This window comes from Pollutibacter soli, assembly GCA_029269725.1.
Lineage (GTDB): Bacteria > Bacteroidota > Bacteroidia > Chitinophagales > Chitinophagaceae > Pollutibacter > Pollutibacter soli.
This window is the reverse complement of record JARJHS010000011.1, coordinates 1-115,343: the sequence shown is the minus strand read 5'-3', so window position 1 is coordinate 115,343 and position 115,343 is coordinate 1. Positions and strand designations below refer to the sequence as shown.

The following is a 115,343-nucleotide window of genomic DNA, read 5'->3' as shown; positions in this document are numbered from 1 at the left end:
ATCGCTGTTATACGGCTGAGTGGCGCCCGCAGTTTTGATATCATCAATGATCTGTTTCCATCGAAAGATCTGAAGAACGCGGCCTCACATACATTGCATGTTGGCATATTGAAGTCTGGTAATGTTGCTATCGATGAAGTGGTGGTGAGCCTGTACCGCGGACCAAAGTCGTATACCGGTGAAGATGTTGTTGAAATTTCCTGTCATGGTTCGCCATACGTGCAGGAGCAGGTATTACAGGCATGCATAGCCGCCGGCGCCCGACACGCGAAGCCAGGCGAGTTTACACAACGTGCTTACCTGAATGGAAAGATGGACCTCACGCAGGCAGAAGCAGTTGCTGATCTGATCGCCAGTAATACGGAAGCTTCCAGGAAAGCTGCGCTGAATAATATCAGGGGAGGTTTTTCCGGAAAGCTGAAAGAATTGCGTGATCGGTTGATTTCCTTTTCGGCATTGATAGAACTTGAACTTGATTTTTCCCAGGAAGATGTGGAATTCGCCGACAGAAAGCAACTCTATCAACTCCTCGATGAAACAAAGCGAACTACAGAGGCATTACTTGAATCATATAAACTTGGTAACGTTATAAAGAACGGTGTACAGGTGGCAATCATTGGCAAACCCAATGCAGGCAAATCAACATTGCTGAATGCGCTTCTGAATGATAATCGTGCCATCGTAAGCGAGATTGCAGGAACAACGAGGGACACCATTGAAGAAGTATTGAATATTGATGGAATTCTCTTCAGACTTATTGATACAGCCGGAATCCGCGAGCACACTTCTGATGTTATCGAAAGTATCGGTGTACAGAGAAGCATCGAAAAAATGAACCAGGCCGACCTGGTAATTTATCTGTTTGATGTAAATGAAATGACTGAGGAGGAATTAAGGGGGATAACCGAAGATTTTAAGTCGCGTGATATTCGCTATGTACTTGCCGGTAACAAAGCTGATATTATTGGAGAGGATAATGCTTTAGAAAAATTCGGGTCAATACCGGGCATCATTTTTCTTTCTGCAAAAAACAACGATCACATCGATAAATTAAAAAAAGGTCTGACCGAATCTGTTCTTTCCGGCGAGGTGAATACAGAAGATGTAATTATTACAAATTCGCGTCATTATTCAGCACTGCTGCAAGTGCGTCAATCCGTGATCGATATCAGTGCTGGTCTTGATGCAAAAATTCCGGGAGATCTGATTGCACTGGATATACGTCGTTGTTTACATTTTCTCGGAGAGATTACCGGTGAAGTAACGAATGATGATGTGCTGGATTATGTGTTTAGTAAGTTCTGTATCGGAAAGTAACCCGGCAAACGTATTTGATATTATGCAAGGTGTTTCAATCAACTTCTTTGTGAAAACAGGTAAGAAAAAACCTAATGAATTAGGTGAAGTATTTCATTTCGATTTATTCGGTGAAAGAGAAATGAAGTATGATTTTCTTTCTCGAAAGGACTTAAAATCTGTTGATTTTCAAGAGATAAGTCCAGAAAAACCATTTATATTTTTTTCGCTGCAGACAACCAAGGACAAGAAAAGTATAAGAGTGGGTTTAGAGTAGACGCTTTGTTTCCAAAAAATGTAACTGGTATTGTTACGATGGGAGACAGTTTTATCATTGAAGAAAATTTGACGGTTTTAAAAGAACGATTAAACTCCTTTTTGGGAAACGAAATGAATGAAGAGTTTCTTAATCGAGTATTTGGGTTAGGTAAGAATTATGCTGATTGGATTATAAGTAATAGATAATCAATTCAAATAGAAGCTTCAAAATTCGCTATAATCGCATACAGATTATTTGATGACAGATATACTTATTTTGTCAATAAATTACTTTTGCGATGGAGAGTTGACGTAATGCAACACTTTTTGAAAGGTGGTAATGTTGGAATTTACTTATGTCGCCAGATCTTTTCAGATGGCTATTCTCATATTTTCCTTATTAATAAAATTGTGGATGACTCTTTCGTTTCCAATAAATCAATAGAAAGGGTTATGTATTTCCACTGTACTTATATGTGGAAAACAACGGGCAAAATATTTGGTCACCAATTGGAAAGAATTCCAAACTTAAACGTAGACTTTGTGAGCCAAATTGAGGACGAATTGGGTTTAACTTTTACCTCGGAAAAGGAGGCAACAAAAGATTCTTTTGCCCGAAATGACATTTTGGATTAAGTCAACGCGATTTTACATTCACCAACCTAGAGAGAGAAATTCAAAAAGTTTTTAAAAATTGATTTTCCACGTGTACCGTATCCAGATAGTAAAGTAAGTTTTTGGAGATTAGTTGCGTTGAGTAGTGAGTTACGAAAAATTCAACTTTTTGAAATTGAATCATTGGAGTCATATATTACGGAATACCCATTAGACGGCGATAATAAAGTTACTCTGATTCATTTCGTAGAAAACTATGAAAAAGTGAACGGGAATGATATTATCTATCTTGATCAAGTTTATCAAATGGGGAGAGTTTACATAAATGACACCCAGTTTTTTCAAGGGGCCCCGCTTATAGCGTGGCATTTCTTGATAGGTGGGTATCAACCGGCACAGAAATGGCTTAAGGATCGTAAAGGCCGGGAATTGACGCTTAAAGATATCTTATATTACCAGAAAATTATTGTAGCGTTATTCGAAACGAATCGGATTATGAATGAAATAGACATGATTAACATTGAATAATTAAAAATGCAACAGAATAAACGGCGAATTATTTACGGCGCTCTAGTCTTAAGTTTAATAGCTGTTATAGAATTGTATCTTTTAATTTATCAATTAGAGTATTCATTAGATGAAATCGATGCGGATAGATTTCAGGGAGTTAGATAAACAAGTTCAACGATCAATTGAGACCGTTGATTTTAATGCAAATAACCCAGATAGAATTCCTTTGTCACATTCCTTCAACTATGTGGAATCTAAAGCAAACTGGGACAATCCATGGGACGTTCATAAAAGGACGTCTACTGAAGGTGTAACATTTAAAAATACATGGGTAACTATTCGAAGTCCATATAGTGGAACGAAATATGATGTTTTTTTTGATCTTGAGAATTTTATGTATCAGGCGATGATTGTGAATTATCAGGATAAGCGTAATATTAAGAAATTTATAACCAGTTAATAATTGATCAGGGTTTTTTACTTAAAAGGACCAATAGGAAATCAGGGTCCGATATAATTATAAAGGATAATGGAGATGAATTTATTATAGGGGATATTTTCGGTTTCATAGACGAATCCTGAAGGCATTTCAATTGCCAGGTATAGTAATAAACGCTTCTATAGTTTATTGCAAAAAATTAAGGTTCAGTAAGCTACTATAAAATTTAGGATTTTAAGTTAAGTACTTTATTTGTACCTAGAGAATATTAAAACCAGTTTTAACAGCTCATATTAATTTCTTGGTACTAACTTAACTTTCATACATAATACCAGCAAGTAATCGGAAATATCATGAAACGGACTTTAACTATTCGGGTAGCTTTCATTCTAATTATCATATTATTTGCATGCAATCAAACTTCTCAGAATACAGAGAACGCCGGGGACGAGAAAAAACTGGCACTGACTCCGGACCAAGTGAGAACTATTATCAAGGAAGCATATATTTACGGATTTCCAATTGTCGATAATTGTCGCGTGCAATACTCATATTTTGTTAATAAGGAAGATCCTGATTATAAAGCTCCGTGGAATGTATTGAAAAATATTCCACGCGTATTTACGCCTGAGGACAAGGCGATTCAAACCCCGAATTCGGATACTCCATACTCCTGGATTGGTTTGGATTTACGCACAGAACCAATAATCTTTATTATCCCTGCGATTGAGAAAAACAGGTATTGGAGTTTGCAGCTTATTGATCTGTACACTCACAATTTCGACTACCTTGGCACTCGTACCACGGGAAATAACGGCGGAACCTACATGATTACAGGCCCCAGATGGAACGGGACTGTACCAAAGGGAATTACAAAAGTTATCCGATGCGAAACGGAAATCGCATCTGCCCAATTCAGGACACAATTATACAACCCTTCGGATCTTGAAAATGTAAGAAGGATTCAAAATAAATACATAGTTAAAACCTTATCGTCTTATCTGGGCCAGCCTGCACCCGCTCCAGCGTCACCGATAAATTTTTTAAAACCACTCACTCCGCAATCAGAAAGAACTTCGTTGCAGTTTTTTACTAACCTCAATTTTTACCTCCAGTTTTGTCCGACCCATCCATCTGAAAAGGAGCTGATGGAAAAGTTTACAAAGGTCGGAATAGGCGCAGGCAAATTCTTCGATACCACAAACCTCACACCAGACATAAAAGCGGCTATGCATGAGGGCATCGCAGATGCATGGACAGAATTTGAAACAATTCAAAAACGCCTCGCAATGGGGGAGCTAATTTATCCTTTTGGGACCCGTGATTCATTAAAAAACAATTATCTCTACCGGATGGCGGGTGCAGTATTAGGTATCTATGGAAATACAAAAGAAGAAGCCATATATCCTCCATACTATACGGATGATAAAGGGCAGAAGTTAAACGGGTCCAACAGATACGTGATTCATTTTGCACCTGGACAATTACCACCCGTAAATTCATTCTGGTCCATAACCATGTATACTCAACCTGCAAGTTTATTGGTGGCGAATCCTATTAATCGCTACCTGCTCAACTCGCCTATGCTGCCACAATTCAAAAAGGATGCGGATGGCGGTATAACGATATACATTCAAAATACAACACCCGGTAAAACCAAAGAATCTAACTGGTTGCCTGCACCCGATGGGCCCTTTTCCGTAATTATGAGATTATACCTACCGAAGGAGGAGGCTATTATTGGCAAATGGCACGCACCTCCGATGACATTGGTTAATTGATCAGAAAAATTATATTTTTATATTATATTTAAAATATGTATCTAAAACACGTGCTATTACCCGCGCTGCTAATTTTATTATCCATTCAATGTACAAATTCAGTTAAAGAAACATCTCAGATAGCAACGGGAAGTGAAGGTCAGGACTCAGCAAAAAATATTGTAACTCCGGAAAATTTTATACGAGCGGAAACAGATCGCATGTTTTATAGTTTTACTCTCATTGCTGGGGGAGTCAACAAATTCCATCATGTCAGAAATGTCACACCATTGAATGAACAAAGTGTAGTCCGAATGAATAAAGATGTTTTGTATTCCGGTGCTGTCGTGGATGTAGAAAAGGGAGCCAGCGTAATTTTCCCGAAAATGCCAGATAAACGATATGCATCCATTCTGGTGATTGATAATGATCATTACGCACCTGCTGTTTTTTACAAGCCAGGAAAGTATGAATTACCAAATGACACTAAGTATATTGTTCTTGCAGTTCGAATCCAGATTTTCAATCCAAAGGATACTTCTGAAATTAATATGGTAAACAGATTGAAGGAGCAATTTATCATCGAATCAAATAGTGCTGATCCATTCGCCAAACCAAAGTGGGATTCCAAATCACTGGATTCTCTCAGAAGAATATACGAACATGAAATTTCCAAATATGATCGTTATCATGATGACTGGATGGGGTTGAGAGGTTCTCTAGATGAACAAACACGCAAATACGCAGTAGCTGGTGCCTGGGGATTATTTCCAAATAAAGATGCTACATACATCAATTACAACGGTGGAAATCTTTCCGGTGACAGCTGTTATGTTGCGACATACAAGGTACCGGATGTTGGCGGATTCTGGTCTATCACCGTATACGGTAAAGATGGTTATATGAAAAGTGAAAATGCAATCATCAATGGGTCTAATGTGAAATTTAACAAGGACGGGACATTTACAATTTACTATGGCGCTGTCGGAACATGTCCGACAAATGCAAAAAACAGGCTCGATATTTCTGATGGTTGGAATATATTGATGCGCTGCTATTTACCAGGCAAGGAAATCAAAGATGGCACATATAAGTTACCCGCAATACAGGTTGTGAAGTAGGTGTCAAAATGTAATCAATTACCGGCCCGGACGATGCTTTCACAAATTCGAAATCTGGATGGACTAGTAATGGCTCGTAGTGATTGATCCATTGCACAACGATTTATGCTGGTTAAATGAAGTCGGAAATACTAAAAGTGCGAAATCGTAACAGAGAGAAATATGCATGATGAGCTTCAACCATTCAGACAGCCATTAGTTACTGCTACCGGAATATTACTCGCCTTTCTTTTAAATCTCGCGGGAGGTTGGGCAGGAAAAGCATTTTCAACTAACCGGCTGGCTGAATACTTTATTGCAATCTGCGTTTGTATTTCAATACCACTGTATATTATTGTTCTCTACCGTATATTACAGTTGGATTATCCCAAGGAATCTTTTAAACTTTATTATAGAAAAACTCTTTTCATTTTCATAAGTGCAATATTGATATCGTTTGTTGCTATGATTATCGTGATAATCGAAAGTGCAATTTCAAAAGTTTGATCTTCTTAAGGAATCAGAAGTATAACAATCCGGAGCATGGATTTGTACATCATTTGTACCTCAACTTAGTGAAACTTAGCCCAGATAAGTATTCTTACTTTCTGTATCGGAAAGTAACCATTAACGTCAGTAAAAAGATTTAAGGAAGGCATCTTCAATGCATTGCCGATGTTTTACCCGTATTATCCAAAGCTTGTCGCAGACCTTTAGCCAGTGTTTGTGCATTTCCGGTGCCCCAATAGTGCAAGAAAAATGTTCTGGGTTCTTCATGAACCATGTGATTATGAACAGCCACTACTTCAATGCCATTTTGTACCAATGCCCTGATTACCGGTTCAACTTCATTTTCAAGCATTGTAAAATCACCACAAACAGCAGCTTTTTCTGGTGAACCCTGCCACGCTGCCCATGTATTGAACCCCATGAATGAACTCACTGGTTTTCCATGTTCCTTCAACTGAACATCTGGTCTGCCAATAGTGTATTTGTATACACCTTTAGATAATTCACCCCTGGAACCAACTATGGAATCAAGCATCTTTATATTTAATGAATTCGCAACACTGTCAGCAGGTGTTGCTTTCGGGTCTCCACCGCGCACTTCTTTCACTTTGTCAAATATTGCCTTTACACCTTTTGACAACGTTTGTACATCTGCAGACTTGTCAATATGCATATACATTACATTAGGTCGGTTGCGGACAAAATGATTGTGAATTGCTGTAACTGCAAATCCCTGCCTGATTACTTCCTGTTGTACAGGTTTTAAATCTGTTTCAGTAACGATAATATCTCCCATAACCATGGCACTGTCACCACAAGGTGTAAATGCTGCCCAACTACCCAGCCCCATCGCTGGAATAATTTTGAATCCATCCACCACAATAGTCAAATCATTCTGCGGAACTGTTATCTTATATTCGCCATTTTTTTCAACACCCTTCATGCCTGTTATCTGTTCAATGGCAGCAATATTCAATTTGCTGTCCGAAGGACAGGCTATTGCAAGATTACTTTTACTCTCTATCGATCGATTTTGTTTATTGGCACTTATCTGGTTGCATGCAACCGCAACTATTATAAAAAGTATAAAGACGAATCCTGCTTTCATAAATGATTGATTTACGAATGAAAAAACGAACCTGTAAGTAATGTAACGGTTATTCTTCTTTCAGGAAAGTTCCATCAACAGTTGTGATAACAGATAACGGAACGTGTGAAGCTAATCCTTTTGTCATGACATACCATCGGCCTGAATACAGTGCTGTTGATATTTGCTTTGTATACTTTATTGTTTGTAAAAATCAATTATAAATTAACTTCCTTTCAAAAAGTTACAGTAAATCTAATTTACCAATCTGAAGAAATTTCGATTTTGAACCATTTCAGTTGAACGTTTTAGTAATAGATGTACCGATAGTAACAATGCTCCAATTTTCGCGTGATTTGATATTATGCCGTAAAAGAAAATCCTGAAAAGAAATGTAAACGGGCGTTTTACTGGCTTCCATAAAGCACCGGATAAAACTTCACAGTAGGTGAGCAGTTAAACTTTTGAAAGTTAGTTGTGATTTTCCATCAGGACCTAAGCTACCATAAGTCCGGGCAAGTGAGGAAAGCGTGAGATTCGGGGATTTGCTGATGCAACATATTCCATCCATTAGAATTTTGATCAACCTTTAGTACCAGGATACTAACCAACCTTTTGAACGGTGTCATAGAAGAAAAGTTTTTCAGGTTTCTCATCCAATCGATTTTACTATTCAAAACTGCAATAATATTACCTTGCAAAACAGGATCGCTGAATTGTAAGGTAATTAACAGGTTTAATCTATTCACCTGAAGCAGCACATCACAGAGTAGCAAAAAAATTTGTTTCCTTTTCAAACCTCCTTCATGAACAAACTTTCTGCATTTCTCACAGCAATGGTGTTTTTTCTTTCTTCAGATGCTCAAACCCATTCATCAGCAAAGGACAGCCTGTACAATGGCTTTGTTTCGCCTGGAAATGCTGCGAAGCCCCGGGTGTGGTGGCATTGGATGAATGGCAATATCACTAAAGAAGGAATACAGAAGGATCTTGACTGGATGAAGCGGATCGGCATCGGGGGTTTCCAGAATTTTGATGCCAATCTTTTTACTCCGGTTGTAGTTTCCAAAAAACTCGTTTTTATGACACCTGAGTGGAAAGAGGCTTTCCGTTTCGCGACAGAACTGGCAGATAAAAACGGACTAGAAATGGCTATTGCGGGATCACCGGGATGGAGTGTGACAGGAGGACCCTGGGTAACACCTCAGGACGGTATGAAGAAATACGTGTGGACGGAAACCCGCGTCAGTGGCGGACAGGTATTCAGGGGGAATCTTTCTCAGCCAAAAACAACAACAGGAAAGTTTCAGAATGCAGGTGCATCTGAAAATAGTTTGATGGGAGGAACCACAGGAAAGTTGCCAACTTATTATGCTGACGCTGCTGTAATTGCTTATCGTCTGCTGCCTGCAGACAAAACCTTATCTGAATTGAAACCGAAGATCAGCTCGAGTGGAGGAAATTTCAATTTAAAAGATCTTACTGATGGCGATCTGAGTGCGACTAATTTCCTGCCACCCCGTGCAGTAGGCGACGACATGTGGATTCAATTTGAATTTGATACTCCGCAGACTTTCAAAGCTTTTTCTGTTTCCGGCGCAAGTCATACTGCGATGGAGGATTTCCAGGGCGGGCCTTTGAACCGTGCATTAAAAGTGAGTGATGATGGCGTGAACTTCCGGGAGGTGGCAAAAATTTCAGGAAGTATAGTTCCACAGAATACCGTGAGTATCCCGCCAACGACCGCAAAATATTTCAGATTTACTTTTAAGACATTACCGGGGGAAAGAAATCTTTTCGCTGCAATGGCCGGAGGTCCGCAGGAAGAACCCAAACCTAAAGGAATTGACATTGCCGAAATTGTTTTACATACCACAGATCGCGTTGATCAGTTCGAAGATAAAGCCGGCTTCTCTCCATGGAAGGAAGACACAAAAACTTTTGTGCCCTCCAATGCTGATGCAATAGCAGATGAGGTGATCGACTTAACGGATAAAATGAAAGCGGATGGAAGTCTGGAATGGAACGTGCCGCAAGGCAACTGGATGATTCTGCGCTTCGGTTACTCGCTCACTGGTCGTCAGAATCATCCGGCATCACCAGAAGCGACTGGTCTGGAAGTGGATAAACTCGATAAGGAAGCCGTGAGGAAATATATCAATACTTATCTCGACATGTATAAGGATGCAACCGGGGGACTGATGGGGGCCAGGGGAATTCAATACATGATTCTAGACAGCTATGAAGCCGGACATATGACATGGACCAAATCATTTCCCGAAGAATTTCTAAAGCGCAGGGGCTATGAAATTAAAAAATGGATTCCTGTGCTGACCGGACGAATTGTAACATCCGCGGAAGCGAGTGAAAAATTTCTCTGGGATTTTAGAAAAACGATTGGCGAGCTCATTGTAGAAAATCATTATGATGTAATCGGAGAAGAGTTGCATAAACGCGGCATGAAGCGATATACAGAATCCCAGGAAGATAAGCGCATTTACCTGGCAGACGGCATGGATGTAAAACGGTATTCTGATATACCCATGTCTGCTATGTGGATTCCGGGCAGTCTGGCCAGTGGACCCGATGAGGAAATCCGCAGCGAAGCGGATATCAGGGAGTCGGCTTCGGTAGCGCATATTTATGGGAAAGAAATTGTTGCAGCAGAGTCCTTGACTTCCATTCAGAATGCTTTCAGTTTTCATCCTGAAAAATTAAAACGCACTGCTGATCTTGAGCTGGCATCCGGCTTAAATCGTTTTGTGATTCATACATCGGTACATCAGCCGCTCGATGATAAAAAGCCAGGCTTTTCACTGGGGCCCTTTGGTCAGTACTTTACCCGTCATGAAACATGGGCCGAACAGGCGAAGCCATGGATAGACTACCTGGCCAGGAGTAGTTATCTTTTACAGAAAGGACGTTTTGTTGCGGACGTATTATATCTGTATGGCGAAAACACTAACCTGACATGGCAATTCAAAGATGGGCTCCCGTCAATTCCGGGATATGAATATGATTTTTGTAATTCATCGGCATTGATAAATGTGATGCAGGCGAAAAACAGAAAGATTATAACGCCCAGTGGTATGTCCTATAGTTTACTGATAATCGATTCAAGTGCACGATTCATGACTTTGCCTGTGTTGAAAAAAATCAGGGACTTGGTGGAGGCCGGTGTAAAGGTGGCGGGTGTCAGGCCTGAAAAATCACCTAGCCTTAGCGACGATAATTCAGAATTCCAATCAATCGTTCAGTCTGTTTGGGGAGGGGGCAATACTGCGGCAACTGTTACTCAGAATTATCATGAAGTGCTTCGCGATGCAAACATCGTGGAAGATGTCATTATCCGCAATGCAAAATCAAAAATCTTTTATGTTCATCGCCAAACAAAGGACCAGGATATTTATTGGTTGAACAACCGGAGCGTGGAAACAAATGAAGCGCAGATCAGTTTTCGTGTTTCCGGGAAAGTACCTGAATTGTGGAATCCCCAGACTGGGAAAAAGGAAAGAGTATCTTATCAGATCAAAGACGGCAGAACCATTGTGCCGCTGCGGTTTGAATCATGGGACGCATACTTTATCATATTTTCAGATAAGGCGTCTGCAAATTCGTATACAAGGCCGAATGCTACGGAAGCAGTAGCAGCTGAAATTACAAATCCCTGGAAAGTAGATTTTAATGGTAAAAAAACCACCTTTGAAAATTTAACCTCTTGGTCAGACAATAGCGATACCGAAATAAAATATTTTTCCGGGACAGCTGTGTATGAAAACAGCTTTAAACTAAACACGAAGAACAAAGGCAGTTATTTAATAGATTTAGGCGACGTAAAAAATATAGCAGAAGTTTTTGTAAACGGCAGGAATATGGGAACGATCTGGAAACAACCATTCCTACTGGACATTACAAACGCGTTGAAGTCGGGTAATAATACGATCCAGGTGAAAGTAACAAATCTATGGGTCAACCGCTTAATTGGCGATAGTCAGCCTGATGTAAAAATAAAAACCACGTTTACTACGATGCCTTTTTACCGGGCTGATGCAAAGCTTTTACCATCAGGCTTGTTAGGTCCTGTGAAGATAAAATCAGTAGTTCAGTAGTAAGAACTCAATTTTTATGATGCATTGGTTTAACATGTAACGTTTAACGTTGAACGTTATACATTGCAGGTGCCAGATTGTATTTTATTTCAATAACGAAAGAAAATCCTGCAAGAAACAGCAGGCTCATTTTCCTGTCGAATCAACCATTTTTACTAGCTGAATCAGCTGAGTGCTCTGGCAACAGAATGGAAAACACCGCTCCTTTCCCTTCCTCACTTTCAGCCCATACAAATCCGTTGTGACTTTCAACCACTTTCTTTACAATCGACAATCCGATACCGGAACCTCGGTATTGCTCATCTGAATGAAGACGGGTAAACACTTTGAAAATTTTGTCCGCATATTTTTGTTCGAAGCCAATTCCATTATCGCTGACTTTTATAAGATGGAAAAGGTTTTCCTGCTTATCCTGCGGAAGATGATTACCGGCATCAACACCTTTCAACATTACGGATGAAACTTTAATTTCTATTGCTTGATTCTGATTTGAATATTTCAATGCATTCCCGATCAGATTCTGAAATAACTGGTGGATTTGTCTTTTGTTGCCAGAAATTTTTGGAAGCTTATCTATTGTAATTGTTGCCGCTCTTTTTTGAATTTCAAGTTCCAGGTCCTCAAGTACACTTGTCAATGCTTCGTTTAGATCAATTTCATTTTTATCAGCTGATCCCTTAGCGGCTTGTGAATATTCTAAAAGATCTTCAATCAATTTTTGCATCCGGCTCTGGGAACTTTCAAGTCTGTTAAACAGAAAATCCTGTTCAACAGTTAGTTTGCCTTTAAGATCTTCTTTCAACTTGTTTGCAAAGAACAAAGACTTTCTGATGGGTTCCTTCAGGTCATGCGATGCTGCATAAGCAAACTCTTCCAGGTTTGCATTTGAATACCGAAGTTCATCCAGTGTTCTTTCAAGTTTTATTTCCGCTTCACGAATAGTAGTTACATCAGTGAAATTATGGATCAGGTGTTTTTCATCCATCCTTGACACAGTCAATTCCAGCCAGCGATTAGAAAAATCAAGGAAATATCGCATAATAAAAGGCTCACCCGTTTGCAATGTTTTAATACAGGCCTGACCATAGGGTGATGAAATAATGCCGGGATCAAAGTATGTTGCTGGTTTTGTCAGGTAATCTTCTTTAGGAAGACCTATGAATTGTACCGCAGCATCATTTGCAAGTATAGTTCTAGCATCAATAACATGTCCGGCATCGTCAAAAATCAATTCAGATACCGAAATTCCATTGGTAGAATTTTGCAGAATACTATCCAGAAGATTTGTTTTTTCCAGGATTTCCTTTGTCCGACCCTGTATATTTTCCTCCAGTTTTCGTTCGATATTTTTCTGTCCGGAAATATCTGTACCTGTGCCATGCCAGCTGATCAACACATCATTCTCTATAACGGGAATTCCCCTGGCCAGTACCCATAGATAAGTTCCATCTTTTTGTCTGTATCGCACTTCGATCTCGACTAAGCTCCGGTTGGCTAAAGCATAACTCCATTCTTCAAGACACCGTTTCAAATCATCCGGATGCATCGCACTAGCCCAGCCATAGCCCAGTGATTGTTCCGGGGTCAGGCCTGTAATTTCATACCATCGTGCGTTCAGAAAATCAATACTTCCTTTTTCATCAGCGGTCCAGACAAAAACAGGTAAAGAATCAGCAAGCTGTTTCCATTTTCTATCACCCCGTTCAACAGTTTTTTTTGCATTTACTTTTTCGGTCACTTCATGCCCGACGGCAATTACCCCGGTGATTTTGTCGCCTTCGTAAAACGGCTGATAGATAAAATCAAAATAGTAAGTGTCTTTGATCTCACCGCGATCAAAAACGATAGGAAGTTCATATGCAGTGAAGGGATTTCCTGTTGCGCAAACGTTGTCCAGTAATTGTCTGAAGCCCTGCGCCTCGAGTTCGGGAAAAACAGCAAAAATGGATTTGCCATAAATGGAATTGTCCACCTTCCAGATTTTCAGCAATTCTTCATTGGCAAACTCAACGACGTAGTTTTCTCCACGAACAAACCCAATGATCACCGGTGCCTGGTTAAAAAATTTATAGGCGTTTTCAAACCCGGGGTCTTTGTACTCTTTTGAACTCTTGTCAAAGAAAGTCATCTGAAGTTACTTGATAATGTTTTTTAATTTTATACAGAGTACTTCAAAAGTCTCAGGTTTTTGCAGATAGTCTGTCACTTCATACTCACTGGTTTCTTTCCGGTCAATGTCGGTGATCGATGTGCTATAGATGATAACAGGAATTCCACTTCCGGATGTAGTGTCACGCAATCGTCTTAATATCTCTTTTCCGGAAAGCATTGGCATGTTCAGATCGAGAAAAATGAAATCAGGCAGTGTGTTACTCCTGGAAATGTATTGCAAAGCTTCCTGTCCGTTATTGAACGAAGTGAATTCATAATCTTTACCAATAGTTTCCAAAGCTTCGCTGAATAGCTCTGCTTCATCCATATCATCGTCTATCAGTAAAAGCTTTTTCACTGTAATAATTTTTGAATTACCGGAAGATAAACAGAAAAAGTTGCGCCTTCATTTACTTCACTTCTTGCCTTAATAAATCCATTGTGCCTCTCTGCAACCTTTTTACAAAGCGCTAAGCCCAGTCCTGTCCCTTCAAACTTATCTTTTGGGTTTAACCGTATGAACGACTCGAAAATCCGTTCCGCATACGCCGGTTCAAAACCAATTCCATTATCGCTGATATCTATGCGATAATACATCGAAAATTCCTCACCATCAGCACCTGTCTTATCCGTGATTTCAATCAGCGGCGATTCTTTTTCCCTGATAAACTTCAATGAATTGTTCAGGATATTATAAAACAACTGGTAGAGCAGTATATGCGAACCTACAACTTTCGGCAGAGGCCCGATATCCACCCGAGCATTATGTTCGGTGATTGGAATTTCAAGGTCTTCGGTTATACCGATCAGCAGGTCATTCAGATTGATTTTCTCAAAGGATTGTTTTACTGCATCAACCGATGAGTATTGCAAAATTCCGTCGATCATGGACGACATCCGGTTCGCTGCGTGATCGATCTTATCAAGATACATCAATCCTTTCTGTGGTAAGGTATCTTTATAGGTAGTACGCACCAGATTTTCGTACAATCTGATCTTTCGTATGGGTTCTTTCAGATCGTGGCTTGTAACATGGGCAAACTGCTGCAAATCTTTATTAGATCTCAGCAGTTCTCGATTTGATTTTGTCAGCTCATCAGCCAGAGTACGCAACTCTAACGTTCTTTCTGCTACCAATCCTTCAAGCTGTTCGTTTGCGCTTTTCTGGCTGTGTATGTCAGTAGCAGATCCGATCCACTTTACGACAGTTCCATTCTCATCCCGCAAAGGCAAAGTATGCCCGGAGAACCATCGGTATTCACCAGTTGCATTTTTTAAACGAAATTCTAAATCCCATGGTCGATCCGATTCTGTCGATTCATGCAATGCACGTGTTACTTTTTCACGATCTGCTTCATGAATAAAATCCAGATAATTTCCGAGACCGTCAGCAGCAGGAGTTCCTGTAAATTTTTCCCATTGATCAGACAGGTAATCCATTTTTCCATTCACGTCAGTAGTCCAAACTATTTGGGGGATGCTTGTGGCGAGCAGTCGGAAGCGCTCTTCACTTTCCCGCACTTTGGCATTGCTTAAAGCTTGCTGTGTTACATCAAACGTGAACTGCAGAACACCCTGGATTTTACCATCAACATTGCGCCATGGCAGATAGGTAATATTGAAATAATATTCATCAACAGTTCCATCCGGGCGGGTGAAAAGTGCCTTTGATTCCGGTAGAAAGTACGATTGACCCTGATGATAAACCTGGTCCAGCATTTCAAAAAAGCCCTGGCCTTCCAGTTCCGGAAGTGCCTCTTTTATTTTCATTCCCGTGATATCCCGGCCACCAACAAAAGGTATACCCAGCGGGTGAAAAAACTCAAGAACATGATCCGGCCCCCTCATTACATGTATGTGAGCAGGTGACTGGAGGAACAAATTGTAAAATTGTTTTTCTGTTTCCCTTCGCACGCGACTGATCAATATATGATTCTGGACGCGCGCAAGAAGTTCTTTTGCAGAAAATGGTTTTACAAGGTAATCATCAGCGCCCGCGCTGATTCCTTCCACTCTTGCCTCCTCACCTGCACGTGCTGATAAAAAAACCACAGGAATATTCCGCGTCGTTATGTTTGATTTCAATTTTTTCAGTAATCCAAAACCATCCAGCTTCGGCATCATCACATCACTCAATATTAATTCGGGTAACCAATCACGGGCCACTGCAAATGCCTCTTCGCCATTGGCAACGTTGCGCACATCAAAATGTTGAGATAGCAGGCGATGAACGTAATCACGCATATCTGCATTATCATCGGCTAGTAAAACTTTTGGCCTTGTCTCACTTGTCTGATGATTAATTATTTCTAAGGAATCATTATTGTTCCATTTTGAAGCTTCTTCAACATAGGCAAGGTTAGCCTTACTTACTTCACCGGTTCCGTTGTTTTCATTGCTAATCGCTGCTTCGGGATGATCATGGTACGGAATCGTTACCGTAAAAACTGATCCTTCATCCGGTACACTGTCAACTTTTATCTCTCCCTGGTGAAGCGCAATCAATTCTTTAACCATCGAAAGACCAATACCGGTTCCCTCCTGGCTGCGTCCATCTGAATTATTCACTCGATAAAAGCGTTCAAATATTTTTTCACGGTCAGCTGGCGAAATTCCTATGCCGGTATCGCTTACTTCAAGAACAATTTTTGAATCCGACCCGCTGATCCTGACGGATATTTTGCCCTTCCTGGTATATTTAAATGCATTTGATATCAGGTTCAGAACAATTTTTTCCCACATATCAACATCTACTGCAACCTTTGAACGGATATTTTCAGCCTGTACATCATAAGTGATTCCTGCATTTTCAATGGCAGAACGAAAAGAACTCGCAAGTTCTTTTGTAAGCTTTCCGATATCAACATGTTCAAATTTCGCATGCATTTTACCGGCTTCAATTCTTGAGAAATCAAGAAGGGTGTTAACGAGTTTCTGCAGGCGTAGTGTATTTCGCAGAGATATCTCCAGGTTACTGCGTTGCTGCTCTTCGAGGTTAGTCGCGGATGTAAGTACAGATTCAAGCGGACTTAACATCAGCGTTAAAGGCGTACGGAACTCGTGGCTGATATTGCTGAAGAAAATGGTCTTGGCCTTATCAATTTGTGCGAGTGCCTCCGCACGTTTGGTTTGCTCTTCAAGAGCCTTGATCGTATTCAATTCACCCGCTACTACGGCTGACAATGACTCGAAAAATGATTTGTAATCTTTATCATATTTCCTCCTGGCACTTAACCCTCCTGCTATATATCCAAAAACAGTTCCATCTGCAGCCTTCAATGGCGATACCGTTGCTTCAGTAGGGGGCTCAGGCCAATATGTTGGTGGAATAGATATTCCCAGCGAAGCCAGATCTTCAATATGAGTTATCGATGCCGGGGTATGATTGAATGGCCATGAATTGCCAGTGAAGTTTTTTGAAGCGGTGGTAAGCCTTAATGAATTGTTTTCATCAAAAAGATAAATACAAAAAAAGGAAAGATCTGTAGTTGCAGAATCCAGAATCTCCGTCGTCTTGAGAAATACTTCTTGTGCAGATGTCACCGCATTTATCACGTCGGTCAGTTTCTGTAAGAGAAACGCCCTTCTCTCATTGATTACCCGGTAAGTTGTTTCGATTACTGCATTAAAAATTCCATCGACTTTACCCGATTCCCCATAAATAGGAGTAAATGTGAAATCAAAGTAACACTCTTCCGTATAACCGTGACGCTGCATAGGTAAAAGTGCATCTTTAGATCCTCCCGGAACTCCTGAAAAGGCTTTCCGGAACTGAGGTTCTATATCGTTCCAGATGTCCGGCCACACGTCCTTTGCTGGTTTTCCAAGTGCCCAGGGGTGTTTGTTGCCCGGAATCGGGCTCCAGGCATCATTGTAAAGAAGCGTCAGGTCCTGCCCCCAGTAAATGGCAATAGGGAAGTTTGAATTCAGACAGATGCCCAGGGCAGATTGAAGACTTTGCGGCCAATTTTCTGAATTGCCAAGGGATGTTTGTGACCAATCATAATTCCTGATCAGCTCACCCGTTAACCCTCCTCCCTGCATAGCCTGAACGGGACTGATCCCCGCAGTAATAGGAAATGCTGATTTTTTGTTATTTGATGCGTCGTTCAATATTGGGTTGAATTTTATTAGGATGGCCTCACAGTTAGCTTCTCCTTAGCATTTGATTTATTTCAGTACAAAGTTTGTACCCGGTGAAATTTGACACCGTTTATACGCATCGGATTTTCACAATAGAAATTTTCATGTTAAATATAACACGGTCAACACATAACCTATGTGAAGTATCTTGTTTATTTGAACCAGAAAACAGATAAACAGGCTGGCATGAATTTTTATTGGCGCCCGGATTCCCTTTTATTATCCCATGAGACTGATTCTCGTGTATGCAACAGAGAATCAGAAGGAAACCGGAATGTCCGCTGGATATAGTGCCTGCCGGCAAAATTTCTGAAACACAATCCGATATTTTCATGACTTTCATGAAGTTTATTATTAAAGCGATTAAATTTCACATCAGCCTGATTTTCGTTCATGCAAAACATACTGCCTTTTTTTCTCGCCATGATCGCAGCCATCGTCTTACTTAAGATGCTGGCAGACAAACTTAAGATAGCCTATCCCTTGCTGATTGTTACTGCAGGATTGGTGTTGAGTTTTATACCGGGTCTTCCTGTTATTCATGTAGATCCTAACCTGATTTTTTTCATTTTTCTGCCACCTTTATTGTTTGAAGCTACCTGGGCAATTTCATTTAAGGAAATGAAGAAGTGGTGGCGCATCATCGGGAGCTTTGCATTTCTCGTAGTATTATTCACAGCATTTTCTGTAGCCGTCGTAACCACTTACCTGATACCGGGTTTTACGCTGGCATTGGGATTTCTTTTGGGCGGGATCGTTTCGCCTCCTGACGCAGTAAGCACTGGAGCAATTACCAAATTTGTAAAGATTCCGAAGTCCACTTCAACTATTCTGGAAGGAGAAAGTTTATTGAACGACGCATCCTCACTGATTATATTCCGCTTTGCATTGGCTGCAGTCGGCACCGGACAATTTATATGGCAGGATGCGACACTTGAGTTTTTATGGATGGTGATCGGTGGGGTCGGAATTGGTATATTGATCGGATGGTTTTTTGTTCAGGCGCATAAATGGTTACCCGCAGATGCGCCTTCTGATATCGCGCTGACACTTATTGAGCCTTATTTTATGTACTGGCTGGCAGAACACGTGGATAGTTCCGGCGTACTCGCTGTTGTGAGTGGCGGCCTTTATATGTCAAACAGAAGATTGCTGTTTTTAAACAGCACCAGCCGTGTCCGGGGTTACAGTGTTTGGGAAAGTTTTGTATTTATTCTGAACGGTATTGTGTTTTTTCTGATCGGACTTGAACTTCCGGAAATTGTAGAGGGATTGCGATCGAAAGGGATTGAGTTAAAGACAGCGATCGGTTATGGCGTTCTGGTGACAGTAGTACTCATTATCGCAAGGATCATCAGTTCTTATGTTGCTTTACTGGCAACTTATATTTTCCGACGATCGGTACTGCCTCACCGCGGTTCCAGCCGACGCAGGTTCCTGATTCCTTTGCTGCTGGGCTGGACGGGTATGCGGGGAGTTGTATCCCTCGCAGCAGCCCTGGCCATCCCGGTATATCTCGATGATGGCAGCGCCTTCCCATTCAGGAACCTGATACTTTTCATCACCTTTATCGCAATACTGCTTACCCTTTTGATCCAGGGCCTTACTTTACCTTATTTCATAAAGAGAACAAAGTTATTTGACGCATTCACAGAAGAGCCCGAAGCAGTTGCCAGGCAAAAACTAAGAGAAGGCTTAATGACACATACACGCCAATTCCTGCAGGGCAAACTCAATGATGGATTACCCAATAGCGGGCTGATCGAAAAGTTATTGCGTCATTGGGAAGAGAAAACAAAAGCCTCCGGCGACGAATGGCTGAATGAAAAAACAAAACCCATTTTTTTTGAAATGCTCGAAAGTCAACGAAAGTACCTGTCTGATCTGAACAGGGATCCGGAGATAAATGAAGAAGTAGTACGTTGGCAATTGTACCTGATAGATCTGGAAGAGGAACGACTGAAGAATCAGTTTTAAACACAGAAAAAGATCGAAATGCCCCTGCAAACACTTGACAGCAAAACAATCGACACACTCAGGAATATTCCCGACCTGATACCTGTGTTTCGTGAATACTTTGAAAATTGGAGCATCCGGGTGTTTGATAGAAAAGAACACGAATGCAGGAATTATATCTCTCCCAACAGGCGTGACTTTTATAAGATTCTTTTGGTGACGGAAGGCACTGGCGTTTTCACGATCGGACTCAATACTTATTACATTGAAAAGCCGGCAATATTATTCATACATCCAAACGATATTATTTCGTGGAAGAATTTTTCCCAATCAAACAAAGGGTTCTATTGCCTGTTCCGGAAATCATTTCTTATAAAACATCCACAGTTAAAAACTGCTATTGACAGGTATGATGTATTTAGTGATAAATCAAAAAGCATAATCGCTTTAACTCAACCGCAGGCTTCTGAACTCGAAATGATATTTATAAGGCTTTATGAAGAAGATCTTTCGGGGAATAAATTCAGTGAGGATTCTATGCAGGCGTACTTGCAATTGCTGTTGATTGAAAGTTTAAAGATTGGCAATTTTCCCAAACCGGATGTTGTTTCTGACGAGTTCAGGTATATCCATCAGTTTTTTCAATTACTGGAAGAAGAAACCACAAACATCAATTATACTTCACCTATCCGAATCAGGACCGCAAAGGAATTTGCTTCACAACTATCAGTACATCCGAATCATTTGAATGCGTTACTGAAAAAACATACTGGTCAAAATATCAGTACGCATATACGGAATCGTTTGCTGGAAGAAGTAAAAATATTACTGCTACAGACCGATTGGAGTTTGCAGGATATTGGTTACAGCATTGGCTTTGCTGATCAGCCCAATTTCAATTCGTTCTTCAAAAAAAATACGGGGACTACGCCATCAGAATTCCGAAAGGCTTATCGTCTTTGAAATTCATAAGTTCTGCTTTGGTTTCAATAGCAATGAGGCGTCTGCCTGCTTTCATCTTTGTATCCTAAATCAAACTAAAATGAAAACAGTAGTCAACACACCCGCCCTCAACAGCAGCAGCAAGTTTGCAGATATGAAAGGAAGTCATGTTGCGGTGAGGGTTCCGGATTTTGAGATCAGCAAAAAATGGTATACTGAAAAACTCGATTTTCGCATCGTGCATGAATGGCCTTTTGGGGATCTGAAGCTCGCGTACCTGGCACCTGCAACAGATGATAATTTCTGGATTGAATTGCTTGCTGGGGGCACACCTGCCAATCAACCCGATTATAGCGATCTGAATGAAAGTTTACACCAGGCAGGGTATCATCATTTCTGTATAAATGTGAACAGCGTTGACGAAACGCTTGCAGAATTGCGCAGAAGAGATGTAACAATTATTGGTGAACCTTTTAACCTGGAAGTGATTGGTCGTCGTCTGGCTTTTTTTTCTGATCCCTGGGGGAACCTGATTGAACTTGCGGAGGTATTGAAATTAAACCAGCAATAGGAGAACGGAGATGTCCGGGGTTTTATTAATCCTTAGAACATTTAACTTTAGTGAATGAAAATTGAGGGTTTGGAATCTTCTGTTGATCTTTTGCTTTCCCATTTTGTGAGTTTGATTTCTCTTGATCAGGCCGAAAAAGATATTGTTGTTGCCAGTTTCCATCCGAGACTATTCCGGAAAAAACAATACCTCCTGCAGGAAGGAGATATCTGTACACACCTGTATTTTGTGGTTAGAGGTTGTTTAAGAATGTACAAAATAGATGACAAAGGATTAGTACATATTCTTCAGTTTGCTGCGGAGAATTCCTGGATTTCAGATCTTGGAAGTTTTTATGCTGAATCTCCTTCGGAACTTACTATAGATACCCTGGAAGACTCCGTGGTATTACAAATCAGTCGTACTGATTTAATAAATCTCTACACAAGCGCCCCGAAATTCCATCGGATTTTCAGGGTGCTTGTAGAGAATAGTTTTGTAAGTCTGCAGAAACGCTTATTACAAACGATCAGTTCGACTGCCGAAGATCGGTATCAATATTTTGTATCCACATATCCCAACCTCACTAACAGGCTTCCGCAGACGCAGATTGCATCTTATCTTGGTATTACTCCTGAATTTTTGAGCCGTTTGCGTAATAGGCAAACCAAAAAATCTTAAACCAGTTTAAGACTATTTCTTAAACTATGTCATTTGCTGCCGGGCGACCGTGATTGAATTTTGTCATGGCAACTATTTAAAACAATTAAATCAGGTAACATGACAAAGAAATTAAACGTAGCCATCATCGGGCTGGGAAATATCGGAACTACCATAGCAGGAAATCTTGTTAAAGGGAATCGTCAGGTCATTATGGCAGATAGGAAATTGGAGAAAGCAGAATCGTTTGCGAAAACGCTCGGTTCACTTGCAAAATCAGCAGACATATCAACTGCAATTGAAGCAGCAGATATCATTGTTTTCGCCGTTTGGTTTAATGTGATAGATGAACTGATGAAAAAATATGAAGCTGAACTGGAAGGAAAAATAATCATCGATCCTTCAAATCCGATTGCTCCGGATAACAATAGCGGCTTTAAAAAAATTATCGGTAGTGATGAATCAGCGGGAAAAATCAATTCTACGAAACTGCCTCTCGGTGCTAAACTCGTTAAGGCTTTCGGTACGCTTGGGGTTGAGTCGCTGAAGAAAAAAGCTTTTCAACAGGAGCCATCAGTTTTATTTTATGCTTCTGACGATGAAAGCATTAACGGGGATATCAATCAGCTCATTCGTGACTCAGGATTCGAACCATTGCGTATTGGTGGTATTGACGAATCTATCAGGATTGAAGTATTTGGCGATCTGCATGAATACGGCGCACTCGGAAAAACGGTTACGCTGTCAGAAGCAAAGGAAAAACTGCACTCATTCGCCGGATAAAACACGAACAAGTCATCCAAAGAAAAATACTATCATGAGAATTATAAAGTCTGCATTCCTGATTTGCTTTGTTTCTGTGGCAGCAAATTGTACACAGGCGCAAATAATCCAATTTGAAGGCAAAAGCTTTGAGGCGAAAAATGTGATTGCATCTGTTTCAAAGCTTGATGGAAAACAAGTCCTTAAACTAGAAAGAGATCTGAACGCAATTCCTTTTGATGTAAATCGACTGGAATCTACAGTTGATGAACCAACCTATGTAAAGCTGAAGGATCTCGATTTTGAAAATGGTACTATCGAAGTCAAAATGCTTAGCCGGATACAGGATCCGTCGCCCTTTCAGTTTGCGCAGGGTTTTATAGGAATTGCATTTCGTATTGCTGAAAATGATACTGCATTTGAATCCATTTACCTGCGACCCAGGGTCGGCAGATCGGCGAATCAGTTGGCCAGGAATCGAACCGTGCAGTATTATTCATATCCCCGTTTCAAGTTCGACACATTGCGCAAAACCGAACCAGGTATGTATGAAACTTCTGCGCCTGTTAATATCGATGAGTGGATTGTTTTCAGGCTGGAAGTAAAGGGTGAAAAAGCAGAACTTTTTATCAATGATGCAAAGTATTCGACGATGATTGTAAGTAAAATGAAAGGATCAACTCAGCATGGATCGATAGGTTTATGGGTGGATATCGGGACGACTGGTTATTTTAAAGACCTCAGAATAGTGAAAAAGTAATGGGTATCGGACTTCTGTATGTTTATCGCGTATTCTTTCGTTTGCCCTCGTCTCGTTAGCTGATACTTGCGGTGGCGTCATTTTTTTCCCGCAGATTTCGCAGATGAAAAGGCACGCAGATTTCCGCTGAAGAGGAAATTTGCTGAAAGATCTGCGACATCTGCGTGTATTCCATCAGCGCCGATCTGCGGGAAAATTTGTACTCACCTGTTTCTGGTTCACGATAAATAAACAGCGGCCCGATTGACTGCACTTACTCATTTCAGCCATATCCTTGTAGGATGAATCAGTGCTGTTTTCCATTGCCTGTTTTCACTTGCCGTGGCGTCATTTTTTTCCCGCAGATTTCCGCAGATTACAAGGCACGCAGATTTTCGCTGATTGAGAGATTTGCTGAAAGATCTGCGATGATCTGCGTGTATTCCATCTGCGCCGATCTGCGGGAAAAAGAAATTTGCCAAAAAGGCGAATCCGACGGAAATATTTGTGGCTATATGATACCGATTTAACGTATACATTTAGCTTTAAAACCTAATCACTATCATGAAATGGATCACGCGGGAAAAACCTAAAATTGACCGCATCGCCTGTCCCTGGCTGATCAAAAGATTTGTTGATGATACCGCCGAATTTATTTTTTGCGCACCTGGCGAGGTAATCACACAATCAATAAAATTAAAGGCGATACCTTTTGATGTGCCGGGTGTTGAATACACGCACTACAACGACAAATGCACTTTTGATTTTATCATTTCAAAACACAAAATAGCAGATCCTGCGTTGAAAATTCTTGCACCCATTGTGAGGGGTGCTGATACTGACAAACACAACCTGGCAAGTCAGTCATCAGGTTTATGGGCCATTTCAGCAGGGCTTGCATATAACATTAAAGATGACTATGAATTATTGAAACAGGGGATGATTGTATATGACGGACTTTACAGCTGGGCAAAATATCTGATTAAAGAAAAACATACACAAAACCCGGTCGATTCTATCTTCCTTGATGTATATAAAACTTATATCAGTAAAAAACAAAAAGGAAAGAAGACACCCGAATGGGTAGGGGAGCTGAAAGCTATCATCCAGGATCAGATCGATACGAATCTTTCGCTTACCGGAATTTCAAAAGAACTGGAATTAAATCCATCCTATCTCTCCCGTGAATTTTCCAGGTATTTTGATGATCTTTCTTTTGGTGAGTACATCCGGAAATTAAGAATTGATAAAGCGAAGGAGCTTATTCAAAAGGATAAATATTCTCTTACTGAAATTGCGTACCTGACCGGCTTTTCGGACCAGAGTCATTTCACACGCGTGTTTAAACAGGTGACTGGCAAAAATCCATCACAGTTTAAAAAACAATGGATGATGGGTTTGTCGGTTTAGGAGCATGTGTCTGTAAGGGAATTGACATCATCTATTGGGTACGTCAGGTGACTTAATTGTCCCTGGCTCCAGCCAGAGAGATAAAAGATAAAAGAAAGTAAAATTCTTACAAATCGTATATTCTGTTCTATTCCTGATGTACTGTTTATTGAATGTTTGTAACTGATCTTTTCGAATTAAAGACAGGGTTACAATACTTGTTATGCAGGAAGCTCCAACATACACACTTTCACAGATTATCAACTATTTTTTCAGACTGGGTTATTCCGGATTTGGCGGGCCGGTTGCACTGGTGAACTATATGCACCGCGACCTGGTAGAAAAAAACAAATGGATCTCTGAAGAAGACTACCGCGACGGGCTTGCGTTGGCACAACTTGCGCCTGGTCCGCTGGCGGCTCAGCTCAGTATTTATATCGGCTTTATTCATTACCGGATATTAGGAGCAACACTTTGCGGATTGGCATTTGTCCTGCCATCTTTTGTGATGGTGGTGATCATAGGAATTGCATACAAAATGTATGGCGGGCTATCATGGATGCAGGCAATTTTCTATGGAGTTGGATCCGCTGTCGTGGGGATAATTATTATGAGCTGTTACAGGCTGATTGAAAAGTCAATCGGAAAAATAAATCCCGCAGCTATTCAGAAAAGCTGGATGCTATGGATATTTTTCATCTTGTCGGCGACAATCACTGTGTACACGCAAAAAGAGAATATCCTGATCTGTGTGGTGTGTGGTATCGCATATGCGCTTTACAAAAGCAGTAAAGAAAAAGTTGGAGTTGTACGTAACGGGCTTTTTATTTTGAATACAGGATTCTGGCAATTCGATCCGAAAGATTTAGAAAAGATTGCATTGTTCTTTGGAAAAGCAGGTGCATTTGTGTTTGGCAGCGGTTTGGCAATTATTCCCTTTCTCCACAGCGAAGTTGTAAATGAAATGCATTGGCTGAGCGAAGCGGAATTTCTTGATGCAGTAGCAGTGGCGATGATCACGCCCGGACCTGTAGTGATTACCGTCAGTTTTATTGGCTATCTCGTGGCAGGATTTCCCGGCGCGACTGTAGCAGCGCTGGCTACTTTTCTTCCCTGTTATTTATTTACCGTTATCCCTGCACCTTATTTCAAAAAATATGGACGCAGACCTGTTATCAAAAATTTTGTTGATGGCATTACGGCTTCTGTGATAGGAATGCTTGCGGGTGCAGTAGCTGTCATTTCGTTGCGCGCAATTACTGATATTCCTGCATTAATCATTGCTGTGATCACCATACTGCTGCTCATCAGGTACAAGAAACTAAAGGAGCCGGTCATTATTCTTTTGGCTGCAATTGTTGGATTGATTCTGAAATCGATCTGATCATCTTCTGCATTAGTTTATAGTAAAGCTGTTAGCAATTACCCGTTTCCGTTATTTCCCCGCTATCATATCCGTTCCCGGACTTCCAGTTCCCTGCTTTCGATGTGAGTTTTGTCTAAGTAGCTGATGATACAATCCTGAATTAGCCGAGAAATCCGGGAAGGTCGGCAATGAAGAAACGGGAATTTTATGTGAGATCACGGATGGATATGGATAATCAACTGTGCAGAATTCCCCGACTTCATTCAATTTTCTTATTTTCAACCCAATGGAGAATCTGCGAAAACATATTGAAGAGATAGTAACATTGACGGAAGATGAATTCAGGCAGTTGAAAACTTTTTTCACGGTAAAAAAAGTCCGCAAAAATCAGTACCTCGTTCATGAAGGTGATGATGTGAAATTTGAGTACCTGGTAGTGAAAGGGATATTCAAAGTATTTTATGTTGACATGGACGGGAAAGAACATATTCTTCAATTTGCCCGGGAGAACTGGTGGATGACGGACTATATTGCTTATTTCAAACAGGTACCCGCAACAATGTTCGTAGAATGTATTGAAGAGGGAGAGGTTCTGTGCCTCACTCTCCACGGACGCGAAAAACTTTCTGCGGATCTGCATAAGATGGAACATTTTTTCCGTGTGAAACTTACCAACGGCTATGTTGCGCTTCAGCAAAGAATTGCGATGCTGCTGTCAAGTACACCTCAGCAACGATATGAGCAATTTTCAAAACTCTCTCCTGATTTATTGCAACGAATCCCCAAAAAACTCATAGCTGAATATCTCGGCGTGAGCCGCGAAACACTGAGTCGTTTATACGCTAACAAATAATCGATCCCGTACGTTGAACGTAGAACGTTGAACGTTGAACGTAGAACGTCCAACCTAATGTGATCCAAATCACCTTTTAAAAGTGATCCATCTCCTTCCTCATCGGCTGCAATGCAGAATAATTTTGACTTATCAACAAAAATTCATCAGAACAAAAAATTGCAGTCATGAAAAAGAAAATCCTCATCATCGTTTCAAACGCAAATTCGATCGGTCCTAATAACAGAAGAACCGGAACATTTTTGCCCGAAGTGGCGCATCCTTATGCAGAATTTGTAAAGGCTGACTACCAGGTGGATTTTGCAAGCCTTTCCGGTGACACACCTTATCTTGATGCATTGAACCTTGCCGGAGATCCTGACAATCTTGAATTTTTAACCGGTAAGGGTTGGGCAACCATGCAGAAAGCGGTAAAGCTGGAAAATGTAGATGTGAAAGCATATGATGCCATTTTTGTACCAGGCGGACTTGCACCAATGGTGGATATGCCGGAGAATGCATTGCTGAAAAAAGTGATCGCAGAAACGTATGAAAGAAATGGAGTCGTTGGCGCTGTGTGTCATGGTCCTGTTGCTTTGCTGAATGTGAAACTCAGTGATGGCACATTTCTTGTCAGCAGAAAAAACATTGCTTCATTTACAACAAAAGAAGAGGACAATTATGCAAGGCCAGATGTGCCATTCGATCTGCAAACAGCCTTAACAAAACAGGGGGCGATTTTCCACGCTGCTGAACCCTGGTCTGCCAATAGCATTACAGATGGACGATTGGTAACAGGTCAGAATCCTGCATCAGCGAAAGGAGTAGGGGAGAAGATGGTTGCTTTGCTGAGTCGTTAAACGTTGAACGTAGAACGTAATACCTAGAACGTAAAACCTGCCTTTGACGGCAGACAGGCGTAGAACGTTGAACGTCGATGTAAACTTTTTAAATTTGAAATATGAATACCAATGCTGTTTATGTTTTTGCCACATGGCAGGTGAAAGATGGTCAGACGGAAAATGTATTGTCCCTGCTCAAAGAAGTCGCAGAAGCAAGCCGTAACGAAAAAGGAAATCTTTTTTATAAAATTCATCAGAGCATTGCTGACAGGAATACAATTGTGTTATCTGAAGGTTATGCTGACCAGACTGCCGTGAATGAACATCGGGATTCACCGCATTTTAAAGAAATCGTCATCGGGAAAATTGTTCCATTACTGGAGAAACGGGAAGTCGTAGCGACGAATGAAATTGCAGAGTAGCGAATTATTAAATTCAAATACAGAAATTGCATCGTTTAATGATTTTTTTAAGTTGAAAATTTTGAATTTAACAGGTTATGTCAAAACTATTCAGTCCATTAACTATAAAAGGCATCACACTAAAAAACCGTATCGTGGTGTCGCCGATGTGCCAGTATTCATCAATAGATGGTTTCGCTAACGACTGGCATTTTGTACATCTCGGCAGCAGGGCAGTGGGTGGTGCTGGTTTGATCATCATTGAAGCAACAGGCGTTTCGCCTGAGGCACGTATTTCGCCTGAAGATATGGGCATCTGGAAAGATGAGCATATCGGGAAATTATCACAGATCACTGCTTTCATGAAACAACAAGGGGCAGTGGCAGGAATCCAGCTCGCGCATGCGGGGAGAAAAGCGAGTACGAATGTGCCATGGCTTGGTCGCGGTGCTGTGAGTGTTGCTGATGGTGGATGGCAGCCGGTGGCTCCAGCGGCAACCGCTTATGCTGACAACTATCCGAAACCGTTAGCACTTGATGATGCAGGCATACAGAAGGTGATTGGTGATTTCAGGGCCGCAGCTGAAAGAGCGATCAAAGCCGGATTTGAAGTTATCGAGATTCACGCTTCACACGGATACCTGTTGCACCAGTTTCTTTCTCCGTTAACGAATCATAGGAAGGATGCTTACGGCGGTAGTTTTGAAAACAGGTCCCGTTTGTTATTGCAGGTGTTTGAGGAGGTGAAAAGAGTTTTACCGCATGATATTCCATTGTTTGTCAGGATACCTGGTTATGACTGGGCAGAAGGTGGATGGAACCCTGAGGATGCTGTGGCTCTGGCGCGTGTGTTGAGAGATCATGGTGCTGATGTATTGGATGTGTCATCGGGAGGTTTGGTGGAGCATCAGAAAATTGTGGCAGGACCTGCGTATCAGTTACCATTTGCATCAAAAGTGAAAAGAGAAGCGGGCATCATGGTGTCTACAGTAGGACTCATCACAAATGCTGCACAGGCAGAATCCATTCTTGTGAACGGCGATGCTGATCTCATTATGATGGCGCGTGAGTTTTTGAGAGATCCGTATTTCCCATTGCGTGCGGCGCATGAGCTGAAGGAGAATATTGCGTGGCCGAAGCAATATGAACGCGGAAAGTTTTAACGTATAAAGTTGAACGTAGAACGTACGTTCTTGCAGGTGTTAGGTTATTTGTTATAGGTGATAAGTAAGTGTATGATTGTGTTTAGGTGATTTTGTAACGCGGTGTTCGCAGGAAATTCAAACCGCAATGGAAACAGCCAGGATAACAGCCCGCAAAGGAAATACAAAGGAGTGATAGGTTGTAAGTTTTAAGTTAAAGCGTGAGTAAGCATCATTAGTATTAGACTATGGCGCTCGTATGAAAGTCATATCACAGAGATACAGCCGAAGAAACAACTCACAGAGAAAATACAGAAGTTTTTTTGTAGAGGCGCCATGCATGGGTCTCTACAAAAAACGCGTATCGGCTGTTCCTCTGTGAAACACTCGGCTGTATCTCCGTGTTATGCTGTTCAGCACTAAAATAATTAACAGACAACGCAGGACTTTTATGACCGCAACCTCTAACGTTCTACATTTAACCTCAAACGTTATACGTTCAACGTTGCAGGCTTTATCAGCAGCTCATTCACAACTTTACCCTTCCCATCAGGCGTCGTATAGAAAGGTCTTTTTTCAATCTCGTAATTTGTTTCGGGATCTATGCCCAGTGTATGGTACATCGTCTGGTGAACCTGGTCGATCTTAATGGGATTTTCTATCGTCTTGCATGGGCGCTCATCAGCAGTTTTGCCATATACAAATCCCTTCTTTATTCCGCCACCAAACATCAGCATGGATCCACCATCAGTAAAATGACGATGCATACCATAAAACTTCATGTCATGGATCACTTCCGGCTGTGTTACCTGCTCCTGTACTTTCGCATCAGGACGACCTTCTACCATCATATCCCTGCTGAATTCACTGGCTATAATTATTAATGTCCTGTCGAGATGACCGGATTTTTCAAGATCCTTTACGAGTTGTGATATCGGGCCATCAATCATTTTTTTCATTCCGATCATACGCGTGTGCCCGTTCTCGTGAGTATCAAATCCGAAGAAGGGTTCATACTCCGTCGTCACGCTGATAAATCTTGCTCCCTGTTCTGTAAGTCTCCTCGCAAGCAGACATCCAATCCAAACCGCCCGGTATTATAGATATCATAAGATTCTTTTGGTTCAAGACTCAGATCAAATGCTTTTGCTTCGGGAGAATTCAACAGCATATATGCCTGCTCCATCGAACGCTTCAGTGATTCTTTCTGGTAATCACTTCCCACTTCTCCCATCACCGTTTTATTGATCAGTTCATTGTACAACTGATTGCGTCTTTCAAATCTTGTGGAATCCATACCCACAGGCGGACGTACTGCTTCGAGTCCCTGTGTCGGATCAGGGATCTGGAAAGGGCCGTACTCGCTACCCAGAAATCCGGCAGAATGAAAAGCTTTCAGTTCTTCAGCTTCGCCTACGGTCATCCGTTGGCCAATATCAATAAATGCGGGAATGACTTTATTCTTTGGTCCGAGTTCTTTCGCGATCCATGCACCCATATGTGGTACAGCAACAGTTTGCGGAGGCTCATAGCAGGTGTGCCAGTTGAATTGATGTCGCGTGTGCAATATGAAACCCATATCCGCAGCGACATAGGAACGTATCAATGTTCCGCGATCCATCACATTCCCAATCGATTCCAGTCCTTCTGAAAAACTTATTCCATCAAGTTTTGTCGGCACGGCTTTGAACGTACTCAGTACACGATTCGCTTCTAGTCCTTTTTCAAACGGTGTATATTTTTTCGGATCAAAAGTTTCTGTATGTGCCATTCCGCCCGCAAGCCATAGAAGAATTACTGTGTCAGCAGAATTTTCAGGAAGGACGATCTTCTTTTCCGGTTGTTCATTTTTACATCCGGAAAGAAAATGTGCAACAGGTGCACCCGCTGCCATCGCGGCCAGCGTTGCAGCACCATACGATTTTAAAAAATCCCTCCTGTTACGAAATGAACTCATTCTCTGCAATTTACCTGTTGATTGTGGCAGCGTTTGATTGGTTTAAAGTTAAACGTAAAAAGTTAAACCTGCGTTTGCCGGCAGGCAGGCGTAAAACAGCCAGTTTACAGGAGTTATCGGTTGTCAGAACAGGTGCAGTTATCAGGATGAATTGCAGACAGTACTCTATTTCCGGTTTTCTGTTTGAAGCGGATGCTTTTTCTTCCTGTATGTTGTATTCTGTGTTTCTCCCAGAGGCAAAGCATGCCATGTCTCTACAAAAGCCCCAACGGTTGGAAATGACTACCGCCTGTTACTGTTTTTACTCACTGTTTCTGTTTCTGTTTCTCCATTCCTTCCTGTATTCCGTATTCTGCACCCTCTTCAAGCGTGCTGTTCCCTACTTACTACTCCCTACTTACAACTTACTAAATATAAATCTGTATATTAGCACCCGCTATCACCAGAACCCTGGTTTACAGGGGAAAAGTGATACAGATCAATCACCAACGATTCAATCCCGATTGCTATAATTGCCTGTTTGACGTACAATTTGCGTCATTTAACTATATTTTGCCGGATCGGAAGGTGTTTTTTCTACATTTGCAACTCATTAGTTTCGCTGAACAGGAATGCATACCAATTTTAAGTTGAAAAGAAGAAGCAGGTTCTGTAACAGAAAAACCCTGAACTTCTGTTTTGTTGCTTTTCTGACTGTTGTTTTTTCATTACAACAGTTCTCAGCCCTTGCCCATACCTTCCACTCAGGAAATCAGGCAAGAGCAAAAGGCGAAAAAATTCAGATCTCTCACGCTGGCGCAGGCACACAGATAGCAGCGGATTTTCCATATGAAGAAGATTCGCGCGAAAAAGAAGCTGAGCTCAATGAAGAAGAAGTTTCTAAATTGAAGATCGGTAAACACCTGCATCATTTCATTGAAAAATATTTTACTGGCGAACCATCAGACAATTCATTTTTACAAAGCCAGTTCTTACAAATCAATTCTTCCATTCAGAACCGCAGTTCGGTTCCTTTCTTTATTCTGCATCGTTCCTGGAAGAGTTTTCTTTCTTAGTCTCCCGGTCAAAGATCATTTTTATTTATGGTGCAAACCATGCTGACCAAATACTATTGATGCATTCATTGGTTCATCAGTGAATGATTATTTCCAACATTCATCAACCTAAATTGATATTTTAATGAAGAGGATATATATTCTCGCCAGCCTGGTTACCATCATCTTATTGTCCGCTTGTCAGGCTAAGAAAATCGAGAAGGAGGAGGAGGCCAAATTCCTGGTTACCAGCCCTGTTGAAAAAGATACGCTGATTTATAAAGAATATGTAAGTCAGATACACGCTGCGAATCATATTGAAATGAGAAGCCAGGAGCGCGGCTATCTGCAGAAAATTTATGTGGATGAAGGTCATTTTGTGAGAAAAGGACAACCGATGTTTCAGATCATGCCCTTGCTCTACCAGGCAGAACTGGAAAAAGCAAAAGCAGAAATGAATTTTGTGGAGATCGAATACAAAAACACCAAGAGTCTGGCCGACAGCAATATCGTATCCCAGAATGAATTAGCACTTGCAAAAGCAAAGCTCGACAAAGCAAAAGCTGAACTCTCCTTTGCACAGGCACATCTTGATTTTACAGAAATACGTGCTCCCTTCGATGGTATTATGGATCGCTTCCAGAAACGTCTTGGAAGTTTGATCGATGAAGGAGAATTGCTCACAACACTTTCAGATAACAGTAAAATGTGGGTGTACTTCAACGTACCTGAAGCTGAATACCTGGATTATGCTTCCAAAACGAAAAAAGACAGTATGCAGAAAGTGCATCTGCAGATGGCAAACAAACAAATGTTTGATCATATTGGAGTGATTGAAACCATCGAAGCTGATTTCAATAACGAAACTGGAAACATCGCTTTCAGGGCAACCTTCCCGAATCCAAAAGGTATACTCAGGCATGGTGAAACAGGAAATATCCTGATCCCGATTTCACTCAAGCACGCTTTGATCATTCCGCAGAAAGCCACCTTTGAAATTCTTGATAAAAAATTCGTTTTTGTCATTGACGACAAAAATGTTGTACATACAAGACAGATAACTGTCGGCCAGGAATTGCCACACCTCTACGTCGTGACAGAAGGACTTACTGCAAAAGACAAAATTTTACTGGATGGTTTACGGAAGGTGAAGAACGAAGATAAAATCCAGTATGATTTTGAAGATCCCAACAAAGTAATGTCTGAATTAAATGAATTACATGCTGAATAAAGTCGGCATTAAATAATCAACAATCATGTTCAGCAAATTTATACAACGACCCGTTCTGGCGATCGTGTTATCGGTTGCTATTATTTTCCTGGGGATGATGGCCATTTATACCAGGCCGATTTCGCAGTTCCCGGAAATTGCTCCGCCAAGGGTTATGGTTTTTATTGCGTACCCTGGTTCCAGTGCTGATGTACTTGTAAAATCAACCTTGATTCCTCTCGAAAGAGCGATCAATGGTGTACAGGGCATGCAGTATATTATTTCTGATGCTACCTCCGCAGGTGAAGCCACCATTCAGATAGTTTTTGATCCAAGTACAGATCCCAATGCAGCTGTGGTAAACGTAAAAACCAGGGTGGACCAGGTTATGAATAACCTTCCGCCACTGGTACAGAGAGAAGGTGTGGTGATCACGCCCATACAGCCGAGTATGTTGATGTATGTGAACCTGTACAGCAAGGATAAAGATGCAGATGAAAAATTCCTGTACAACTATGCGAACGTGCATGTGTTGCCTGAATTGCAGAGGATAAAAGGTATGGGTCGCGCGCAGATCCTCGGTAGTCGCCAGTATGCCATGCGCATCTGGCTCAAGCCCGACAGAATGCGGGCTTATAACATTTCCACCGAGGAAGTGATGGATGCGATGAAAGAGCAGAGTGTGATCGGAAGGCCGGGACGTCTTGGACAGGCATCCGGTAAAACTGCTCAGTCGCTGGAGTATGTACTTATATACAAAGGTCGTTTCAATCTTCCGGAAGAATATGAGGACATCATCATCAAGGCAAATCCTGACGGTGAAATTCTGAAACTGAAAGATGTTGCGGAAGTAGAACTGGGTAGTGAGTTTTTCGATATCTATTCCAATAAAGATGGATTTCCCGCTGCATCTATCGTGTTGAAACAAAACTTCGGTAGTAATGCAAGTAAAGTAATTGATCAGGTGAAAGAGAAACTGGAGGAGTTGAAGAAAGACTTTCCGCCAGGGATGAGTTACGAGATCAACTACGACGTATCAAAGTTTGTGGATGCATCGATTGATAAAGTGCTTCACACTTTGCTTGAAGCATTTATACTCGTGGCATTGGTGGTATTTATATTTCTCGGAGACTGGCGATCGACGCTTATTCCTATTCTAGCAGTTCCTGTGTCGTTGATCGGTGCATTTTTGTTCATGCAGATTTTTGGTCTCACGATCAACATGGTGACCTTGTTTGCATTGGTGCTGGCGATTGGTATTGTGGTGGATAATGCGATAGTGGTGGTAGAAGCGGTGCATGCCAAAATGCATGATGAACATCTGAATCCATACCAGGCGGTGAGAAAAGTGTTGGGTGAGATCAGCGGTGCGATCATAGCTATTACACTGGTGATGACGGCGGTGTTTATTCCGGTGGCGTTCATGTCCGGTCCGGTGGGTATTTTCTATCGCAACTTCTCCATCACGATGGCAACGTCGATTGTACTCTCTGGTGTGGTGGCCCTTACGCTTACTCCTGTATTGTGCGCAATGATCCTGAAGAATCCGCATGGCAGAAAAAGAAGGAAGACGCCGATCAATATGTTTATCGACTGGTTCAATAACAAGTTCGATAAGGTAACGGGAAGGTACACACGCCTATTAAAAGCGATTGCAGGTCGCAGGGTCGTTACCTACGGATCATTGATTCTTTTCTGCGTCGGCATTGTTGCTGTTGATAAAACATTGCCTGCAGGTTTTATCCCGAATGAGGACCAGGGTATGATCTACGCGATCATCCAGACCCCTCCCGGTGCAACGTTGGAAAGAACGAATGATGTAGCGAGAAAGCTGCAGAAAATTGCAGAAGAGGTTGACGGTATTCAATCTGTTTCTTCCCTCGCCGGTTATGAGATTTTGACTGAGGGACGCGGTTCAAATGCGGGCACCTGTCTGATCAACCTTAAAGATTGGTCGCATCGTCATCACTCCGTAAAAGAGATTGTTGAAGAACTCGAGGAAAAAACAAAAGACATCGGAGCTGTAATTGAGTACTTCGAACCACCTGCCGTTCCGGGTTATGGTTCTTCTGATGGTTTCTCTCTTCGTTTGCTGGATAAGAATACAACCGTCGATTACCAGGAATTCGATAAGATCAATAAAGAGTTCATGACCGCTTTGCAGAAACGCAAGGAGCTTACAGGGCTCTTTACATTTTTTGCGGCGAATTATCCTCAGTATGAACTTGTAATAGATAACAAACTAGCGATGCAGAAAGGTGTATCCATCGGAAAAGCGATGGAGAACCTGGACATTTTATTTGGTAGTTCATATGAACAGGGTTTTGTGCGGTTCAATACCTTCTTCAAAGTATATACCCAGGCCGCACCTGAGTTCAGAAAACTGCCAAGCGATATCCTGAATCTTTTCATCAAGAATGATCATGGCGAAATGGTTCCATATTCTTCATTCATGTCGATGAAGAAAACGCAGGGACCGAATGAAATCACACGTTTCAATTTGTATACTTCGTCATCAATAAAAGGTATGCCTGCGAAAGGATATACCAGTGCGGATGCCATTGCTGCGATCAGGGCAGTTGCAAAAGATCTGCCGCAGGGATATGATATCGCGTGGGAGGGACTTTCCTTTGATGAAGCACAAAGAGGAAATGAAGCGTTGTACATTTTCCTTGTTGTGCTCGTATTTGTTTATCTCGTACTCGCTGCGCAATATGAAAGCTTCATCATTCCGTTGGCGGTATTGCTTTCGCTACCGGTGGGTGTGTTCGGGTCATTCCTCCTGTTGAAGTTTATGGGTCTTGCAAATGACGTATATGCGCAGATGGGTCTGATCATGCTCGTGGGTCTGCTTGGTAAGAATGCGATCCTGATTGTTGAGTTTGCGATTCAGAAACACAACCAGGGCGCGACGGTTCTCGAAGCCGCGATCGAGGGCGCCAAAGTGCGTTTCCGCCCGATCCTCATGACGTCATTCGCATTCGTTGCGGGTCTGATACCATTGGTGGTTGCAACAGGTCCTGGTGCAGTAGGTAACAGAACAATCGGTTCGTCCGCATTGGGTGGTATGTTGTTCGGAACCATTTTCGGAGTTATTGTAATACCTGGTCTGTACTACATTTTTGGTAAGATAGCGGAAGGCAGAAAACTGATCCGGGACGAAGATGAGAATCCGTTGAGTGAGGACTTTGTTGAAAGTCATTCCGAACAGGCATTGCTAAAAAAATTAAGAAAGTTAATCTCACGAATCAGAAATAAAAATGGTAAAGAAAATATCGCCTAAACACTTAGTCCTGTTTTTTCTGATGGGTATGTTCTGGGCATGTAAAACACCAGAGCTTACCAGTAGACCGGAAAATAAAAACACACCTGCGGGCTATATCAGCGCCCAGGACAGTACCAATTCTGCAAAAATTCAATGGAGAGAATATTTTACTGATCCTTATCTCTCAGCGTTGATTGATACAGCGCTGAGAAATAACCAGGAGTTGAATATCGTGTTGCAGGAAATCAACATCAGTAAAAATGAGATCAGGGCAAGACAAGGGGAATATCTTCCTTTTGTAAATGTGGGTGCCGGAATCGGTATTGATAAATCAGGTGAGTACACACGCAATGGTGCCGTAGAAGAAAACCTGGAAATCAAACCAGGGAAAGAGTTCCCAAAACCGCTGCCTGATTTTATGGTGGGTGTATATGCATCATGGGAACTGGACGTCTGGAAGAAATTGAGAAATGCAAAGAAGGCCGCTGTGTTGAGATATGCAGCTTCGGCAGAAGGCAGAAATTTCCTGCAGACGAACCTGGTAGCAGAGATTACAAATTCCTATTACGAACTCATGGCGCTCGACAATATGTTGAGTATCGTGCGACAGAATATGGATCTGCAGAGTAACGCGCTCAGTGTAATCAAGCTGGAAAAAGAAGCGGCGAAGGTTACACAACTTGCGGTAAACCGTTTTGAGGCGCAGCTGCTCAATACACAGAATCTCCAGTATGAAATCCTGCAGAAAATTGTTGAAGCCGAAAACAGGATCAATTTTCTTGCGGGCAGATTTCCGCAGCCGATAGAGAGAAATTCTGCTTCGTTCAATAATATGGCATTTGGTGTGGTGAATGCTGGTATTCCATCCCAGCTGCTGGTGAACCGTCCGGACATCCGCCAGGCAGAACTCGAGCTTGCAGCTGCACGACTGGATATCAAAGTAGCGAAGGCAAATTTTTACCCGCAGTTTCGGTTAACCGCCGGCGTGGGACTTCAATCTTTCAACCCGGTGTACCTGCTTGATGTAAAATCGATCCTGTACAACCTGGCTGGTGATATGATCGCTCCGCTGGTCAACAGGAACGCGATCAAGGCCAATTATCTCAATGCAAATGCAAAACAGATACAGGCCATCTATAACTACGAACAGACGATCCTGAATGCACATATTGAAGTGATCAATCAGCTCAACAGGATAGATAATTTCACAAAAAGTTTTGAAACCAAATCAAAAGAGGTAGACATTCTCACGCAGTCGATTAATATTTCAAATAGTCTCTTCCGTTCTGCCCGAGCAGATTATGTTGAAGTGTTGCTGACACAGCGTGAAGCTCTGGAATCGAGGATCGACCTGGTCGAGATTAAGTTGAAGCAGATGCAGTCCAAGGTAAATATTTATAAGGCGCTCGGGGGAGGATGGAACTGACTCACCCCCTCCCCCTCTCTCGCTTCGCGAAAGAGGGGGAGGAACAGCCCGCGGTTTAAGTTAGACACCAACAACGGAGAAGTTTCTATGTGTCTTTGTTGCCTTATGTGATCTATGTGGCTCAAAAAAGGCTGCGAGATGTAATTGAACCACATAGCCAACATAGCTTACATAGGCACAAAGGGAATTTAATCACTCTTATGTGTCTTTGTTGCCTTATGTGATCTATGTGGTTCAAAAAAGGCTGCAAGATGTAATTGAACCACATAGGCAACATAGCTTACATAGGCACAAAGGGAATTTAATCACTCTTATGTGTCTTTGTTGCCTTATGTGAACTATGTGGCTCAAAAAAGGCTGCGAGATGTAATTGAACCACATAGCCAGCATAGACGACATAGGCACATAGGGAATTTAATCACTCTTATGTGCCTTTGTTGCCTTATGTGAACTATGTGGTTCAAAAAAAGGCTGCAAGTTGTAATTGAACCACATAGCCAACATAGCTTACATAGGCACATAGGAAGTTTAATTACTCTTATGTGCCTTTGTTGCCTTATGTGAACTATGTGGTTCAAAACAAATCCTAAAATACCAATTGAAACTCCGGATGCAAAGTCATCGCCCAAAGAAAATCCTGTACAGTTGCCTCATTAGGTGAGTCGCCTAGTAATTTCCCAGCAAGCTCCTGTTCGCTTTCTGTAGGACCTCTGCCGAGTGTATTCCTGTACACTGCAACAATCATTTCATTCTTATCTGGATACCGCTCCTTCCATTTTACCGCTGCAGTCTTTAATGCATTATTGAAACGGTCACCATTGGTTAGTTCAAGCGCCTGCAACAAACTCGCCTGCGACACGCGACTCGTCGACACTGTTTCGCGGTTCGGTCGGCCCAAGGCAGTCAGATAAGGATCATTTTTTACCAGTACCGCACGTGGAAATGCCAACTGTCCTTTAAGATCTTTTGGAAGTAGATTATATACAATTACACTGTCGCCATACAAAGGTTCTAATGATTTACCCACCGCATCCGTAAACTGCTCTGCGGTTAGCCTTCTTCGTAACATGCCCGTAAAAACATATTCAGAGGAAACAATCGATTCATAATCTTTCATACCCACCGATGGCAGCTGATAAGTTTTTGAAGTAACAATTTTGTAGATCAGCTTTTTAATATCATATCCGTTCGCTACAAAATCAGAAGCCAGCCAGTCCAGCAGGTCCTGGCTCCAGGGTTCTTTATCCATTTCATCCACCGGCTCCACAATACCTCTGCCCATCAGTTGGGCCCAGATCCTGTTCACCAGTGTGCGGTACAATCTTCCATCTTTAGGCTGCGTAAGATATTCAGCCAGCTGCTTCATCTTTTCGGCAGTAACCACATTGGTATCGATTTGTCCGAGTTCTTTAAACAGAATTCGCGTACCTGCTTTTTTCCCTGTCGGTTTATCGCAACGGTTAATCTCGAGTGCACTGTCAGAAAAAATATTGGCGAATGCGTATGAGTCTTCCAGTTTCCAGTCGCTGATGAAACTGTCGTGGCATGATGCACATTTTAAATTCAACCCTAAAAAAACCTGCGATACATTCTGTGCCGCCTGCATAGAGGTGGTCTGACTGGAATTGATCGTTCCTCTCCAGGTAATGCCTTTGATAAAACCTTTTGATTCTTTATCCGGACTGATCAGCTCTTTCACAAAAACATTATAGGGTTTGTTATCGCGGAGCGAATTGTATAACCATTTCGTAATATCGAAACGACCACCAGTAATATATCCGGGACCGGTATAATCATTACGCAGTGCATCATTCCAGAAAGTCAGCCAATGTTGAGCGTAGTCGTTGTTGCGGTTGAGTAAATTGTTTACAAGAACTTCTCTTTTTCCGGGATTCGGATTCCTGATAAACACTTCTACTGAATCAGGCGTTGGAATCAATCCAATAATATCAAGATATACTCTTCGTATAAAAATATGATCTTCAACCCTGCGGTGCCAGTTGATGTTATGTTTGCCGAAATACTGATCGACATAAAGATCAATCGGCGATTCAAGTCCTTGAACTGCAGCAGGCATTTCAGGATTGCGGGGAGCCATTTCTGCAACCCGGTAAATACTTTTCAGATCGCCATCCGGCCATGGTGCGCCTTTCTTTATCCAGTATTCGATGATCTCTATTTCTTCTTTGGTCAGGCCCTTTCCTTTTCCCGGCATCGCTTCCTTATGACCTCGCGGGAGTTTTATTCGTCGAAGCATTTCACTGTTCTGGGGATCGCCGGGAACAATGATTTTACCATTCTCTCCACCTGTAAAAACCGCTTCTTTTGAATTGAGTCGCAGATCGCCTTTTGATTTTGCTTCACCATGGCAACTTGTACAATTGTGGGCAATGATGGTACGCACCTGCAGATTAAGCTCAAGTTTATCTGCTTCACTTAAGTCACCGGAATTTTTTGTGAGAATGAAAGCTGATTTTCCTTCAGGTTGTTCCGGAGTTTGACCGGGTAATGCTTCCGTAAGAAAATTTTCACCGTGCGTCATCGACGCACCAAAATGGCCAACGAGTATAACCGCAATTACGGTTATGCCTGACAGCAATTTCTGCATCGGCACAGAAAATTTCGAGTAGGCAAACCAGGAAAGCAACGCAAGTATTGTAGTGGCGATGCCGGACCATTGGTGATAAGTCAGCAGGTCGCCGCTGTAATCACCGGAATTGGCGAGCATAAATCCGAATGCCACAGATATCAGTGATGACAATGCACCAGCTGCAACAAGAATTTTTATTGAAGGGAGATATTTTGTTGTTTTCTTTTTGGAAGCGATCAGTTCAAGTACAAAAGCGATGATCAGTAATCCGATCGGGAAATGTACGATCATCGGGTGAAGACGTCCGAGGAATGTCCAGAGCCAGAAACCATTACCACCTTCAGTTTGCGCGGCTAACGGATTGAAAAGAGACGAAGCAATGATGAATAACAAGCAAACGACGAAACGACCCATTTACCTCAATAGTTTTAATCAGAATCTAAATGTAGAAAAAGTATCGGAGGAACTGTGATGTGCTGGTGGGGTTAAGTAGATAATTAAATGATAAGTCGATGCCATGTAAAGACCTTGAACAACAAACCGCAGAGAGAACAGCCAAGTAGCCGCAGAGGAACAGCCAAGGGAGATAATACTTACAACCTAAAACTCATAACCTATAACTACCTTGTATTTCCTCTGTGGGCTGTATGCTCGGCTGTTCCTCTGTGGTTTGACTTTAAAAAGGCTGTGTGTCGAAGGACGAATTGTAGGTGATTTCTAATTCAAATCATTAGAACAGCAAACCACAGAGAAAACAGCCGGGGACTACAGCCAAGGAACAGCCGAGGAAAATTTACTTAATACATGAAACTTATAACCTATAACTACTTTGTATTTCCTCTGTGGGCTGTATGCTCGGCTGTTCCTTTGCGGTTTGACTTTAAAAGGCCGAAGGCCGAGTAACGAGTGGCGAATTATAAGTGTCTTTAAATTCAAACCAGCCGAACAGCAAACCGCAAAGGAAACAGCCAAGGAGCCGCAGAGAAACAGCCGAGGGAGTTTTTACTTACCACCTAAAACTTATAACCTATCACTTTCTTTGCATTTCCTTTGCGGGCTGTTTTACTTGGCTGTTGGCTTTGCGTTTTGGTTTTTGCCTGTCTATAGAATGAATCTTTTATCAGGAAAATCAGCTGCAGAATATATTTCTTCTATGTGTCTATGTTATTCTATGTTTTCTATGTGGTTCAAATTTTTCGGCCCGAAGGCCATTTTCATAGATGAAATGCAATCAGCGCTTAGTGATTCATTTTTTTTGAACCACATAGATACATAGAGAACATAGATTGTATAAATTACTTCGTCCTTCGCACTCGTAATTCGTACGTAAAAAAAAGACCCTCATCATCAGACGAGGGTCAACTATTAAAGATTGTAAACTCAAAACTTGATAACTACAGGGCTGTTCCTCCTGCCTCCCAACTCCTGCCTCAAAACTTAATCGTATCCGGCAAATATTTCGCCACCAGGTCCTCATAATACGGTTTCAACGCTTTCCAATCCGGAGGAACAGGCGTCTTTGAATACAGATCATAAGGATTAAACAACTTCACCCATTTCAGCATCTCACGATCATGATCATCCAGCAGGTAATCAAACTCACCTTCACGATGCCATGCATAGAAAGAGTGGAAACGAAGCATATACAATCCTTCTTCCGGAAGATGATCTTTCATCATCTGGTACACATATTCATCATGTCCCCACGACATATGTACATTCCTCAATCCGCAACCTTTTTCGTATACACCCAGCTGCGTATTGAAACGCGGATCATTATAATCAGGATTGTCTTTAAAATATTCAGGATACACCACTTTGTCAGAATATCCGCAACCTACCGGGAACGTATCACCGACAACGGCCCATTGCGGTTCACCGAAAAGACAAAGCACCTTTCCCATATCGTGCATCAGTCCGGTCAGTACCATCCAGTCGGGGTGACCATCCTGGCGGATCGTTTCTGATGTCTGCAGCAGGTGCTGAAACTGATCAAGATCGGTATCGGGATCAGAATCATCCACCAGCTGGTTCAGGAAATCAAAAGCCTGCCATACGGGCATTTCTTTTTTATTGAAACGCAGGTAATCGGCCTTTTTCTCCTGTACGAAATCATAGGTCTGGTAGGTGTGATTCAGCCGGTAAAACTCGCGTACGGTATCACGCGCCGGATCGGAGTAGTTGCGGTATTCTTCCTTTGATTTTGCAGTAACATCCGGCTCCGGGTATCTTTCCACCACGGCTTCTTCCCATTCGTCGAGACTGTTCAACGGATTGATTTCCTGCTCGGTGAATTGTTTGTTGGACATAACAATCGTTTGGTTTGTTGATGACTGTCTGTGAAGTTCTGCATTTTTTGGGAGAAAAGGAAATCGGGGCAAGGGGCAGGGGAAGTGGGCCCCGATAGCTATCGGGGGTAAAAGGCAAAAGGTTGAGTAGTTGTGAGAGTATGATGGTGCCATCAGAGATAAATTCAAACCGCAAAGGGCGCAAAGTAAAACAGCCCGCAAAGGAAATGCAAAGAGAGTGATAGGTTGTAAGTTTTAGGTTCTAGGTAAGAGCTTCCTCGGTTGTTGCTCTGTGGAACCTCGGCTGTTTCCTCTGTGGTTTGTTGTTCAATGGTTTGAATTTAAACGCTCTCTCAATTCGCCTTCTGCCACTCGTCCTTCGGCCTATTAAAGTCAAACCACAGAGGAACAGCCGAGCAAACAGCCCACAGAGAAAATACAGAGAAAAACGATTCCAGACCTAACAGGTTTTCGAAAACCTGTTAGGTCTTATCCCGGCTGTTCCTCTGCGGCTTCCTGGCTGTTTCTTTGCGGTTTGTTGTTCAAATGATTTGAAATTAAACGCTATATCAATTCGTCGTTTGAACTTTCTGCCCACTCCCCACTGCCCTCTGCCCCTCTTATAAAAACCCTTATATTGTGAATCGCCATTTCAACTCAACGATCCACATGAACCTGACTACTGCCGACTACTTAATCATCGTATTCTATTTCATTTTTGTTATTGGTGTAGGTATCCTCATCAAAAAGAAAATCAAGTCCAGTTCGGATTTTCTTTCCAGTGCCAAAGGCATTCCGCTCTGGATCACCAGTCTTGCTTTTATTTCCGCCAACCTGGGTGCACAGGAAGTGATCGGCATGGTCGCCAGCGGCGCGAAGTACGGGATCATGACGGTGCACTTCTATTGGGTCGGTGCGATATTCGCGATGCTGTTCCTCGGCGTTTACATGATGCCGTTTTATTATGGCAGCAAGGCGAGATCGGTACCCGAATACCTCAAGCTGCGTTTCGATGAAAAGACGAGAGGATTGAATGCTATCTCTTTTGCAGTGATGACGGTTTTCTCTTCCGGCATTTCTTTATATGCACTCGCGAAAATGCTCGAGATCATTCTGCACTGGGATTTCGATATATCGATCTGGGTGGCCGCGGGTATCGTGATGGTATATACGTTTTTAGGTGGATTGACGAGTGCGGTCTACAACGAAGTACTGCAGTTTTTTTTAATTGTGATGGGTTTATCACCACTGGTGATTGTGGCTTTGCAGGATGCCGGCGGATGGGCAAATATCAAAGCACAGCTCTCGCCTGAGATGACCCATGCCTGGAAGTACATGGGCAATGCAAACGATAACCCGATGGGTCTGCATTTCATGTCACTGATTTTCGGATTGGGATTCGTGATGAGTTTCGGTTATTGGTGCACGGATTTTCTGGTCGTGCAGCGTGCGATGATTGCCCGCAACATGCGCGATGCACAGCTCACGCCGATCGTCGCTTCGATACCAAAAATGCTGATGCCGCTGATCGTGGTGCTGCCGGGTGTCATTGCTATTGCACTGATGAAACAGGGCAGCGCCTATTCGATACCGGTAGAAGCCGACGGACAGCTGAATTATACCATGACCCTGCCTTCGCTGATCGCGCATTATTATCCGAGTGGTTTGCTCGGAGTTGGTATAACCGCGCTGATGGCTTCGTTTATGAGTGGCATGGCAGGGAATGTTACGGCTTTTAATGCCGTGTTCACTTATGATATCTATCAGCCTTATCTCGTCAAAAAACAAAGCGATGAACACTATCTTCGGGTAGGCAAGATAGTAACGGTGGCGGGAATTCTGATCTCGATTGCGACGGCCTATATCGCGAAAGGCTTTAATAATATCAATGATTTCCTGCAGCTGGTTTTTGGTTTCGTGAACGGCCCTCTGTTCGCCACATTTTTACTGGGCATGTTCTGGAAAAGAACCACGGGTCACGGTGCTTTCTGGGGACTGGTGGCTGGTACGCTGGCGGCAGCGCTCACGCACGGCCTCACACTCGCGGAAGGCAAGGGCGCCTGGATCGCGAATATATATGAAATCAAAAGCGGAATGGGACAGGCCTTTATCGTTGCCGGCGTTTCCTGGATCGTGAATTTTTTCACCACGATCATCGTGAGCCTGATGACCAAACCCAAACCCGAAGCCGAACTCCGTGGGCTGGTCTATTCGCTGACCGACAAACCGAAATACGCCGAAGGCAAATGGTATCTGCGCATCGGTCCGCTCGCAATAATTCTTTTGCTTGCCACCATCATTTTAAACATCATCTTTTTTTAAATTGAGGATATGTACAAAAAACTCAATCAGCTCAGTTTTGTGATCGGATTGTTTTTCACGATTGTAGCCGTGATCTTATTGCTTAACAACTGGCTGACCGTTGGAGGTGGTAAGATCAGTTTGTATACGGCGGTGGTGTTTGCGGTATTTGGGGTGGGGATGATGGGGGTGAGGGGGAGGGAGTAAAGATTGAGAGTGAGGGATCGGGTAAAATTTATTTTTAACGCGTAAAAAGACCTTCCATTCGGAATTTTTAAAACTTCTTTATGCAGCTTAATCATATAAAATACACCGACTTAAATAGTAGGCAACGAGAAAGATATAATTTTCAAAAAATTGCAGGTATTTTGGCCGATTACGGATTTTCCTCGATAAAGTTGGACGACGATTGGCAGGGTGCTGATTTTCTAGCTCAACATATTGACGGATCTACCTTTATAAAAGTCCAATTAAAAGGAAGGCTTTCGTTCGACAGAAAATATTTGAATAAAAAACATTTTTATTGCATTCCCTTATAAAGACATCTGGTATTTATTTAACCACGATGAATTGCTAAAAGTTTTTCTTGAGAACTTTTCAAGCCAGATGGCAACGAGCATTTCTTGGGCTGATAGAGGCAGTTATTCTTGGAATAGCTTGAGCAAACAAATTTTACTCCTTATTGAGCCATTTAAACTCTTGCCATTGGGAAATAGCATTTCGCAGGATTAAATATGAGGACAACCCTTATTCCAATCAATCTCTTTTATTTTTGACAGAAAAACTTCTTTGTGAATGTTCTGCGCCCAACATCGGGCTTGTACAATACGGCTTTCGAAAATATCCTAGTCGACATTTGCATGGAAGCGCTGCTTGTCCGAGCAACTGAAAAATGCATCGACTTTTGGAATATAACATCTGCGACATAACTTTACTCAGCTGAAATCCCCGGCAGACGGAACATGAATTCCCGTATTGCGTAAGGCCGTGGGCGTTGTGCTTCACTTTTAATGACATTCACCAAGACTAAAACAAAAAACAATCTAAATACATGAATGAGATAGTATGTCCAAATTGCAATAAGGCTTTTAAAGTTGATGAAGCTGGTTTTGCCGATATTCTAAAACAAGTCAGAGATAGTGAATTTGAACAAGAAATAAAAGGTCGGTTAGACCTCGCAGAGAAAGATAAACTTGAGGCAATAAAACTCGCTGAGGCTACCTTGAAAAATAGCCAGCAAATTGAGCTTGCAATCAAAGAAAAGGAAATTTTACAGCTGAAAGCCACTAATGAAAAATTATTGGCAGAACAATTAGGCGAAAAGGACAAGGCTATAGCTGAATTAGCGGCTAAAATTGATAAAGCAGAAGCTGAAAAAAGGCTTGCAGTTTCAGAAGCAATTCAAACCGCGGAACGAGAAAAAGAATTAAAAGACAGGCAGATAATTCAACTAAAAGCAGAAAGCGAAATCGCCTTGTCAACTCAACTTGCAGAAAAGAATAAAGAATTAATAGAAGTACAATCAAAGCTCGATAAACTAGAAATGGAAAAGAAGTTGGCTATAGCTGAAGCAACAAAACCGTTGGAGAAAGAGCGAGATGAATTAGCAAATGAGGTAAAAACCAAGGAACTGGAAAAGCAGAATTTGGAAAATTTCCTAAAGCAACAGTATACGGCAGAGTTACAAAACAAAGATGTGATTATAAGATACAAGGATGATGAAATTGCAAGAGTAAAGGAAATGAAGCAAAAACTTTCGACAAAAATGTTAGGAGAAACCCTTGAACAACATTGCGAAATTGAGTTTGGTAAACTTCGTCCAACCGCATTTCAAAAATCATACTTTGAAAAGGATAATGACGCAAGTTCAGGCACTAAAGGCGATTATATCTTCAAGGAGATAGATGAGAATGACACGGAAATTATTTCAATAATGTTTGAAATGAAAAACGAAGGAGATGAAACTGCAAGCAAAAAAAAGAATGAGGACTTTTTTGATAAACTTGACAAAGACCGTATAAAAAAGGGTTGTGAATATGCAGTTCTTGTTTCACTTTTGGAAAGCGACAACGAGCTTTATAATTCGGGAATAGTCGATGTGTCACATAAGTATTCAAAAATGTATGTTATTAGACCACAATTTTTCATTCCAGTCATCACATTTCTTCGCAATGCAGCTATGAATTCATTAAAGTATAAAACTGAACTTGCTAAGGTAAGAAATCAGAATTTGGACATAACAGAATTTGAAGAAAAATTGAACAAGTTTCGAGATGGGTTTTCAAAGAACTATCTATCTGCACAAAGTCATTTTCAAGAAGCAATAAAAAAAATAGACGCTTCAATAGCTGCAATGCAAAAAGTAAAGGAGGAATTGACAACAAGTGAAAATCAATTAAGACTGGCAAATGACAAAGCCGATGATTTGACAATAAAAAAATTAACTCATGGCAATGCAACAATGAAAGCCAAGTTTGATGAATTAAAAAATATTAAGCAATAAAAGTGAACGAACAAGATCGGTCTCCCGCAATATCGGCTGAAGTATATATTCTAATTAACATAAATACAGACCAGCTGTGGTTCTGGCGACATGAACGCGAATCGACTTTTGGACTATAACATCGACGACATAACTTTGCTCGGCTGACGTCCCGAGCAGACGGAACCTGAATTTCCGCACTGCGCAATGTCGTCGGCGTAAGCAGTAGGCCTTACACATACCATCACTGACATGACACATATTCTATCGGAAATTTCGATTCGGAACTTTAAATCGCTTATAAGTGAGACGTTAGAACTTTCTGCATTCACACCTCTTGTTGGCTATAACAATGCTGGAAAATCAAACATCCTTGAGGCTATAAAGTGGATACTACGAGGTGGCCCGTTACCAGAAACTGCATTTCATGACAAGGTGATTGCAGTTGAAATGGAAGGTAAAATAAGTGGAATCTCTGCTACTATTTTAGGACAACTACCAGGCAATCAACAGACAGCCATTCAACCATATTTATTTACAGACTCATTGCATATAAAACGTACTCAAGCACAGCCAAATACAGGTACAAAAGGAGTTTTACTGCTTGTTAGAGACCCAGCAAATATTGGTAATGTAAATGAATGGCGAAGTCCTCCCACAGGTTTACCACAAGCATTAGAAGTTCTTTTCCCTGAACCAATTCATATTGGTGCCATGGAAAATGCAGAAGAAGATGTCAGTAAGAGTAAAAACACTACAACAATTGGAAAGCTGCTGGGGGAAATCATTGGTCCGATTCAAACCAGTTATAGTACACAGGTTCAAACTGCTTTAAATGGAATTAAAGACCTCTTGGATGCAGATGGTGTTTCAAGAGTGGCAGAATTAAATGCTTTTGATATAGCCGTTAATGGAAAAGTTGAGTGTTTCTTTCCTGGAGTAAATATAAAAGTACATATTCCCACACCGGAGTTAAAAGAAATATTTTCTAAAGGAACAATCAAAGTGTTTGAAAACCTTAACCCTGCAGGGAAAGATGTTTCCGCACTTGGTCATGGAGCTCAACGCTCAATTCAAATGGCATTAGTTAGACATTTAGCAGACATTAAGAGGAATTCAGGTCAACAAACATCGAATACGATTCTGTTGATAGACGAACCAGAATTGTATTTGCATCCACAAGCAATTGAGGTTTTAAGAGATGCACTTAAAACATTGTCTACACAAGGTTATCAGGTTATATTTTCCACGCACTCGCCTTTTATGATAACATCAAATGACGTTGAAAATACCTTGCTTATCAGAAAAAATGATACTCTTGGAACTCACAAAAGAAATTCATTAAGAACTGCTATAGCCACTGTTGCTGCAGCACATCCAAGTCAACTTGGAATTATTTTTTCATTAAGTAACTCCTCGAATATCCTATTTGCTGAAAGAGTAATATTAGCAGAAGGTAAAACTGAAAATAAACTTCTTCCGAAAATCATTCAAAAGGTGTCAGGGCTAACCTTGGGACTTCATAAAACGGCATTAGTTCCAATCGACGGTTCAGGAAGTACTAGAAAAACAATTGAAGTATTAACTGCAATGGCTATGCCAACAAAAGCTATTGTTGACCTTGATTATGCATTGAAGGAGGGAGAAAACCAAGGCTTCTTAACTGCGAACGACCCAGATGTAAATGCAATAAAAACACATCTTGCTTCAATTGCTCCGACACATTCAATTAGGCTAAATAATGGCTGGCCGACAAAAGCAGGCAGTGCCATAACTGCTTCAGAAGCTTTTGCTCTATTAGCACAAGAAGCTGCAATTCAGACCAATCTAGCATCTTTAAAAATTAAGATGCAGGCGTCAGGAATTTACATTTGGACTAAAGGGGCAATAGAAAATCATCTCGGCGGAATACCTAAAAATGAAATGGGTTGGGCAAATTTCAATGCGAGGCTTGACACAGATGACCTAAATGTGGTTCTTCCAATAGACCATGTAGAGATAACGAATTTGGTAACTTGGCTTCTGGCATAAGGCCTACACCTAACATCGGCGCACACGGCCTGACGAATATATCCTCATCGACATTCACACAGATGAGCTTTGGGTTATTAATTCAAAACCTTATGATTTTAAAGAAGTTAAAATGAATGTGTATTATATAATTCCAATCAAAGTATGACACATGGAATGAGCGACTTACCGATGGGAAAATCTTTCCAGCCTTAAATTAAAAATTCTGCTGCTGACATCGGCTCCTGCGCAATGCGGGACACAAATGTCTCCGTTCCGACCTGAACACAGATCAGATGTTATCCCTAATATCTGGAACACGGATGGATATTGAAAAATGACCTTTGCCATTTTTCGTATTTTAGTGCCAGTGCGTTTTTATTCGGAAAATCCCCATTACGTCTATATTTCATCGGAGTTGAAAATAACCAACTATTAAAATAGTGAAACAAAAACTGACTAAAAATATATCTACTCAAAATGGGGCAACTGAATTCCAGGTTCGCTTGATTAAAAATAATGGAGTAGGACTTCTGACAACTAAAGATGAGCAAAACTACCTGATCCTGGACAGTATAGACCATTGGTATGACCTGATACAAGAAGGGTATCCTAAAAAGAAGAAGTGTGCATGCAAAAATGAATACTTTTTTGTTCATTTTGTTTATACTCAAAGAGAAAGTACTGATGATATCGGGGAAATTCTCGTGGAAACGACCTGCACGAACTGTAGAAAGATATCAGAGGAGATGTCTGTTGGCATTGATTATTCGCCTACAAAAGAACTGGTTGAAAATCCGATCAGGTTTTGTAAGAAACCGAGAATCAGGTACAGATTTAAGGAACTGACAAGTTATTGGTCAGTTAATAATTTGAAAGACTTTCTGCAATTCATTTTTTTCGGGTTGAAATTAAATGTTTACTGCTGGTTTTGGAAGCATCCTGAAAATACAAGAAGATTTGAAAAAGTTTCTTTCGAGAAGACGATTCAAATAATTACTGTTAATCATAAATACCTGAATTTTTATTTTTCTACAGGTGAGTTTGAAGCGGCACATCTTATAGACATTGCTGGCGAAAATGGAGTATATCTGAAGGATGGTATTTGGCGAAAAAATGAGATCATACAACTGTCAGCTCCTACAGTAATGCTGGGATATGGCCTGTTGTACTATATAAATTATTGCACCCAGTATCTCGACAAAGGAAATCCAAAGGACAAGTCTGATCAGTTCGAAAAAATTACAAACCAGTTACATGTCTGGCTTAGGGAAAATTTCATAACAGAACGCGGCGCCAACTGTTTCGATGGAAAAGAAGCTTATGAGAAATTTATGGCGAAGCGAAATTCAGTTAAGTAGAATTAACCGGGACGGCAAAGACATATTTACGAAAACGGAGTTAGAGTAAACTTGATCGATTCTAAATTTGGTCTGGTTTGACCAGTTATAAATGAGTCTTGCTTTGAAATTAAAAACACAATGGAAAAATTTTATTTAGCTTTTTTACTGATTTATGGAACACTCTCTTTGGTGTTAGGAATTCTGAATAAGGGAAACGCTCTTTGGATGTCTCTTTATGATGATTCAAAAAAATTGTGGGGAAAACATCATAGCCGTGTTATAAATATTACTATGGGATTGATTAGTATTTGGGCTGGTATAATGATGTATCTAAAACATTACAACAAATAGAAGTATTATTGCATATTACCATATTTTATTCAGTGAGATTGTATAATTTTTGATGCCTTTCGGCATTTTCAAAATAATGGCAGGTTATCTTCAATATTGATAAATACATATCCTGAACATTACCGGAAATAGAATCAACACGTAAAAAAATTAACCTATTCTTCTCACCATCGTCCCAAAAATCGCACACCTCTGTCCTGAAAACGTACATCTTTACCCGAAATCAATGACGTATTCAATTGATTATTAACAATAAAAGAAGCCGGCAAACTAATAGCTCCTTACAGTACTTAAAACAGCCCCCCATGTTCCGCAACTATCTCAAAACCACTCTCCGAACCCTCGCCCGTAACCGCGTGTACTCTTTCATCAATATTGCCGGACTGACCATCGGCCTGGCATGCGCGATGCTGATCATGCTCTATGTGAAAGATGAAGTGAGTTTTGACAGGTTCCATAACAACGTGAACAATATCTACCGCATCGCGAAAAAGGCAAAAGGAGGTGATCAGGTGGGTGCCACCGGTGTTTTGCAGGGACCCAGGTTTTCGGAGAATGTGCCGGGGATCAAATCTTTTGTGCGGGTGCAGGGTAGTACGGAAGACATCAGAACAGGAAATGAAGTACAGGAACAGAACGGTGTGCTGCATGTGGATCCCAATTTCTTTTCTGTGTTTACATTTCCATTATTATCAGGTAACAGACAAATCTGTCTGAGCGAACCGAATTCCATTGTGCTGAGCGAAGACGCTGCAAAAAAATATTTTGGTTCTACTGATGTTTCAGGCAAAACGTTGATGGTTAAAGAGGATACCAGTTTTGTTCCTTACAAAGTAACGGCGGTGGCCAGGCGAAGTCCGCAGAATTCCTCCATACGGTTTGAAACGCTGATGCCTTTCAAAGTTTCTGAAGCAGATGCGAAAGACACCCACAACTGGTTCAATTCTTTCCTGACCACCTTTGTTGTACTGGATGAAAAGGCCAGCCGGCAGACAGTAGAGAAGCAGATGCAGAACTTTTACATCTCCGATGCAAGGTCGACTTTTTTTGAAATGCTGAGAAACGACGGCGGTGATGCGGATCTGTTTTCCATGGGTACTTATTTTCTGCAACCGGTCAGGGAAATGCACCTGAACACCATGGATACGTTTGGAGACAAAACATTGTCAGCCTCCAGCAACCCGGTGTATTCCTATATTCTTTCCGGCATTGCGCTGTTTATACTGCTGATAGCCTGCATCAATTTTGTGAACCTCACAGTGGCCCGATCCGTTAAGCGGGCGAAAGAAATCGGCATCCGTAAAGTGATGGGCAGCGACAGAAAACAATTGATCTTCCAGTTCCTCGGCGAGTCGTTTTTTCTCTGCACGATTGCTTTTCTGCTGGCTATTGCTTTGGTACAATCTTTATTGCCATTGTTTAATCAGCTGGCCAATAAACAACTCGCGATTTCCTATTTCTTCGACGGAAAATTAATTGCAGGTTATTTTGTTTTGTACACTATTACAAGTTTGCTCGCAGGTTTTTATCCGGCATTGGTTTTATCTGGTTATCATCCCGTACAAACCCTGTACAGCCGTTTCCAGGTCGCAGGGAAAAATTACCTGCAGAAATCATTGGTGGTGTTGCAGTTTACCCTGGCGTCTTTTTTAATCATTGCCACTGCTGTCATCTATGCACAGTTTGATTTACTGACCCGGACAAAACTGGGTTATGATGATTCAGATCTTGTCATGGTCAACAAACAGGATCTGAAAGCTGCTGATGTTGCGGTGTTCGAAAGTGAACTGAAGAAGAATTCAGGTATCGCAAATGTTACTGCAAAGAATTCAGGCAGCTGGGGAACGCTCGGAAAAAATTCGGCGGGTGCCAATATCTTTTTCCAGAATGAAATCATCGATGGAAATTTTTTTGATGTATTGAAGATTCCACTGGTTGCAGGACGAAATTTCTCACCCCAATTTCCTTCCGATACAACGAAGTCAGTACTCGTGAATGAAAGTTTTGTAAAAGCTGCGAAATGGAACAATCCCATCGGCGAGTTCATCACTTCCAATCACAGTACCTACCAGGTGATTGGAGTAGTGAAAGATTATCATTTCGCATCTCTAAACAAAAAAATAACACCGCAGTTGTTCACCATGAACGGAACCTACGGAACCTGTTATATCAGGATAAAACCCAACACCGCAGCGGCGAGTCTGAAATGGATACAGAAAACCTACCAACAGCTCTACCCGATGAATCCATACAGTTATGTTTTCAAGAACGATGAAAACAGGACACAATATGCAGATGTTGAAAAATGGAAACAGATCATCTTATCCGGCGCGATACTGACGATTTTCATTTCCTGCATCGGGTTATTCGGATTATCCGTTATGTCAGCAGAAAAAAGAACAAGGGAAATCGGCATCAGGAAAGTACTCGGCGCATCGGTGCAGCAGATCGTTACCACACTGTCGACTGATTTTGTAAAGCTGATCATTATTGCATTGATCATTGCGTCTCCACTTGCATATATGGCCGCAAACAAATGGCTGCAGCATTATCCTTATCGCATTAAGATCAGCGGATGGATGTTTGCTTCATCGGGTGTGCTGGTGATATTGATCGCATTGATCACGATCAGTTTCCAGAGTATCAAAGCAGCGGTTTCTAATCCGGTGAAGAGTTTAAGAATGGAATGAGGGGAGGCAATAGGCAATAGGCAATAGGCAATAGGGAACAGCCGACTACCTTTGTGGCTTTTATGCCTATTTGCTGCAAAAACAATTCGTTACAAACTCACTTCGTGAGTTGCCAACAAATCTCACCACATAGGTCATAGAGGCACATCAGGCACAAAGGATTATTCTATATGCCTGTGTTTTCTATGTTGACTATGTGGTGCAAGATTTTTTACCCACACGGGTCATAAACTATTCGTTTTAAACTCACTTCGTGAGTTGCCAAAAAATCTCACCACATAGGTCATAGAGGCACATCAGGCACAAAGGATTATTCTATATGCCTGTGTTTTCTTTGTTGACTATGTGGTATAAGATTTTTTACCCGCACGGGTCATAAACTATTCGTTACAAGCTCACTTCGTGAGTTGCCAACAAATCTCACAACATAGGTCATAGAGGCACATCACGCACAAAGGATTATTCTATATGCCTGTGTTTTCTATGTTGACTATGTGGTACAAGATTTTTTACCCACACGGGTCATAAACTATTCGTTATAAACTCACTTCGTGAGTTGCCAACAAATCTCACCACATAGGTCATAGAGGCACATCAGGCACAAACGATTATTCTATATGCCTATGTTTTCTATGTTGACTATGTGGTACAGGATTTTTACCCACACGGGTCATAAACTATTCGTTACAAACTCACTTCGTGAGTTGCCAACAAATCTCACCACATAGGTCATAGAGGCACATCAGGCACAAAGGATTTTTCTGTATGCCTATGTTTTCTATGTTGACTATGTGGTACAAGATTTTTTACCCACACGGGTCATATAGACACAATAGGATCATAGTGTTGTTCTATGTGCCTATGTTTCTATGTCAACTATGTGGTACAAAGGTTTGCTTTGGAATTCCAGATTTGCTGATTTATCCAGACATTCTTTACTTTGGTATCGCTGTCACCTGCTGTCAAAACTGTTTTAAGCCGATATGAAAAATGCAGTCATCCCTATAATGATCATCATTGGATTCCTGGCGGGTTTTGTAATTAAATCTCTGATGCCAGGAAAAAAGGCTGAAGCTATGGCGGAGAATAAACATACCGATAGAAAACCCGATGAAGAGTTAATCAGGAAAACAGAAGCCTCTTATGACGCTGCCTGGCAGCAGGGAAATATCGAAAATTTAATGGCTTGTTTCATGGATGATGCAGTACTGATCAGTCCACGTGGAGATCAGGCGTTTGGCAAAGCTGAGATTCGCAAATTGCTCAGTAACTTTTTAACAAAGGAGGCCAGTGGCTCAAAACATACGAGCCGGATTATACGAATAACTTTTGTCAACGATGATGTCGCAGTGGTGGACGGTGAAGCATTTATAGAATCAGCCGAAAAATTGTCTGCTGAAGTCCGGCATCATCGGTTCATCGATATTCTTGTACGAAAGGAAAATAGCTGGCTGATTTCTCAGATCCGTGCCTTTGCTGTGAATGAATGAAGTAGAACTGATAATTAGAATTCACGCAAGAATAATTATGGCATTATAACTCCATCTATCAGTAATGCGGAATACATCCTTACCGATTCACCATTCCCCCGCCTGGGTTGGGTTTCGCGTCCGGCAGGCCATGTTTTCTTTTCCTGGCATCCGTTTGTGAATGCCTCGCATCATCCTTACACTGGTCACAGTCGGTGTTCAATCGATCAAAGCAGCGATGGTGAACCCGGTGAAGAGGCTGAGAACGGAATGACAATATCCAAAGAACATATATTAGCTGAAGCTATAGGTAGGTAAATTACCAGGTCTTTATTGCGTTGATAAACCTGAAATGTCTCCGTTTCACTCGATGAGGTGATCATACAAAAAATACCACTAAGTGGCTATTTGGGAAAAGTTCAAATAGGTCTACCTTCTGCAGCGATAACCTATTTGAAACACTTATAAACTCACTCAGATGAGCCTTCGCTGGAGTAACTTTAGCTTCCCTGTTCCCGGCAAACATGTTTTTGACCGGGAGAAGCAACAGGTCGCGTCGGTATCCCGCGCACCAGGCAACCTCGATCTTTTTGTTATCGGTTTTGACAATCATGTCTGGACAACATTCTGGAACGCCCAGGCCGGATGGAATGCGGAATGGTTTCATGTTCCCGGGCAGGCAGTCTTCGACCGCGATAAACAACAGATCGCCGCAGTATCGCGCGCCCCTGGCAATCTTGACTTGTTTGTGATCGGTTTCGATAATCGTGCATGGACAACCTACTGGAACGATCGCGATGGATGGAGTGCCGATTGGTTTCCACTTCCTGGTCGTGCCGTGTTTGATCGTGAGAAACAACATATCGCTGCCGTTTCGCGCGCGCCTGGCAACCTGGATCTTTTTGTCATTGGATTCGACAATCGTGCATGGACAACTTACTGGAACGATCGCGATGGATGGAGTGCCGATTGGTTTCCGCTTCCTGGTCGTGCCGTGTTTGATCGTGAGAAACAACATATCGCTGCTGTATCACGCGCAGCAGGTAATCTTGATTTGTTTGTAATTGGCTTCGACAATCATGTATGGACAACTTACTGGAACAATCAGGCAGGCTGGAGTGCCGATTGGTTTCCTGTTCCTGGGCGTGCAGTATTTGATCGGGAAAGACAACAGATTGCTGCGGTGTCACGTGCACCAGGCAACCTGGATTTGTTTGTGATCGGCTTCGACAATCATGTCTGGACAACGTACTGGAATGATCGTGACGGATGGAGCGCCGACTTTTTTCCAGTACCCGGCCAGGCAGTCTTTGATCGTGACAAACAACAGATCGCTGCCGTATCACGCGCACCAGGAAACCTTGATCTTTTTGTCATCGGTTTCGATAATCGTATCTGGACAACTTACTGGAATAACCAGGTTGGCTGGAGTCGTGATTGGTTCCAGGTTCCCTGCCGTGCCGTTTTCGACCACGAAAAACAACATCTTGCTGCAGTGTCCCGTGCGCAGGAAAATCTCGATCTGTTTGTAATAGGTTTCGACAATCATATCTGGACAACATTCTGGCAGCAACATCCGAATGATAAGCCGTGGTCGGTTATCCTTTGCCGTTTTAAGGGCGACCCGCCGGATGCTGGTCGTGAAAGTTTCGCTGAACGTTTTTTCCATGAAGCATTTACTCCAGGCACAGGAGGACTTATCGAGTTTTGGCACGATGTATCGCACGGAGCAGTTGATGTTACCGGAACACGCGTTTTTGGCTGGGTAGAAACCGATATGCTCAGGAGCAACGCCGGAGGAATCAGCAGGAGTGTTCTTATAGATGCAGGTATCCGCGCTGCACAGGCAAAGGGCTTCGATCCGATCAATGGATTTCATAGTCAGATCGTTGTCTACACGCGCAACTGGTCAAAAGATGGTGCGCCTCCGGGCGCCGACTGGCGCAACCCGCAGTGGGCTCCCTTCTGGATTGATGGAAGTGCAGATGGACGTGGCAAAGTATGTTTGACGCCACCCTTTGATGGTAACATCACTGCCCATGAAATGGGGCATGGCTTCGGTATGCACCACGACGTGGGCCCTGATCTCACAACGGCATCTGATTATTCAGACCCTGCATGCATCATGAGCCAGAATGGTGCTTTTATACAGCAACCGTGGAATGTAGCGTTCGGTCCGGCACTTTGTCTGAATCACCTTGTGCAAAAAAACTGGCTCCCGCGTGGAAGGCTCTATGTTGATGACGGTAACTGGATGCGGGCAGGGATTACACTACCGCTGGCACCGGTCTCACGGCCAGGCGCACGCGCAAACCTGGGAATCAAACTTAAAAATATCCGCGCAAATCCCGCCTGGGATTATTACCTGGAATACTGTCTTCCTGATGGATGGAATCGCGGAGTTCCCGGAAGTCCTTACCTGCTGATCCGACGTATGGTAACCGTTGCAAATGGTGATGAACGGCCTGCCTATTTAATGGCCATTCATTTTGATCAGATTGTAGGTCATGGTGCAACAGGTGTGGAACCTTCCGGCAATGTGCGATTCACCGCTGAAGTGACAAACCTTCCCGGGCCGGTGCTTCGTGTAACGGCAGAAGCACTCTGATTGCATGCCGTGCACGGCGTGTACAACGCGGATCCTACAGAACCATTTTCAGTCGGCAGAAAAAAGATCCTGCATAAAAACAGACATCAACATTTTCCGGGAAAAAGAATTTTCGACGAGATTTATTGTAATACTTCGTGCTGCATCACCATGCAAACTGTTGTTATAATCACTTACCGTAAATATTTCACTCAAAAAATATGCTCTCATAAAATGTGATTGTATTTTCTGCTGATATTGATAAAAAATATTGTTCCGCTCATTGTGACGCATTGACCTCCGGGATCACAAAGAATACATCGTTTCCAATTGTTGCATTAACCGGACTATCCTACTTATCAGTAACGACAATGGCTTCCACGTTCCACGTTTAACGTTCAACGTTGAACGGATCAGTTCTCCAACACGAAATCATCGCGCAATGCTACCTTTGTCAACAAAAAACAGTTATGACTCTTGATGTAATGAAAAGCGTCGAAATAATTGAAGTGATGGAAAATTACATTGCCCGAAAACGACCTCCCATAGAAATCAGAGATAAACTGGACATCAATTACAGGCTGGATAATCAGTCGATCATCCTTTTTCAGATAAGACCGATATGGAATGACCAATCAAATTACCAGACGATCGATTATGCCAAAGCGACCTTTGATAAAAAGAATGCTTTGTGGAAATTGTATTGGATGAGAGCAAATCAGAAGTGGAATATATATAAGCCGCAACCTACGGTCAGATTTGTACAGCAATTTCTGGAAATTGTCGACACCGATACCTATGGATGCTTCAACGGTTAACCAATAGCCATATAGAAAATTTAATCTTCAGGAAATTCATGCTTAAGGTTTTATTGGTATTACTCGCCTGTCATGCATTTACATTTTGCAATGCACAATCCATACAAAGCAAGAGAACCATTCTTTTTGCAGGCGCGCATCCGGATGATGAAACAGCGATCAGCGAAGTATTGCATAAATACGCCAGGCTAGGAAACAGGGTTTTTGTAATTATTGCAACAGATGGCAAGGATGGTACAAGGGTTACAAAGATTCCTGCGGGAGATTCACTGGGCGCGTTGAGAAGGGCAGAGTCGGCGTGCGGTTGTAAAACGCTGGGCATCGAACCTCCTATATTTTTCGGAATAGAAAGACTGGATACTAAAATTGGCACCGGAAATTATTTCAGGGAGCATCAGCGGTTCATGGACTCATTAAAAGTAAGGATACCGCTAATCAACCCGGATATCATTATAACCGCCGGACCTGATGGAGATACCCATCATTCGGAACATATCGTTGTGGGCGCGACGGTAACAGAATTGCTGCTCGCTGAAGGCTGGGTAGACAAGTATCCGCTGTATCATTTCGCCTGGAAAAAAGGCGTGGTTTCGGTTGATCCCGGGGGTTATGTTGATGAACAGTATTTCAATGTGCAGATCAATTTTACTGATGAAGATGAAACAAAAGCAATAGAAGCTTTGAATTGTTATGTAACGCAGTATACGCCGCAAGAAATGAAGGGCGAAGCTGTGAATAAAATAAAGGATACATCCAATACCATTTATTTCAGAAAATTTGTAGTGAAGAGAGGCTTGAGCAACGATTTCGAATGAGACAAAATAACCTTATCAAATACTGCGGGTAATATCAGAGATTCATCACGGTGTTACCGTATATCGATTCTATTGTCCATAGATATTTTTCGTAACGCACATTCATTCCACTCGACCCAATGGCTCGTTCAGAAAAGCTTACTTCCTGCCAGGCTACAGGTGTTTTATTTCGTTATAACGCATATATTTAGAAACAATAAATTGCCGTATTACATGATCAGTAAGTTTAAACTCATTGCTACGCTGACGCTCTCAGCTGTATTGCTTGCATTTTCATCTTCATTGACAGCCCAGGATGGCACCATTTACCCCTTACAGGCTCCTGCTGAACCTAATGCCATTCCGTTGAATACCGGTGGTGTGGAGAATCAACCGGCGACGGAATCCTGGTTTAAACAATGGGGCGACCCGATGGCGCGCAATATCACGAAAGCAACACTCACGCCTTTCTTTCCAAAACCGGGAAAGGCAAACGGTGCAGTGGTGATTGTGGCACCGGGTGGCGGTTTCCGTTGGCTTTCCCTGGGTAATGAAGGTTGGGAAGTGGCAACAGCACTTGCTGAAAAAGGCATCACCGCTTTCGTGCTTAAATACCGCCTGTTTCCAACGCCTGCGTCTCTCCAGGAATTCAGCGATTGGATGAATCGTCCACGCCCGGCTGCTCCTCCTGCACCAGATACTTCAAAAGGTGCAGCTCCTCCTCGTCCACCACAAATGGATCTGTCAAATCAACTGGCCGATGCAGAAGCAGCATATGCAATGATCGTCAGTCGCGCAAAAGAATGGGGTGTAGATACGGCCAGGATTGGAATGATCGGTTTCTCTGCAGGCGCAGGTTTGACGATGCATTCAACACTTCACTCAAAAACGATGAAGCTCGCTTTCATAGGTCCTATATACGGCGGCATGGGTCCGGTCGAAGTTCCTAAGAATGCGCCGCCGATGTTCAACGTAATCGCCAGCGACGATTTTCTTTTCCGCGGACAGTTTGGTGTAATCGATTCCTGGTACAAAGCCGGAATACCTGTTGAATTTCATCTTTACCAGAATGGCGGTCATGGTTTTGGTCTTGGAAATCCCAACAGAACAAGCAACAAATGGTTTGACGCTTTTATTCACTGGCTGGACGTGAACCAGTTTCTTCAACCTAAGTCCGCAAAAAAATAAATTTAATTAAAGCTGAACTGAAGCAGTTGCAGTTTACTAAAATGTTTGAAGTTATCGCCTATACATAAACGGTATAGGAATACAAGGACACTGTAAGATGCAATTCGGTGAGAGTATTATTACCAGGAGCTAGACGGAAAGACGTTAAGAACGCCTGCCCCGATACGCGCAGCGAAGGCGGGGAAAGTAGCAGTAATTGGCTTCCCGCGGTAATGTAATTTCCCGTTTCTTCATTCCCGGCCTTACCATCTACTTCATTGTATGTTCAGCGAGCATACTATTTACTAAATATTAGACGGAAGGACGGGGAGGATCGGAAAGCAGCGGTGATAATCCGGTGAAAACTTTGAGGCCAGAGTAAGCGGGAATGCTTACAATAAGTGAACTTTCTATAGTATGAGTCTTTTTTGAACCACATAGGTCATGGAGGCATATAGAGACACATAAGGTTTTTCTATGTGCCTTTATTTTCTATGTTCCCTATGTGGTTCAGAAAAACTGAAAAGCCCATGGCTTTGTCGTACTTGCAAAGACGTCGTGCATGACGTCTCTGCAAGTACGACCACGGCAACAGACAATCATGCCGGTAATAAATTTAGTCCTCAATCTAAAAATCTTCCTTCAATTATTCGAGGTATCAAATATTCTGTAAAAACTCAGGCACGAAAATTAAATTTGCCTTTTGAGTGGCAGGAGCGTTTTTACGAGCATGTAATTGGAAATAAGCGTGAAGCCAGCACTCATCTCGGCTCAATCGTAATTCCTTTACGTTTTGCATAATCTTCCCAGAAATCCCAGCCCATGCCAACAACAGCATTTTTGTCAAGTACAATGGGCGTCTGCTGTTCTTTGGTAATTTCGCCTTCCGACTTTTTTGTATTGGTATAAATCCAGATGATTTCTATTGTATTACCAGCAGTATCCGTTTTAAATTCCCTGTTCAAAGGATTGTTGATGATGATGTCTTCTTTCTTTGTCACAAAACTGCTTTGGGTATAAGTTTGGATTTTCTGAATACCTCCCATTACTTCCAGCAACTTTGTTTTTGTAATTCCAAGATCTATTTTTAACAGATTGGCCTGGTTATAAGACCCAACATCAATGCGTGTTGGTTTTTTAGGTAGTGGCTGAGCAAAAACGTTACTTGTTGCAGTAATGCACACAAACAGTAGTATAGCCGAAGATTTCATAGCAATGTGTTTGATTGGAACTTTTTTCTTATATGTCAAACGTACTGATATTAAACTATACGGCAAAAAGCAGGTATTCGTCTGAGCGTTGTTCCTTGTAGTGTTCTGGGTTTGGACTTCAGATAGCCGTCAACTTTATTCAATAAAACATCAAAACACAGAGTGAAAGCAGGGTGTTCACAGAGGAACAGCAAAGAAGCTCCGGTATCCACAACCGGCTTACCTTTGCCGGTATGTCAACAACAAATACTTCATTCGATAGCATTTTATCAAAACTAAAAATCAAGTCGCTCAATGAAATGCAGCTGGCTGCGATAGAAGCTATTGATGCAAATAGCCAGGTACAGCTCCTGTCGGCTACAGGCTCGGGCAAAACGCTTGCGTTCCTGCTGCCGTTGGTAAAAATGCTGGACCCTGCAAACACAAGCACACAGGCGATCATCATTGTACCATCGCGTGAACTGGCACTGCAGATTGAATCGGTGTTTAAAAGCATGGGCACGGATCTTAAGGTAACCTGTTGTTATGGCGGACACAAAAGAGAAATAGAAGAAAACAACCTGATTCAACCACCGGCCCTGCTGATTGGAACTCCTGGCCGCCTGGCTGATCATATCCGGAGAGGAAATATCACAGTCGATACTATTGAAACATTGGTGCTGGATGAATTCGACAAATCGCTGGAACTCGGCTTCCAGGAGGAAATGTCATTTATCATCGGGTCCTTAAAATCTCTGAAGAAAAAAATATTGATCTCCGCTACAAAAGGACTGGAGATTCCTGGTTTTGTCGGTATCGATGATCTGCACTCGCTGGATTTTCTGAATGAAAAAGATCAGGATACCGGACTTGCAGTTAAAGTATTGCATAGCGATGGTAAAGACAAACTGGAGACGCTGTTCCGATTGATCTGCATGGTGGGCAACCGGCCGGCAATTGTTTTTTGCAATCATCGCGAGTCAGTGGAACGGACAAGTGCGTTACTGAAAGAGAAAGATATTGTCAATGTATATTATCATGGCGCGATGGAACAGCAGGAGAGAGATGCTGCATTGTGTAAATTCAGAAATGGAACTTCCAACATCCTGGTGACTACTGACCTTGCGTCGAGGGGGCTTGATATTGCTCATATCCGAAACATCATTCACTACCAGTTACCACTAACCGAGGAAGTATATACGCATCGTAACGGAAGAACTGCGCGGATGGATGCCAGTGGTACTGCGATTCTTATTTTGTCTCCTGAAGAAAAATTGCCGGATTTTGTTACTGGTGAGGTAGAAAAAATAGAGCTGCCTGCCACTACAACACTACCGGAAAAACCGCAATGGTCAACATTGTTTGTCGACGCCGGGAAAAAAGATAAAGTGAATAAGGTGGATATTGTCGGATTTCTGTCTAACAAAGGGCAGTTGAAAAAAGAAGATATCGGCTTGATAGAAACAAAAGATTTCTTTTCATTTGTTGGAGTAAGGAAGTCAAAGGTTAATCACATGCTTCATTTGATCAAAGATCAGAAACTGAAGAATAAGAAGATAAAGATTGCGGTAGCAAAGTAATGTAAAATATTTCCCATTATGTACACGCTATGTCGGACAGTTTTTCATATTGCAAGTATTTTTGAAAGAATTTGTTGAGACCTTCGAAATAAGGGCTGTTTTCAATGGCCCTTAGAAAAAGGCTAAAAATGAAGCCGGGAAGCTTCATTTTTAGCCTTTTTTCGTCAGCCCCGCCTGCCAGGGCTTGTCGGGCAGGCTTGATTTTTTGCTACTTTTTTATCAAGAAAAAAGCAGAAATGAAGTGTATTAAAAACTAATGCGGAAAAGGAAAGAGCAACCACTTTTTAAGGATCGGTTTTAATTACAACAGTTTATTTTGACGGCAGCTTCCGCGGATTATTTAAATAGTCTTTGACAACCTCATCCATATCTATATTCATCAGGTTGGCTAATGTCAGCAACCACATCAACACATCTCCGAGTTCCTCCTTTGCATTCGGGATATCACCGCTGGCAATGGCTGCAGAGAGTTCGCCTACTTCTTCGTGAAACCAAAGAGCAGTGTGATAGATACCTCTGTCATTATCTGTTTTAAAATACCTGTCTCTGACGATTTGCTGCAGTGCTGAAATTTCCATGGTGTATGAAGAATGGTTTAATAGAAAGAGCAAAACTAAATGGTGGATTTATTTAGTGGTGATTTTTTTTGAACCACATAGGACATGGAGGCACATAAGGTCAGCCTCTATATGACAAGGTAAAGAGCAAAACTAAATGGTGGATTTATTTAGTGGTGAGTTTTTTTTGAACCACATAGGACATGGAGGCACATAAGGTCAGCCTCTATATGACAAGGTGAAGAGCAAAACTAAATGGTGGATTTATTTAATGGTGATTTTTCTGAACCACATAGGATATGGAGGCACATAAGGTCAGCCTCAATATGACAAGGTAAAGAGCAAAGCAAAAGGGCTGGATTAATTTAGTGGTGATTTTTTTTGAACCACATAGGTCATGGAGGCACATAAGGTCAGCCTCTATATGACAAGGTAAAGAGCAAAGCAAAAGGGCTGGATTAGTTTAGTGGTGATTTTTTTTGAACCACATAGGACATGGAGGCACATAAGGTCAGCCTCTATATGACAAGGTAAAGAGCAAAACTAAATGGTGGATTTATTTAATGGTGATTTTTTTTGAACCACATAGGTCATGGAGGCACATAAGGTCAGCCTCTATATGACAAGGTAAAGAGCAAAACTAAATGGTGGATTTATTTAATGGTGATTTTTTTTGAACCACATAGGTCATGGAGGCACATAAGGTCAGCCTCTATATGACAAGGTAAAGAGCAAAGCAAAAGGGCTGGATTAGTTTAGTGGTGATTTTTTTTGAACCACATAGGACATGGAGGCACATAAGGACAGCCTCTATATGACAAGGTAAAGAGCAAAACTAAATGGTGGATTTATTTAATGGTGATTTTTTTTGAACCACATAGGTCATGGAGGCACATAAGGTCAGCCTCTATATGACAAGGTAAAGAGCAAAGCAAAAGGGCTGGATTAGTTTAGTGGTGATTTTTTTCTGAACCACATAGGACATGGAGGCACATCAGATTTTCTATGTGCCTATGTACCCTATGTTAATCTATGTGGTTCAAATATTGTTGCAGCAGGAAAATGCATCGGGTTGCAGGGCTATCGCTCTTTATTCGCCGAACGACTTCCGCTGTACAACTCGTACTCCAGTAAACGACAATCAATCACGCTGGTGTAAAATTCTATCCTGCGTTTGGCTTTCAGTCCGATTTTTTTTGCAAGATCGATATTGCCTGTAAACACATAGCCCCAATATCCACCGCATTTGTTTTTCATAAAATCACCAATGCGTTTATAGGTTTCTTCCAGCTGAACAACCTCGCCAAGGCGTTCTCCATATTCCGGGTTAACGTAAAATATCCCAGGCACATGTTGCGGCACTTCGGTTTCTGCAAAATCACAAACATCAAAATCGATAAGCGGCGCAACACCCGCAGCAATGGCATTCTTCTTCGCATTTTCAATCGCTTTTGCACTGTAGTCTGTGGCAATGATGCGGAGACCAGGCACATCAATGATTTGATTTTCGAGTAACGCATCTTCCTGCAGATAGACGGATTCATCATAACCCTGCAGGTGCATAAAAGCATAGTTCGTTCTGAATAATCCTGGTCGCCTGTTGGTCGCGATCATTGCTGCTTCGATAGCAACAGTACCTGAACCGCACATAGGATTTACGAAAGGTGATTTCCGATCCCATTGCGTAGCGTAAATGGTTGCAGCAGCAAGGGCTTCCAGCATCGGCGCCTGTCCCGGAATTTTTCTGTAACCGTGTCGACCCAAAGAATTTCCGGATGTATCAATAAATATTTCCGCATTTTCATTTTTCCAGAAGAGATGAATCACGGCGCCGGTAAGCGCTGAGCCTGTTTCAGGTCTTACACCTCTTTTTTCGCGCAGCCTGTCCACGATAGCATCCTTAACCCGAAGATTGGCAAACATACTGTTGTTGATCGTAGGATTATTTACATTGCTGGTGATGGAAAAATAACCGGGCTCGGGTAAAATATTTTCCCAGGGGTAGTTTGCCAGATTTTTATAAATATCATCAGGGCTTTCTGCTTCAAATTTCTGCAGGCTGTACAACACCTGGCTGGCACAGCGAAGATTCAGATTTAGCTTAATACATTCATTGATGGAGCCGTGAATACGTACTCCTGTAATAAACGTTTCTTCCGGCTGAAATCCAAGTTCAATGACTTCTTTCTCCAGGTAAGGTGCAAGCCGTTTGGGACAGGTAATAATCACCGCTCCTTTTTCAGTAAATAAATTCATGCGGGATTAAAGATCGTCAATGAAATCAGAAGGGACAAGAATTTTGGTTGGTAACGTTGACCGGAAACTTTAGAAGAGTTTCGCTGCGTAGAACGTAGAACGTAAAATGTTAGAACCCGGTAATGTAAGTTTACTGGTGCGAAAGAAAGTAGAGGGAACAGACATGTATAGATTTTCAGGAAATTTTACATTTACAGATTCATAAATGATAGACATTAACATCCGGCAGGACAATCGCCATGACAATTAAACAACAAATCAAAGAATACATCGCCAGTCAACCTGAGGCAAAGCGGAATGATATGCAGGTGTTGCACAAAAACATCCTGGAAATAATGCCGGACACAAAACTCTGGTTCCTGAATGGCAAAGACAGCAGTGGTAAGATTGTTTCCAATCCTAATATTGGCTATGGTCTTTACACCATAAAATACGCTGATGGAACATCCAAAGATTTTTATCAGATTGGAATGAGCGCCAACACTTCCGGGATATCTGTGTATGTTCTTGGCCTCAAGGATAAAAAATACTTGTCCGAAACTTTTGGAAAAAAAATCGGCAAGGCAAGCGTGACAGGGTATTGTATAAAGTTTAAAGCATTGCAGGATATCAATATGGATGTGCTTGAAGAAGCAATACGGTATGGAGTGAAAAATTCGATACAGAGTTAGTCAATAATGATAGTCGATGAAGCTTGAAAACAACTGGCAAACTAAAACCTTAGAAAACCTGGAAAAAGATTACTGGGGTGAGCCCGGTTACGATAGTAATTTGGTGATAACTTGTCATAAGCTGAGAAAAAAGCCGCTCGACGAATTTTCAATCGGTGATCTGAGAATTATGATCGGTCAGAATATTGGTCTGAAGTTTCTGATTCCAATCGCCATCGATGAGCTTAGGAAGAATATTCTGGCAGAAGGAGATTTTTATCCAGGGGATCTTTTGCAGGCTGTCTTACATTCAGAAGCTGATTTTTGGAAGGATAATAGAGATTATTTTATTGAAATGCGTAAACTGGTTGAGCTCAACATCGATGAAATTATGTCGAACAATATAAAGCTTACCCGTTTTGAGAAAATAGATCCGGTAAAATGAAGCGTGGATTTAATTATTTTGAACTAAGAGGTAGAGTCTTTATAATGCTAAATGCAATAAGGATATCCTGGCTATCCTGGCACAAAACATTTTGAATTAACACGTCAACCTTTCCTATCTGCAAATACATTATTCTCATATTCTGCATGCTCATCCCGCTGAAAAATTTGTCAGGACACCTAAAAATTAAGTTATGATTAAGAATTTTTTGTAGATATTGACTGTGCCATTTCAATATTCTGAATCTATGAGAAACTTCCTGTTTGTTACCTGTATTTTACTTATCCTGTCATCGTGTAAGAATCAGGATCAGATTTTACTTCCACAGGTGCATTTTAACTCTCGAGTCGCAGAACTGGAAACTGACACAACAATTTCCTCTATCGCGTACTTTAACGAGAACATTATCTGTTTACAGGACAATAAACAAATGATTGTCCTCGACACAAGTTTGAACAGAGTTTATTCGCTTGAAGAACGATTTAATAATTACAAGACAAGCTACTTATTTACATTCGAAGACACCGTGTTTTTGGCGACGGACGATGAAACATTTTTTATTGACAAAGATTTTAATCTAAGGAAATATGAAAAGGTTAGAAGAATATACGGAAACTTTTTGTACGATGATTCTTCGTACTACGTTTATGCCTGCTGCGCTGGAGAGTTTGGGGGTTCTGTTTTTTTTCGTGACAAAGCCACAAACAAAACTTACTCTTATTTTGCAACCTGTGCAAGGCAGGTTGTAAGGTTTAAAGGTCAGTATGTGGTTTGTAACAATCTTGCACATCTGGGACGAAGTATGAGTTTCCTGTTTGTACCCAATCCTCAACATTTATACGAGTTAAAGGAAGAGAAAATGAAAAACCATTGCAACTGGTATGTCGATGTTGACAGCTTGAAAAACAGAGGGGAAATAAATCCGACCGGAGGAGTTAAGAGTAACTATTCTTATGATCTGATGTCGCTGGTTTCCTTTGGGGTTGGCGACAGTCTTTACTCCGTAGTTTGTAGCGACACCTCGACATTTATAGCAGTGCACAAAAACGACACGGTTTTTGAGCGACAAAGATTATTCAATAGAACAATAGATTTTCACGATAGCCGGTTTATTCAGGCTGGTCGAAAACTGGTTTGCCTATTTAATTTATCAGAGGGTTCTCCTTTTGCTGCCTATTTAACCAGGGGTAGAAAGTCGGGCATGGTAGTTATTGATGGTAATAACATCGATTTTTTAGACGTGAGACAAAGTCGACGATAATAAATACTGGTCTGTATTTTCATTGAAAATAAAAACAAAACCAGCCTGTAACATTTTCCACTATTCACCCGTCCAGCTTTCTAGCCTAATTTCACCAAAATGAGTTCCATTAAGTCCTGCCGGAGAAAGTCCTTTCTGCCTTGTCTCACTTTGCTTTTAATATTTAGTTCCGCCAGCGCTCAAACGAAGTTCGCCACGGATCCGACCAAGGCCATCATTCACACAGAAGATATTCCCGTATTTTGGAATATTTTTGACGAAACAAAGCCAGCGTTGGACGGCGATCGTTTCCAGAAAAATTACCTGGATCGCGGCTCTGCAGGATTGAAAGGATTTATTCCCATGCGGATAGAGAGCGGGGAAAATCTGGTGCGGGTTATCCTTCAGGATACAGGTTACTATCAAAAAATCCGCGGGAGTTCACTATCGATTTCTTCAAAAAAAGATACACTTTATCAATATTTTGCCGGCTTCAAAAAGATTTATCCTGCGGCGGTATTTCCCGACATCTATTTCGTAATTGGTGCGAGAAATTCCGGTGGTACCACTTTCGACGGTGGCCTGATCATTGGCGCGGAAATGTTTGGCAAAGAAGTGGAAGGTTTTAAACCGAGACTTGACATCAATGTCGTCAACCAGGTGGTAGTTCATGAGCTGATTCATTTTCAGCAGAATTATGCGAATGACAATTCTCTGCTCGCGCAAAGTATTCGCGAAGGGTCAGCGGATTTTTTGTGCGAACTGGTTACCGGTGGTCATTCCAATAAACCATTCTATGTATATGGGGATGCACATGAAAAAGATCTCTGGGACGAGTTTCAGAAAACCATGTTTACTGATGACTGGGGAACCTGGTTGTATACCACAAAAGATAAATCAAGGCCTGCCGACCTTGGTTACTGGATGGGATATAAAGTTGTAAAAGCTTATTATGATAAAGCAGCGAATAAAAGCCAGGCAGTAGTGGATATTCTGAATATAAAAGATTTCAGGAAGTTTTATGCTGCCAGCGGTTATGGTAAACTGTGACCCATCCGCCCCCTCTCCCGCTTCGCGAAAGAGGAGAGGAGTCATTTCCATTGGTGTTTCGCTGGTTTTTTTGCACCACATAGAAAACACAGGCACATTGAAGGCAATCTATTGTGCCTTATTTGTCCTATGTGGTTCAAAAAAATGAATTTGAAGTGCGTTCTATTCATAAAAAAACTGGCACACTGAAGGCAATCTATTGTGCCTTATATGTCCTATGTGGTTCAAAAAATGAATCTGAAGTGCGTTCTATTCATAGAAAACACAGGCACATTGAAAGGCAATCTATTGTGCCTTACGTGTCCTATGTGGTTCAAAAAATGAATTTGAAGTGCCTTCTATTCATAGAAGACACAGGCACATAGAAAGGCAATCTATTGTGCCTTACGTGTCCTATGTGGTTCAAAAAAATGAATTTAAAGTGCATTCTTTTCATAGAAAACACAGTCACACTGAAGACAATCTATTGTGCCTTACGTGTCCTATGTGGTTCAAAAAATGTCAACCTCATTAATATTAGTCTTAAACGAACAGACTCTTCCTTGCGCCGCCTCCTAAAAAACAATGTAAAACTCTCCATACCAACTATTAACTTCAATAGCATAAAGTTGGTCACCCGGCTCATTTCAACGCTATATGAAAAAATTATTCAAAAGAGTTCTATACATGCTACTTTTCCTGGTAGTAGCCCTGATCATTACAGTAGTGGTACTTGCTTATTTACCGACGGAATGGAAAATAAAAAACAAGGGCATCTCGCCGGAACGCGCAACAGCAATGCGCGAGAGTTTTAATGGTCCGCATGAACTGTTCAAAGCAAGTGATGGCGAAACGCTTTTTCTTCGTCGCTGGATGCCCGACACGATCGCACAGGTGAAAAAGGATGTTGCTGTACTCATATTTCATGGCTTCACTGCATACAGCGGCCCTTACAGTATGGGCGGAGATCCGATATCAAAAGGTGGTTATAACGTCTTCGGACTGGATTACAGAGGTCATGGTCTTTCCGGCGGTAATCGCGGCGATAGTCCGGGAAAAGACCGCTGGATCGGCGATCTTACAGATGCTGTAAAATATGTGAAGAGTCTTGGCTTTTCAAAAGTGGTTGTACTCGGGCATAGCCTTGGTGTGGCGGCAGCCATGTGCGCAGCTGATAGTGTGCCGGATGAAATTGCCGGACTCGTTTTACTTTCCGGTGCATACGAAGGAAGGAAAGGGCTAAATAAACCGATCTCATTTTTTCAGAAAAGCAAACTCATATCCAGCGCTATTCTGCGTCCATCGTATCGCGCAGTGGAATATTACAGGGAAGGTATGACCGTCACCGAAGACACGCTTTTTAATTTCAGGTACACGCCGAGATTTGTTACGATGCTGGATGTAAAAAAGTTAAGGCTGCCATCAACTCTGCATATTCCCGTTCTCGTAGGTGCAGGTGAAAAGGATGAACTGTTTGAAGTTGAAAAAGTAAGAGAATTCTATGACCTGGTTCCGGGAGATAAAAAGGAATTCCGGATCATGAAGAATGCAACACATGCTAAAATTCCGGTGGAATGCTGGGAGGAGATTGTGCAATGGCTGAACAGGAATTATTCGTCATGACAGGTAAATCAGACCCTGGAAAATCAATTTAAAATCTCCTGAGTAACAATTAACTTCAGTACCATAAAGTTAAAAGCAAATTTATTTCTGGCGCAGTTGCCAGTTACTCACCTGCTTCCATCAATTTTAAATATTCCCTGGTCGGTAGTTGACGGAGGAAAAATGAATTCTTTGAAATTGAAAAGTTAAAAGAAATGCATGATATGGTTCCTGGTGATCAAAAGGCATTCCCGGTGATGAAGTATGCCACGTATGCTATGATTTCCCCCTGGTGGCTGGAAGAAAATGCAAATATTTCGACCGTACTTTTGTCCTGTCGCAGACTCTTCGCCACTCGCGGGGATATGAACCTGAACTTTTTGCGTATGGTATAAAATTATCCTCTCAACGATCAATGCTGCAGGATATGAATCATGTGGATTCAAAAAAAATTAATGACAATACTGCGCGTGTCTCTATACATGATGGCAGGGCAACCAATCATTTACTCCGTGATCTGGCAAGGCCTTACACTAAATGGCTCATCGTGTTATTCCTTGCGATGATCATCGAGACGGCGATGAGTCTTGCAGCTCCCTGGCCCTTAAAAATTGTACTGGACAGCGTTGTCGGCAAGTATCCGATGCCGGGTTGGCTGTCCTCATTCATGGACGGGTTGAATCTTACAGGAGATAAAATGGCGCTTGCATTGGCATGTGCGATTCTGGTCGTTTTGATTGCAGCTGTTTCAGCTTTCGCCAGCTACCTGGAAAATTATTACACGGAATATGTTTCTCAAAACGTAGCCAATGATCTCAGGCAAAGAATATATCATCACCTGCAGCGGTTATCGTTGCCATACTATGAGTCGCACCAGGTGGGTAAATTAATGAGCACGATCACAACTGATGTCACAACGATACAGGATTTCATTTCTTCCTCACTGCTAGGCATACTGATAAATGCACTTACAATTTTCGGAATGATCGGGATCATGTTCGTTCTTAACTGGGATTTTACTCTGATCGCGGTTTCCGTTACGCCTTTCCTGGTAATGTTTTTAAAAAGATTCAGGAAGGCAGTTAAAAAAGCGACGCATGACATGAGAGACAAGCAGAGTTCGATGGTTTCTGTTTTACAGCAGGGCCTGGATTCTATAAGATCCGTAATAGCCTTCGGCCGGCAGGATCTGGAGGAGTCGCGATTGCAGGAAGCGAGTCACCAGACCGTAGCCGCTGCACTTCACGCGCGAAAGATCAAGTCATTGGTGTCCCCGACGGTCGGAATAATTATAGCGCTCTGTACTGCGGTTGTCCTTTGGCGTGGGGCTCACTTAATTGTCGCTGGCGCAATGACGATTGGATCATTGATGGTTTTTCTGAATTACCTCGGTAAATTTTTCAAACCTGTTCAGGATCTGGCAAAAATGACCAATACCATTGCTCAGACGTCAGTGGGGCTGGAGCGGGTAATGGATATACTGAATGCCGACGCAGTGATTCCGCAGAAGCCAGGGGCCGTAATGCCCGAAAAGATCAGGGGAGAAATAAGTTTCGAACATGTTTCATTTGCCTATGACGGCAGGCACCCCGTACTGAGGGATATTCATTTCTCTGTAAAACCAGGTGAAAAAATCGGTATATGTGGACCAACCGGCAGCGGGAAGTCAACAGTGGTCAGTATGATTCCCCGTTTTTATGATCCGGATTCCGGCCGTGTACTGATAGACGGAACTGATGTTACTGAGTTTGACTTGCAAGGATTGCGTAACCAGATTGCGTTTGTATTGCAGGATACGGTTTTGTTCTATGGTTCAGTAAGGGAAAACATCGCCTATGGAAAACCGAATGCAACAAATGATGAGATCGAGACTGCAGCCAGGCTCGCAAATTGTGAGGAATTTATTCTGAAAATGCCGGAGCGATACGATACACTGGTAAGTGAACGCGGACTATCTCTTTCCGGAGGTCAGCGTCAGCGAATAGGTATTGCGCGTGCAATTATCCGAAATTCTCCTATACTGATTCTGGATGAGCCGACAGCGGCGCTGGATAGTTTGTCCGAGCACCTCGTTCTGGATGCGCTTGAAAAACTGATGAAAGATAAAACGGTGATGATTATAACACACAGACTCAGTGCCATCCGTTATGCTGACAGGATCTTGGTTTTGAATGACGGTTGTATCACGGAAGAGGGGAAACATGATGAACTGCTGGCTTTAAATAAAGAATACGCCAGCCTGTACAGGATACAGGAAGGTACGAAACCGGATACGGTCTGAAGGCTGATACATATGCTTAATAACTAACTTAGTTGATATGGCGAGGAGAACATTGATTGTGTTGCCTGATGATACAGGAAAATCGATCCTGGAGGCTATACATACCGCAAAAAAGTCGATACGGATAAAAATGTTCGTCTTTAACGACCCGGGCCTGATCAATGCCGTAATTACTGCAAAAGGGAGAGGCGTTGAGGTTAAGGTAATGCTGAATCCCGGGCGCCGGTCAGGTGAATTAAATAATGCCGGCACTTTTAAGCTGCTGTCAGCAGCGGGTATTGATGTTAAAGACAGCAATAGTGCATTCGGACTCACACACGAAAAGTCAATGGTGATTGATGAGAAAATTGCTTTTGTAAATTCCCTGAATTTTGAAACAGAAAACCTGACAACAACACGCGATTACGCCATCATAACCGATCACAGATCCGAGGTCATGGAAGTTATGTCCTGTTTTGATGCAGACTGGAACCGCAGCGTTTTCGATTCCGGTGAGAACGCAAAACTTATCTGGTGCACCGGGAACGGGAGGGAGCGGATCGCCACTTTCATCGACCATGCCAGGCATTCGCTTTTTGTGCAGAATGAAAGGTTTCAGGACTCAATAATTATCGAAAGACTGGTACGGGCTTCCATACGTGGCGTAAAAGTTCATGTGATGGCCAGAAGCCCACATACATTATCAAGAGATAAATTGATTGAAGGCGTCGGTGGATTACGGATTATGGACGATGTTGGAATAAAAGTCCATAAACTTAAACATCTCAAACTGCATGGTAAGATGCTGATTGCTGATGGAAGCCGTGCAATTGTCGGGTCCATAAACCTGGCACCAGGAAGTTTTGACAAACGTCGTGAGCTTGCCATTGAGATCAATGATGAAGAAATTGTTGACAGACTGCACAAGATAGCTAAGCACGATTGGAAAAATTCCCACGCGATTGATCTGACTGACGAAGGATTGCTGCGGGATCTGCAGGACAGAATTGAAAACAGTAAAGAAATTCTGGCGTTGAAGGGGAAGGGGAAGAAATAAAATTTTGAATTAAAGTTGCTATGGCTTCAAATTTCCTGACAGCAGAATGGAGAAAACTGGCAATTGCCAACTACAGCGTTGATCCGAAAATATTGTTGCCTTTTCTGCCCTATAAAACAGAGTTTGATACCTGGAATGGAGACTGTTATGTAAGTCTTGTTGGATTCAGGTTTATCAATACCAGGTTGAAAGGATTTTCAATTCCATTTCATAAACATTTCGAAGAAGTCAATCTTCGATTTTATGTGCGATATAAAGATACCACGGGGTGGAGAAGAGGCGTGACTTTCATTAAGGAAATTGTACCGAAACCTGCATTGACATTTGTTGCAAATGCGATCTATAAAGAAAAGTATGTTACACTTCCGATGAAACATCAATGGAATGTTTCAGATACCGAACTTTCTGTTTCCTATTCCTGGAGGCACAGGAAATTCTGGAATAATTTTAAAGTAATAGCTGATCCTCAACCGCAGGAAATTGTACCTGATTCTGAAGAAGAATTTATTACTGAACATTACTGGGGATATGCGCCGGTAAATCAGAACTGTTCTTCGCAGTACCAGGTGGAACATCCGCGATGGAAAGTTTATCCGGTGAAAGAGTATTCGGTTAATGTGCAGTTTGATCAGATGTATGGTAATGAGTTTTCGATGTTGAATACAAGGCAACCAGATTCAGTAATGCTCGCTGAAGGATCTGAGATTGCAGTTCTGTCGATGACGAAGCTTAAAGATTGAATTCTATTTTGTTTTTGATTGGTGACATTTAATCGGATAAAAATTTCCCGTATTCTTCCCGGGTTTACCTGCTTACCGTCTACTGGCTGCTGCAATCGATGTCGTGGATTTTTATTTCAGGTATCCGGAAAGTCGGTAAGTATCGGAAAGGAACGGTAAATGTATATCAGGAAGTTGGCAGATTAAGAAACGGTTGCAAGTGAAAATCTGTACGCCTTTCGATCTGCGATGACCTGAGGGAGATTCACTTTCTTAAAAGCAGCACTACATGTTATGGGGAGATTTCCCCGCAGATGGACGCTGATTGAATATAAGGAGATCGTTTGGCATCTCTAACCAGGATTTTTTAGAGTAAATGAAAACAAGATTTATAAACGGGAAACCAGGATAAAAGCTAGTAATAACAATCTGCTCATTCTATATTTGTAAAACTTTGCAATTCTGAAAATCTAAAAATAAAAATGAAATCCATTATAAGTACCCTTCTCTTAGTAATCTTCTCCTTTACTTTTTTAACCAGTAACGCTCAAAAATCAAAGTCATTCAAACCCAGGGAAATTTACAAATCGAAAGCCCTGGTGATAATCCAGGTTGCTGAGAACTCTTTTGTTCATGTTTCATTTCTGCAAACCAATGATTTTGGGAATGTACCCTGTAACGGTCTTATTGTGAAAGATAAAAATGAAGTGATCGTATTTGACACTCCAACCAACGACAAGAGTTCCGAAGAATTAATCAAATGGATAAAAAATAATCTTCATTGCGAAATCAATGCGGTCATTCCTACTCATTTTCACGACGATTGTTTAGGTGGACTGAAAGCATTTCACGATAATAATATTCCTTCCTATGCATCGTTAAAAACCATAGAACTTGCGAAAGAGAGAAAATTTGCCGTACCTCAGAATAGCTTCACGGATTCCCTTAAGTTGAAAGTGGGAGATAACAATATCAGTGCAAAGTTTTTCGGAGAAGGGCATACAAAAGATAATGTCGTTGGCTATTTCCCTACGGATAACATCATTTTTGGCGGTTGTTTAATAAAAGAAGTAGGTGCCAGCAAAGGATTTCTGGGGGATGCAAATCTTGCAACCTGGTCTGGTACTGTAGAGAATGTTAAGCGGGAATATCCGGAAGTAAAGATTGTCGTTCCCGGGCACGGAAAGTCTGGAAATAAAGAGTTGCTGGACTATACAATCCAACTTTTTAAGGTTCAGTAGTTGCGGTTAAACTGAAAGGCTCAACCCGGGAAAAAATAAATCTCACCATCGACATCAATTAAAACATCTGCTGTACTCGGCCATGCCGGTTTAACGGTTTTTTCTTTCTCCCACAGCTGGAGTTCTTTCATGAGCTCCGTTACCTTCCCCGGATTTGCTACTGATTGATCGTGCTTCTCTTCCTCATCATGAGCCATATCAAAAAGAAACATTTTATCGTTTTTATTGTTGATGTACAATTTCCAATCGCCTTTCCTGACGGCTTTTGAATAGCCGTTTCGCCAGTAAAAGATTTCATGTGGTACACGGCTGCTGTCCTTCAGAAAAGGCATCAGGTCTACACCATCATACGGACGATCAGCAGGCAATGGAGTACGCGAGATCCCAGCAATGGTTGAAAAAACATCCAGCGATGATATCGGATGATTGTACACCTGTCCGCCAGGAACAGTACCAGGATATTTTATAAAAAAGGGAACTCTTAGTCCTCCATCGAAGTGCGTGCACTTACCACCACGCAATGGTGCGTTATCCGTAGCTCTCGTGTAGGTAGCGCCTCCGTTATCACTCAGGAATAAAATAACTGTGTTTTCTTCAATACCTGCTGATTTTATTTTCTGCACTACTGTTCCAATTGCGTCATCCAGCGCTTCTATCATCGCAAAATAAATCCGCTTCACACTATCCTGTTCGTTTGTTATCCGGTCAAAATAATCTTTCGGCACCTGGAAGGGATCATGTGGGGCATTAAAGGAAAGTGTCAGGAAAAACGGATGATTTTTGTTTGCCTCAATAAACTCGGTTCCTTTTCTTGCGAATGAAAAAGTGAGATAGCCTGTATCAATTACCGTTTCCTTACCCTCATGTATTGCAGAAGATCCGGATCTTGGTGCCCATGCCGGCAAATCGGAAAAGGACCAGGGAAGTCGCACATGCACATACCGGTTGTTGTCTACAGGATCAACTACATAACGTGTCAGCGCACCTGAAAAAAAATAACTGTAATCAAAACCTTTATCAGAAGGATGACTGCCGGGCACATCACCGAGGTTCCATTTTCCAACAAGGCCAGTGGCGTAACCATTCTTTTTCAGAACCTCTCCAAGTGTAATTTCATCTTCGCCCACCCCACTCCTGAATTTCTTCCGGTTAAGCGTCAGCGAAGGTTTCATCGACTTCATTCCTTCCGTTTTCCGATGAAATGGAAGAAAATGGCTGCGCATATCTTTTAGGAATTCCGGATCAAAATTATCGTAAGGCATGTATTCACTTCCGAAACGATTCTGGTAGCGGCCTGTCATGATGCCCATGCGTGAAGGCGAACAGATCGGCGAAGTCACATACGCATGTGTAAAGCGAACACCTTCTTTTCCGAGAGCGTCCATATGAGGCGTGTGAATTCGCGTGTTGCCATAGGAAGCGAGATCACTGTAACCAAGATCATCAACAATGATAAGGATGATATTGGGAGGGCGAAACGCTTCCCGTTCCGGTTGGTGAAAAGACATCACGATACAAAGGGATGCAACTGAAAATAGTAAGACCGGACTTAATATGCAAAGTTTCTTCAACAGGTGATTGTTAAGGAGGTTGAGGTATATATCTGCAAGGTAATGAAGGTGATATAGGTGATTTCAATTTTTTTAAAAAGACTGAGAAAGATAAACACATCAGGGAAATACATCATCCGGAGAATCGTTGAAAATTTTGCCGGTGTTTTACATCCGGATGCTTAATTTGTATGTTTCGGTTGAATGGTTTTGCAAAAAAGATTGACCAGAGCAGTTATTCATAAGTAAGGTATATATCATCTGCCAAAATTTAGTAATGAATTTTTTTAAGAAGTTATTTGGTAAATGGGTTAAAGAAGCACCCAAAGAATTTTCAGAACAGGAATACCTGGAGGACTATGAGCAGAAAAAGAATGGCCTCGAAGACATCCTTGGAAAAATGCACGACCTCGTGGGGCATGCTATAGTTCCGTTTTCTGTAGGAGGTGCAGTTGACATGTACTATTTCCCCGATCATATTAAAGGAACCGGTTTTGCAACCATGGAGCTTTTAGAGCCGGATGGATCAGGGCCGCTCCCCAACCGATTGGGAACTTATGAGCTTGTTGCATTTACAAAGTATGAATACAAAAAAGATGACAATCACCCGAATGCCTTTAATGTAATCGAAAGACAAGTCTGTGGGATCTTTACAACAATCGGATTTTTTTCGCGACAGGCCGTAATTAATCCAAATGAAACCTGCGAAATTCCTGGCGGAGAAAATGAAGAAAATGCCTGTTTAGTTTTTGATTTATATGAACCAGATAATAAAAAATTTAAAATAGGCATCAGGAAACATCATTTGCTCCTTTGTATGCAGGTTTTCAGAAGTGAGATGGATTTTGCCAGGGCAAACGGAAGCGAAAAGCTCATTGATAAACTCAAAAATGCAGGTTATTACCCGTATAGTGACCTCGACCGGCAGCCCGTGGTATAAAATGTTTTGTCAGAAAAATGTTCCCGCAGATTCCTGACCCATTACCATGTAAAGAATTCAAAAAAAAAATTTACCGAAACCGAATAGTTGCGCGTATATTTGCAACCAAACGGTTTCTAAAATAAAATTCAAATCTTTTGAGACGAGACATTTTCCAGGCAATAGCCGACCCGACGAGAAGAGCAATTATCACCCTGATTGCAGTGCAGGCAATGACACCCAATGCCATTGCAGAAAATTTTCATACCACGAGGCAATCGGTTTCCAAACATCTGCGCATTCTCACCGAATGTGAGCTGGTAAAACAGGAGCAACAAGGGCGTGAAATCTATTATTCCCTTCAGATTCAGAAAATGAAAGAGATTGATAAATGGCTCGAGCAATTCAGAAAAATCTGGGAAACCCGGTTTAACCAACTTGACAAGGTATTGGCCACAATGAAAAAACAAAGAAAATGATCAACAATTTGTTATTTGATTTTACGGTAGATAAAGAAGCAAAGACTGTTTATGTAACGAGAGAATTTGATGCTGACCTTCCGCTGGTATGGGATGCGTTTACCAAAAAGGAAATCCTTGATCAGTGGTGGGCGCCTGAACCATTCCTGTCGAGGACAAAATATATGAATTTTGAGGTTGGTGGAAAAAGATTTTACGCGATGGTCACTCCGGAAGGGCAGGAACGGTGGGCGATGCATACCTATACGTCGATCAGTCCGAAGACCAATTTCAAAATGTTCAATGCTTTTGCAGATGCAGATGAGAACCCGGTTTTACCAGGTTCGGACTGGGATTTCAACTTTGGTGAAAAAAATGGTATAACCAAAGTAAGCATTTCAATATACAATGATTCCCTGGAGCGCATGGAGAAGATGATTGAAATGGGATTTACAGAAGGGTTCAAAGCGACATTGGCTCAGCTGGATCATCTGCTGGCGAATTTGTCCAAAAGAAAATAGGGAATTATTGCTGATGGAAATTAAATATCGTGGTTAGCATTTCAACATCAGTGATTACAACAAAGACTTTCTGCATGCCGACAACAGTTTACCGGGTATATGTGATTGAACTACCTAAGAGAGTATTTACTGAAGACTATCGGTTTCGAAATGCAAACCCGCAATTCAATGGCGTGCTGGAATGTCTTTATGTAGGCATGACGAGTAAAACACCTGCCGAGAGGCTTAAGCAGCACAGGACTGGTTACAGAAATAAAAAGGGGCATAAACTTTCCGCGCATATCGTCGAGAAATACGGAGGCTATTTGCGGCCAGGTCTTTATAATCATATCAATCTTACACCAATGACCAGGGAGGAGGCGTTATTCCAGGAGAAGAAACTGGCGTTGGATTTAAGGCGAAAGGGTTATGCGGTTTGGTTTAATTAGAATTTTGTTTCCGGTTTCACGTAGCACTTTTTTTATTCTCACTTACTGCGTCGCTGCCTGTTTCATTTTATTTCCAGAGTTCTGGGATTGCCACGTATGTTACATATTTGTTGGCGTTCCAGGCTATAGCGGGCATCCAACTGGAGTCCTGCGGGAACACCAACAAGGAGTGCAATCTGCGGGAAAATTGAAGCCCCCGCAAGATCTACAAATATTTTCCGCAGATCGACCCAGATCAAATACATGCAGAATACGCGGAAAACATCTCCGACCGTCGGTATGCCTGTCTAAGCTTATCTGTGATCAACAGCCACTGCATTTTGATATCGTTGACTAATTCTAAATTATAATAATTGCTTTTTTTCCTCCTCTTTCCGACCTCACCTGCTTACCGTCTACCTCTTTGTACACTCAGCGACGATTATTTCAGCAGGATATTTATTTTCAAATTTGTTCATTAATTTCAACAAGTCAGATTTCCCACGCTGCCATATAAAAAGATTGAGAAACTCCATACCCGCTACGCAGCACCCTACAATCACTCAATGAACAACACAAACCAGAAAATCATTTCTACAGATGGCTACTAAAAACAAAACTGCAGAAACCGAAGTCAGCGTCACAGATTTCATCAATTCATATGTTGACAAAGAAGAAAAGAAAAAAGACAGCTTTCGTCTTATCGAACTGATGCAGGAGTGGACGGGAACTGAGCCTAAAATGTGGGGGCCGACAATAGTTGGTTTTGGGAAATATCATTATAAATATGCGAGTGGTCATGAAGGAGATTGTCCATTGCTTGGATTTTCGCCGCGTAAGGCTGAGTTCTCACTTTATGTGACATGTGCCGACAATGACAATAAAAAGTATCTCGATAAACTGGGAAAATACACTATGGGAAAATCCTGTATTTATTTCAAGAAACTCACTGATCTGAATCTTGATACGTTGGAAAAACTGAGCAAGTCGACGATTAAATATGTGAAGGAAAAGTACCCATAGCCTCAGCAATATTCAGGTAAAAAAATGAAACACTTTCCTTACTTTAAACTTTCATCGATGGACGTGCGCACTTGTTTAGAATATGTACTTCCCTGGAATCATCTGTCTTGTTGAAAATACTCAACGTTGATTCAGGTTTTATGAACGAAACATTCTCCGGCAACAAAAACCAGAACAATATGCAAGCAAACAATCAACCCAGGACAAATACATTTCTTACCAAAAATGACTGCAAAGTCTTTTACCGCCACTGGAGATCTGCCGGTGCTCCAAAAGCTGTTGTTGTTCTGGCACATGGATTCAATTCCCACAGCGGATATTTTCAATGGACGGCTGAGCAATTGAATGCTAACAATTTCGAAGTATATGGGATCGATTTCCCCGGAAGGGGTCAGTCGGATGGTGAACGGTATTATATTGCTGATTACAATGCGTTCGTAGAGGACCTCGACAAGTTGGTGGAGATAGCAAAAGCGGCTCATCCAGGACTGCCGGTATTTCTATTAGGGCATAGTGCAGGCGGCGTATTATCTGCTATCTACAGTTTGAGCTATCAGCAGAAACTGAAAGGGTTCATCTGTGAAAGTTTTGCATTTGAAGTACCTGCACCAGATTTTGCAGTAGCAGTCCTAAGAGGGCTGAGTCATTTGTTTCCGCATGCGCATGTTCTTAGATTAAAAAATGAAGATTTTTCCCGAAATCAGTCGGCGGTTGATTTCATGAACAATGATCCGCTGATTGCAAATGAAGTACAGCCGACGAAAACGGTGCAGCAATTATCGCTTGCTGACATCAGGTTAAAGGAGGAGATGTCATCTATTAAACTTCCGTTATTGATTCTCCACGGTACTTCTGACAAAGCCACCAAACCCAGCGGCAGTCAGCATTTTTATGATAGTGCTTCGTCTGAAGATAAAACGCTGAAATTTTATGAGGGACATTATCATGACCTGCTGAATGATATTGACAGGGAAGTGGTGATGAAGGATATACTGGAATGGCTGAGTAAAAGAGTGGGGTAGAAAACGAATATCCAATAGATCAAACTTTCATCTGCTTGATTAAAATGCATGATCACATTTGGTAGAGCAAAAATCACAGACTCCATTCGCATTTCAGTTTTACTGAAAACGGTATACATCCAAACCTATGCGGCGGAAGGAGTAACTTTTGAATTTGCCAACTTCATCACGAAAAGATTTTCTGTTGAACATATTGAGTCGACTATTGCAGCTGACCCCGATCAATTGATGATTGCTTATTTTAATGACAATCCGATCGGTGTTGCTGAAATCATTTTCGGAAGGACATGTCCGATTAAAAATATCAATGCGCCCGAACTCAGTAAGCTTTATGTACTGGAACGTTTTTATGGAAAGGGAGTTGGACATGGATTGATAAAAGAAGTGGAAGACATGTTGAGGAAAAGTGGACATGAACATCTCTGGCTGGAGGTCTATACAAAAAATGGAAGGGCTGTTGCTTTTTATGAGAAACATGGATTTATTTCTATTGGCGAAGTAGATTTTCCTATGGAGACAAATACCTATCGGAATTATGTGATGATGAGAAGTATAACCTGAAATAATTTTCCTTTTCACCGTCAGTAATGAATATCAGTGTATTTGTGCTGTGTGTCATTGTGTGCAGATTTTTTGCACCACGATGAGACAAAGTTCACAAAAGGGATACATAGAAATTCAAGCTTTAAATGATAGGAAGAGATATGGATTTCAAATTGACTGGAACGGCTCTGTTGTGCAACAGATTGACATAAAAAGTATCGATTGGAAAAAAGTCCCCGATGACCAGGAATGTGGAACGGAAAGAGTTATCGCCCCGCGTCGGCATTCAAAAAAGGAGATTAAAAAACCGTTCTGGAAGTTTTGGTGGGAATGTTGTGATGATTCGCCACTTCAATTATCCCGGGATAAAGATGAAATTAATTGATTTTTACTCCCGATAACTCTTTTCCAGAATTCACCTGGCTGAGCATCAATATGCATTTTGTCCTGTAACCTTATCGTATCTTCTCTCGTCATATCCCGTTCACAGCTGAAAACTTATGAGCCGGATTGCCGCATTCATCATTGTTTCGTGTACGTTTTTTTCTTCCCCAGGTAAAGGCCAGGCCATTACGCCCGCAAAGGATAAGATTAAATCCATTGACGGCAAAGGTTATCGGTCAAAAACTGAAATAGATAAGTTTCTTCACTCGCAAATGGATTCTATTGGAATTGTGGGACTGTCGATTGTTTTGATTGAAGATTCGAAAGTCGTCTATACGCAAACCCTGGGTATGCAGGATAAGGAAAAGAATGTTAAAGCAGATGAGCAAACCCTTTTTGAAGCGGCTTCCATGACAAAACCGGTGTTCGCCTATGCCGTACTGAAACTGGCTGGCAAAGGTGTTCTGAATCTGGATACTCCACTTTATAAGTACTATCCCTACAAAGATATTTCGCATGACAAACGTTATGAGCTTATTACTGCAAGGATGGTACTCAATCATTCCAGTGGTTTGCCTAACTGGAGGCATGAAAAATTCCGTGAACTTACTATCGATGCCGATCCGGGAACGAAGTTCGAATATTCGGGTGAGGCTTATGGTTACCTGGGTCTTGTGGTTGAACAAATCACAGGCAAAAATCTGCAGGAAGTTTTAAAGGAAGAGGTATTCATTCCCCTGGGAATGCAGCACTCATTCATGATCTGGAATGATGAATTGGAAAAGCATAAAGCCATGGGCTATGAAAAAAATGAACCGACGCAGGTTTTTAAACCACTTCGTGCGCATCCGGCCGGCACCTTGCATACAAACGCTCAGGACTATGCGAAATTTTTAATTGCATTGATGAACGAAGATAAAGGTGATAAAAGCATATTCCGGCAAATGTCAGCTCCGCAGATCGAAGGTAAGGCCCCTACACCCGGGGATCCGAATTCGGGTATCTGGGTTGGCTCCGGAATTTTTATTGAGAAAACGCCTTATGGAATAAAATATCACCACGGTGGAAATAACGGAGATTTCATGGGTAATTTTCTTTTCTTCAAAGATCAGCGAACAGCCTATGTATTCTTTATGAACTGTGATAAGATGCCACAATTCATGCCGAAACTGGATCGATTTCTTACAGCTGCAGAAGATGCTCAATCTAAAAGTAAATAACTACAGATGGATATTATTTTTCCGGGATCATCAAATTTCCAATTCAGGCTGTTTCTTACAGACTACAGTACTCAGGGTTGACTTTTCAATTTTATATCTGTTATTTTATAGTCAATTCAAATTTTTGTGAAAGGAAAAATGTTTAGGAAAGCAGTCTCGGTTCTTGTCTTGCTGCTGATTGCATTTTTATCCCTTATCTTTTATTGCGACAAAAGCGTTGCTGATAATGCTGCCGGTAAGACTTTTTCGGATGTAAATGCTGTTCCTTCCAATAAAGTAGGTTTGCTCTTGGGAACAGCGAAGTTTCTTTCGAATGGATATGAGAATTATTACTACCGTTACCGTATTCAGGCAGCCACAGAGTTATTTCGTGCAGGTAAGATAGAGTATCTCATTGTCAGTGGCGACAACAGCAGGGTCGAATATGATGAGCCAACGACAATGAAATCGGACCTTATTGCGATGGGAATTGACTCTACAAAGATATATCTTGACTATGCTGGTTTCCGGACTTTTGATTCGATGATAAGAGCAAAGGAAATTTTTGGCCAGGATTCACTTACCGTTATTTCGCAGGCTTTCCATAACGAGCGGGCTATATTTATTTCAGAAAAACAAAAGATGACAGTTGTGGGATATAATGCAAAAGACGTGAGTAAATCTGTCGGGCTCAAAGTTGCCATGAGAGAAAAGCTTGCAAGAGTAAAAGTGTTCCTCGATAATATATTTGATAAACAACCAAAGTTCCTTGGGCCGAGAGTGGAGATACGTGGTTAGTCAGGTTCTGCAAGCGATGATTTTATTGGAACCTTCAAGGAAAGTAACGAGTGTATAGTTCAAATCAAAATTGTCTGCTATGGGAATGGATTCTGTTGAACTTGTAATGGAAGTTGAGAAAGCATTCAATATAAGTATACCCGATCGCGAATGTGAAAAAGTTTACACTGAAGGTGACTTTCATCATGTTGTATGGAAACATGTCGAAGGGAGAAGGGTCGGCAATTGTAAATCGCAATCTTTGTTTTACAAATTGCGGAATGGATTTCAACGGGAGTTCAATATTTCCAGGAATGAAGTGACAACTGATAGCAATGTGTCCGATATTTTTCCCGAACAAAACCGAAGACAGATATATTATGCATTCGCTGAAAGGCATGTATTGCATCTGCCCGATCTTGAACTCACGAGACCATGGTATTTGTTTCTGAATAGTTTTGGTATCATTACCATTATTGGAGGTCTGGCGTTGTCATTTGTATTGGTTAATTTTTTTGACTATAGCCGCTGGCTTTTTCTTCTTCCCCTCGCTGGAATCATTTACACTGTATTAATTTCAGATGCATTAGATCATAAAAGAATTGTAATTGCAAATACACAAATGCGTGGTTTTATCAAATGCGTGCTGGCAAAGAATTTGTCAGCTTTGGCACATGGAGCAGGAATGAACAGAAAGGAAATGGAGCAGGTAATAAATATTCTTATTTCTGAAAAAAGTGGTGTAAGTCTGGAAGAAATAACTCCTGGAAAAAAGTTTGGCGACGATCTTGGAATGGATTGAAAAAATTAGTTGTTAAACATTTATGGAGTATTTCGAAAAAATACTCTTTGTGCATTGGTGAAGTAATTGAAGTCGATGATTTCTTTCTAAAAACAATTCCGGAATATGCCATTACTAAGAATAATTTGCCCACTGTTTCTGTTCCCTGTTTCTGTTTCAGTCTCTGCTCAATCATTCGCTCCTCCTCCCGAAAGCCCTGGAGGTTATTTCAACAAGTTCCAGAACTTTGTTTACAATGAGCCCAACAGCGATTCGGCTTATTACTATGCCCATAGACTCGCTTCCAATCCAAAATATCTTTCTTATCTCGATGACCTGATCCATAAAAATTTTGCACAATCATTTATAGAATATCCTGTACAGGAAAGTAAAAATCCTGATTCGGTCAGGCGGCGTAGTGAGTTTTATAAAACAATATTGAAACATCTTCGAACGGATACATCAGCGATGATGCAGCAGACGATCAGGCCTATGTCGTTATGGATAGCAGCTCAGGATAACAGAAAAAATACACCTGAACTCAGAAAAATTGTGAAGGATTTCGCAGAGAGCCAGCTTATCGGTGATTTATATGCCAATAGTGCAGGACGCTACGGATTGTTGATCTCTTCTATTCTTTCTGAAAATCCTGAAATGAAACCGGAGAATGAAAAGTTGTTTTCAGAAATCTATTCAAAACTGGAAAAGGGCCAGGTTGTACTTTCTGATACTGCGCAAAGTGCAGATTTGGAAAGAAGGGCATGGTATCGGTTTCTCTTTGCTTACGTAAATAATTTAAAAGCCAACCAGGCAATAATTCCAGCAGAGAAAGAGAAATACCTTAAAGAAGCTTTTAATTACAGTCCGGATCTTGTCGACAGGAGAGTGTACTCCGCCTATTTCTATGACATGATGTTTCTATATAAAGGTGAAGAAATATCCGGCTTTAAAACAGAGTATGTCGATTACCTGTTGAGTTCATCTTCAGATCATCAGAAAACACTTGATTTGTTCCTCGAAGCCAGCCTGATAGAGCCTGCCTATAAGGAAAAATTACGCGATTACTATACTAAGATAAATATGTCATCTACCGGTTTCAATCAATATTGGCAGAATGCAATTGATGCAAAGGCAAATGCACCGGTCAACGTTTCGATCAGGCAATTGGATAAAACTGTTTTCTCGACGATGCAGCAACATGGAAAATGGGTGCTGATTGATTTCTGGGGAACCTGGTGCCTGCCTTGTCGGGCAGAGCATCCACAGTTGCAGAAATTTTACGATTCGCTGGTGCTACTCAACCCCAGTAAAATATCATTACTCACCGTCGCCTGCAAGGATACCGAAGCGAAAGTAAGTTCCTATATGAAAGAAAAAAGGTATTCGTTTACGGTCGCGATGTCTGATGGGAAAATTGAATACACGTATCCTGTCGAAGGTTATCCCACAAAAATTTTAATCACGCCGGCAGGAAAATTTCTTACGATTCCTTACGGCATTGATTGGGTAAGTTTTATTAAACAGTACGCAAACCTTTAGGAGAAAACGGAACACTGAAAACAGAAACAGAAAACCGGAAGAAGGTGAACAGGTTCATTGTGAAATATCTGCTTGCTGTTTAAGAATACAGAATACGGAATACAGGAAGAATGTCCACCAGCATGCTTGATACTACTTCCCGGTAACAGGGGTGTTTTAAAGGAAGTGACAGTCTCGGCAGGGCTTTCGCAAATGAATGGCATGTGGAGAACCATCACTGTAGACGATGTTGATCAAGATGGAGATCCTGATATTATAGCAGGAAATCTTGGATTGAATTGTGTTTATAAAGTGAGTGCTGCTGAGCCAATGCGTGTATATAGTACCGATATCGATGGCAATGGAATTGTTGATCCGGTGATGTTTTATTATCTCAAAGGTGCTGATGGAGTAAGAAAATCTTTTCCAGCCATCAGCAGGTCTTTGTTTGCGGAACAGGTTCCGTCGATCAAGAAAAAATTTCTTTTGTATAAGGATTATGCAGTTGCGGGATACGATGAGATTTTTAAAGGTAAGCCGAAGGACGCAATAAAAGAATTGTATTGCGATGAAACACGCAGCTGCTTTTTTGAAAATACCGGTAACGGAAAATTTGTAAAACATCCATTGCCAACGGAAGCTCAGTTCGCGCCCGTGAATGCAATTATCTGTGACGATATTGACAAGGATGGTTTTAAGGATCTTGTACTTGCCGGAAATGAATACCAGGCAGATGTGATCACCGGAAGGTATGATGCTTGTTATGGTTTGTTTTTAAAGGGTACTAAGGACAAGACATTCATACCTGTTCCTCCTGTTAAATCAGGTTTTATTATCGATGGAGATGTAAGGGATATGTCCCTCATCAATTTAATAAATGGCAAACGTTTATTGCTTGCGGCAGTAAATAATGATTCGTTGAGGGTTTTCAGGATTGATAAGTGACGTTTTCTCCGGAATGCTCATGGTTTCCGCAGATTTCGCTGATCAAGACATTGTAATTGTATGTCAGCGCTCATCTGCGTGTATTCAATCAGCGCGATCTGCGGGAGAATTAGGTCGTTTCAATTCAAAGGGTTTCCCGCAGATAATCGCAGATCGAAAGGCGCGCAGATGTTCGCTGATGAGAAAAACGCTATTTAAAATCTGCGCTCATCTGCGTGTATTCAATCAGCGCGATCTGCGGGAAATTTGGGTCTCAATTCAGGAGTCTTCCGCAGCATTAAAGGTTGTTAACTTTCCTTATAATAGAGTTACCAATATTATCTGTATTGAAATTTACAAGCAACCCCAATTTAAGCTCGGACAGTCTCAGATAAGTGATAATTTGTTTGTGATGAGTATTTGCTAAAGCTTCCACAGATTTTACTTCGATAATAACTTTATTTTCCACTACAAAATCGATACGGTATCCGATATCCAACTTGTCACCATCATAGTACATAGGTAATCCTACTTGTCGCTTGAATTTTAGCCCTCTTTTATTTAATTCACGTATGATTGCAAATTCATAAGCAGATTCCAGCAATCCCGGACCAAGTGTATTGTAGATTTTGAAAATCATTCCCCCTCAACTCATATGAGATCTCGTTTTCAGTCATTTTCAAGTTTGTTTAAAACTGAAAATAGCATCGAAGCTGGCGGGGAAAAAGGGAAATTCAACATTAAGAATGGAGAATATTCTCTGTTAAAACAGATGGTTTCCCGCAGATTTTCGCAGATCATAAATTAAGTGGAAATATCAGGTGAATCTGCGGGAAAAGAGAACTGCCAAAGCACCCTTATTGTTCTGAAAATCTGATTTCCCGGCAAGGAATCTCACGCAGATTATCGCAGATCAAAAGGCGCGCAGATTTTCGCAGATCAGAAATACAGTTGAAATATCAGCGTGAATCTGCGTGTATTCTATCAGCGCGAATCTGCGGGAAAATTCAGGTCGCTGCAATTCTAAGAGTATCCATTTAAGACAAAGCCTGTGGCGGCGGTCCGCCCGCGGGTTTGGTTTTGTCTTCCGGCAATGGCACAAATTCATGATTGTCGTTTGGCGGCAGAATAATTCTTCCTTCTTTCCAGTCAGACTTGGCCTGCTCAATTCTTTCTTTTCTTGACGAAACAAAATTCCACCAGATATATCTGTCCCCCAAAGGTTCTCCACCGAGCAACATCAATGTGCTATTTTCCTTTGCCAGAAACACATCATCATTGTCTTTAGTAAACACAAGCATTTGGCCCGCTGTATATGTTTGTCCCGCAACTTCAATGCTTCCTTTGGCAATATAGATCGCCCTTTCTGTATGTTCCTTCGGCAATGCAAATCGTTTGCCTTTTTCAAGAATCACATGCAGGTAGAACAAAGGTGAATGCGTTTTTACATCGTTTCTCAATCCGTACGCATCGCCTGCGATCAGTCGCATCCAGATTCCTGTTTCTGTAAATATGGGTAATCGTTCAGGTTTGTAATTGTCAAAAGTTGGAGATGATTCTTCATCTTTCTCCGGTAGTGCGACCCAGGTCTGGATCATTTCCAGTTCACCACCGGCAAGCGCTGCAGGATCTTCAAATCTTTCGGAATGAGAAATGCCTTTTCCTGCTGTCATCCAGTTCACTTCACCCGGACGAATGATTTGTTCTACACCCAGACTGTCTCTGTGCGTCACTTGTCCTCCAAAAAGATAACTTACTGTCGATAGCCCGATATGCGGATGAGGCAACACATCCATCTTTGCGACAGCCTGTGGTTGTATATCTACCGGACCTGCGTGATCCATAAATATAAACGGCCCCACCATTCGTCGAAGTCTGAAAGGAAGAATACGCCGTACGTTCATCCCCTCTGCGATAGAAGCCATCCGCGCTTCAATAACCATCTCAAGCATATGCGATATTTTGTTCAGTAATATTTAAATAGAAAACCATGCTTATGACAGATCCGCAATCAGGTATCTATCATCGACAGGTCAGTATTCTTTTTGCATTTGTAAATCTAGAATATTCTGATGGCAGCTGGCAATTTTACATTGATTTTACAAGTTGAGACATTCATTTTACAATTTCTTTTCTATATTAAAAACCGAAGAGGTTAAGTTTGAGGTGATATCATTTTCTTCAGCATGAAAAATAACATCCGGCTCTTGTTAATCTCCTTCCTATTCTCAGTTGAATCAAGAGCACAGATACCAGCCCAGGTAAACGATCCTTCAAAAGTCGCGCTTCGGAATATCGTTGAATTTAAAAATGGCGATCACTACATCGATCCTTCATTTTCCTATGCGGGCACAGGTTTCATCATCGATATGGGCAGCTATAAACTCGCCGCTACAGCAAAACATATTTTGTGGATAGCTAAAAACAAAAGAAGTCCGTTTGTACAGATCAATGATCAACTGAAGTCATGGAAGATGATCGCCAAAAGCAATGACAGCGTTTTCGCGACAATCGATCAGATGATCAATGAAGATTCAACAGAAATACTCGAAGGACCTGGATCAACAATCATGGAAAGAGATGCGATCTTTTTCACCGTGAAAAATATTTCCCCTTCGATCAGATCATTGAAACCGAGATTCAGTCCCGTGAAAGCAGGTGAAAAAGTTTTCTTCATCAGTGCCGACTATACGGATTCAGCAGCTAAAGTATATGAAGGTCGGATACTGAGAAAACCGGGAACTGATATACTTATTGAAAGAGATATGACGACCTACCGGCCTGGTGCCAGTGGATCACCTGTTGTCGATCCCAATGGCATGCTTATCGGCATTTCGTCTTCCGGTTCATCGGATGGCAGAACGGGAAAGGGCGTTGTTGTTGCAGTATCGATGGAATACCTCCAGGATGTGCTGGCAAAAAAACAACCTTTGAACAAGCCTAAAGAAGATTATGGTGCAATAGTTTTTAAGATAGGAAAAGATCAGGGATCAAAAAAAGCAATTCAGTTTTATGAAAAGCTGACCTCGGACCCTCAAAACTATTATCGTTACAATTTAAGAGATGCAGGACGCAATGGCCTTCGGGAAGCAGGGGAAATGCTGATGGAGATAAAAAAATATTCGGATGCTATTGAGCTGCTACAGTTCAACATCAAAGAGTATGGCTCATACTATGTGAATTATAATCTATTGGCGAAGGCATACCTGCTGAAAGGAGATACAACATCTGCAATAAAAACTTATGGGGCATCAACAGAAAAATTCAGTGATGCCAACGAAAATGAAGCATTTGCTGAGCTGAAGCGACTTGAAACAGCAGGCAAAAAATAAACGATCGATCTTTTATCAGGTGTGCTGGTTAGTTGTAAGCCTGCCTTCTATGGATGCAGTATTTCCCGCAGATCGACGCAGATTAAATACACGCAGATATCGCAGAGAAGTATCTGCGAAAATCTGCGTCTTCCATCCGCGCAATCTGCGGGAAAAAAATGATGGTCACCGCAAGTGTCAGCTGTTCAAAAAAGGGGACTTGTCAGGAAATCTTATTCTTTGGTGAATTCCAGCATATGATGGAATTGATCATGCACACGTTCACCCACAAAATGAAATCCGGTTTGCGTGAGCCAGGTGATCGCATCTTCTAAATTGGCAGGAAAATCATAGTTGCTTACATGTTCCTGTACCAGGTGCATTTCCTCCGCATCTAAAGCGAGCCAGTGATCTTTTGCGTAACTGAAATATTCTTTCAGATATTGTTCCCTGGACCAACCAAAACGCCTGAATACATCTATATAAATAAAAGTACCGCCTTTGTACAAACGATGATAACAATCCAGGTACAGCTGTTTTTTCATCTCATCTGAAAGGTGATGAATTGCAAAACTGCTACAGATAAAATCAAACCGGTTTGATTCCGATTTAATCAATTCTTCCATCGCTCCGTTTTTTAAAACGGCATGGATCCCGTCGCTGTGAAGATTGCTGGAAGCGATTGCCAGTGCAGTTTCCGACAGATCATAACCCGTATATTTTGCAGACGAAAACTTTTTCAGCAGCGGAGCGAGTACAAATGCATCTCCGCATCCCAGATCAAGAATATCGATTTTTCTATCGTAGAATGGAATAAATATTTCATCAATCGCTGCAATGAATTCCTTACTGAGCATATAGTTATGCTCAAGCATTTTCCGGTAAATGCGCCAGTGTTGATTAAAAATGGAAACAGCTTCTGAATTCACTACTGAAAGGTAAGCATCATCTGATTAAGATGTTTTCGGTTTCCATTTCACCACCTGGTTTTTTACAGGCTTCAGCGTTTTCAGATATGCATAGATCGCTTTCAGTTCTGCACTGTCCTTATATGCATACATGGTCCAGGGCATTACAGTTTGCATTTGACCTGGTTTCAACGGAGTGGGATGATAATTGCTGTCTGCGTACTGTTTAAATTTAGTAAGAAAAGTTTCTTCGTTCCAGCTACCGATTCCGGTTTCTGTATCAGGTGTAATATTCGGCGAAATCACTGCAGAGCCATCCGGAAATCCAAATTCAAAACCACCGGCAAATGGTTCTCCCACCATCTGACCTTTTTCATGTCTGGTATGACAAACATTGCAGCCCGATGCCATCGTATAATATTTTCCGTAAGCAATAACATCAGATGGATCAGGTCGTTTTCCACCTTCGCCTTTTTTGGGAATGGTGTTCAGTATAAAGTTCATCGGGAATGCAGGCTCTGATTTCGGCGGATCGTTTGGTTGTGATGGTATTGAGCGTATGTATGCGATGATGTCCTTAATATCTTCAGGATCCATCCCGCCATAATTTTGCCAGGGCATTATACTGAAAATCGGCTTGTTGTCTTTGTTCACGCCGCTGGTAATGGCGCGAAATATCTCCCCGTCGGTCCAGTCTTTTAAATGACTGGGAGAAATATTGCGTGCGTAAAAATTTCCGGGAAATCCCTGGGCGGGTGTGAATGCTTCCCCGCCTTCACCTAAAGTGCCTGGTACGAGAGGGCCGCTAAATAAACTAAAATCTCTTCTGCTATGGCAATCCATGCAGAGCGTGACATGATGAGCCAGGTATTCACCTCTTTTTATTCTTTCCGGAGTTAACTCAACTTTGAGATCAGGCGGTGGACCAACATTTGGCAATGCTGTCTTTACATAAGTGGCCAAACCGGCAACTGCAAGGATAATGACGCCCAGCAATATCGCCAGGAACTTTAAGAACTTTTTCATGTTCTGGTTTAGTTTTGGTTAGACAGGGCAGGGTAAGATAGGGAATTTTCCTCGAGCAGGCAATAGTAAGCAGGCAGGGCAGGAGATTTAGTTGATAGGTGCTGGCATCAAGCTTGCTGTTGCATATTCCTGCTATGTTCAATTTGCTCCAACAGGCAGCGGGCTAAGTAGGTACCGGAACAGCCGGCCTATGCGGAAGCGGGTATTGCTAAGTGTTAGTCAGAACTTTATATTGACATCCTTTTATAAAAGACAAACCACGGAGTAACAGCCGAGATAACAGCCCACAGAGGAAATGCAGAGATTGGGCCCGGCTGTTCCTCTGTGGAAACTCCGTTGTTCCCTCTGTGTTTTGTCTTTACATGCAAGGTTATTATAAACTCAGGGCCCGGCTGTTCCCTATTGCCTCCTGCCTTCCATCATTCCGTTCGCAAACTCTTCACCGGATTCGTATTTGCCGCGTGAAAGGCCCTGACACTAACAGACACAAAAGCGATCAAAAGTGCCAGTCCCCCTGCAGCAATGAAAATATTTGCGGTCAGGCTTATCCGGTAGGCGAAACCCTGCAGCCATTTATTCATTAACCATCCGGCAATAGGAGTTGCAATCAATATTGCAATGGAAACCAGGATTAAAAATTCTGTTGAGAGCAACCTGCTGATCTGGAGTACACTTGCTCCCAATACTTTCCTGATACCAATTTCTTTTGTACGTCTTTCTGCCGTGAATGTTGCAAGTCCGAATAAACCAAGCGCCGAAATAATGATTGCGAGTACTGAGAAAATGAAAATCAGTTTTGATGTTTTGAGATCCGATTGATATAAAGTATTGAAGCTGTCGTCCAGGAAATGATAATTGAAAGGTTGATCTGTAATAAATTTTGACCAAACAGTATTGGCTGCGGCAATAGCGGCCGGAATATTTCCAGCACTGGTTCGGAGGAAGATGTAAGAATCGCTTCCTTTATTATTGCTCAGCAATATCGGTCCGATCTTTTCATGAAGGTTTTTGTAATGAAAATCTTTTACCACGGCAATGACTTTCCCGGTGTCACCACCCCAGGTAAATCTTGCGCCGATAACAGGCTCTTGAAAATTAAATTCACGTGCCGCTGTTTCATTCAGAATAAAATTATGTTCATCGGTTTTTTCGCCCGTGAACCATTTTCCCTGCACAAGTTCCAGTTTAAAAAGCTTTTGAAATCCGGTATCAACACTCAGGTGTGCTATTGTTGGGTTGAATGCAGAGTCGCGACCATCCCAATCTGCGTTACCTGAACTGGCAGATGTCACATTGACGATCTCGCTGCCACCAATACTTACTTCCGAAATACTACTCTGCACTTCAAGCTCACGTTTCATCGAAGTGATCAGATGCTTTCTCTCCTCACTCCTGAATGAAAATTTTCCTTTCCATGGAATCTGCATCCCCAATACCTGTGAAACATTATATCCGGGATTGGTTTTCTGAATGTAATTGAGTTGTTTTGAAATCACTATTGTACCGGTGATCAACAAGATCGATAACGAAAACTGGAACACGACCAGACCGCGGCGCACAAATCCATCTTTTACTTTCAGGACAGAAATGCCTCTGAATACATTTAATGGATGGAAAGAAGATAAAAGCAAAGCCGGGTACACTCCATTCATGAGAGTTGTAAAAAGTAAAGCGATGCCCATCACTTTCCATACCGAAACAGATGTGATGGGAGAGCTAAAGTTTTGGCCAGTGAGATCATTGAACCATGGAAGTGTTACGTGCATGAGCATAAGTGCCACCAGCAATGAAAAAAAACAGATGGTCAGTGACTCCATTATAAATTGGAAAAAAAGTTGGGCTTTTCCTGCACCGGTGATTTTTCTTACTCCAATCTCTTTCGCCCTCATGCTTGCTTTTGCTGTAGTAAGATTGATATAATTAATACAGGCAGTCGAAAGCAGTAGTATTCCAAGGATCGCAAAAATATAGGTGGTTGTCTTGTTGCCACGAGGCATAGAGGACGACTGCAGTTCGGACTGAAAATAGATATCCTTTAAAGGAGTGATCGACGCAGTTGAAGAATTGTTTTCGCGTTTCGATTTGTAAATATCATTTAATTTCTTTGTTACCGCTACCTGTGATGCATGGGGCTTCAGCTGGATAAATGTAATGTATCCGAAATTATTCCAGTTTTTATCATTTTTATAAACGTTGGGATCGGAGAGACGACTTTCCACCGGCATCATAATATCAAACCGGAAACTTGAATTTGACGGATTGTCTTCTACTATCGCGCGAACGGTATAATTTACTGTGTCCAGTTGTATGATTTTGCCAACCGCATTTTCACTCCCGAAATATTTTTTTGCTTTCGATCGTGTAAGTACGATTCCAAAACGATCTTGGGAAAATGCACCTGCGCTGCCCTGTACAAAATCATAGTGAAAAATATCAAACCAGTTTTTGTCGACATAGGCTGACGTTTTTTCAGAGAATAATCTGTTGTCGATATTCATTACCGGTCCGCCCCATTCGTTAATCACAATGCGACTTGCTTTTTCAATCTCCGGAATTTCTTTGGTAGCCGTTTCCGCCATCAGCAATGGCGAGTTCTCCCAGATCCATGATTCATCCGGTCCGATGGCGATAGCATTCGTAATACGGAAGATGTCTTCTTTCCGGTTATGATAATTGTTTTGAGAAAGCTCATTCTGAACCCAAATGAAAATAAATATCGCCGCCGCCATCCCGACTGACAAACCGGCCAGGTTAATCAGGCTGGTAGTTTTGTTTTTGAAGCCCTGGCGAAGTGCTGTTTTGACATATGTTTTTATCATAAGAGCTGAAAGTAGATTGTGTAACGTGGAACGTAAAACGCTGGCCTACGCTGGTGAATCAATCCGGCAACTGAAAATTCATGCAGATTTAAATTCATGTCCAAAAATCTGCCAGGAAAATACATGAAATTTCAATAGCGCTCAGCTGTTACTCAAGCGCACACCGTTGTTTTCCCGATGTTCCCGCTCTTCAATATCTCAAACATAACCCTATCAGCTTCGGCTGTTCTCAATTGCCTTCTTACTTTAGCCTGTCCTCATTCCGTTCTCAAACTCTTCACCGGGTTCATCAACGCTGCCTTCACTGCTTTAAAACTAATCGTAAACAATGCGATTCCAAAAGTAATCATAGCCGCTATCGCAAAGATCCACCAGCTTAACGGTGTCTTATAGGCGAAATTTTCCAGCCAGCGACTCATCGCCAGGTAACCAAGGGGTATCGCAATCAATGTTGCTATCATTACCGGTTTCAGCAGATCCTTCGATAACAGCATCACGATATTTTCTGTTGATGATCCCAATACTTTACGTACGCCGATTTCTTTGAAACGTTTTGCTGCTGTAAAAGAAGCCAGTCCGAAAAGACCAAGACATGCGATGAAAATAGCCAGTCCTGAAAAAATGCTCAGCAGTTTCTGCTGACGAAGATCGGCCCTGTACATCTCATCAAATTTCTGATCAAGGAAACTATATTCAAAGGGATAATCAGGGGCAATTTTTTTATAGGCGTCTTTGATCGTATTCATGGATGCCTGGATATTATTCGATTTTATTTTTACCAGCGCTACACGACGATCTTCATTAGGTGCAATGATCAATGCATCCATATTTTCCTTCAGAGAAAGAAAATTGAAATCTTCCACAACTCCGATCACTTTTCTCCTGGCAGTATCGCGAACAGTATTCTTAATCCATTTACCAACCGCCTGGTCTGGTGTGAACCCAAGTTGGGTGGCTGCGGTTTTGTTGATCAGTACCGCATCAGTCGTATCAGTTGGGAATGATCCGGAAAAATCACGACCTGCGATGATTTTTAATCCCAGTGTTTTTACAAATTCAAAATCAGCAAACTCGGTTCTGGATTTGAATACATCACGCTGACCTTCGACTTCAAATGTGTGCTGATCAAAGAATCCTCCAGGTTCACCTGACATTGCTGACACAAAAGAAATGTCATTGCGACTCTGCAATTCATTCTTGAATGTGTTCCTGTGTTCATAGAACGGATTGTTATCGATTTTGATAACAACAGTCTGTTCTTTGTCATAACCTAATTCTTTATTACGTACGAACCGCATTTGATTCATGATAATGATGGTGCCAATGATGAGAATCACAGTGATACTGAACTGTACTACCACCAGCGACTGACGGAAAAAGAATCCACCTTTACCCAGTTTCAGTTTTCCTTTTAACGATTCAATAGGCTTGAATGCAGAGAGAAAAAATGCGGGATAACTTCCTGCGAGGATCCCAACAACCAGGATTGTCCCCAGAAGAAAAAAGTAGATCACCGGCGTGTTCCAGGAAACAACAAGCGATTGATCGAGCATGTTATTGTACAACGGGAGGATAATCTGCAATATTCCCAATGCAAGCAAACTTGAAATTGTGGTGAGTAAAATGGATTCACCGATAAACTGACCGATCAGCTGTTTGCGGACAGCACCTAACACTTTTCTCAAACCCACTTCCCGTGAACGCTCCACGGCGCGAATCGTAGAGAGATTCATGAAATTGATACAGGCAATCAATAAAATCAGAACAGCAATAGAAAGGAATATATAAACTACATTTTTATCTCCATGTTTTACCGGGTCAAATGTAGATCCCACACCGAGATACACGTCTTTCATCGGAGTTAATGCAAGCGTAAATTTCGCGCCAAGTTTTTCCATATCCTTCCCCATATATTTCTCCATGAACTGTGGGAAGTTTTTCTCAAGTCTCGCTTTATCCGAATGCTCGCCAAGCATCACGTAAGTAAAGTTGTTATTGTTGATCCAAACCGGGAACCAGGCTTGGTTATAATAAAATGAAAGAGGAGTTACGAGATCAAATGTAAGATGGGAATTAGCAGGTACATCTTTCGTCACACCGTTTACCTTCAGCAGCCTGCTTTTATTAAACTCTACTGTTTTGCCCATCGCATTTTCGACGCTGCCGAAGTATTTCTTTGCAGTAGTCTCGGTAAGAACGATACTGTTGGGATTATTCAATGCGGTGTTCGGATCTCCCTGGATAAAGGGAAAAGAAAACATCCGGAAGAATGTCGAGTCAGCGATATATACTTTTTTCTCGTTGAATGAAACATCACCTATGGTGATCAGGTCGTTCGACGGCAACACACGTACGGCCATTTTAATGTCTTCAGGAAAGTCGTTTAATAGCGCAGTCGCATATGGGCCGGAAAGCCAGGGTGCCGCTTCTTTGTTCTTATCAAATCCTCGCATCACCCGGTAAATCCTGTCTCCCTTTGCATGAAATTTGTCAAAACTGAATTCATTCATCACAAAAAGAAATATCATCATGCACACGGTGATCCCAATGGTCAGACCAAGAATATTGATCAGGGAAAACACGCGACTTTTTTTGAGATTTCTCCAGGCCGATTTCAGGTAGTTCTTAAACATAGTGGTTAAAAATTGTAATGAAGTTTGTGAGCTGCGAGGCATTCTTAAAAAGCATTACCGGTGATGCCGGTAATGCTTTCTTATCGACGCTTCATTTTTTCAATTGCTGCGTTGGATGTTCCCCGATCGTTTGAAAATCTTAATGCCAGTCTGTTATTCTATAATCCTTTTATACGTGCTGAAAAACGGCCAAAAAAATGCCATAAGCCTAAGGGGTTGTAAACCAATGGGATAAACTGAAAAATAATTGAACTGTGTCCGGTTATGTTACAATAGGTGTACGGGGACGTAGAAGTAAGTAGGCAAAAAGGCAAAAGGGTACAGCGGGAACCTGAGAACGCAGTGGTCTCAATTATAAAAGTAAAAAACACAGAGAAAAACGACTGAGTCAACAGCCCACAGAACAAATACAGAGATACTCCCGGGTGTTTTTCTGTGAACACGCTGGTATTCCCTCTGTGTTTTGACCTTCGTTTTTGAAAACTCCGGATCATAGAGTTCCTGCTGTTCCTGCTGCCTCCTGCCTATACTTAATTTTGTCCATTTTCGTTTTATATTTACCCGGAACACCACTGATAACCAAGACTATCCTTATGCGAGCTCTGATTTGTTTCCTAGTCCTCTTTTCTATTTTCTTCGAGTGCAGTGCCCAGGCAGTAAAAATTACAAGTGCCCCTTCCTGGCTCGTGAAATCTTCCTTTATTGACGACAAAAAAACTGCTGCCGATGAGGTAAGCAATGGATACACACTTGCTTTGTACGAAAGACAGGTAAACCTGGCAGATCAGTCGGTATTCATGCATATCAAAAGAAGGATATATAATGAAACCGGCGTTCAGAATGCTTCTGAAGTTTCAGTAAGTTTTGCGCCGCAATATGAACATGTTAATATTCACTATATAAAAATCATTCGCAACGGCGGGGTTGTTTATAATCTTCATCAGAAGGATATCAAGGTTGTTGAGGAAGAGGCAGAGAGCGATGAATTTTTGTATAATGAACGTAAACGTGCATTTGTGATTTTAAAGGGAGTTGAGAAGAATGATGAAATTGATTTCGCATATACAATTGCAGGTTTCAACCCCGTTTTTGGAAAACACTACAGCGATAAAATTTACTTCGCTTCCGGTTTACAGATCGAAAATTATTTTCAAACGCTCATTGTGCCGGCATCAACCAATATCAGTTTCAAAACATACAATGATGCGCCTCATCCTAAAGAAACGAGGACTGGTGATAACAAGATCTATGAGTGGTTAAATCCGCCCATCGGGGAATGGAAATGGAAATCGGGTAGCCCTTCCTGGTATGAAGCGGAAACAATGATCAGCTTCACTACTTTTCAAAACTGGAAGGAGGTAATCGATTGGGGAGCACGTTTGTTTAAAGATTACAAATATCCTTTGCCAGCAAAACTGCATGCGCTAATTGAGGAATGGCGGAAAAAATCCGGTGGCAACAAAGATAAGTTTGCCACCATGGCCACCGAATTTGTACAGGAGAAGGTTCGTTATCTCGGTCTTGAAATCGGAACAAATTCACACGAACCTCATCCGCCTGCGGAAATATTTGACCAGCGATTTGGTGATTGCAAAGACAAGTCACTTTTGTTGAGCATGATTCTGCGACAGGAAAATATTGAATCTTATGTCGCACTTGTAGATACGGAAGAAAAGAAAATGATCGGAGAAGCGTTGCCTTCTGCGATTACTTTTGATCACGCCATCGTTGCTGTAAGAAATGAAGATGGCAACGGTTATCGTTTTGTCGACCCCACAATTACAGGTCAGCGAGGGCCATTCTCAAATCTCTATGTGCCTGAATACGGTTTTGCTTTGGTGTTGAATCCATCTGAAACAGGCTTGCAGGTAGCGAGAGGATCATCAGTAAACAGAATTGAAGTTGCCGAGACTTTTCGGTTAAGCTATAATGATAGTAGTAAGCTCAAAGTCACTACAAAATATTATGGCAAGTCTGCAGATCGTACCAGGGACGAGCTTCGCGGTACAAGCATCAAAGAACTTGGTAAAAGTTACCAGGATTTTTATGCAAAGTTGTATGAAAGCATCAATCTCAGTCGACCTGTTGCTGTAACTGATGATAGTGCTATAAATGAACTGAAGATTGATGAGAGCTATGCAGTCGCTTCTGCCTGGGTGAAGGACAAAGGAAGGAAGAAGGCTTTCAATTTTATCGCACAGGTGTTGTTTGATAAATTACCAAATCCTTCAGATCATCCGGATGATGCACCGATGTGGTTAGAATATCCTTTGAATTATGTTTATACGGTTCAGATGTATATGCCGGAAGAGTGGCCTCAATACTTTGTTCCGGAGCATATAAAAAATGATTACTATCAGTTTGATTTCACACCAAGAGTGGATGGAAAGATTATTTACCTCGAGTATTATTTCGCCACCTTCAAAGATCATATTCCCGCCTCGATGGTGAAAACCTATAAAGCGGATTATGAAAAAATAAACAATGAAATGAGTTTTGCATTGACATCAACTCCTGAGTCTCCTAAAACGAGAGATACGCCGCGGGATCCTGTCAGCATCACTACACTCGCCTTGTTTGTCTTGTTCCTTGGTATACTTGTGCTGCTGGTTGTTTATCTGAATGAAAGATCAGTTCCTGTTCAATACGATGAAAACGCTGCATGGTCGATCCAGGGTTGGCTGATCGTTTTAGGAATTTCACTGGGTGTAAAGATTATCTATCAAAGTTACCTGTTATTCAGCTCAGGCTATTTCATGCAAGCCACTTGGGATGCGCTCAGGGAATTGGGTGGCGTTGGGTTGCAGGGAGTAGCGGTATTTGAAATGATGGCGCAGGAATTTTCACTGGTATTTGGGGTAGTATTGCTGATCTGGTTCCTTAGAAGAAGAGATATATTCCCGGTCATGTTTACCTGGTTTGTCGGGATTTTGCTGGTTTCCCAGTTTTTACTGATGGGTATGTACATGTATTATAAGCACGCATTTCCTGGCCAGGATCTTGTTCAAACCCAGATGACAAATGTGATTCAGATTTTGATATATGGTGCAATCTGGGTGACTTATATCCAACGTTCAGACCGCTCGAAGTACACTTTTCTTATTTCGTTTTCACGCGAGCGTTCCGTTACCGGGAGGCATATATAGTTGTTCGCGCTGATGTGCGCAGATAAGAAATTTCGAAAAAGTAATAAAAATCTGCGTGAATCTCCGGAAATCTGCGGTTGGCAATCAATATCCGCCTTTCCTGAATTTATACAGATAGGGAGCCTTATGTGCCTTGCCGCTGTATTTTTTTTCCAGTCTTTCCAGTCTACCGGTGGCTAACAATTTTCGCTGGAAATTGGTGCGCACAAATTTTTTCTGAAATACAGCTTCATATAATTTCTGCAATTCAGCCATGGTAAATGGCTCCGGCAACAACGTTGATTCCTGCAATTTGTGATCAAGATCAGCCTGCAGTCTTTTCAACGCTTTTTTGATGATTTCATGATGATCAAAAAGCAACGGCGGCAGTTTTTTTACATCAAACCATTTGATTTCAGAAAATATGGTTTCAGTTTTTATTTGCGCTGCTTCGAAATCTACCAGTGCATAATAGCAAACGGATATAAATCGCTGCGAAAACCAATTGTTTGCAGGAAGTGTAAGATTCAGATTTTTAAACACCTCAGAAAAGATTTGTTTCGGGATCCTGTCTGATTTTCCCGAGACATAAAACTGTTCCAGGAAAATTTTTGACAATCCGGTTCTTTCATGAAGTATCCGTATTGCAGCGTCATCAATATCTTCTTTCTTTTCAATATAACCCGCGGGCAGACTATAAGTATCTGCGTCGCCAAATCGCAGCAGCAGGATCTTTAATTTTCCTCTATGAGAGCCGAAGATTATGGTGTCAATTGAAATGCCGGGAAGATAAATATCCGCAGCAGTGGATGCAAAATTCTGTAAAGCCTGCCTGAGTTCCATGTCTCCATTCGATACCATAAAAGCTGAATTATTAAAAAGCAAAAGTATCCCCGGATCTCTGTTATTTTTTGCCCGGATATAAAAATAAGTTATTATTGTATCAACCTGATACAATAACTGCATTTTATTAATTTACCCCAAAACAGAAGTATGAAACAAAAACTGATCGTTCTCCTCTCATTCTTTATGATCTGCTTTTCACTAGGCAGCAATGCGCAATCACGGGACACTACCAGCTATTTCGCCGGTAAATGGAATGTAATGATCAAAGGACTTCCAAACGGTGATACAAAGATGATCGTGAACCTGGAGAAAAAAGACAATTCCTATTCAGGCGCCATACTGGATTCAACGAATACTGAAATTTCTAAATTCAGTAAAGTAGAAAGAACAGGATACAGCATCACCGTTTATTTTACTGCACAGGGTTATGATGTAAGTCTCACACTGGATAAAAAAGATGAGGACCATGTGGTGGGCAACATGATGAGTATGTTCGAGGCTGAAGGAGAACGCGCGAAGGAAAAGTAACCGGTTATTTCTTTATTATTTATCCAGGGCTTAATTTCAGCAGCAGATCGAATCATCAAACAAAGACGCCAATGAGATTGCCGGGCTGCCTGTTTCTGTTAGTAGCATTTGTGTTTCCTGCAGCTGCGCAGGAAACCAGAATCAACATCTACAATGGCCCGGCTCCAGGTTCTGAAACCTGGAACTGGCCTGAGAAAACATATAATTTTGCTGCACTTAAATTGACGATGGTATATAATGTCACCAATCCATCTTTAGCAGTATTCAGACCTGACCCTTCAAATGCTAACGGAACCGCCATCATCGTTTGCCCTGGTGGCGGTTTTTATTTTTTATCTATCGACAACGAAGGGAATGAAGTGGCCCGCTGGTTACAAAAACAGGGTTATACTGTTTTTGTTCTGCGATATCGAACCGAATTTGTGCGTGGCGAAAATCCATTCAATGAAATGATGGCTTCAATGACGGACACAGCAAAACAGGCGAAACTCAGGTTAGTGATTCCGATGTCTGTTGCTGATGGAAAAGCTTCTATCGCATGGGTTAGGTCACATGCATCAGAATATAAAGTCAACCCGGACAGGATTGGTATTATTGGTTTTTCTGCAGGCGGCACTGTTGCAGGTTCTGCAGCATTTGATTATACTCCGGAAAACAAACCTGATTTTGTGGCTCCTATTTATGCATTTCTTCCCGACTCATTGCAGGGAAAAATGATGACAGATGCGCCGCCGATGTTTTTGGTCTGCGCCAGCGATGACCAGCTCAATCTGGCCACCCACAGTATTAGTTTGTACAACAAATGGCTTGCAGCAAAGAAGCCCGTAGAAATACATTTGTACACGAGAGGAGGTCATGGTTTCGGAATGAAAATACAGCATCTTCCCACTGATAGTTGGATCGAACGTTTTGCTGAATGGCTGGTTTTATTGAAATTGAATAAACCGGCAAAATAAATTATCGTTATGCGATTGTCTGCCATAGTCTTGGTTTTTTCTGTTTACCTGCTTTATGGATTCAACAGTCCTCCGGTTTCGGAAAAGCGGCGTGTTTTAGTATTGTCAGATATTGAAGCTGATCCGGATGATGCACAATCACTGATCCGGTTTCTTCTGTATTCCAATCAATGGGATGTCGAGGGATTGATCGCAACGACATCCATCCATCAGAAAACCTTTGTAGCACCTGAAAGTATTATTGGCATTCTTGATGCATATAAAAAAGTGCATCCCAATTTGCTGAAGCATGAAAAAGGATATCCCAGTTATGAAGTGCTGCGTCCTAAAGTAAAGAAAGGTCTTGCTATCTATGGAATGGAAGGCGTGGGTGAAGGCAAAGATTCAGAAGGTTCTGAATGGATCATCAAAGTTTTAGAAAAACCAGATCCACGTCCTTTGTGGGTGCCGGTATGGGGTGGACCTAACACCCTCGCACAGGCGCTTTGGAAAATCAAGAAAACAAAATCCGAAGCCGAAGCAGAGAAGATGATCAGGAAGCTTCGCGTGTATACAATCTCGGACCAGGATGATTCAGGTCCATGGATCAGAAAAAATTTTCCTGATTTATTTTATGTAGTTACACCTGGATACAATTATACAAAAGCAACATGGCTGGGCATCGCATTCGGATTGCCGGGTTCGAATACCGAGGTTGTTTCCAACGACTGGCTCGCGAAAAATATTCAGCAGGGTCATGGTCCGTTGGGCGCTGCTTATCCTGATGTTGCCTACGGAATGGAAGGAGATACGCCGTCATTTTTAAGTTTGATAGATAATGGACTAAGCGATCCTGAGCATCCGGATTATGGCGGATGGGGTGGAAGATATGAATATTATCTTCCGGATTTTGAAGATTCGAATACAGGAATGTTCAAAAGGGAAAACTGGCCAAAAGACGAGCCGGAGACAAGAAAGATATGGACAAATGCAAAAGACTCTGTTCAGTCTCCGCTTGATAAAAAGTATTATGTCGGTAACAGAGAAACGATCTGGCGGTGGCGCGTCGATTTTCAGAATGATTTTGCTGCGCGTATGGCATGGACGACAAAAGAATTCAACCAGGCCAATCATCCACCACAACCAAAACTGAAACACAGTGAACGGCTGACGATGAAATCAGGTGAATCTATCCGGTTAAGCGCTGCCGGTACTACGGATCCGGATGGAGACTCGATGAGTTATTTGTGGTTCCAGTATCCGGAAGCTGGTACTTATCCAGGCATTATCAGCTTCAGACCATATTCGCCGAATTTGTACGAGATACCTTTTACTGCACCCGTTGTTCAATCACAACAATCGATTCATATCATTTTAAAAGTAACTGATAAAGGTTCGCCCGCGCTAAGCAGGTATAAGAGAATTATTGTTACGGTAGTGCCTTAAATAATTCTGTTTTTGGAACACATAGATCATATGGGCAACAAAGGCACATATAAAATCGATGTTTTTCTACGGGTTTCAAATTTCCGACCTGAAGCGATGGTTATTAACAATGCTCCTGACATTCATTTTTTGAGCCACACAGGTCACATAGGCATTTAAGGTATTTTTTATGTGCCTATATTTTCTATGTTTTCTATGTGGTTCAAATTTCCCGGGCCGTAGGCCCATCTCGATAAAAGAAAATATCAACACGACTTCATTGTACCACAGAAGTTTTGTAGTTTGGATACTTTGTAGCAAACAATTACAATCGATTGCATGAATACCCTCCATGGTAAAGACTATCTTGTATTCCTTATTTATTTTATTGTTGTCGCAGGTTATGGCTACTGGATCTATCGCAGAAAAAAGAAAGCGACGGTAACCGCATCTCATGATTATTTCCTGGCAGAGGGTTCTCTGACGTGGTGGGCCATCGGTGCTTCACTGATTGCATCAAATATTTCGGCTGAACAGTTTATCGGAATGAGTGGCAATGGCTTCACGATGGGTCTCGCCATTTCAACCTACGAATGGATGGCAGCCGCAACATTGCTTGTCGTTGCTATCTTTTTTATTCCGGTATACCTGAAGAACAAGATATACACCATGCCGCAATTTTTGCAGCAGCGATACAATGGTACAGTCGCGATGATTATGGCGGTGTTCTGGTTGCTCTTATACGTAATCGTCAATCTTACATCAATTCTTTTTCTGGGAGCGCTCGCGATCAGCAGTATCTCCGGAATCAGCCTGACGGTCTGTATGATATTTCTTGCGGTGTTTGCCGTATTCATTACACTCGGTGGAATGAAAGTGATAGGGTATACCGATGTGATCCAGGTATTCTTTCTGATACTCGGTGGATTAGTAACTACCTACCTCGCGCTTGATCTCGTTGCGCAGCATTACGGAACTAAAGGAGCAGTCGAAGGATTTAAAGCATTGACCACAAATGCAGACGAGCATTTTCATATGATCTTTAAAAAGGACAATCCGAATTATATAAGTCTGCCGGGTTTGACTGTACTCATCGGCGGAATGTGGATCGTGAATCTTAATTACTGGGGTTGTAATCAATACATCACGCAACGTGCATTGGGAGCGGATCTCGCAACTGCAAGAAAAGGAATTTTGTTCGCCGCATTTCTGAAATTATTGATGCCGGTGATCGTTGTGTTGCCTGGTATCGCAGCATTTGTGTTGCATAAAGAAGGAGTGGTGATTGGTGATGTGAATATCAGGAATGCTGTAGGTGTAGGCAATGAACTCGTACAGGATAAAGCTTATCCGGTTCTTTTAAATCTTTTGCCGACTGGTTTAAAGGGCCTTGCCTTTGCAGCACTCACCGCAGCAGTTGTTGCTTCTCTCGCTGGCAAAGCAAACAGTATCGCAACCATCTTCACACTGGATATTTATAAAAAGAAAATTGCCCCTGAAGCCGATGAAAAGAGAATGGTTTGGATGGGTAGGGTTTCTGTGATTGTTGCTATGCTTGTCGCAGTACTTATCGCGCCGTTTCTGGGAATCGACAAGAAGGGTGGTTTCGAATTCATCCAGGAATATACAGGCTTTGTATCTCCAGGTATTTTCGCCATGTTCATCCTTGGATTTTTCTGGAAGAAAACTACTTCCAATGCTGCGCTCTTTGGTTCCATCGGCGGATTTATCCTATCAGTTATTTTTAAAATTCTTCCAAAATGGACAAATCTCGAATGGTTGAGTCCATATGGATTTTCAAAACTGGTCGATCAGAAAGATGGAACTCAGTTGTATGAAATTCCATTCCTGGATAGGATGGGATTTGTATTTGTCATTTGCGTGTTGTCAATGATCGTGATTAGTTTGTATGAAAATAAACGTGGCATAAAACCAAATGGACTGATAATCGATAAGAAGATGTTTCGCATGGAGCCAGCATTTGCTGCCGGGACACTTATCGTTTGCGGGATATTGACTGCGCTGTACTATTTCTATTGGTAGAAGTTTGTTACGTGCAAAAATTATGCAAATCTGAAAAGGAATGAAAAAGGCCAGGTGGCCCTGAACAAAAAATAGGCTTTTTTCGCCAGGTATCCGATACTTGCAAGTATCGGATACCTGGGAGCTTTTGCGAAGTTCAAATGGATTTTTGAAAATTCCATGTGATTTTTCTGTTTATACAGCAGAAAATTCTCCGGCTGAATAAGAATAATACCGGACAACAACTGAATAATTTCCCATAAACTATTGACCCGGTTGCACAAATGAGGAAGTGATAAAATTCAATACCACTATCGACACAATAGTTTTAGAGAATGTGTATCTTCTGCTTTGGAAATTTTTGACGCAAAACATTTTTCATTGGAAAAACTTCTTAATCATCTCAGAACTTACAACACCTTGAGTTCAGAAGCTGAAATTGCACTTGGCGAGTGTTTTCAGGAGTTGGTATTTGCTAAAAATGATTTCCTGATCACAGAAGGAAAAACCTGTCGCCATTTATATTTCCTGGAGAAGGGAGCGCTTCGCGGTTATTATCTCGATGATGGAAAAGAGATCACGCATTGGTTTGCTTTTGAAGATAATTTCCTTACCTCCTTTCACAGTTTTATTACCCAGCAACCAACAGTTGAAACTTTGCAACTGATTGAAGGAAGCGTGTTGTGGGCCATTACAAAATCTGATCTGAATCGACTATTAAATCAATACCAGGAACTCGAGAAGTTATTGCGGATCGCTTATGAGAAGTATTATATCCGGCTCGAAGAAAAATTTATCAACTCGCATTTCACTTCCGCTGCAGAAAGATATGAGCGGCTTCTTGATCAGCAACCACATATTCTTGAACGCGTCGCGCTGGGGCAGATAGCGTCCTATCTTGGTATCAGCCAGGAAACATTAAGTCGTATAAGGAGTAAGGTGTGAGTAGTTCATCGTTGTTCGTTTTTCGTTCATCGAACACACAATTAATAGGTCGTTGATCGTTCATCGTCTTTGTTACGTTCGGCTGTTCAAACGAACAACGAACAACGAACAACGAATAACGAACAACGAATAACGAACAACGAACAACGAAGATTACTAAAAGACTTCACGCATTGTTCTCGCAATCTCTATGCTTTCTGAAAAACTCATTGGCTTGGAGAGATAATCAATCGCTCCCAGTTCAAAACATTTTGTTTTTTCAATGGCATTTACCGAGGTAGAGTAGATGATTACCGGAATATTTTTAAAACGGTCATCGCCTTTAATTCTTTGTAATGTCTGCGTACCCGTTAGCCTGGGCATATTCATATCAAGGATGATCAGCGAGGGAAGGTTGTGATCTGAGTGATGCTTGTTCAACATAGTAACAAGTTCCTCACCGTTCTGCGCAAAAACCAGCTCTACATCAGGATCAACTTCATTCATAGCTTCACCGATAACCAGCCAATCGTCCTGGTCATCATCTGCCATGAATATTTTGTTTGATGCCTTCATGCAATCTGTTCATTTCTTTTTGGAAGTTCAATAAAAAACCTGGTACCACTTCCCTCTACCGAACTTGCCCAGATATTACCATTGTGTGCCTCGACGATCTTTTTGCAGATGGCCAAACCGATCCCGGTTCCTGCATAAGATTGTTTATCATGAAGTCTTTGAAAAAGAGTAAAAATTTTACTCAGGTATTGTTCGTCAAATCCGACTCCGTTGTCTTCTACAACAATTTTCCAGACGTTATCGCTTTCTTCCGCGAATACTGAAACAACGGGAGGCCTTTCTGGTTTTGAAAATTTCAACGCGTTGCTCAGCAGGTTGTCAAACAGCTGGCGGAACATGCGCTCGTCACCATAAATATCGGGTAGTGCGCCGATGGTTACGGATGCAGTTTTTTCACTGATCAGAATATCAAACTCACGAATGGAACTCTTCACTATCTCATTTAAATCCACCTCTGAAAATCTGATATTATTTTTTTCAACCTGGGAATAGGAAAGCAGATCCCTGATGAGTCCTCGCATTCTTAATGAGGAACTGTGCACGATATTTAAATAGTTGAGATCTTTTTCTGACAGTCGATTCCTGCCGTGTTGAATGAGATAATCGCTGTAATAAATGATCTTTCTTACCGGTTCCTGCAGATCATGCGAAGCTACAAATGCAAATTGCTGAAGCTCTTCATTGCTTCGGTTCAGCTCTTCGATATTTTGTTCCAGTTCCCGTTGGTAGTGTTCAAGTTTATCCTGTGTGACCTTTAGCTCCACATTATCTTTCAGCGTTTGTTCATATTCTTTCTGCGAATGGATATCTGCTATATATCCCGTCCAGCTCAGGACATTTCCGCGATCGTCTTTTGAAGGTGATATCACCAGTTGGTGCCAGTAGTATTCATTATCATCTACATTTCGTATCCTGGCCTGAATTGTAAGTGTACTGATGGCGCGCGTTATATCTTTCTGGAGGATCACAGAAAAACCTGAATAATCGTCCGGATGAATTACATTCTTCCATTGACTCCTGTTTAAAGAGGTAAGGTTTTCTCCGGTGAAACTCGTGAGCCAGCGATTGGCATATACAATTTCTCCTTCGGCACTGATCGTAAAAATGAAAAGCGGCAATGTATTGGTTAACGATCTGTATTGTGCTTCACTTTTTTGAATTTTATCAGAAAGATCCTGGAGCTGATCATTTTTTCTTTTCAGCTCTTCATAGGGAGAAACCGGCGGTTCGTTCCTGAAAAGCGAACGCCATTCATCGAGCTTCAGGGTGTCAATCTTGAAATTTGGTTGTATATAATAAAAAAGCTCAACAACGGTATCTTTTTCTCTTTTGGAGATGTTATATTTCGCCACCAGCTTTTTTGCGTACTCCAGCCCCATGCTGCCTTCATTTGCTGAAGTCTGGTGAAGGTTAAGAGATGCCACTATGAATTTATCCCTTTTTTGCAATTCAATATTCAATGTGAGAAAACTACTCTTTTTACTTTCGATTGAAGTACGGGCTACCTCTGAAACTGCTGTCGCAAACGTCGTTTGCGCAGAAAGGGAAAGTCCGCTGATTTCAGCAAGTTTCATAGAACGCTTATGGGCCAGGATGAGGTCCATTTCATTATCCAGATTTACCCTGGTCAGTTCATGCATGCTCATAAGATAATTTTGCTCACGGCCACAGAAGCATCGTCATTGTTTCTCGTAAAGTCTCTGTAAATCGCGCTGGCAATGATCGCCGGATCGTTTCTGAGAATACCTGGCAGGCGAAGCAAATCCCAACGTGACTTGATACCGTCACTGCACATAATCAAATGCTGATCCGGTGAATAGTCTACTTCCAGTGAATTTAACGTGTTAGGAACATTCATCCCGATAATTCCATTATAAGAAATGTGTGTCTTGGGATTATCCGGCGATAAAAGTTTTGTCGATATATTTCCCACACCACAAATTTTCCATTTTCTTTCAACAATATCAAGAACTGCAACGGTACCCACGAGTCCCCGGGTTTTTTTTGCATGCTGGTTGATCTTGCGAATCAACTCCACCGGGTCGTTCTCCGGAGCAGCCATAAATACTTCCCCGGCTTTTTCTACTGCAACAGATGCATCAATACCATGACCCAAACCATCACCCAGGAAAAAATTTATAAAATTTCCCGTTTGTCTCCGGTAAAACCTGTCGCCTGAATAAAATTCTCCCGGTTTGGGAACAACAACATCCCTCGATTGTATTCTCGCTGTTTTTAAAAAGAGCGGTGGTGAGGTTTCATAAATACGTGATAACATAATGGTACCCCATCCTTTGATGGAATATGCCTGGAAGAAATCTGAAAGCCGTTTTATTGCTCCGAGCCCGTGTCCCAAAGTATTTTTAGTAGAGAAACCATCAACCACGTTTCTATTGATATCATGAATGCCCGGCCCCTTATCTATGCTGATGATTTCAACTCCGCGCAAGTCATTATCCCGGATAGCCTTTGCCAGAACAATACCTTCCTGGGCATGTTTGATAAGGTTGCTCGTCAGCTCCGCAACAATTATATCAACTTCTCCGGTGCGAGATTCAGAAAATCCGTTTTTCAGTGAAAGAGAATGGATTTCTTTTTTGAGAATGGATAGATAGCTTCTGTCATAGGCAGGATACAGCTGGTGAAAATTATTATCCATTCTTCCATTTTATAATCGATACTGTCGTTCCTTCTTCAGCAGAACTTTTGATATCAAATTCATTGACCAGTCGTTTCGTACCCGGAAGCCCCAGGCCAAGACTTTTCCCGGTGGTATACCCGTCTTTCATCGCCAGCTGGATGTCTTTTATTCCCGGACCCTGATCTCGAAAAATCAATCGTATGCCATTTTCTCTCCCCTGGGAAATGACTTCGATATGAACTATTCCGCCGTTGGCGTATTTCAGCATATTTCTAACCAGTTCACTCGCCGCAGTGATCAGTTTTGTCTGATTCAGCAAACCCATGTTGATCTTTGTGGCATACTCTTTCACCCTGTTTCTAAAGGGCACTACATCCTGTTCACGCTCAATTTTCATTGAGTCTTTATTCAGAACTATCTTCATCCTGGGGTGACTCATCCGAAGGAGAGCCTATTTTTTCTTTTAATAATTCCATTCCTTTTTCCACATTCAATGCGGTGTGAACACCTTTCAACTCCAATCCAAGTTCAATCAGGGTAATGGCGACGGCGGGTTGGATACCTACCACTACCGTTTCAGCATCCATGATTTTCGACATGCTGCCGATGTTGCCAAGGATACGTCCCATAAATGAATCGACAATGCTGAGCCCGGAGATATCAATCAGAACTCCCCTTGCGCCGGTTTTATTTACCATCTGTACCAGGTCACTTTCCAGGTTGGTAGCTAATTTATCATACAGGTCAATCTGAATGGTCACCAGGAGGAAATCCCCCATTCGTAATATTGGAATGCGATCCATACCGATCAATAAGTTTTGGGCTTTTGAGCACTTGATTTAACCTCCAGCTTCAGCATTGAAAAAGCAGTTTTCAATGCACTGGCAAGGCTTGCTTTTGTAATTATGTTGCTGAGATCGATGCCGAGATGCACGACAGTCTGTGCAATCTCCGGACGGATCCCGCTGATTATACATTCGGCCCCCATCAGTCTTGTTGCGGAAACCGTTTTTATCAGGTGCTGGGCTACAAGGGAATCAACCGCGGGAACACCTGATATATCAAGGATAGCAATAGAGCTTCCGGTTTCTACAATTTGTATCAACAGGTTTTCCATCACCACCTGGGTTCTTGAACTATCCAGTGTTCCGATGATTGGTAATGCAAGAATTCCGTCCCATACACGGATTACCGGCGTAGAGATTTCCGCTATTTCATCCGTCTGGCGCAAAATCACTTCTTCTCTTCCTTTGATAAAAGTTTCAAATGTGGTGATGCCAAAACTATCCATCAGTTTATTCACCTGGAAAGTAGCATTGACAAGTGTTTCGGGCTCTTTTGCCAATTCATTTTTCAGCGCTATTAAAAGGGCCTCCTTCAGACTGAAAATATATATGCCTGTTTCGCGAGGGCTGAATCCCTGGCGGGCGCGGGAGATTGAAATTCCGGCAAGGATTTCACTTACGGGTTCAAAATCCTGCGACTCAGGTTCGCCAAGATTTGTGTCATTAATATTGTTCAGCAGAACATCCAGGAGCTCCGTCGATTGTTCACGCAACTCGTCGTTGGACATCAGATCTTCGCGAAGACTGGCGTCTTTCAACTGATTTGTCATCCAGTTCTGAAGAATTTCTGATTTTTTCGATTTTAATAACTTACTTACTGAAGTAGCCATTCGTATTGGTTAATTTAAAGAGCAATGAACCAAATTACAATTTTGCATTTGGTTTGGATAAATTATTATAACTGATAGAAAAAAATTCTTGACGCCCGGCCGGGCAATAACCGTGGAATTTTTCAATTGAAAAAAAGATGATTGTGTTAGCGCCTTAACTTATCGTTTTTAGATTTTGACGAATGTCAAAAGCAAAAATCAAGCCACGGGGTAGGTTTTTTTCAATCTAAAGTTATATGGAACAGAAACAATCTCTTCAACCTACCGCTGCATTTATCGGGGCTTCCTGGCTAGCCTTACTGACAGGTGTAACCGCATTTATTATCGGACTGTCGAATGCCGGAATGCAACTCAACGAAAAAGGATATTATTTTACTGTACTGATGTTTGGTCTTTTTGCCGCAGTGTCCGTTCAGAAATCCGTACGTGATCAGCTGGAAGGAATTCCAGTCACCAATCTCTATTACGGGATTTCATGGTTCTCCACATTATTGACGATTGTGTTACTGGTTGTTGGGCTCTGGAATGCAGAACTTACCCGTAGCGAGAAAGGTTTTTATGCGATGTCTTTTGTACTGAGCATTTTTGCTGCGATCGCTGTGCAGAAGAATACGAGAGACATGAGGCAGGGACGAAAGCCGGATAACGAAGTTGTGAGTAGTAAGTTTTAATGTAAAAAGGCATGGTGCTGCAAGAGTCTTGCATGAAGCAGACTCAATTATTACGATAACCTTTTTAAAGGTTTCGTCAATTTTG

General features: G+C 41.7%; 92 protein-coding genes and 1 pseudogene (1 of these 93 running past the window's edge). 66 read left to right on the top strand and 27 right to left on the bottom strand.

Annotated elements, in window-relative coordinates; genetic code table 11:
* The 5 genes and pseudogenes from mnmE to P2W82_RS21720 form a co-directional block, all read left to right on the top strand.
* Nucleotides 1–1,317: the 3' portion of a tRNA uridine-5-carboxymethylaminomethyl(34) synthesis GTPase MnmE gene (gene mnmE, locus P2W82_RS21740; RefSeq protein ID WP_336518055.1), read on the top strand. 60 nt of this gene lie to the left of the window's left edge; the window shows 1,317 of its 1,377 coding nt (coding positions 61–1,377); the start codon falls outside the window, past its left edge; the stop codon is at nt 1,315–1,317.
* 22 nt (nt 1,318–1,339) lie between these two features.
* On the top strand, nt 1,340–1,573 hold the full coding sequence (locus tag P2W82_RS21735) for a hypothetical protein (RefSeq protein WP_336518054.1): 234 nt from the start codon (nt 1,340–1,342) through the stop codon (nt 1,571–1,573).
* A gap of 191 nt (nt 1,574–1,764) precedes the next feature.
* Nucleotides 1,765–2,697 (top strand): annotated as a pseudogene (locus P2W82_RS21730) (type ISP restriction/modification enzyme).
* Nucleotides 2,698–3,471: 774 nt separating this feature from the next.
* Complete coding sequence (locus tag P2W82_RS21725; RefSeq protein ID WP_336518053.1) at nt 3,472–4,899, top strand: DUF1254 domain-containing protein; 1,428 nt, start codon at nt 3,472–3,474, stop codon at nt 4,897–4,899.
* Nucleotides 4,900–4,934: 35 nt separating this feature from the next.
* The gene (locus tag P2W82_RS21720) at nt 4,935–5,999 is read left to right on the top strand and encodes a DUF1254 domain-containing protein (protein ID WP_336518052.1); all 1,065 of its coding nucleotides are present in this window, start codon (nt 4,935–4,937) and stop codon (nt 5,997–5,999) included.
* A gap of 640 nt (nt 6,000–6,639) precedes the next feature.
* Here P2W82_RS21720 and P2W82_RS21715 read toward each other — a convergent pair.
* Nucleotides 6,640–7,596, bottom strand: a complete 957-nt coding sequence (locus tag P2W82_RS21715) for a DUF1259 domain-containing protein (RefSeq protein WP_336518051.1) — start codon at nt 7,594–7,596, stop codon at nt 6,640–6,642.
* A 785-nt stretch (nt 7,597–8,381) separates the two neighbouring features.
* On the opposite strand from P2W82_RS21715, the gene P2W82_RS21710 reads away from it, so the two are divergent.
* The gene (locus P2W82_RS21710) at nt 8,382–11,684 is read left to right on the top strand and encodes a glycosyl hydrolase (protein WP_336518050.1); all 3,303 of its coding nucleotides are present in this window, start codon (nt 8,382–8,384) and stop codon (nt 11,682–11,684) included.
* Between the two features lie 142 nt (nt 11,685–11,826).
* On the opposite strand, the gene P2W82_RS21705 is transcribed toward P2W82_RS21710, so the two are convergent.
* The 3 genes from P2W82_RS21705 to P2W82_RS21695 are packed head-to-tail and all read right to left on the bottom strand — an operon-like array spanning nt 11,827 to nt 17,948.
* Complete coding sequence (locus tag P2W82_RS21705; protein ID WP_336518049.1) at nt 11,827–13,812, bottom strand: PAS domain-containing sensor histidine kinase; 1,986 nt, start codon at nt 13,810–13,812, stop codon at nt 11,827–11,829.
* A 6-nt stretch (nt 13,813–13,818) separates the two neighbouring features.
* On the bottom strand, nt 13,819–14,193 hold the full coding sequence (locus P2W82_RS21700) for a response regulator (protein WP_336518048.1): 375 nt from the start codon (nt 14,191–14,193) through the stop codon (nt 13,819–13,821).
* Nucleotides 14,190–17,948, bottom strand: a complete 3,759-nt coding sequence (locus P2W82_RS21695; protein WP_336518047.1) for an ATP-binding protein — start codon at nt 17,946–17,948, stop codon at nt 14,190–14,192. Before P2W82_RS21695 ends, P2W82_RS21700 begins: the two co-directional genes overlap by 4 nt.
* A gap of 423 nt (nt 17,949–18,371) precedes the next feature.
* Here P2W82_RS21695 and P2W82_RS21690 point away from each other — a divergent pair, with 423 nt between their 5' ends.
* The 12 genes from P2W82_RS21690 (at nt 18,372) to P2W82_RS21635 (ending at nt 29,580) form a co-directional block, all read left to right on the top strand.
* The gene (locus P2W82_RS21690) at nt 18,372–19,955 is read left to right on the top strand and encodes a Na+/H+ antiporter (protein ID WP_336518046.1); all 1,584 of its coding nucleotides are present in this window, start codon (nt 18,372–18,374) and stop codon (nt 19,953–19,955) included.
* An 18-nt stretch (nt 19,956–19,973) separates the two neighbouring features.
* Nucleotides 19,974–20,897: an AraC family transcriptional regulator gene (locus P2W82_RS21685; RefSeq protein ID WP_336518045.1), complete on the top strand. Its 924-nt coding sequence runs from the start codon at nt 19,974–19,976 to the stop codon at nt 20,895–20,897.
* A 79-nt stretch (nt 20,898–20,976) separates the two neighbouring features.
* Nucleotides 20,977–21,447 (top strand): VOC family protein, encoded by a 471-nt coding sequence (locus tag P2W82_RS21680; protein WP_336518044.1) that lies wholly within the window; start codon nt 20,977–20,979, stop codon nt 21,445–21,447.
* A gap of 54 nt (nt 21,448–21,501) precedes the next feature.
* A complete protein-coding gene (locus tag P2W82_RS21675) occupies nt 21,502–22,107 on the top strand; it encodes a Crp/Fnr family transcriptional regulator (protein WP_336518043.1) in 606 nt (201 codons plus the stop codon).
* A 99-nt stretch (nt 22,108–22,206) separates the two neighbouring features.
* Nucleotides 22,207–22,869 carry an NADPH-dependent F420 reductase gene (locus tag P2W82_RS21670; protein WP_336518042.1) on the top strand — a complete coding sequence of 221 codons (663 nt, stop codon included), beginning with the start codon at nt 22,207–22,209 and terminating at the stop codon, nt 22,867–22,869.
* Nucleotides 22,870–22,903: 34 nt separating this feature from the next.
* On the top strand, nt 22,904–23,608 hold the full coding sequence (locus P2W82_RS21665; RefSeq protein WP_336518041.1) for a hypothetical protein: 705 nt from the start codon (nt 22,904–22,906) through the stop codon (nt 23,606–23,608).
* A gap of 543 nt (nt 23,609–24,151) precedes the next feature.
* Entirely contained in the window at nt 24,152–24,997 is an 846-nt protein-coding gene (locus P2W82_RS21660; RefSeq protein WP_336518040.1) for a chromate resistance protein ChrB domain-containing protein, read from the top strand.
* A 202-nt stretch (nt 24,998–25,199) separates the two neighbouring features.
* Nucleotides 25,200–26,360, top strand: a complete 1,161-nt coding sequence (locus P2W82_RS21655) for a chromate transporter (RefSeq protein WP_336518039.1) — start codon at nt 25,200–25,202, stop codon at nt 26,358–26,360.
* A 268-nt stretch (nt 26,361–26,628) separates the two neighbouring features.
* The gene (locus P2W82_RS21650) at nt 26,629–27,195 is read left to right on the top strand and encodes a Crp/Fnr family transcriptional regulator (protein ID WP_336518038.1); all 567 of its coding nucleotides are present in this window, start codon (nt 26,629–26,631) and stop codon (nt 27,193–27,195) included.
* A 167-nt stretch (nt 27,196–27,362) separates the two neighbouring features.
* The gene (locus P2W82_RS21645) at nt 27,363–28,034 is read left to right on the top strand and encodes a type 1 glutamine amidotransferase domain-containing protein (protein WP_336518037.1); all 672 of its coding nucleotides are present in this window, start codon (nt 27,363–27,365) and stop codon (nt 28,032–28,034) included.
* 101 nt (nt 28,035–28,135) lie between these two features.
* Complete coding sequence (locus tag P2W82_RS21640; RefSeq protein WP_336518036.1) at nt 28,136–28,438, top strand: putative quinol monooxygenase; 303 nt, start codon at nt 28,136–28,138, stop codon at nt 28,436–28,438.
* Nucleotides 28,439–28,515: 77 nt separating this feature from the next.
* Nucleotides 28,516–29,580: an NADH:flavin oxidoreductase/NADH oxidase gene (locus P2W82_RS21635; protein WP_336518035.1), complete on the top strand. Its 1,065-nt coding sequence runs from the start codon at nt 28,516–28,518 to the stop codon at nt 29,578–29,580.
* 470 nt (nt 29,581–30,050) lie between these two features.
* Here the strand turns inward: P2W82_RS21635 and P2W82_RS21630 are convergent, their stop codons facing one another.
* On the bottom strand, nt 30,051–30,587 hold the full coding sequence (locus P2W82_RS21630) for a DUF1501 domain-containing protein (protein ID WP_336518034.1): 537 nt from the start codon (nt 30,585–30,587) through the stop codon (nt 30,051–30,053).
* A complete protein-coding gene (locus P2W82_RS21625; protein ID WP_336518033.1) occupies nt 30,584–31,516 on the bottom strand; it encodes a DUF1501 domain-containing protein in 933 nt (310 codons plus the stop codon). The genes P2W82_RS21630 and P2W82_RS21625 overlap by 4 nt, the downstream gene beginning before the upstream one ends.
* 611 nt (nt 31,517–32,127) lie before the next feature.
* Between P2W82_RS21625 and P2W82_RS21620 the strand changes: the two genes are divergently transcribed.
* The 4 genes from P2W82_RS21620 to P2W82_RS21605 all read left to right on the top strand — a co-directional run bounded on the left by P2W82_RS21620 (nt 32,128) and on the right by P2W82_RS21605 (nt 38,451).
* Nucleotides 32,128–32,571 (top strand): hypothetical protein, encoded by a 444-nt coding sequence (locus tag P2W82_RS21620; protein WP_336518032.1) that lies wholly within the window; start codon nt 32,128–32,130, stop codon nt 32,569–32,571.
* 124 nt (nt 32,572–32,695) lie between these two features.
* Nucleotides 32,696–33,781, top strand: coding sequence for an efflux RND transporter periplasmic adaptor subunit (locus P2W82_RS21615; RefSeq protein WP_336518031.1), 1,086 nt, complete (start codon nt 32,696–32,698; stop codon nt 33,779–33,781).
* Nucleotides 33,782–33,806: 25 nt separating this feature from the next.
* Nucleotides 33,807–37,043: an efflux RND transporter permease subunit gene (locus P2W82_RS21610; RefSeq protein WP_336518030.1), complete on the top strand. Its 3,237-nt coding sequence runs from the start codon at nt 33,807–33,809 to the stop codon at nt 37,041–37,043.
* A complete protein-coding gene (locus tag P2W82_RS21605; protein ID WP_336518029.1) occupies nt 37,021–38,451 on the top strand; it encodes a TolC family protein in 1,431 nt (476 codons plus the stop codon). The genes P2W82_RS21610 and P2W82_RS21605 overlap by 23 nt, the downstream gene beginning before the upstream one ends.
* A gap of 586 nt (nt 38,452–39,037) precedes the next feature.
* Here P2W82_RS21605 and P2W82_RS21600 read toward each other — a convergent pair.
* Both P2W82_RS21600 and P2W82_RS21595 read right to left on the bottom strand, forming a co-directional pair.
* Entirely contained in the window at nt 39,038–41,455 is a 2,418-nt protein-coding gene (locus P2W82_RS21600; protein ID WP_336518028.1) for a DUF1549 domain-containing protein, read from the bottom strand.
* Between the two features lie 1,016 nt (nt 41,456–42,471).
* Nucleotides 42,472–43,350: an inositol oxygenase family protein gene (locus tag P2W82_RS21595; protein WP_336518027.1), complete on the bottom strand. Its 879-nt coding sequence runs from the start codon at nt 43,348–43,350 to the stop codon at nt 42,472–42,474.
* A 648-nt stretch (nt 43,351–43,998) separates the two neighbouring features.
* On the opposite strand from P2W82_RS21595, the gene P2W82_RS21590 reads away from it, so the two are divergent.
* From P2W82_RS21590 to P2W82_RS21550, 9 genes are all read left to right on the top strand, one after another.
* Nucleotides 43,999–45,651, top strand: a complete 1,653-nt coding sequence (locus P2W82_RS21590) for a sodium:solute symporter family protein (protein WP_336518026.1) — start codon at nt 43,999–44,001, stop codon at nt 45,649–45,651.
* A gap of 9 nt (nt 45,652–45,660) precedes the next feature.
* Nucleotides 45,661–45,837 (top strand): hypothetical protein, encoded by a 177-nt coding sequence (locus P2W82_RS21585; protein ID WP_336518025.1) that lies wholly within the window; start codon nt 45,661–45,663, stop codon nt 45,835–45,837.
* Nucleotides 45,838–46,681: 844 nt separating this feature from the next.
* Nucleotides 46,682–48,133 carry a DUF2130 domain-containing protein gene (locus tag P2W82_RS21580; RefSeq protein ID WP_336518024.1) on the top strand — a complete coding sequence of 484 codons (1,452 nt, stop codon included), beginning with the start codon at nt 46,682–46,684 and terminating at the stop codon, nt 48,131–48,133.
* A gap of 231 nt (nt 48,134–48,364) precedes the next feature.
* Nucleotides 48,365–50,143: an ATP-dependent nuclease gene (locus tag P2W82_RS21575; protein ID WP_336518023.1), complete on the top strand. Its 1,779-nt coding sequence runs from the start codon at nt 48,365–48,367 to the stop codon at nt 50,141–50,143.
* A 422-nt stretch (nt 50,144–50,565) separates the two neighbouring features.
* Nucleotides 50,566–51,483, top strand: coding sequence for a hypothetical protein (locus tag P2W82_RS21570; protein WP_336518022.1), 918 nt, complete (start codon nt 50,566–50,568; stop codon nt 51,481–51,483).
* Between the two features lie 120 nt (nt 51,484–51,603).
* A complete protein-coding gene (locus P2W82_RS21565; RefSeq protein ID WP_336518021.1) occupies nt 51,604–51,816 on the top strand; it encodes a hypothetical protein in 213 nt (70 codons plus the stop codon).
* A gap of 305 nt (nt 51,817–52,121) precedes the next feature.
* Nucleotides 52,122–54,506, top strand: a complete 2,385-nt coding sequence (locus P2W82_RS21560) for an ABC transporter permease (RefSeq protein WP_336518020.1) — start codon at nt 52,122–52,124, stop codon at nt 54,504–54,506.
* A 983-nt stretch (nt 54,507–55,489) separates the two neighbouring features.
* Entirely contained in the window at nt 55,490–55,996 is a 507-nt protein-coding gene (locus tag P2W82_RS21555; protein ID WP_336518019.1) for a YybH family protein, read from the top strand.
* A 457-nt stretch (nt 55,997–56,453) separates the two neighbouring features.
* Nucleotides 56,454–58,583, top strand: a complete 2,130-nt coding sequence (locus P2W82_RS21550; RefSeq protein WP_336518018.1) for a hypothetical protein — start codon at nt 56,454–56,456, stop codon at nt 58,581–58,583.
* Between the two features lie 48 nt (nt 58,584–58,631).
* Here the strand turns inward: P2W82_RS21550 and P2W82_RS21545 are convergent, their stop codons facing one another.
* The gene (locus P2W82_RS21545) at nt 58,632–58,793 is read right to left on the bottom strand and encodes a hypothetical protein (RefSeq protein ID WP_336518017.1); all 162 of its coding nucleotides are present in this window, start codon (nt 58,791–58,793) and stop codon (nt 58,632–58,634) included.
* Nucleotides 58,794–59,032: 239 nt separating this feature from the next.
* On the opposite strand from P2W82_RS21545, the gene P2W82_RS21540 reads away from it, so the two are divergent.
* The 3 genes from P2W82_RS21540 to P2W82_RS21530 all read left to right on the top strand — a co-directional run bounded on the left by P2W82_RS21540 (nt 59,033) and on the right by P2W82_RS21530 (nt 61,362).
* Complete coding sequence (locus P2W82_RS21540) at nt 59,033–59,380, top strand: DUF3024 domain-containing protein (RefSeq protein ID WP_336518016.1); 348 nt, start codon at nt 59,033–59,035, stop codon at nt 59,378–59,380.
* A gap of 38 nt (nt 59,381–59,418) precedes the next feature.
* Nucleotides 59,419–60,195 (top strand): PIG-L deacetylase family protein, encoded by a 777-nt coding sequence (locus P2W82_RS21535; RefSeq protein ID WP_336518015.1) that lies wholly within the window; start codon nt 59,419–59,421, stop codon nt 60,193–60,195.
* A 213-nt stretch (nt 60,196–60,408) separates the two neighbouring features.
* The gene (locus tag P2W82_RS21530; protein ID WP_336518014.1) at nt 60,409–61,362 is read left to right on the top strand and encodes an alpha/beta hydrolase; all 954 of its coding nucleotides are present in this window, start codon (nt 60,409–60,411) and stop codon (nt 61,360–61,362) included.
* A gap of 740 nt (nt 61,363–62,102) precedes the next feature.
* Here P2W82_RS21530 and P2W82_RS21525 read toward each other — a convergent pair.
* A complete protein-coding gene (locus tag P2W82_RS21525) occupies nt 62,103–62,552 on the bottom strand; it encodes a hypothetical protein (RefSeq protein ID WP_336518013.1) in 450 nt (149 codons plus the stop codon).
* A gap of 233 nt (nt 62,553–62,785) precedes the next feature.
* Between P2W82_RS21525 and P2W82_RS21520 the strand changes: the two genes are divergently transcribed.
* On the top strand, nt 62,786–64,111 hold the full coding sequence (locus P2W82_RS21520) for a DEAD/DEAH box helicase (RefSeq protein WP_336518012.1): 1,326 nt from the start codon (nt 62,786–62,788) through the stop codon (nt 64,109–64,111).
* 311 nt (nt 64,112–64,422) lie between these two features.
* On the opposite strand, the gene P2W82_RS21515 is transcribed toward P2W82_RS21520, so the two are convergent.
* Nucleotides 64,423–64,689, bottom strand: a complete 267-nt coding sequence (locus P2W82_RS21515; protein ID WP_336518011.1) for a MazG nucleotide pyrophosphohydrolase domain-containing protein — start codon at nt 64,687–64,689, stop codon at nt 64,423–64,425.
* A gap of 1,059 nt (nt 64,690–65,748) precedes the next feature.
* The gene (locus P2W82_RS21510; protein ID WP_336518010.1) at nt 65,749–66,924 is read right to left on the bottom strand and encodes a THUMP domain-containing class I SAM-dependent RNA methyltransferase; all 1,176 of its coding nucleotides are present in this window, start codon (nt 66,922–66,924) and stop codon (nt 65,749–65,751) included.
* A 239-nt stretch (nt 66,925–67,163) separates the two neighbouring features.
* Between P2W82_RS21510 and P2W82_RS21505 the strand changes: the two genes are divergently transcribed.
* From P2W82_RS21505 to bla, 10 genes are all read left to right on the top strand, one after another.
* Nucleotides 67,164–67,595 carry a DUF1801 domain-containing protein gene (locus P2W82_RS21505; RefSeq protein WP_336518009.1) on the top strand — a complete coding sequence of 144 codons (432 nt, stop codon included), beginning with the start codon at nt 67,164–67,166 and terminating at the stop codon, nt 67,593–67,595.
* A gap of 16 nt (nt 67,596–67,611) precedes the next feature.
* Nucleotides 67,612–68,019, top strand: coding sequence for a contact-dependent growth inhibition system immunity protein (locus P2W82_RS21500; RefSeq protein ID WP_336518008.1), 408 nt, complete (start codon nt 67,612–67,614; stop codon nt 68,017–68,019).
* A 451-nt stretch (nt 68,020–68,470) separates the two neighbouring features.
* The gene (locus P2W82_RS21495) at nt 68,471–69,280 is read left to right on the top strand and encodes a hypothetical protein (RefSeq protein WP_336518007.1); all 810 of its coding nucleotides are present in this window, start codon (nt 68,471–68,473) and stop codon (nt 69,278–69,280) included.
* A gap of 99 nt (nt 69,281–69,379) precedes the next feature.
* Nucleotides 69,380–70,309 carry a gliding motility protein GldB-related protein gene (locus P2W82_RS21490; RefSeq protein ID WP_336518006.1) on the top strand — a complete coding sequence of 310 codons (930 nt, stop codon included), beginning with the start codon at nt 69,380–69,382 and terminating at the stop codon, nt 70,307–70,309.
* Nucleotides 70,310–70,945: 636 nt separating this feature from the next.
* A complete protein-coding gene (locus P2W82_RS21485; protein WP_336518005.1) occupies nt 70,946–71,911 on the top strand; it encodes an alpha/beta hydrolase in 966 nt (321 codons plus the stop codon).
* A gap of 194 nt (nt 71,912–72,105) precedes the next feature.
* Nucleotides 72,106–72,285, top strand: coding sequence for a hypothetical protein (locus P2W82_RS21480; protein ID WP_336518004.1), 180 nt, complete (start codon nt 72,106–72,108; stop codon nt 72,283–72,285).
* Between the two features lie 32 nt (nt 72,286–72,317).
* The gene (locus P2W82_RS21475) at nt 72,318–74,171 is read left to right on the top strand and encodes an ABC transporter ATP-binding protein (RefSeq protein WP_336518003.1); all 1,854 of its coding nucleotides are present in this window, start codon (nt 72,318–72,320) and stop codon (nt 74,169–74,171) included.
* Between the two features lie 37 nt (nt 74,172–74,208).
* On the top strand, nt 74,209–75,207 hold the full coding sequence (locus P2W82_RS21470) for a phospholipase D-like domain-containing protein (RefSeq protein ID WP_336518002.1): 999 nt from the start codon (nt 74,209–74,211) through the stop codon (nt 75,205–75,207).
* A gap of 20 nt (nt 75,208–75,227) precedes the next feature.
* Nucleotides 75,228–75,947 carry a YqjF family protein gene (locus P2W82_RS21465; protein ID WP_336518001.1) on the top strand — a complete coding sequence of 240 codons (720 nt, stop codon included), beginning with the start codon at nt 75,228–75,230 and terminating at the stop codon, nt 75,945–75,947.
* Nucleotides 75,948–76,408: 461 nt separating this feature from the next.
* Entirely contained in the window at nt 76,409–77,167 is a 759-nt protein-coding gene (gene bla / locus P2W82_RS21460) for a subclass B1 metallo-beta-lactamase (protein ID WP_336518000.1), read from the top strand.
* A gap of 20 nt (nt 77,168–77,187) precedes the next feature.
* Here the strand turns inward: bla and P2W82_RS21455 are convergent, their stop codons facing one another.
* The gene (locus P2W82_RS21455; protein ID WP_336517999.1) at nt 77,188–78,675 is read right to left on the bottom strand and encodes a sulfatase-like hydrolase/transferase; all 1,488 of its coding nucleotides are present in this window, start codon (nt 78,673–78,675) and stop codon (nt 77,188–77,190) included.
* Nucleotides 78,676–78,994: 319 nt separating this feature from the next.
* Between P2W82_RS21455 and P2W82_RS21450 the strand changes: the two genes are divergently transcribed.
* From P2W82_RS21450 to P2W82_RS21390, 13 genes are all read left to right on the top strand, one after another.
* On the top strand, nt 78,995–79,657 hold the full coding sequence (locus P2W82_RS21450) for a suppressor of fused domain protein (protein ID WP_336517998.1): 663 nt from the start codon (nt 78,995–78,997) through the stop codon (nt 79,655–79,657).
* A gap of 137 nt (nt 79,658–79,794) precedes the next feature.
* Complete coding sequence (locus P2W82_RS21445; protein ID WP_336517997.1) at nt 79,795–80,115, top strand: ArsR/SmtB family transcription factor; 321 nt, start codon at nt 79,795–79,797, stop codon at nt 80,113–80,115.
* On the top strand, nt 80,112–80,615 hold the full coding sequence (locus tag P2W82_RS21440) for an SRPBCC family protein (protein ID WP_336517996.1): 504 nt from the start codon (nt 80,112–80,114) through the stop codon (nt 80,613–80,615). The genes P2W82_RS21445 and P2W82_RS21440 overlap by 4 nt, the downstream gene beginning before the upstream one ends.
* Nucleotides 80,616–80,689: 74 nt before the next feature.
* Nucleotides 80,690–81,043: a ribose-5-phosphate isomerase gene (locus P2W82_RS21435; protein ID WP_336517995.1), complete on the top strand. Its 354-nt coding sequence runs from the start codon at nt 80,690–80,692 to the stop codon at nt 81,041–81,043.
* Between the two features lie 579 nt (nt 81,044–81,622).
* Nucleotides 81,623–82,045, top strand: a complete 423-nt coding sequence (locus P2W82_RS21430) for a DUF1801 domain-containing protein (RefSeq protein ID WP_336517994.1) — start codon at nt 81,623–81,625, stop codon at nt 82,043–82,045.
* A gap of 179 nt (nt 82,046–82,224) precedes the next feature.
* On the top strand, nt 82,225–83,067 hold the full coding sequence (locus P2W82_RS21425; protein WP_336517993.1) for an alpha/beta hydrolase: 843 nt from the start codon (nt 82,225–82,227) through the stop codon (nt 83,065–83,067).
* 48 nt (nt 83,068–83,115) lie between these two features.
* Entirely contained in the window at nt 83,116–83,628 is a 513-nt protein-coding gene (locus P2W82_RS21420) for a GNAT family N-acetyltransferase (RefSeq protein WP_336517992.1), read from the top strand.
* Between the two features lie 82 nt (nt 83,629–83,710).
* Entirely contained in the window at nt 83,711–83,995 is a 285-nt protein-coding gene (locus P2W82_RS21415) for a hypothetical protein (RefSeq protein ID WP_336517991.1), read from the top strand.
* Between the two features lie 115 nt (nt 83,996–84,110).
* Complete coding sequence (locus P2W82_RS21410; RefSeq protein WP_336517990.1) at nt 84,111–85,214, top strand: serine hydrolase domain-containing protein; 1,104 nt, start codon at nt 84,111–84,113, stop codon at nt 85,212–85,214.
* A 138-nt stretch (nt 85,215–85,352) separates the two neighbouring features.
* Nucleotides 85,353–85,991, top strand: coding sequence for a SanA/YdcF family protein (locus tag P2W82_RS21405; RefSeq protein ID WP_336517989.1), 639 nt, complete (start codon nt 85,353–85,355; stop codon nt 85,989–85,991).
* A gap of 79 nt (nt 85,992–86,070) precedes the next feature.
* Nucleotides 86,071–86,772, top strand: a complete 702-nt coding sequence (locus tag P2W82_RS21400) for a hypothetical protein (RefSeq protein ID WP_336517988.1) — start codon at nt 86,071–86,073, stop codon at nt 86,770–86,772.
* Between the two features lie 105 nt (nt 86,773–86,877).
* Nucleotides 86,878–88,290 (top strand): TlpA family protein disulfide reductase, encoded by a 1,413-nt coding sequence (locus tag P2W82_RS21395; protein ID WP_336517987.1) that lies wholly within the window; start codon nt 86,878–86,880, stop codon nt 88,288–88,290.
* A 126-nt stretch (nt 88,291–88,416) separates the two neighbouring features.
* Nucleotides 88,417–89,214 (top strand): hypothetical protein, encoded by a 798-nt coding sequence (locus P2W82_RS21390; RefSeq protein WP_336517986.1) that lies wholly within the window; start codon nt 88,417–88,419, stop codon nt 89,212–89,214.
* Nucleotides 89,215–89,491: 277 nt separating this feature from the next.
* On the opposite strand, the gene P2W82_RS21385 is transcribed toward P2W82_RS21390, so the two are convergent.
* Both P2W82_RS21385 and P2W82_RS21380 read right to left on the bottom strand, forming a co-directional pair.
* Complete coding sequence (locus tag P2W82_RS21385) at nt 89,492–89,833, bottom strand: GxxExxY protein (protein ID WP_336517985.1); 342 nt, start codon at nt 89,831–89,833, stop codon at nt 89,492–89,494.
* 397 nt (nt 89,834–90,230) lie between these two features.
* The gene (locus P2W82_RS21380) at nt 90,231–91,145 is read right to left on the bottom strand and encodes a pirin family protein (protein ID WP_336517984.1); all 915 of its coding nucleotides are present in this window, start codon (nt 91,143–91,145) and stop codon (nt 90,231–90,233) included.
* Nucleotides 91,146–91,379: 234 nt separating this feature from the next.
* Here P2W82_RS21380 and P2W82_RS21375 point away from each other — a divergent pair, with 234 nt between their 5' ends.
* A complete protein-coding gene (locus P2W82_RS21375; RefSeq protein WP_336517983.1) occupies nt 91,380–92,525 on the top strand; it encodes a trypsin-like peptidase domain-containing protein in 1,146 nt (381 codons plus the stop codon).
* A gap of 212 nt (nt 92,526–92,737) precedes the next feature.
* On the opposite strand, the gene P2W82_RS21370 is transcribed toward P2W82_RS21375, so the two are convergent.
* The 4 genes from P2W82_RS21370 to P2W82_RS21355 form a co-directional block, all read right to left on the bottom strand.
* Nucleotides 92,738–93,433 (bottom strand): class I SAM-dependent methyltransferase, encoded by a 696-nt coding sequence (locus tag P2W82_RS21370; RefSeq protein ID WP_336517982.1) that lies wholly within the window; start codon nt 93,431–93,433, stop codon nt 92,738–92,740.
* A 24-nt stretch (nt 93,434–93,457) separates the two neighbouring features.
* Nucleotides 93,458–94,438 carry a cytochrome c gene (locus P2W82_RS21365; RefSeq protein ID WP_336517981.1) on the bottom strand — a complete coding sequence of 327 codons (981 nt, stop codon included), beginning with the start codon at nt 94,436–94,438 and terminating at the stop codon, nt 93,458–93,460.
* Nucleotides 94,439–94,857: 419 nt separating this feature from the next.
* Nucleotides 94,858–97,257, bottom strand: a complete 2,400-nt coding sequence (locus P2W82_RS21360) for an ABC transporter permease (RefSeq protein ID WP_336517980.1) — start codon at nt 97,255–97,257, stop codon at nt 94,858–94,860.
* Between the two features lie 257 nt (nt 97,258–97,514).
* A complete protein-coding gene (locus P2W82_RS21355; RefSeq protein WP_336517979.1) occupies nt 97,515–99,890 on the bottom strand; it encodes an ABC transporter permease in 2,376 nt (791 codons plus the stop codon).
* Between the two features lie 593 nt (nt 99,891–100,483).
* On the opposite strand from P2W82_RS21355, the gene P2W82_RS21350 reads away from it, so the two are divergent.
* On the top strand, nt 100,484–103,036 hold the full coding sequence (locus P2W82_RS21350) for a DUF3857 domain-containing protein (RefSeq protein WP_336517978.1): 2,553 nt from the start codon (nt 100,484–100,486) through the stop codon (nt 103,034–103,036).
* 84 nt (nt 103,037–103,120) lie between these two features.
* Here P2W82_RS21350 and P2W82_RS21345 read toward each other — a convergent pair whose 3' ends face one another.
* Complete coding sequence (locus P2W82_RS21345; RefSeq protein WP_336517977.1) at nt 103,121–103,981, bottom strand: NUDIX hydrolase; 861 nt, start codon at nt 103,979–103,981, stop codon at nt 103,121–103,123.
* 27 nt (nt 103,982–104,008) lie between these two features.
* On the opposite strand from P2W82_RS21345, the gene P2W82_RS21340 reads away from it, so the two are divergent.
* From P2W82_RS21340 to P2W82_RS21325, 4 genes are all read left to right on the top strand, one after another.
* A complete protein-coding gene (locus P2W82_RS21340; RefSeq protein WP_336517976.1) occupies nt 104,009–104,389 on the top strand; it encodes a hypothetical protein in 381 nt (126 codons plus the stop codon).
* A 71-nt stretch (nt 104,390–104,460) separates the two neighbouring features.
* A complete protein-coding gene (locus P2W82_RS21335) occupies nt 104,461–105,345 on the top strand; it encodes an alpha/beta hydrolase (RefSeq protein ID WP_336517975.1) in 885 nt (294 codons plus the stop codon).
* Nucleotides 105,346–105,354: 9 nt separating this feature from the next.
* Nucleotides 105,355–106,770 carry a nucleoside hydrolase-like domain-containing protein gene (locus tag P2W82_RS21330; RefSeq protein WP_336517974.1) on the top strand — a complete coding sequence of 472 codons (1,416 nt, stop codon included), beginning with the start codon at nt 105,355–105,357 and terminating at the stop codon, nt 106,768–106,770.
* A gap of 318 nt (nt 106,771–107,088) precedes the next feature.
* Entirely contained in the window at nt 107,089–108,792 is a 1,704-nt protein-coding gene (locus P2W82_RS21325; protein WP_336517973.1) for a sodium/sugar symporter, read from the top strand.
* A 20-nt stretch (nt 108,793–108,812) separates the two neighbouring features.
* On the opposite strand, the gene P2W82_RS21320 is transcribed toward P2W82_RS21325, so the two are convergent.
* A complete protein-coding gene (locus tag P2W82_RS21320; RefSeq protein ID WP_336517972.1) occupies nt 108,813–108,953 on the bottom strand; it encodes a hypothetical protein in 141 nt (46 codons plus the stop codon).
* 199 nt (nt 108,954–109,152) lie between these two features.
* Here P2W82_RS21320 and P2W82_RS21315 point away from each other — a divergent pair, with 199 nt between their 5' ends.
* The gene (locus P2W82_RS21315) at nt 109,153–109,716 is read left to right on the top strand and encodes a Crp/Fnr family transcriptional regulator (RefSeq protein ID WP_336517971.1); all 564 of its coding nucleotides are present in this window, start codon (nt 109,153–109,155) and stop codon (nt 109,714–109,716) included.
* Nucleotides 109,717–109,872: 156 nt separating this feature from the next.
* On the opposite strand, the gene P2W82_RS21310 is transcribed toward P2W82_RS21315, so the two are convergent.
* From P2W82_RS21310 to P2W82_RS21285, 6 genes are read right to left on the bottom strand one after another with little or no spacing between them, the layout of a single operon-like run.
* A complete protein-coding gene (locus P2W82_RS21310) occupies nt 109,873–110,271 on the bottom strand; it encodes a response regulator (protein ID WP_336517970.1) in 399 nt (132 codons plus the stop codon).
* Nucleotides 110,268–111,917, bottom strand: a complete 1,650-nt coding sequence (locus tag P2W82_RS21305) for a sensor histidine kinase (protein ID WP_336517969.1) — start codon at nt 111,915–111,917, stop codon at nt 110,268–110,270. Before P2W82_RS21305 ends, P2W82_RS21310 begins: the two co-directional genes overlap by 4 nt.
* Nucleotides 111,914–112,930 carry a SpoIIE family protein phosphatase gene (locus P2W82_RS21300; RefSeq protein WP_336517968.1) on the bottom strand — a complete coding sequence of 339 codons (1,017 nt, stop codon included), beginning with the start codon at nt 112,928–112,930 and terminating at the stop codon, nt 111,914–111,916. Before P2W82_RS21300 ends, P2W82_RS21305 begins: the two co-directional genes overlap by 4 nt.
* Nucleotides 112,923–113,351 (bottom strand): anti-sigma regulatory factor, encoded by a 429-nt coding sequence (locus tag P2W82_RS21295; RefSeq protein WP_336517967.1) that lies wholly within the window; start codon nt 113,349–113,351, stop codon nt 112,923–112,925. The genes P2W82_RS21300 and P2W82_RS21295 overlap by 8 nt, the downstream gene beginning before the upstream one ends.
* The gene (locus P2W82_RS21290; RefSeq protein WP_336517966.1) at nt 113,317–113,715 is read right to left on the bottom strand and encodes an STAS domain-containing protein; all 399 of its coding nucleotides are present in this window, start codon (nt 113,713–113,715) and stop codon (nt 113,317–113,319) included. Before P2W82_RS21290 ends, P2W82_RS21295 begins: the two co-directional genes overlap by 35 nt.
* Nucleotides 113,716–113,720: 5 nt before the next feature.
* Nucleotides 113,721–114,587: an STAS domain-containing protein gene (locus P2W82_RS21285; RefSeq protein WP_336517965.1), complete on the bottom strand. Its 867-nt coding sequence runs from the start codon at nt 114,585–114,587 to the stop codon at nt 113,721–113,723.
* Nucleotides 114,588–114,823: 236 nt separating this feature from the next.
* Between P2W82_RS21285 and yiaA the strand changes: the two genes are divergently transcribed.
* Complete coding sequence (gene yiaA, locus P2W82_RS21280; RefSeq protein WP_336517964.1) at nt 114,824–115,258, top strand: inner membrane protein YiaA; 435 nt, start codon at nt 114,824–114,826, stop codon at nt 115,256–115,258.
* Nucleotides 115,259–115,343: the final 85 nt, after the last annotated feature.

Excerpts from the sequence above, each read along its gene's own strand:
- P2W82_RS21320 (WP_336517972.1), bottom strand. The coding sequence starts at position 108,953 with ATGGAATTTTCAAAAATCCATTTGAACTTCGCAAAAGCTCCCAGGTAT.
- P2W82_RS21475 (WP_336518003.1), top strand. The coding sequence starts at position 72,318 with ATGAATCATGTGGATTCAAAAAAAATTAATGACAATACTGCGCGTGTC.
- P2W82_RS21530 (WP_336518014.1), top strand. The coding sequence starts at position 60,409 with ATGATCAGTAAGTTTAAACTCATTGCTACGCTGACGCTCTCAGCTGTA.
- P2W82_RS21335 (WP_336517975.1), top strand. The coding sequence starts at position 104,461 with ATGAGATTGCCGGGCTGCCTGTTTCTGTTAGTAGCATTTGTGTTTCCT.
- P2W82_RS21710 (WP_336518050.1), top strand. The coding sequence starts at position 8,382 with ATGAACAAACTTTCTGCATTTCTCACAGCAATGGTGTTTTTTCTTTCT.
- P2W82_RS21325 (WP_336517973.1), top strand. The coding sequence starts at position 107,089 with ATGAATACCCTCCATGGTAAAGACTATCTTGTATTCCTTATTTATTTT.
- P2W82_RS21300 (WP_336517968.1), bottom strand. The coding sequence starts at position 112,930 with ATGGATAATAATTTTCACCAGCTGTATCCTGCCTATGACAGAAGCTAT.
- P2W82_RS21485 (WP_336518005.1), top strand. The coding sequence starts at position 70,946 with ATGAAAAAATTATTCAAAAGAGTTCTATACATGCTACTTTTCCTGGTA.
- P2W82_RS21510 (WP_336518010.1), bottom strand. The coding sequence starts at position 66,924 with ATGAATTTATTTACTGAAAAAGGAGCGGTGATTATTACCTGTCCCAAA.
- P2W82_RS21620 (WP_336518032.1), top strand. The coding sequence starts at position 32,128 with ATGCATACCAATTTTAAGTTGAAAAGAAGAAGCAGGTTCTGTAACAGA.
- P2W82_RS21440 (WP_336517996.1), top strand. The coding sequence starts at position 80,112 with ATGATCAACAATTTGTTATTTGATTTTACGGTAGATAAAGAAGCAAAG.
- P2W82_RS21415 (WP_336517991.1), top strand. The coding sequence starts at position 83,711 with ATGAGACAAAGTTCACAAAAGGGATACATAGAAATTCAAGCTTTAAAT.
- P2W82_RS21665 (WP_336518041.1), top strand. The coding sequence starts at position 22,904 with ATGAGAATTATAAAGTCTGCATTCCTGATTTGCTTTGTTTCTGTGGCA.
- P2W82_RS21525 (WP_336518013.1), bottom strand. The coding sequence starts at position 62,552 with ATGAAATCTTCGGCTATACTACTGTTTGTGTGCATTACTGCAACAAGT.
- P2W82_RS21540 (WP_336518016.1), top strand. The coding sequence starts at position 59,033 with ATGACTCTTGATGTAATGAAAAGCGTCGAAATAATTGAAGTGATGGAA.
- P2W82_RS21680 (WP_336518044.1), top strand. The coding sequence starts at position 20,977 with ATGAAAACAGTAGTCAACACACCCGCCCTCAACAGCAGCAGCAAGTTT.
- P2W82_RS21395 (WP_336517987.1), top strand. The coding sequence starts at position 86,878 with ATGCCATTACTAAGAATAATTTGCCCACTGTTTCTGTTCCCTGTTTCT.
- P2W82_RS21500 (WP_336518008.1), top strand. The coding sequence starts at position 67,612 with ATGAAGCTTGAAAACAACTGGCAAACTAAAACCTTAGAAAACCTGGAA.
- P2W82_RS21735 (WP_336518054.1), top strand. The coding sequence starts at position 1,340 with ATGCAAGGTGTTTCAATCAACTTCTTTGTGAAAACAGGTAAGAAAAAA.
- P2W82_RS21675 (WP_336518043.1), top strand. The coding sequence starts at position 21,502 with ATGAAAATTGAGGGTTTGGAATCTTCTGTTGATCTTTTGCTTTCCCAT.
- P2W82_RS21580 (WP_336518024.1), top strand. The coding sequence starts at position 46,682 with ATGAATGAGATAGTATGTCCAAATTGCAATAAGGCTTTTAAAGTTGAT.
- P2W82_RS21655 (WP_336518039.1), top strand. The coding sequence starts at position 25,200 with ATGCAGGAAGCTCCAACATACACACTTTCACAGATTATCAACTATTTT.
- P2W82_RS21720 (WP_336518052.1), top strand. The coding sequence starts at position 4,935 with ATGTATCTAAAACACGTGCTATTACCCGCGCTGCTAATTTTATTATCC.
- P2W82_RS21590 (WP_336518026.1), top strand. The coding sequence starts at position 43,999 with ATGAACCTGACTACTGCCGACTACTTAATCATCGTATTCTATTTCATT.
- P2W82_RS21375 (WP_336517983.1), top strand. The coding sequence starts at position 91,380 with ATGAAAAATAACATCCGGCTCTTGTTAATCTCCTTCCTATTCTCAGTT.
- P2W82_RS21635 (WP_336518035.1), top strand. The coding sequence starts at position 28,516 with ATGTCAAAACTATTCAGTCCATTAACTATAAAAGGCATCACACTAAAA.
- P2W82_RS21350 (WP_336517978.1), top strand. The coding sequence starts at position 100,484 with ATGCGAGCTCTGATTTGTTTCCTAGTCCTCTTTTCTATTTTCTTCGAG.
- P2W82_RS21625 (WP_336518033.1), bottom strand. The coding sequence starts at position 31,516 with ATGAGTTCATTTCGTAACAGGAGGGATTTTTTAAAATCGTATGGTGCT.
- bla (WP_336518000.1), top strand. The coding sequence starts at position 76,409 with ATGAAATCCATTATAAGTACCCTTCTCTTAGTAATCTTCTCCTTTACT.
- P2W82_RS21405 (WP_336517989.1), top strand. The coding sequence starts at position 85,353 with ATGTTTAGGAAAGCAGTCTCGGTTCTTGTCTTGCTGCTGATTGCATTT.
- P2W82_RS21455 (WP_336517999.1), bottom strand. The coding sequence starts at position 78,675 with ATGTCTTTTCACCAACCGGAACGGGAAGCGTTTCGCCCTCCCAATATC.
- P2W82_RS21310 (WP_336517970.1), bottom strand. The coding sequence starts at position 110,271 with ATGAAGGCATCAAACAAAATATTCATGGCAGATGATGACCAGGACGAT.
- P2W82_RS21545 (WP_336518017.1), bottom strand. The coding sequence starts at position 58,793 with ATGAGAGCATATTTTTTGAGTGAAATATTTACGGTAAGTGATTATAAC.
- P2W82_RS21615 (WP_336518031.1), top strand. The coding sequence starts at position 32,696 with ATGAAGAGGATATATATTCTCGCCAGCCTGGTTACCATCATCTTATTG.
- P2W82_RS21290 (WP_336517966.1), bottom strand. The coding sequence starts at position 113,715 with ATGGATCGCATTCCAATATTACGAATGGGGGATTTCCTCCTGGTGACC.
- P2W82_RS21330 (WP_336517974.1), top strand. The coding sequence starts at position 105,355 with ATGCGATTGTCTGCCATAGTCTTGGTTTTTTCTGTTTACCTGCTTTAT.
- P2W82_RS21355 (WP_336517979.1), bottom strand. The coding sequence starts at position 99,890 with ATGTTTAAGAACTACCTGAAATCGGCCTGGAGAAATCTCAAAAAAAGT.
- P2W82_RS21420 (WP_336517992.1), top strand. The coding sequence starts at position 83,116 with ATGATCACATTTGGTAGAGCAAAAATCACAGACTCCATTCGCATTTCA.
- P2W82_RS21550 (WP_336518018.1), top strand. The coding sequence starts at position 56,454 with ATGAGCCTTCGCTGGAGTAACTTTAGCTTCCCTGTTCCCGGCAAACAT.
- P2W82_RS21305 (WP_336517969.1), bottom strand. The coding sequence starts at position 111,917 with ATGAGCATGCATGAACTGACCAGGGTAAATCTGGATAATGAAATGGAC.
- P2W82_RS21640 (WP_336518036.1), top strand. The coding sequence starts at position 28,136 with ATGAATACCAATGCTGTTTATGTTTTTGCCACATGGCAGGTGAAAGAT.
- P2W82_RS21560 (WP_336518020.1), top strand. The coding sequence starts at position 52,122 with ATGTTCCGCAACTATCTCAAAACCACTCTCCGAACCCTCGCCCGTAAC.
- P2W82_RS21555 (WP_336518019.1), top strand. The coding sequence starts at position 55,490 with ATGAAAAATGCAGTCATCCCTATAATGATCATCATTGGATTCCTGGCG.
- P2W82_RS21535 (WP_336518015.1), top strand. The coding sequence starts at position 59,419 with ATGCTTAAGGTTTTATTGGTATTACTCGCCTGTCATGCATTTACATTT.
- P2W82_RS21650 (WP_336518038.1), top strand. The coding sequence starts at position 26,629 with ATGGAGAATCTGCGAAAACATATTGAAGAGATAGTAACATTGACGGAA.
- P2W82_RS21690 (WP_336518046.1), top strand. The coding sequence starts at position 18,372 with ATGCAAAACATACTGCCTTTTTTTCTCGCCATGATCGCAGCCATCGTC.
- P2W82_RS21595 (WP_336518027.1), bottom strand. The coding sequence starts at position 43,350 with ATGTCCAACAAACAATTCACCGAGCAGGAAATCAATCCGTTGAACAGT.
- P2W82_RS21365 (WP_336517981.1), bottom strand. The coding sequence starts at position 94,438 with ATGAAAAAGTTCTTAAAGTTCCTGGCGATATTGCTGGGCGTCATTATC.
- P2W82_RS21575 (WP_336518023.1), top strand. The coding sequence starts at position 48,365 with ATGACACATATTCTATCGGAAATTTCGATTCGGAACTTTAAATCGCTT.
- P2W82_RS21600 (WP_336518028.1), bottom strand. The coding sequence starts at position 41,455 with ATGGGTCGTTTCGTCGTTTGCTTGTTATTCATCATTGCTTCGTCTCTT.
- P2W82_RS21425 (WP_336517993.1), top strand. The coding sequence starts at position 82,225 with ATGCAAGCAAACAATCAACCCAGGACAAATACATTTCTTACCAAAAAT.
- P2W82_RS21705 (WP_336518049.1), bottom strand. The coding sequence starts at position 13,812 with ATGACTTTCTTTGACAAGAGTTCAAAAGAGTACAAAGACCCCGGGTTT.
- P2W82_RS21345 (WP_336517977.1), bottom strand. The coding sequence starts at position 103,981 with ATGCAGTTATTGTATCAGGTTGATACAATAATAACTTATTTTTATATC.
- P2W82_RS21670 (WP_336518042.1), top strand. The coding sequence starts at position 22,207 with ATGACAAAGAAATTAAACGTAGCCATCATCGGGCTGGGAAATATCGGA.
- P2W82_RS21660 (WP_336518040.1), top strand. The coding sequence starts at position 24,152 with ATGAAATGGATCACGCGGGAAAAACCTAAAATTGACCGCATCGCCTGT.
- P2W82_RS21465 (WP_336518001.1), top strand. The coding sequence starts at position 75,228 with ATGGCTTCAAATTTCCTGACAGCAGAATGGAGAAAACTGGCAATTGCC.
- P2W82_RS21430 (WP_336517994.1), top strand. The coding sequence starts at position 81,623 with ATGGCTACTAAAAACAAAACTGCAGAAACCGAAGTCAGCGTCACAGAT.
- P2W82_RS21340 (WP_336517976.1), top strand. The coding sequence starts at position 104,009 with ATGAAACAAAAACTGATCGTTCTCCTCTCATTCTTTATGATCTGCTTT.
- P2W82_RS21450 (WP_336517998.1), top strand. The coding sequence starts at position 78,995 with ATGAATTTTTTTAAGAAGTTATTTGGTAAATGGGTTAAAGAAGCACCC.
- P2W82_RS21715 (WP_336518051.1), bottom strand. The coding sequence starts at position 7,596 with ATGAAAGCAGGATTCGTCTTTATACTTTTTATAATAGTTGCGGTTGCA.
- P2W82_RS21470 (WP_336518002.1), top strand. The coding sequence starts at position 74,209 with ATGGCGAGGAGAACATTGATTGTGTTGCCTGATGATACAGGAAAATCG.
- P2W82_RS21380 (WP_336517984.1), bottom strand. The coding sequence starts at position 91,145 with ATGCTTGAGATGGTTATTGAAGCGCGGATGGCTTCTATCGCAGAGGGG.
- P2W82_RS21400 (WP_336517988.1), top strand. The coding sequence starts at position 86,071 with ATGGGAATGGATTCTGTTGAACTTGTAATGGAAGTTGAGAAAGCATTC.
- P2W82_RS21410 (WP_336517990.1), top strand. The coding sequence starts at position 84,111 with ATGAGCCGGATTGCCGCATTCATCATTGTTTCGTGTACGTTTTTTTCT.
- P2W82_RS21585 (WP_336518025.1), top strand. The coding sequence starts at position 45,661 with ATGTACAAAAAACTCAATCAGCTCAGTTTTGTGATCGGATTGTTTTTC.
- P2W82_RS21480 (WP_336518004.1), top strand. The coding sequence starts at position 72,106 with ATGCATGATATGGTTCCTGGTGATCAAAAGGCATTCCCGGTGATGAAG.
- P2W82_RS21360 (WP_336517980.1), bottom strand. The coding sequence starts at position 97,257 with ATGATAAAAACATATGTCAAAACAGCACTTCGCCAGGGCTTCAAAAAC.
- P2W82_RS21685 (WP_336518045.1), top strand. The coding sequence starts at position 19,974 with ATGCCCCTGCAAACACTTGACAGCAAAACAATCGACACACTCAGGAAT.
- P2W82_RS21295 (WP_336517967.1), bottom strand. The coding sequence starts at position 113,351 with ATGAGTCACCCCAGGATGAAGATAGTTCTGAATAAAGACTCAATGAAA.
- P2W82_RS21520 (WP_336518012.1), top strand. The coding sequence starts at position 62,786 with ATGTCAACAACAAATACTTCATTCGATAGCATTTTATCAAAACTAAAA.
- yiaA (WP_336517964.1), top strand. The coding sequence starts at position 114,824 with ATGGAACAGAAACAATCTCTTCAACCTACCGCTGCATTTATCGGGGCT.
- P2W82_RS21505 (WP_336518009.1), top strand. The coding sequence starts at position 67,164 with ATGACAATTAAACAACAAATCAAAGAATACATCGCCAGTCAACCTGAG.
- P2W82_RS21285 (WP_336517965.1), bottom strand. The coding sequence starts at position 114,587 with ATGGCTACTTCAGTAAGTAAGTTATTAAAATCGAAAAAATCAGAAATT.
- P2W82_RS21385 (WP_336517985.1), bottom strand. The coding sequence starts at position 89,833 with ATGATTTTCAAAATCTACAATACACTTGGTCCGGGATTGCTGGAATCT.
- P2W82_RS21605 (WP_336518029.1), top strand. The coding sequence starts at position 37,021 with ATGGTAAAGAAAATATCGCCTAAACACTTAGTCCTGTTTTTTCTGATG.
- P2W82_RS21565 (WP_336518021.1), top strand. The coding sequence starts at position 51,604 with ATGGAAAAATTTTATTTAGCTTTTTTACTGATTTATGGAACACTCTCT.
- P2W82_RS21515 (WP_336518011.1), bottom strand. The coding sequence starts at position 64,689 with ATGGAAATTTCAGCACTGCAGCAAATCGTCAGAGACAGGTATTTTAAA.
- P2W82_RS21725 (WP_336518053.1), top strand. The coding sequence starts at position 3,472 with ATGAAACGGACTTTAACTATTCGGGTAGCTTTCATTCTAATTATCATA.
- P2W82_RS21610 (WP_336518030.1), top strand. The coding sequence starts at position 33,807 with ATGTTCAGCAAATTTATACAACGACCCGTTCTGGCGATCGTGTTATCG.
- P2W82_RS21490 (WP_336518006.1), top strand. The coding sequence starts at position 69,380 with ATGAGTTCCATTAAGTCCTGCCGGAGAAAGTCCTTTCTGCCTTGTCTC.
- P2W82_RS21645 (WP_336518037.1), top strand. The coding sequence starts at position 27,363 with ATGAAAAAGAAAATCCTCATCATCGTTTCAAACGCAAATTCGATCGGT.
- P2W82_RS21435 (WP_336517995.1), top strand. The coding sequence starts at position 80,690 with ATGCCGACAACAGTTTACCGGGTATATGTGATTGAACTACCTAAGAGA.